Origin of the sequence: Saccharospirillum salsuginis, assembly GCF_014651855.1 — a bacterium.
GTDB classification, from domain to species: Bacteria; Pseudomonadota; Gammaproteobacteria; order Pseudomonadales; family Natronospirillaceae; genus Saccharospirillum; species Saccharospirillum salsuginis.
This window is the reverse complement of record NZ_BMXR01000011.1, coordinates 1-115,343: the sequence shown is the minus strand read 5'-3', so window position 1 is coordinate 115,343 and position 115,343 is coordinate 1. Positions and strand designations below refer to the sequence as shown.

Here is a 115,343-nt window from a genome sequence, read left to right as displayed (position 1 = left end):
CAAAGGCGAGGAAGACCACAAGGTCACCGGGCTCGAAGCCGGCGCCGACGACTACATCACCAAGCCCTTCTCACCGCGCGAACTCGTCGCCCGACTCAAGGCCGTGCTGCGCCGAGCCACCCCCGCCGGCATCGAAGAGCCGATCGATATCCGGGGCCTGGTACTCGACCCCAACAGCCATCGCGTCTCGACCGAAGCCGGTGAGCTCAACATGGGGCCGACCGAATTCCGCCTGCTGCAGTTCTTCATGAGCCACCCCGAACGGGCCTACACCCGCTCGCAGCTGCTCGACCAGGTCTGGGGCGGCAATGTCTATGTCGACGAACGCACCGTGGACGTGCACATCCGTCGGTTGCGCAAGGCCCTCGGCGACCCCTACCAGGCGATGGTGCAGACGGTACGCGGAACCGGCTATCGCTTCTCGACCAAAGTTTCGGCACAATCCGCTTCATGATTCGAGACATCCGTCGCCCTTACTACCGCAATCTCCTCCTGTTCCTGTCCGCCTCCGCTCTCCTCGGGCTCTGGGTCGGACAGGTCTGGCTGGCGCTGTTCCTGGCCACGGGCTTTGTGCTCGGCTGGCAGTTGTACCAGCAGGGCCGGCTGATCGTCTGGCTGCAGAAAGGCGCCAAGGCGGAACCGCCGGACGCCCAGGGGCTCTGGGGCATGGTGTTCGATCATCTCTACAGCGTGCAACGCAACCACCGCAAGAAAGTCCGCCATTACCGCAACGTCATCAGCCGCGTCCAGCGGTCCACCGAAGCCCTTCGCGACGGGGTCATCCTGCTGGATCGGGAGGGCGCCATCCAATGGTGGAACCAGTCCGCCCGGGAGCTGCTCAAACTCAGACCCCAGGACGAGGGGCAATTGCTGGTCAACCTGCTGCGCGAACCGGCCTTTCTCAAGTTCTACAACAAGCGGGAAGTGCGCGAGAACATCCAGTTGGAAAACCCGGCCTTCCCGGATCGTTACATCGACATCTCGATGACCATCTACGGCAAGGGCGAGCGGCTGCTGCTGATGCGGGACACCACCCGGATCAAGCAACTGGAACAGATGCGGCAGGACTTCGTCGCCAACGCCAGCCATGAACTGAAAACGCCCCTGACCGTTCTGAAGGGGTATCTGGAATCGATTCTCGATTTCGGGGAAGACCTGCCGCCGGCGTTTCAAAAAGCGCTGGGCAACATGAACAACCAGACCCAGCGCATGGAAAACCTGGTCAACGACCTGCTGGTGCTGACCCGGTTGGAAGCGGAAGTACAACACTCGGTTCGCCAGCGGGTAAATGTGGCCGAACTGCTTGAGTCCATCGCCCAGGATGCGCGTGACCTGTCCCAGGATCGGGATCATCGGATCGAGGTCCGGATCGACAGCGAAGCCGCCTTGCAGGGGGATCCTAAGGAGTTGCGTTCGGCGGTGAGCAACCTGGTCTACAACGCGGTCAACTACAGCCCGGACGGCAGCCATATCCAGCTGCAATGGCACGAATCAACCGCGGGCGGGTTCATATCGGTACGCGACGACGGCATCGGCATCGACTCCCGTCATATCCCGCGATTGACCGAGCGCTTCTACCGGGTCGACCCGAGCCGTTCCAGCGAACGCGGCGGCACCGGGCTGGGGCTGGCCATCGTCAAACACATTCTGCAGCACCACCAGGGCCATCTGGATGTCTCAAGCACACCCGGCAAAGGCTCCGTCTTCACCTGCTGCTTCCCGGCCGACCGGGTGCTGCCGGTGACCCAACCGTCAACCGTTTCCGGTGACCAATCGGCTTAATATCGCCATCTTGTCCGGGTCGTCATCCACGAACTTCACGCTGATCGACGCCGCCCGGCAGTCCAGCGACGCCTCCTGCAGTGCCAACTGGGTAATAAAGCCGTTGATGCGCGCGATGTCCTCGACGCTGTCCGACACCTGAAGATCGACCACCACCTGATCCAGCAAGCCCGGCGGCGGCACCTCGTCGAAGGTGATTCTCACAACGATTTCGGTCAACGTCAGTTTGCGCACCTGGCCGCTCCAGTTGGCCTTGGGCGAGCGCAACATGACCTTGCTCTGATATTTACGAGCGGCTGATTTATCCGGACTCTTCTGAGACAGTTTTGAACTGGGTGAGCCGGCGGTCAACAGACTCGCCGTGTCGCTGCTCGCGGCGGGACGGGAGGGGGCCGTCGACGGTTCAGCGCGCCCGCCGGTCAACAGGCTGGCCGAATCTCCGCCCAAACCGGACGAAGGCTTGCCGGCCATGGCCGAACGGCCCTTGAGGATCGAACGGATCAGCTCCCGATGGTTCACCGACAGTGCCTTGAATACCTTTTTCAGGAACTGGTCGTTGCTGAACGGTTTACCGATGTAGTCGTTAACCCCGGCCTCGACCGCCTTGACCACATGGCTCTTGTCACCCCGGCTGGTCACCATGATGAATGGAGTCTTGTCCAACCCCTCTTCGGCTTCCCGCGACCGACACCATTCCAACACTTCCAGGCCGGACATTTCCGGCATTTCCCAATCGCACAGGATGAGGTCGTAACGGTTCCGGCTCATCAGCGATTGGGCTTTACGTCCATTGATCGCTTCGTCGATCTGACATTGAGTGAATTGGCTCTTCAAGGCCCGTTTGACCAGATCGCGGATGAAGCCGGCGTCGTCGGCGACCAGGAAATTCAACTTTTGCATGCTCGAGGGATCCTGCGACTATCGGGCGCCCCTGACGGACAGAGGCGGTATCTGTTCCCTAAAGGCTAGCCCATGCGAACGCGCTCAACCACCCTTTTTCACAGACCGCAATGCCCGGCACAACGCCGGACCGTATTCCGCCTCGAACCAGGCATCCACCGCCTGCATGCACTCCATAACCCGGGTCGCCAGGGCTTGGCCTTCGGGCGTCAAGGTCAGGCACTTGCGTCGGGCGTCGTCCGGGGAAGGAGCCGTGTGCACCCAGCCATGGCGCTCCAGACTGGCCACACTGCGCGACGCCGCCGCCTTGTCGATCTCCAGCACCCGCACCAGGGTATCGAGCGAACAGGGCTGATGTTCGGCCAGTGCCAGCAAGCCGGCGTGCTGACCCCGCTTGAGATTCAGGCCGGCCAATTCGACGTCCAGACGCTTGTTCAATTGTTGGAACAGGCGAGCCACCTGAACCGAGGGAGACCGGGTATTCAGGTTAGCCACAGGTCGCGATGCTCCTCGATGAAGTCCGGCAGGGAACGCGGCGGCCGCCCCAGCAGTTGCCGCACCGTGTCGGTGGTACCGGACGCCCGCCCCAGACGGGCGATGGTGTAGATGGCAGCCATGACCAGAGCAAACCGAAACGGCGTCCCTTTCCTGAGGTGATGCGCCAAAAACCGGAACACTCCGGGTCGCTCGTAGCGAATCAGCCGTCCCGTGGTCCGGCTGAGCCGGTCGGCCACCTCGGCATAGGTCCAGCTGTCGGACCCGGTCAGTTCGTATGCCCGGTTGGTGTGCCCGTCTTCGATCAGTACCCTGGCCGCCACGGCACCGATGTCATCGACGTCGATGAAGTTGGTGCGCCCCTGTCCCGCAGGCACCATGATGCGTTGCTCGTCGCGGATTTCAGCCCGGTGAGTCCCGGTCAGGTTCTGCATGAAGAAGCTCGGTCGCAGGAATGTGAAATCGAGGCCACATTCGCGGATCAGCCCCTCGATTTTCGCATGCGGCGTGAACCCGTTCCGGTCCGCGCCCTGCAACGACAGAAACACCACCCGCCGAATGCCGTCGCGCTTGCACGCCATCAGAAACGGCAACATGTCCTGGCGGGGTTTGGCCAGTTGCGGCGGGCGAATCAGTAACACCACGTCGACACCGGCCAGGGCCGCCTCGAACGTATCGGGGTCCAGAAAATCGAAACGGACACTGTCGGGTTCGCCCGGGCTCGCATCCCGATCGGCACAACGGACAATCGCATCGGTCGGGCGCAGGTGTCGCAGAGTGGCTTGGCCCACCTGGCCGGAGGAGCCGGTTATCAGAATCATGGTCTGGACTTCCTGGTTAGTTGATATATCAACTATAGCGATATATCCCGTTCATGCCAGGGCCGCGTCAGGTGATGTCCTGAAAACTGAGTTGCCATTGATGGGCATCCGGAACGACCCGGCCGAGCTTCACCGAGCGATACCGCATGTCCTGCCTGATCAGTGTGTGCAAGGCCTCGACGGATTCCTCCGGCGTGGCCACGGACCAGTAGATCGCTTCGATCAACCCCCGGCCAATAGGCACTACCGGCTGTCCTTGGTGTCTGGCGGCCGTTTTGGCCGGCATCAGCAACCGCCATTCCTGGTTGTCGCGCTGGGAGCCATGATCGTCGAGCAGACCGGGAAACGGGTTGTCGGCGGTGACCTTGAACCGATAGGGCTGGCCATAGCGCACCGGCGCGAGCTTGGACGGGCGCTCTTTGCTGCTGGTCAAAGCCGAATGCCGGCTGTTCAGCACCAGGGCGAAACCGCTGAAGTCCTCGGCCAACCGCCGCCACCCGTGGTAGCACAAGGCCGACGGGAACAGGCGCAACAACCGGGCCTGCCCGAGCCAACCGGTATCGAAGTGCGCTTGCTGGCCATTCTGGTGACGCCGGGCCGCGGCACGAACATTGTCCTCGATCTCCCCGCCCTGGGTCTTGAAATGTTCGAAGCTCAACAGTCCGCGAACCGCCTCCGGCAAGGCCCGATACTGACGCTGCCACTCCAAGTCCAGGGCTTCCTGACTCAGCGGACGGTTGTGCTCGCCCTGCCACTGATCGAAGCGGACAAAGGGGTACGTCAAACCGGCGGACGATTCGAGCGGAAGACAGCCATTTTTTAGCCAGGCAATAATTTCGGTGCCCTGGTAGAGGTGGAGGCGGGCCCCCTCCGATTTCCGATTTTCCGACATGATTTGTACGATATTTCCTACAGATGACGTGCGAATTAGGGCTTTTTTTGTGACGAAGTTGGCGAAACTTCAACCAAGGCCGCACCAATCCTGGATTACAGCGACGTCGAGAATTTCACAGCCCAAGCGGTGATAAATTGACGCTCAATCGGTGCTTGTCTGCCCCTATAATAGCCTTGCGTTCAGGATGAACACAGAGGAAAACGATGGCCAGGCAGGCCAGCCACCGGAAGGCAAGTGGAACATCGCAGCGCGACACAGCACGGACGCTGACCAACTGGAACAGGACGAGGACCGATACCCGGACGGTATTTCAGGAGTTGCAGGATGCAACAGCGTCAGGACGATGCTTTCAGGAAGAAGCCATGCTTACGGCGCAAGAGGGGAAGTCACGGCTTCCCCTTTTTCTTGTCCGGTCGAAAAACCCGCCCCGATTGTCCATTTCCCATTTCACCATCGTTTTTGTAAGACATCTCCTACGCGGCTTGTCATCTATTCCTGTGATCTCATCGACATTTTCAGAGGACACCGCCCGGAAAAACCCGCATGGCCCGGGCCCGGAAAATACGCTCAAATAAAACGCGGTTTCAGGCGGTTTCTGTCACTCAACGGTCATCCGACATCCCCTATACTAAGCCCTGTTCACGACGAACGCGGACGGATACGCCAAGACGCCAGGAAGGCAGGCCAGCGGAAGCGCCGAGGAGCATCGCGTAAGCGACACAGCACGGACGCTGGCAACCAGGAAGCAGGACGATAGCGGACCGGTACCGGGAAGGTACTTACAGCGGTGCAGGAGCGCCGGCGTCAGGACGATGCAATCAGGATGATGCCAGAGTTCAAGATTTCGGAGGGGGCTGCCTGTGGCATCCCCCTCTTTTCTTATGGAAACACCGTCCCGATATCCGCATCCCCGACAAGCCCCAACCCATGTCGCTACTCGGTCGAGCCCTCGGCGGGTTGCGGTGCGAAGGCCGCGTTCAACAGCGCCGCCAATCTCAGTCCCGACTTCGTTAATTGCCGCTCGAGCAGCGGTAAGGCTTCGCGCACGAAGATGGCATCGTATTGGCCGCGCCCGGCCATCGGATAGGCCTCGTCCAGCGCCAACTGATGCGTCTCCCACGCCCAGTCCACCGGACGGACACTCGCGGTCCATTCCCGGAGGGTCTCATCGGTCAGGTCGCGTTCCAACCGTTGCGCCTGGGAAAACCAGGTTCCCGGCAGACGATCGTACAAGCGATCGTTCCATACCTCGGACAAATGAACCCGGTTCAATTCACTGTCGCGCAGCCACACCAACCGGCCGCCCTGATCGCTCTTCAGGCCGGCGTTGACCGGTATGTGCAGCTCGGTGATGAAATGCATCAGGTATTGCACTGCCTGACGCTTTTGGTCGTCGCTGAAGCCGTCGCGCGACAGTACATGATGACTTTCCATGACAGCCCCGACCACACAGCCGTTATTCGGACAATGCTTCGCGACGTCGAAGCCGGTATCGTCGGCGTCGAAGAGCACGACACGCAACCCTCGGGACGGTCGTTGCGCCTTCGCCCAGTCGGACAGCTGAATCATCTCCCGGGCCCACTGCTCGCCGTAGAGCCCGGCCAGGCCGGCCCTGGCCGCCTCGGTGAGGTGGAACTGGGCCAGTTGTATCGGCACCTTGTACCCGGGTTCGGTAAAGGCCTGTGCCAGCCCGCCCAGCCCAAGGGCCAGAACGAACAGGATCAGGCGCGCCGACTGTGGCGTTCGGCCAGCCAACCGACGAACAGAAACGCCACCACCACCAGCAAGCCGAGCCAGACCGGACCGGCGGCCAGCAGCAATCGACGCAGGAAAGGAATGAGGTAGACGGTCAGAGCTCCGTAACCAAGGGCACATAGCAACACAAACACCAGAGTACGCACGATGAAATGAGCGCCTCGGACCAGGGCCCAGACCGCTCGATTGATGTTATTACCATAGATGACCAGCAGCGTTGCCACCAGTGCCGAGGCGACGAAGGTCAGGTGGGGACGGATCAGGCCCGACAAGGCCGAGAGGAGATCAATAATAAACGACATGAGGGCTCCGGGTGTTGTTTCGCAGGACAGGTTCGCAACGGGCCATTGATACCCTATTCGCACCCCCGGAAACAACAAAACCCGCCATGTGCGGGTTTCGAAGTGGTGCCGGCACCAGGAGTCGAACCCGGGACCTACTGATTACAAGTCAGTTGCTCTACCAGCTGAGCTATGCCGGCAACGGATGCGTAATATAGAGATGTCGCCCCGGAAGGTCAACAACCTTTTGATTCTGCAGTGTTTTTATTCAACCCGGCCACCCATGGGGCCGAGTTGAACTCTCTCAATCCCGCTTGACCTGAGCTTCGACGTGCTCCAGTTTCTTATGGCGCACATCCTTGCCTTTGACCAGGTAAATCACGGACTCGGCGATGTTCCGGGCGTGATCGCCGATGCGCTCCAGCGAGCGCAGCGACCACATGACGTTCAGCGCCCGGCTGATGGAGCGCGGGTCTTCCATCATCGTGGTGATCAGGCTGCGAATGGCGGTGCCGTATTCCAGATCGACCGACTTGTCCTGCTGCATAACGTCCAGGGCGCTGTCGGCGTCCAGCCGGGCGAAGGCATCCAATGAATGCTGCACCATATGGCGGACTTCCACGCCGATGTGACGCAGCTCGACATAGCCCTGTGGGCCGCTGCCGGTGTCGGCCAGCTCGAGGGTGTGACGCGCCACCTTGGCGGCTTCGTCGCCCATCCGCTCCAGATCGGTCACCGCGCGCGAGACGGCGATGATGAAACGCAGGTCCGAGGCGGCCGGGTGCCGGCGTGCCAGAATGCGGGTGCATTCCTCGTCGATGTCCAGCTCCATTTCATTGACCGTGGTATCGGTCTCGATGACCCGCTGCGCCAGCGACGTGTCCATTTCCATCAATGCCCGAACGGCATCGTCGACCTGTTGCTCGACCAGACCACCCATCTGCATCAGGTTCTTGCGGGCTTCTTCCAGCTCGGCATTGTATTGCGCCGAGGTGTGTTTATCGAATTGCAGTTTATCCATGGTAGCTCCCTGTTCGATCAGCCGAAGCGACCGGTGATGTAGTCTTCGGTCAGTTTGTGGTCGGGCGAGGTGAAGATCTTGTCGGTCGCACCCACTTCAATCAACTTACCCAGATGGAAATAGGCGGTGCGATGAGACACACGCGCCGCCTGCTGCATGCTGTGTGTCACGATAGCGATGGTGTAGTTCTCCGACAGTTCGGCGATCAGTTCCTCGATGCGTGCGGTGGCAATCGGGTCCAACGCCGAGCAGGGTTCGTCCATCAGAATCACTTCAGGTGAGATGGCGATGGTGCGGGCGATGCACAGCCGCTGCTGCTGGCCGCCGGACAGGCCGGTCGCCGGTTTGTCGAGCCGGTCTTTGGCTTCGTCCCACAGGCCCGCTTTGCGCAAAGCGGTTTCGACCACTTCGTCCAGCTCCGCCCGGCGCGAGACCAGACCGTGGATGCGCGGCCCGTAGGCGACGTTGTCGTAGATCGACTTCGGAAACGGGTTCGGTTTCTGGAACACCATGCCGACTTTGGCGCGCAGGGCGACCACATCCATGTGCTTGTCATAGATGTTGTCGCCATCGAGAACGATGTCGCCTTCGACCCGACAGATGTCGATGGAATCGTTCATTCGGTTCAGGGTGCGCAGGAACGTCGATTTGCCGCACCCCGACGGGCCGATCATGGCCAGCACTTCGTTCTTGCCGATGTCGAGGCTGACGTCGTGGATGGCCTGGTTGTCGGCGTAGAATACATTGACGTTGCGGGTGCTCATGCGCGGATCGTCGATCAGCGCATCGCCTACAGTCCCGCTCCAGTCGGTGATGGCGTGCTGGTCGGGTTCGGATGGGGTTCCGGTAGTCACGGAATCTGCCTTCTGTTCACGGTATTGGTTGGATAGTGTCATCGTATCGATCTCCATTGTGGCGGGTCGCGCCCGCCCTTACCAGCGACGCTCGAATTTCTTGCGCAGGAACACGGCCAACAGGTTCATAACGGCCAGGAAAGCCAACAACACCATGATGGCGGCTGACGTTTTGGCGATGAACGCCCGTTCGGGGCTGTCGGACCACAGGTACACCTGCACGGGCAAGACCGTGGCCGGGTCGGTGAAGCCACCCGGGATGTCCACGATGAAGGCGACCATGCCGATCATCAGCAGCGGCGCGGTCTCACCCAGGGCCTGGGCCATGCCGATGATGGTGCCGGTCAGCATGCCGGGCAGGGCCAGCGGCAAGACATGGTGCAGGGTGACCTGCATCTTCGACGCCCCCAGACCCATGGCCGCCTCGCGGATCGACGGCGGAACCGCCTTGATCGAGGCGCGGGCCGAAATGATGATGGTCGGCAAGGTCATCAGGGTCAGCACCAGGCCGCCGACAATCGGGGCCGAGCGCGGCAGGCCAAAGAAGTTGATGAACACGGCCAGACCGAGCAAACCGAAGACGATGGACGGCACGGCCGCCAGGTTATTGATGTTGACCTCGATGATCTCGGTCAGGCGGTTCTTGGGCGCGAATTCTTCCAGATAAATGGCGGCCGCGACGCCAATCGGGAACGACAGCGCCAGCGTTACGATCAGGGTATAGAACGACCCCATGGCCGCCCCCAGAATACCGGCCGTTTCCGGGTCGCGTGAGTCACCGTTGGTGAAGAAGGTCGTATTAAAGCGGCGCTCGATCTGGTCGGAGGAGACCAGGCTGTCGATCCATTCCAGCTCCTGATCGTTCACCCGACGTTCGGACTCGGGCAGGTTCCGGTCGATGATGCCGTTCATCAACAAGTCGACATCGTCGTCGGCCAGGAACCAGAGCGTTTCGGTCTCACCCAGCAGGTCCGGGTTTTCCATCAGACGATTGCGCAGCCGATAGCCGGCGGAGGTGCTGACCATGCCGGTCAGATTGCGCATGGTCTGGCGGCCGGACGCCTCCGGGAAGCGCTCGGACAAGGCCTGCCGAATGACACCGTCGTAATCGGCCAGACGCAACTGCGATTCGTCGGTCGCGTCGTCGATGTAGAGCACCTCGGGTGTGTAGGTGACGTCCAGCTTGACGTAGGTGGTCCAGAACGCCGACAACCCCTGACTGAAGATGGTGGTCAGCAGGATGGCCAGGAAGGTCAGACCCAGGGCGATGGAGGCGATGCCGTAGGCCCGAAAGCGACGTTCGCGGTTGTAACGGGATTTCAGCCGGGCATTGAGCCGCTCGTGCTTGTTGGCGGCCAGCCGTTCAAGCGCATTGCGAGATTGATCAGTCATATTGCTCACGGAACCTCTTCACGATCGCCAACGCGACGATGTTCAGCATCAAAGTGGTGAAAAACAGCATCAGACCCAGAGCGAAGGCGGCCAAAGTCTTCGGGCTGTTGAATTCCTGGTCGCCGACCAACAGCGTCGCGATCTGAACGGTGACGGTAGTGACCGCTTCCAGGGGGTTGGCGGTCAGGTTCGCCGCCAGCCCGGCCGCCATGACCACGATCATGGTCTCGCCGATGGCGCGCGAGGCGGCCAATAGAATGCCGCCCATGATGCCGGGCAGGGCCGCCGGGAACACGACCTGGCGAATGGTTTCGCTCTTGGTGGCGCCGAGGCCGTAGGAGCCATCGCGCAGACTGTTCGGCACAGCGTTGATGACGTCGTCCGACAGTGAGGAGACGAACGGAATGATCATGATGCCCATAACCAGACCGGCGGCCAGTGCGGATTCGGCGGAGACACCGGAGAAGCCGATGCCTTCGAACACATCCCGGATAAAGGGTCCCATGGTCAGCGCCGCGAAGAAGCCGTACACCACGGTCGGAATACCGGCGAGCACTTCCAGCAACGGCTTGATCACGTTACGCACCTTGTGGGTGGCGTATTCGGACAGGTAGATCGCCGACATCAGGCCGATCGGAACAGCCACCAACAGAGCGATGGTGGCGATCAGGAGGGTGCCGACAAACAACGGAATGGCACCGAACGCGCCCGACGACCCGACCTGATCGGCGCGGATGGCAATCTGCGGGCTCCATTGGGTGCCAAAGATGAATTCGGTAATCGGAATGGCCTGGAAGAACCGGATGCTTTCGAACAGGACCGAGAGGATGATGCCCAGGGTGGTGAAAATGGCGATCATCGAACACAGCAGCAGTGCCCCTTTCAGCACACGCTCGAATTGTGGGCGCGCCCGCATCTTTGGCTTGGTCAACACCCAGCCGACGACCACGCCCAACACGGCCAGCGCCAGGGTCAAGCCGATCTTGCCGGCCTGACTGCTGGCCTGCAATCGGGTCAACACCTCCGCGGCCTGGGCCAGAGCGGGGTCGGCGTCGCCCAACATCACGCCGTTGGCGATGTTCCGGACCTTGCTCAACGTCAGGCTCAACTGGCCCTCGCTTTGCTCCGCCAGTCGATCCGGCAGGGAGGCGATCACCGCATTGGTGATCACCGTGTTCTCCAGGCCCACCCAGAGCAACAGCAGCACCAGAGCCGGCAGCGCCGTCCAGACCGCCGCCATCAGGCCGTAGTAGTTGGGCAGGGAATGCAGGTTTTTGATCCCCCCCAGGGGCTGGGCCAACTGGACGGAACGCTTGCGCCCCATCACATAGGCCAGTGCCACCAGGGCGAGGACCACCAGCATCAGAGTCGATGTTTGCATCAACACACTCCAGTCTCGGTTCAAGAACATCTATGTCAGTCGCCCGCCCGATTGGAACAGCGACTGGCATAGCCACTCTTTATAAATGACAAAGGGAGAGCCGGCAGGCCGGACTCTCCCAGTCGTATCCCGAGGATACGGTATTACATTTTCAGCGGCTTCAGGTTGTCCACGGCGTCCTTCATGCGAGCGTACTCGGCATTGGACAGCGGGATCAGGCCACGGTCGATCAGGTAGCCGTTCGGGCCTACCGCACGGCGGCTGGTGAACTCGGCCAGATACTCTTCGATGCCCGGAATCACGCCAACGTGTGCGGTCTTCACGTAGAAGAACAGCGGGCGAGACACCGCGTAGGAACCGTCGGCGATATTGTCGAAGGTCGCCTTGGCGCCGTCTACGGAGATGCTCTTCACTTTATCGGAGTTCTGATCCAGGAAAGAGAAGCCGAAGATGCCCAGAGCGGAGGTATCGTTGTCCAGACGGGAGATGATCAGGGTGTCATTCTCGCCGGCTTCAACAAAGGCGCCGTCTTCGCGCATGGTGGCACAGACTTCTTCGAACTTGTCTTCGTCGCTGTCTTCCAGGGAAGCGATGGCGTCGAATTCGGCGCAGCCTTCTTCCATAACCAGCTCGACGAAGGCGTCACGGGTACCGGAGGTCGGCGGCGGGCCGAACACACGGATGGCCGTGTTCGGCAGGTCGCTGCGGATGTCGCTCCACTGCTCGTAGGGGTTCTCGACCAGGCCGGAACCGTTCGGGTTCGGCACGGTCTCGGCCAGGGCCAGAAACAACTCGCCCTTGCTCACTTCCATTTCCGGTCCGTTGACGCTGTTGGCGACGGCGATGCCGTCGTAACCGATCAGTACTTCAACGATGTCTTCAACGCCGTTGCTGGCGCAAAGCTCGACTTCGGAGCTCTTGATGCGACGTGAAGCATTGGTGATGTCCGGAGTGGACTCGCCGACACCTTCACAGAACAGTTTCAGACCACCGCCGGAACCGGTCGACTCGATGGTCGGCGTCGGGTAGGACGTGGTTTGACCGAAACGCTCGGCGACAACGGTGGCGAACGGGAATACGGTGGACGAGCCGACGATGCTGATCTGATCGCGGGCTTCGGCTTGTACGGCGGCCAGGGTTGCGGCAGCGGCCACAACGGTGCCAATCATCTTCTTGTACACTGGTTAAACCTCCAGCTGTTTGGTTTGCGAAGTGAGTGCCTTTGAGCCGGCAGGTACTGCGACCGGATTGGCTCAATGACCTTAAGCTCGCCTCGCATGCTAGGTTCGACGTGTGACAACTGTATGACTCGAATGTGACAGCAATGTGACAACCGTCATAAAGTAGCCGAAAGTCGATGAATGGTCAGCCTTTAGGCCCGTATTCAATCCCGGCCCGGGCCGGTATAATGCGCCTTGTCCCGTCGCTATCCGACCGGGACCCGCCGACAAGACCAACAACCTGGCTGCATTGACCGATGACCCGACTGGACGAGAAAAACCCGACGCCCCGGGGCGAACTGCAATTGCGCGTTGTCGCCCAACCCAAAGACACCAACACCAACGGCGATATTTCCGGCGGCTGGCTGGTGACCCACATGGATATGGCGGCCAGCATCGCCGCCGATCGGATCGCACGGGGACGCACCACCACTATGGCCATCGGCGAGATGTCCTTCGTCCGGCCGGTCCGGGTCGGTTCCGTCATCTGTTGCTACACCCGGATCCTCGGCATGGGGCGCAGCTCCATCCGCATCGGCATCGAAGTCTGGTGTCGGATGCCCGAAGACGAGGAGCGGCAGAAGGTCACCGAGACCGAGATCGTCTACGTCGCCATCGACGACAACCGGCGGATCCGGGCCCTGCCGCAAACGGAGTCCACTGAGGTCATCAACTGAGCGGTCAAAAAAAACGTGAATCCGGTCCAATATGACGTTTTTATTACCGACCGCTGCCTCTATAATGCCCGGCCACGAGCGAAGCGACAGAGGATTGCAACATGGCAGCCAACAGCCCCTTGATGGCTCTGTTTGGCCGGTCTCCGGTCAAACCCATGCAGGAACACATCCAGAAAGCGCACGCCTGTGCCGAGAAATTGATGGATTTCTACGACACAGCCGTCACCGGCGACTACGAGGCCGCCGAGAAGATCCGTCTGGAGATCGCCCGGCTTGAAGGCGAAGCCGACAAGTTGAAGAAAGACATCCGGGTGCACCTGCCGAACAGCCTGTTCATGCCTGTCCCCCGCTCCGACCTGCTGGAACTGCTGACCCAGCAGGACCGCCTGGCCAACCGCGCCAAAGACATCGCCGGCGTCATGGTCGGCCGCGAAATGTCCATCCCCGAATCGATCCGGCCGCTGATGCGCGAGTATCTGCAGTCCTCGATCGATACCAGCAAGAAAGCCGCCGATGCCCTCGCCGAACTGGACGAACTGTTCGAGACCGGCTTCGGTACCAAGGAAATCAGCCTGGTCAGCCGCCTGCTCAATGCGCTGGACGACCAGGAGCACCGGGCCGACGAACTGGAAATCCAGGCACGTCGCGCCTTGCGTGCAATCGAAAAGGACCACCCCCCGATTGACGTCATGTTCCTGTATCGGATCATCGAGTTAATCGGCGATCTGGCCGATGTCGCCCAGCGCGTCGGTTCCCGGTTGCAAATCCTACTGGCCCGCTGACAGGCCCGTTTGGGTCCGCCTGTCGTTCCAAGCCCACTCGATCAGAGGAAAACCCCATGACCGTCATTGCAGAATACGGCCAATGGTTCGTCTTACTTGCCTGTGTATTTGGATTCTTCATGGCCTGGGGGGTTGGCGCCAACGACGTCGCCAACGCCATGGGTACCTCCGTCGGTTCGCGCGCGCTGACCGTCAAGCAAGCCATCATCATCGCCATGATCTTCGAGTTCGCCGGCGCCTACCTGGCAGGCGGCGAGGTCACCGGCACCATCCGAAAAGGCATCATCGATGCCGATGTCATGGCCGGCTCGCCGGAACTGCTGGTCTACGGCATGCTCTCGGCCCTGTTGGCGGCCGGTATATGGCTGGTGATCGCCTCGCTGATGGGCTGGCCGGTCTCCACCACCCACTCGATCGTCGGCGCCATCGTCGGCTTCGCGGCGGTCGGCATCGGCGTCGAATACGTCAAGTGGGGCAAGGTGACCTCCATCGTCATGAGTTGGGTGGTGTCGCCGTTATTGTCGGGTACGCTCGCTTTCTTCCTGTTCCGCTCAGTGTACCGCCTGATCCTGAACACCGACGATCCCTTCACCAACGCCAAGCGATATGTACCGATGTACATGTTCCTGACCGGCTTCATCATCGGCATGGTCACCCTGCTTAAAGGGCTCAAGCACGTCGGCGTCGAATTGTCCTTTCTGGAAAGCCTGTTCGTATCCGCCCTGCTCGGTGCCGTGGTCATGGGCATCGGCATCTACATGCTGAGAAACATCCAGCCCGACCCTGAGGCCGACAGCGATTTCCGGTATGCCTCGGTCGAACGTGTGTTCGCCGTGTTGATGATCTTCACCGCCTGCGCCATGGCCTTCGCGCACGGCTCCAACGACGTCGCCAACGCCGTCGGGCCTCTGGCCGCTGTGGTCAGTGTCGTCGCCAATCACGGCGACATCGCCGCAAAATCCGCCATGCCGGCCTGGGTGCTGTTGTTGGGTGGCGGCGGCATCGTCGTGGGCCTGGCCACCTTCGGTTACAAGGTCATGGGCACCATCGGCCGGCGCATCACCGAACTGACGCCGAGCCGGGGCTTCGCCGCCGAACTCGCCGCCGGCACCACCGTGGTGCTGGCCTCCGGCACCGGTTTGCCGATTTCCACGACACACACTCTGGTCGGCGCCGTTCTGGGCGTCGGTCTGGCCCGTGGTATTTCGGCCCTGAACCTGCGCGTCATCGGCACCATCTTTGCCAGCTGGATCGTGACCTTGCCGGCCGGTGCCATCCTGTCCATCCTGTTCTTTTTTATGTTCAAGGGCATGTTTGGCTAGAGGAGCGCATTAAAGAGCGCGTAAAGACAGCATGAACTGTGACGCCGGGCCCTCTCTTGGGCCCGGCATTGCTTTATCCTCCCGATTGAATCTTCATCACCCGATCCCCGACCATGTTGCCGTTCCGACTGCGTTTTCGCCCGATCTGGCTGCTCTATGCGCTCGCGGCCGTTTTTCTGGTTAGCCTGCTGCTCACCGCACCACTGCAATGGATCAACCCGCCGACCACCGCCTTTATCCTGCAGGATGGACAAGCCGGGGACGAGCCGCTGCGCGCGCGCTGGGTACCGTTGGAGCGGATGGCGGGCGTTGTACCGATGGCCGTGGTCGCCTCCGAGGATCAGAAGTTCCCCAACCATTTCGGTTTCGACTTCGAAGCCATCGCCCAGGCATTGGCCGAAAACCGCGACCGCACCCGGGGAGCCAGCACCCTGACCCAACAACTGGCCAAGAACCTCTACCTCTGGCCCGGTCGCAGCCTCTTTCGCAAGGGCATCGAAGCCTGGCTGACGCTCTGGATCGAGCTGACCTGGAGCAAGGAACGGATTCTGGAGGTCTACCTGAACGTGGTCGAATTCGGACCGGGGGTGTATGGCATCTTTGAGGCCAGCGACTACCATTTCGGCAAGACGCCGGATCGTTTGACCGAGCGCGAGGCGGCCTTGCTGGCCGCTGTACTGCCCAACCCCAAGCGGATGTCGGCCGGTGAACCGTCGAGTTATGTCTATCGTCGGGCGCTGGATATCGAGCATGCCATAGGCTACCTCGGCGGCAGCCAGTACCTGGCCTCCGTCATTAAGTAGGGCAGAAGAGCGACAGCGTTATCTGCCGTTAATAAGGTGGCAATGGACTGGCCATCGGCATGGTATCTTTCCAGCGGCAGATAACGCCCTTCGGGCCCGAGATGTCGGACCACTTCTGCCCTACAACCGCGATCACTACCCCATAGTCCGCACCGGCAAACATCGCTATAGTGCCAACAAACACCGACCGACGTTTGTTCTATGCCCACCATCCCCCGCTGGCGCCTGGCCGGCTACACCGTCCTGGCGCTGATCGCCTTCGCCGCCAATTCCGTGCTCTGCCGCCTGGCTCTGGGTGATCTGAGCATCGATGCGGCGTCCTTCACCGCCACCCGCCTGATTGCGGGCGGCCTGATGCTGCTGGTGCTGATGTCATTGAAGGAACGGCGCTTCAATGCCCGTACCTGGCTCAAGTCCGGCTCGATCAAGGGCGCGCTCTACCTGTTCGTTTATGCCGCCACCTTTTCCTTCGCCTACGTCCAGCTCGATACCGCCACCGGCGCCCTGATTCTGTTCGGCACCGTGCAATTGACCATGGTGCTGCTGAGTCTGTTTCGGGGGGAACGTATGGGAACACTGGAATGGATCGGTTTCGGCGTGGCGCTGGCCGGCTTTGTTTACCTGATTTTGCCTGGCCTGACGACGCCCTCGGTGACCGGCTTCGTGCTGATGATGGCCAGCGGGATCGCCTGGGGCCTGTACACCCTGAACGGCCGTGGCTCGCGCACGCCCATGCTCGACACCACCGGCAATTTCGTGCGCACCGCGCCCCTGGTTTTGCTTCTGTTTCTGCCTTTCATCGACGACATCCTGATCACCCCGACCGGGTTCTGGCTGGCCATTTCCAGCGGCGCCCTGGCCTCGGCGTTGGGCTACATCCTCTGGTACAGCGCCCTGCCCCACCTGACCGGCATTCAGGCGAGTGTCTACCAGCTCAGCGTGCCGCTGATCGCGGCACTGGGCGGGGTTGTGCTGGTGGGGGAAAGCCTGACCGCGCGACTCGGGGTCGCCACCCTGATGTTGCTGGGCGGCATCGGTTTGCTGTTATGGGGAAAACGCCGACAGGCCGCTCAGCCTGCGTCTTCAGGCTCCCGATAAAGGACGGACGGCACCAGACGGATGTAAAACAACTCGCCGACCAGCTCGACCAGGGTTTGAGTCACGACGACCGCCGGCACCACGGCCCAGGCGTCGGGCAACGCCAGGGCCAGCGGAAGTACCACCAGTGAATTGCGCGTCCCGGCGCTGAAGACCAGCCCTCGTCCCGCCCGTGTATCCAGTCGGTACGCCCGAGCGGTCAGCCGGGAGAGGACAGGCATGACCACCAGGAAAGCCACATAAATCGGTACGGCCCGGATCACGACCGGAAAGAACGCCTCGATTCGCCCGATCTGGGAGATCACGACCAGAAACAGCGTGAGCGCCATGAAGGGCACGGGTAGCCAGGCGGTGTTTTCCAGCCAGACCGCTCCCGTACGTTGACGCCGAGCCCAGAACTCCGTGGCCAGGGCCAGGCCCAGAGGTACGACGATGAGCGTGAGAAAGGCGTTCAGAAACGGCCCCGCGCTCATCACCTGTGTCGCCTCCCCACCCATGAAGAGCCACAGATACAGGGGCAACAGCAGCATCTGGACGAACAGCAGCAGCGGCGTTGAGGCCAGTACGAGCCGGGCGTCGCCCCGCCCCAGATGCGTAAAGACGATGACGTAGTCGATGCAAGGCGTCAGCAGTACCAGATAGACACCGAGCAGGAGTGGCGGTTGCTGGGGCAACAGGCGTGACAGCAACCAGACAACCAAAGGGACGATGAGGAAATTGACGGTCAGCAGGGCGGCAGTGAAGCGTCGATTCGCGAAAGCCGCGCGCAGCTGCAGAAACGGAATCTGGGTGAACATGCTGTAGAGCAGAATGGCGAGTACCGGTGAAATCAACCACTCGAGACGTGCGCCCAATCCCGCCGACCACAGTCCGAATACCGCCCCGAGCATCAAGGCCACGCCATAGATCCAAATCTGATGTTCTTCCAATTGCTCTCGGGTCAACTGCGTCTCCTAATTCAGGTTACGGAGTCTGAATCGAGCTGGGAGGCTGCCTGAGAACAGCCGGTAGGTTGGCACGACAACAAGCCCCTGAGGCGGGGGTAGCCCTCCCAGGGGATGTGGGCAGCAGGGCGGTCCGACGCTTCGGTGCTGCCGTCAAGCCCCCATGGACGGGTCGAGTGGGCGGCATCCCGCGCGGCCCCAGGGAGGGCTGCTCCCGCCTCCGGGGCGAACCCAGCCACGAAACCGATAGCCACCGCCTCCCAGCCAAATCGAACTCCGAAACTCAAAGCTCTCCGTCGCCTTCCAGCGGCAAGCCGGCCTCACGCCAGTCGGCCTTGCCCTCGTGATAGTCCCGAACCTTGCGGTAGCCCAGCCGGCGCAGACGATCGGCCGAGCGTTGCGAGCGCTTGCACGGCCCATTACCGCAATAGACGACAATGTCGGCGTCTTTGTCCGGCAGGCGTTTCGGAGCCTGCTCGACAATGTCGTCGGACATGATGTGGATGGCGCCGGGAAGGTGGGACTTGCGATAGGCTTCCGGGGGCAGCGTATCGATCAGCACGAAGTCGTCACCGCGGTCGAGTTTGCGCTTAAGGTCGTCGCGTGAAATGAATGCCTCCATGGTAGCCTCCTCTCGTATCGATGGTGGCGAAAAGGCGAACCGGCTCTCCCTGCCGTCGAGCACTCAGCCGATCCTTGTCAGTCAGTATGGTGACGATTGTTCGTCGTTAAACTCGATCATGAAGATGTCCCAGAAGGTCAGGAACAGGGCGGCGACCAGCGGGCCCAGCACGAAGCCATTGATGCCCATCAGGGCGATGCCGCCGAGTGTCGAGAACAGGACGAGGTAGTCCGGCAGTTTGGTGTCGCGGCCGACCAGGATCGGTCGCAGGATGTTGTCCGCCAGACCGATGACCAGCACACCGAACAACAGCAGGACGGTGCCCGGAATCCAACTGCCGACGGCGAACAGATAGATCGCCGCCGGCCCCCAGACCAGGGCCGCGCCCACGGCCGGAATCAGCGACAAAACGGCCATCAGTACGCCCCACAGCAGCGCCGCCGGCAACCCCAGTATCCAGAAAATGATGCCGCCCAGCGCACCCTGGACAATCGCGACCAGGATATTGCCCTTGACCGTCGCCCGGGTCACTTCCGCGAACTTGTCGAACAGGCGGTGCTCGCGCTCATCACCCAGCGGTAAGGCCTTGACCATCAATTCCACCAGAGAGTGGCCGTCGCGCAGCAGAAAGAACGACAGATACAGCATCAGGCAGAGGCTCAGCACAAATCCGACGGTATTCTGGCCCACCGTCAGGGTTTCCTGGGCCAGGAAACGACTGGCGGTGACGGCGAAATTCGACAGCCGTTCGCGCATATTGTCGGTGTCGACGCCGATGCGATCGAGGAATTCCGGAATGACCGGGAAGGCGGCACGAATCTGGTCGAGATAGGCTCCGGGCGTGATTTCACCCTGTTGTATGGCCTGGTAGAGGCCAATCGCCTCACTCACCACCTGCTGCACGATCAGAATCACCGGCATCACCACAATCAACACGCAGCACAGCAGGGTGGTCAGAGCGGCCAGATTGCGCCGGTTGCCGAATTTGCGCAGAAAGAAGTTCTGCAGGGGGTAGAAAATCACCGCCACGGCCGCCGCCCAGAAGATGGCGCCCCAAAAGGGTTTCAGCAGCAATCCAAACGCGATGGACACCAACAACAGCAGCAATAGAAAGGAGCGGTTTTCCAGTTTTTGTCGCATTCCATTTTCCCTCAGAGTGACGGCGAGAGCTTACAGCAAATCGAGGGAAAAGATAAAAGACCGGTTTCTCAGTTACCGGCTTCGGACTCGCACCGGATGCACCGCAGGGCTGTCGGGTTGAGCTCCAGCCGGCGGGGATTGATGACTTCATCGCAGTCCACGCAGTAGCCGTAATGGCCGTCCCGGCACCGCTCCAGTGCAGCCTTCAATCGTGTGATCTCAAGCTTCGCCCGGGCCGCGCGATCCTTGGCCAGGGCCTGTTGTTGCATTGCGTCCATCCGGGACAGCCGGCCGGTGCTGGTCTGGTCCAGTTTCACCACGCCGGTGGAGTCGGCCCGCGTCTCTTCCAGTTGCAGCCACTCGTCCAGTTGCTGGTTCAGCACCTGCTCGAAGTGCGCGATATCGAGTTCGTCCGTCATGATAGACCTTCTTCAGAAACTTGCGCTCAAGCGATGCGTCCCATGATCCCCAAACGGTTGCTTGTGGTCCAGCCATAACATACGATTAACCATATATACGGTTTTCCATATATAAAGGAACCACCATGACCCCGCTTCAATTCTATAAATGCCTGGCCGACGACACCCGTCTGCGCAGCCTGTTGCTGCTGGAAGCGCACGGTGAACTCTGCGTCTGTGAACTGATGGCGGCACTGGAAGAAAGCCAACCCAAGGTATCGCGTCATTTGGCTCAATTGCGGGAATGCGGCCTGCTGGTCGGGGAACGCGACGGGCAGTGGGTGTTTTACCGCCTTGCCCCGGACCTGCCGGAGTGGTGCAAGACGGTTTTGGTCGATACCCGCACCGCCAACGAGGATTGGATTCGTACCGACTCCGAACGACTGAACGCCATGGGCGACCGCCCGGAACGGGTCGCCCGCTGCTGCTGAACTCCGATAAAGGACACGTACCATGGGAACTTTCGAACGTTTTCTGTCCCTCTGGGTGGCCCTTGCCATCTTATTGGGCATCACGCTGGGCCAGGGGTTGCCCCAGGTTTTCGAGTGGGTAGCCGCGATGGAAGTCGCCCGGGTCAACCTGGTCATCGCCGTATTCATCTGGCTGATGATCTACCCGATGATGGTGCAGATCGATTTCACCGCGCTGCGCCAGGTCGGGCAGCAGCCGAAAGGGTTGTTGCTGACGCTGACCGTGAATTGGCTAATCAAGCCCTTCACCATGGCGGCATTGGGCTGGCTGTTTTTCCGGGTGGTATTCGCGCCCTGGGTACCGGCTCTGGACGCCACCGAGTACATCGCCGGCATGATCCTGCTCGGTGTCGCGCCCTGCACCGCCATGGTGTTTGTCTGGAGCCAGCTCACACGCGGCGATGCGAACTACACTTTGGTGCAGGTCTCGATCAACGACATCATCATGGTGTTCGCCTTCGCACCGATCGCCGCCTTCCTGCTTGGTGTGAGCGACATCCAGATACCCTGGCAAACCCTGACCCTGTCGGTTCTGCTGTATGTGGTCCTGCCCTTGATCGCCGGCATCCTGACCCGCCGGTATCTGATGCGCCGCCGCGGCGAAGGCGGGGTGAACCGGTTCCTGGCGAAGGCAAAACCGGTCTCGGTGCTCGGCCTGTTGGCGACCGTGGTCCTGTTGTTCGCGCTGCAATCGTCCACCTTGCTGCAACAACCGCTGATCATCGGTCTGATCGCGGTCCCGCTGCTGATTCAAAGCTACGGCATCTTTCTGTTGGCTTATCTCGCAGCCTGGTGGCTTCGCCTGCCGCATCGTATCGCGGCCCCGGCCTGCCTGATCGGCACCTCCAACTTTTTCGAACTGGCCGTCGCCGTGGCCATTTCCCTGTTCGGACTGCATTCCGGTGCGGCCCTGGCCACCGTGGTCGGTGTGCTGGTCGAGGTACCGGTCATGCTGTCGCTGGTGAAACTGGCCAATCGATGGCAACCGGCGCTCGATGCCCGGGCCGAGACTGTCATGGCCGCGCAACACGACTGACATAATCTACCCATCATTCACCGTATTCATTGGGAGCCCAAGACATGACCCTGAAAATCGGCATCAACGGCTTTGGCCGCATCGGCCGTCTCGCATTGCGCGCCGCCTGGAGCTGGCCGGACGTCGAGTTCGTCCACATCAATGACCCTGCCGGCGATGCCGAGACCCTGGCGCACCTGCTGACCTTCGATTCTGTGCATGGCACCTGGTCGCAGTCCGTCGAGGCGGACGAAGGCGCCATTCGCATCGGCGACCACTGCGTGACCGTGACCCGGAATACGGCCATCGCCGACACCGACTGGTCCGGCTGCGATGTCGTCATCGAGGCGTCCGGCAAGATGCGCAAAACGGAGCTGTTGCAGGGCTATCTCGATCAGGGCGTGAAGCGCGTCGTGGTCACCGCGCCGGTCAAGGATGCGGGCGTGTTGAACGTGGTCATGGGCGTCAACGACGCCCTGTTCGACCCGGCCGAGCATCGCATCGTCACCGCCGCATCCTGCACCACCAACTGTCTGGCACCGGTGGTCAAGGTGATTCACGAGCAACTGGGCATCCGTCATGGCTCGATGACCACCATTCACGACCTGACCAACACCCAGACCATTCTCGACGCACCGCACAAGGACCTGCGCCGGGCGCGCGCCTGCGGCACCAGCCTGATCCCGACCACGACCGGTTCGGCCACGGCCATCACCGAGATCTTTCCGGAGTTGAAGGGACGATTGAACGGCCACGCTGTACGGGTCCCGCTGGCCAATGCGTCGTTGACCGATTGCGTGTTCGAAGTCGAACGCCCGACCACGGCCGAGGACGTCAACCGGATGCTGAAGACGGCCGCCGAAGGCGAACTCGCCGGCATTCTCGGCTATGAGGAACGCCCGCTGGTCTCGATCGATTACAAGACCGACCCGCGCTCAAGCATCATCGATGCCCTCTCCACCCTGGTCGTCAACGACACTCAGGTGAAACTCTATGCCTGGTACGACAACGAATGGGGCTACGCCAACCGCACCGTTGAGCTGGCCCGCAAGGTAGGGCTCGCCGACCAATGAACCGATTGCGCGCCCTGCCCCGCGAGGTCCGCCAGTACCTGCTGGTCACCGGCAATTATTGGGCCTTCACGCTGACCGACGGCGCCCTGCGCATGCTGGTGGTGCTGCATTTTCACACCCTTGGCTACAGCCCGTTGGACATCGCCATGCTGTTTCTCTTTTACGAGTTTTTCGGTGTGGTGACCAACCTGGTCGGTGGCTGGCTCGGTGCGCATCTGGGCCTGAACCGGACGATGAATATGGGTCTGGCGTTGCAGATCGGCGCGCTCGGCATGCTGCTTGTGCCGGCGGCCTGGCTGACGGTGCCCTGGGTCATGGCGGCCCAGGCCCTGTCCGGCATCGCCAAGGACCTGAACAAGATGAGCGCCAAGAGCTCGATCAAGCTGCTGGTACCGGATGACGCCCAGAGCACGCTGTACCACTGGGTGGCGGTGCTGACCGGTTCCAAAAACGCCCTGAAGGGCGTCGGCTTTTTCATGGGCGGGGCCTTGCTGGCCTGGCTGGGTTTCCGGGGCGCGGTCGGCGCCATGGCGTTCGGGTTGGTCCTGGTCTTTATCGGCAGTCTGATCTTCCTGACCCAGGACCTGGGGCGCGCCAAAAACAAGCCGAAGTTCCGGCAGATGTTTTCCAAAAGCCGGACCATCAATGTGCTCTCGGCCGCACGGCTGTTCCTGTTCGGGTCCCGGGATGTCTGGTTCGTCGTCGCATTGCCGGTGTTTCTGAGCCAGTCGTTCGGCTGGAGTCATCTGGAAGTCGGCGCTTTTCTCGCCAGTTGGGTGATCGGCTACGGCATCGTACAGTCCATCGCGCCTCGCTTTACCGGCAAGCGCAGCGGTCGGGTGCCGGGTCGGGGCACGACGGTTGCCTGGGTGGCCGTGCTGGCGTTGGTGCCGCTCGGCATCGCCTTCGGGTTGAGCCGGTATCCGACACCGGGGCTCGCCGAGCAGGCGATCCTGATTGGCGGCTTGCTGGTGTTCGGTGCCCTGTTCGCGGTCAACTCATCGCTGCACAGTTATTTGATCGTCCGCCATGCCCAGGCCGATGGTGTCTCGCTCGACGTCGGCTTCTATTACATGGCCAACGCCATGGGGCGGCTGATCGGCACGGTCCTGTCCGGTTGGTTGTTTCAGGTGTACGGGCTGGTCGTCTGTCTGGTCGTATCCAGTCTGTTTCTGGCGCTGGCGGCCCTGCTGTCGTTGGCGCTGCGGGATACCGATAGGTCGACGTTGCGCCAGGGGGACGTTCGTTCCTGATTCGGGTTTTAGCCGGTCGGGGAGGCGGAAGCGTTATTTCGGGCCTGGCTGGCGCCGGGCCCGAGAAGATTCGTTCAAACAGCCGATTGCAGGAAGCGCAGTTCGTCGACGAACCGCTCGCTGTGGATGATCAGTTGGCAGAGCACGTCCTGTTCGTCTTCGCTCCAGTCGAGTTCGGTCGCTTCGGTGACTTCGGTGCGCCACTGCTCTTCGGCTTCGATCAGCCGCAGAATCAGTGACCCTTCGCTCTGCACTCTGGATTTGACCCAGTCGGTGATGGCGTGCACCAGTGCGCGCTCTTCGTTGCCAGCCTTGGGCAGATCGCCCCGGGCACGCTCCATGGCTTCAACCCGTTCCAGCATGTCCCGGCGCTTTTCGACCACCTGGTTCAACAGGGCTTCGGTCGGTGTCGACACGACTTCCTGCTCGACCAGGTCCCGGTAGCGTTCCAGCAGTTCCCATCCGTGAGCATGAATACCCGCCAACGCTGCCGTGTAATCATCTCGTATGATCGACATACAGGGCCTCCCCTCATGATAGGAACGGTCCAACCGCGATGATTCCGACCGTTCAGTTGATGGTTTAGTGACGGCAAACCGGGGAAATTAAAGGGGAGGACGTGTAAAGCCAGTTCCAAACCAGAGTTGAGTGTGCCTGAACCCGCACTGGCTGCCGGGTCTACCTATTCGGGGTCGCCGTGAACCCATCCATGGGGGCTTGACGGCCGCCGTCCTGGCGGCCGACATCCCCGAATAGGTAGACCCGGCAGCCAGAGCTAGCCCTATGAGACTCTCACAATCCCTAAGTAGAAAAGAACTCTCACTGTCAGTCCGGTCAAGTGACTGTATAGCAGTTTCAGAAAAAGCAGCGGCAGAAACCAGGGCAGCAAAGGGGTCGGGGTGAGCCAGAAGGGTTCGAGAATTACCAGGGTGCTGATCAATGCCAGTGCCGTCGGGCGTTTCAGGTGGGTGTCATTGGGTTACCTCTGTATTCTTGTTCGGTTCGACGGCCTCTTGAAAGGCGTCGGCCAATCGATTCCGGCCGAACCGGGGCGACACCATGGTCTGGCCCGCCGCGCCGACGAAGAATTCGACCGGTCCGTAGACAGTGACCGGGGTGAACCAGCGCAGCAGTCGCACCAGGGCGCGCAGCAGTCCGAGCGGGATACGGCCAAATCGGGGGGTTTTGCCCAATGCTTTGAAGGCGAGCTCGCCGATTTCCCGCTGGGTCAGGACCTCGGGGCCGCCGCAATCGACTTCCTTCTCCCCGTTTTCGCAGGCATCGCAGCAGACCCGGGCCAGATCGACGCCGGAGATCGGGTTGATGCGGACATCGCCCCGCCCCACCAGCCAGACCCGGCCCCGTCGGGCCATGTCGAGGAAGACCATCAGGTCGCTGAAATAGCCGTTCGGCCGGATGATCGTGGCCGCCAGCGGCGAGGCTTCCAGCGCATCCACGAACGCTTCCTTGGCGCCGACCAGTGCCTGGTGGCGCAACGCCCGGCCGTTGAAGACGGAGACATAGCAGAAACGCCGGACAGACGCCGCCACGGCCAGGCGCAGCAGGTTCAGATTGGCCTGGTAGTCGACCTGCCGGTAGGTCAGGCCGTCCCGCGGGCGGGTGATGCCGAGACTGGAATAAACGATGTCGATGCCGTCCATCAACCCGGTCAGCGTATCGACGTCGGTCGCCTGCCCCCGAAACACATCGTCGGCCTGGTCCTCAAGCGCTCCCAATCGGGACCCCGGCCGCGCCAGAACCCGAACCCAATGGCCACGTGCCTTCAGCTCCGCCACCAGATGGCGCCCGAGATAGCCTGTGGCACCGGCCACCAATACCCTCGACATGGCTCGCCTCCTTTTTATAGTCCAATTGGTCGATAATAGTGAAACCTTGCCGGCTCCGGGTCAAGGTTTTATAGTCCGGCTGGTCTAAATAGGGTGATACCATGCCGAAAATAGTCGATCACGATCAGTACCGCCGGGAACTGGCGCAAAAGGCTGTCGCGCTGTTCAGCGAACACGGATACCGGGGCCTGGGCATGCGCCGCATCGCCGAGGAACTGGGTCTGTCCAAAAGCGCCCTGTACCACTACTTCCCCAGCAAGGAGGCCCTGTTCGCGGCCTGTACCGATGAAGTCACCCGCTTCGAGCCTTCCGGGACCGAGGACGGCGCCCTGGCGGACCTGATGCGGACATTCGAGTCACTGGAACCGGGAATGGTCGGGGAACTGTCCCTGCTGCTGGACTATCTGCGCGGCAAATCGCCGACCGAGGTGGCCGAGGACCCGACCATGCGACTGGCCAACCGGCGCTACCGTGAACGGGTCGCCGCGGCCGTGGGCGAGGCCAACGCCACGCCGGTACTGTGCCTGTTGCTGGGCACCCTGCTGCAACGCTGGCTGGACGGAGGCACCACATCCTTCGACGAGATCGAGCGCTGGTTGAATGAACATTTGGTTGAAAAATAAACAGGCCGGCATAACATCAATGTACAAACCCTATTCGCGAGCGCTCACAGAGAGGTGATCGTCATGCCCATTGATGTAACGGGAGCCGCCAACAGCATCCTGCCGTTCAACCGGCAGGATCCACGGCCCGTCGATGCGCCCCAGACCCGTACCGTACCGCCCAATGCCGAGACACCGGCGCAGCCGGATGTCGAGGTCAACACCGCCCTCGGTCGGCGCGAAGCCGCCAACCGGGCGCTGGTTGACGAGGCGTCCAATCTGGGCGCTCAGGCCCAGGATAACCGGGAACTGATCGGCCGCTTGCAGACCGAACGCGACCGGGTCGCGGGCGGCGAGGATCAGGGCCTGTCCGATACCGAACGCCAGACGCTGGAGGAAGAGCGCGGCCGCCTGACCGAAGATACCTTCGCGGCGTTGCGCCGCATCCGTGAGAATGCGCTGGAGGACCCGTTCGGTACGGGCAATTTCGATGCGGGTGCGCTGCCCGACGACGGTTTCTTCGTACGTGATCCGTCCCAGACGCTGGACAACCTGGACAGCGCCGTCAGCGCGCTGGAACGTCAGACCGAACTCATCGACAACCAGGTCGGTGAGCTTCAGGAGGCGTTCAATTCCGATCGGGATAACCGTCTCAGTGATGGCAATACGCCGATCGTCGACGATGAAGAAGCGTTTCAGGCCGCCGCCGAGCTGGAACAGCAGATTCGCGAAGAAGCCCCGTTCGACATTAACGGCCTGTCACAGCAGGACCGTAGTATTGTACTGGGTGCTCTCCAGACCTAACGCATTGGTCTAGTTTCGTGCCCTGAGAGAGTGAGGTGCCCCGGTGTGGGGGTGCCCACTTCCACTGTAATGCCTATGGCCCGCGCCGGGTGTGGGGGGAGGCTTCCTCGGGGTCGCCGTTAACCCATCCATGGGGGCTTGACCTCGGCATCAATGCCTCGCACATCCCCGATGAAGCCTCCCCCCACGCCCAGCGCTCACTCTGGAAATGCTGTAGCAAGCTCCACGTCACAGGTAGGTTGGATTAGGTCCGCAGGGCCGTAATCCAACAACAGTTGACCTCTTTCAATTGTTCATTTCCTGCCTTGTTAACGCCTTACGTTGGATTACGATCCTTCGGATCTACCGAACCGTCGGACCGATCCAACCTACTGTCCCAGGCGATATTTAATTTTGTTCGTGCAGGTTTGTCCTTTTTTTGAAGTGATTCGGTAGCAAGTGCCGGGTGTGGGGGTAGGCCCCAGCGGGGGTGTGCGAGGCATGGATGCCGAGGTCAAGCCTACATGGATGTATTCACGGCGACCCCGATGGGGCCTACCCCCACACCCGGCACGGACGACTGGCAAAAAAACCTACCCGGCCACCATGGCCAAGCCACATCCCCAACCAATGCCACAACCATCAAGGCCGTTCGACGACGAATTCGACCCGGTCGCCCTGGCCGCTTTGGTCGGTGACGCTCAGTTGATGGTGACCGGGTTCGGGCATGGCGAGGGTCAGTGTGGCGCTCCGTTCATCGAGTAGCTTTCCATCCAGAAACCAGTACCAGTCCGGTTGTCCGCCGACCGCTCGGACCTCCAGGCGTGGCGTCGCCTGGGTGGTGGCGTGCTGTTTGATGTGGAAACCGTCGGTCAGCCCCTGAATGCGCACCGGTGTGGGCGTGAGCAGGCCCTCGGTGCGCTGACAGCGCGGGTCGAGGTCGGGCAGGCGCTCGAACGTGCGCCAGTCACGAGGGATCCACCCCTGCAGCGGGTCGGGCCAGAGCGGAATCCGGCGTGGCTCGGTGGCGTCCAGACACCCCAGGGTGGTGCGCAGGCCGCTGTCGCGAGCGACCGAATAGCGCAACCAGGGCCGGGCGTTTTGTCGGGGTTGACCCAGGGTGCTCATCAGCGTAGCCGGGGTCTGGTTATCGATCACCCAGGCCGTGCGGCGTTCGTCGCAGAGCTCGGCTTCCGGCTGGCCGGTGGGCCAGCAGATATCGCGGGCGGTGACACTGTCCGGGCGTTCGTGCGCACGGTGTTGGCCTCGCGGCATCCGCCCGGCCATGGCGCGCAGCAGCGGCACGGCGGTCAGCCGACCGAAGTGACCGGTCATGGCCGCGTTGTCGGGTTGGCCGACCCAGACTCCCAGAGTGTGATGGTCGGTGACGGCCAGCGCCCAGGTATCGCGGTAGGCGGAACTGGTGCCGGTCTTGATCGCCAGTGGCTCGCCGTTGTGCTCACGGCGGTCGCCCTGCAACAGCATGTCGCGGACGATCCAGCTGCTGGCCGGCGTCAGCAGGGGTTTGCGGATCACCGGTTCGGTGGGCGTCAGGCGCGGCAGCAGCACTTCCCCTTCGTTGCCGAGCGCGCTGTACAGTGCGACCAGATGTTCCAGATCGGTGGAGACGCCGCCGAGTGCCAGCGCCAGACTGGGACCGGCGCCGGCCGGCAGACGAAGACCGGCACCGGCGCTTTGCAGCCGGGCGTAGAAGGTGCGCGGGTCGAGCTGTTCGAGCACCTGGACCGCCGGCAGGTTCAGGGATTGCTGGAGCGCGACGGTGGCACTGACCGCGCCACTGAACCCACGTCGGAAGTTCAGCGGTCGGTAGTCGCCGAACATCAACGGCACATCCATCAGCAGGCTTTCGCTGTGGATCAGGCCCTGGTCCAGCGCCAGGCCGTAAACGAAGGGCTTGAGCGTCGAACCGGGCGAGCGGTCGGCTTGGACCATGTCGACGTGACCGAACCTTGCGGCATCGAGAAAGTCCGCCGAACCGACGTAGGCGACGACCCGGCCGGTGCCGTGCTCCATGGCCAGCATGGCGATGGACGCGCCGGCCGGCAATTGTTGGCGGGCGTCCCGGGCCAGTTGTTCCAGTGCCAATTGCAGGTCCCGATCGATGAAGGTATCGAGCCGCGCGAGCCCGGGTGAGCGTTCACTTAACCGCCGCGCCAGCAGCGGTGCCAATTGTGGGGTGTCGGGCGGGTCGGCCAGAACCGCTTCCTGTTCGGCCCGGGCGCGCTCATCGGCCGTCAGCACACCATAGGTTTCCAGCCGCTCCAACACCTTGTCCCGTTGCTGTCGCGCCCGTTCCGGGTGGCGGTCCGGTCGATAGAAACTCGGTGCCTGCGGCAGGCCGGCGAGCAGGGCCGCCTGGGCATCGGTCAGCCAGTCCGCCGAGTGGCCGAAATAGCCCCGGCTGGCGGTTTCCACGCCTTCCAGGGTGCCGCCGAAGGGGGCGTGGTTCAGGTAGTAGTCGAGGATCTCGGTCTTGGAGTAGTGCCAGTCGATCTGCAGTGCCCGCACCAGTTGCACCAGCTTACCGGCAAGCCCCCGGCCACCGGGATAGCGTAGCCGGGCGACCTGCATGGTCAGCGTGGAACCGCCGGAGACGATCTCGCCATGGCGCAGCCACTGGCCGAAGGCCCGCACCAGGGAGAACGGATTGACGCCGGGATGGTGGTAAAACCAGCGATCTTCGTAGGTCAGCAGGGCGTCCAGGTAATTCGGCGAGACCCGGTCGACGTCGGTCGGGTAGCGCCAGACACCGCGTTCATCGGCGAAACGACGCAGGGGTTCGCCCTGTGCATCCAGCACCACCTGGGCACCGGGGCGGGGGTCGAGGTCGACCGGAAACAACCGGTCCACCACGACCAGCGTCGCCAGGCCCACCACAACCAGGGCCACCGAACCGGACAGCCAGGGACCGGTCCGGTTCAGGTTTCGCCAGCGGCGCCACACTCCCGCCATTGTTGCCTCAGGGGTCGATGGTCAACCGCGACGGGGTCGTGCCCACGGCGTGGTAGTAGGGACGGTACATGTCCTCAAGGTACGGCGGCGGCACCTGGTAGTCGCCGGGGGTGACGGCGCGGGCGAGGTAGTAAACGCGGGTATCGCCCCAGCTGTCCAGACTGACGGCGGCGACGAATCGGTCGTCCCGATACTCGACGTGCAGGATCTCGTCATTCTGCCGCCAGTCGCTCACGGACTCGCCGTCGAGCGTCAGCTTCGACAGGTCGACGCTGGCGTTGGCCAGGTTCTGGTTTTCCAGTTCCAGGCCGGCCGGCAGCAGGTCGACGATCAGACCGTCCGGTACCCGCTGTTCGGCGGCGGCGATCAGCCGGACCATGACCAGATCCCCGCTGTTCAGCCTGTCCAGCGTCAGCGGACGGCCATCCAGGTCGTAATAGTCACGGCGGATCGAGACCTGGTGGGCAATCGGTTCGGGCGGCGTCTTCTGCTCGCCGACCAGTTCCAGACTGGTGTACAGGGTGCCGTCGAGGCTCCGCACCGATTCCAGCGAGTTCAGGTCGGCCGCACCGATCACTGTCTTGAACGCCTCGGACTGGTCGATGCGTTGCTCGAAGTTCGCCGTGGTCAGCAGGGCCCGGGTATCGACCCCGGTATCGGCCGCACCGGCCACCGCCGCCTGGAACAGGGCATTGCGTTCCTGGGTGCTGAGCCAGCGGCGTTCGCGGACGGCTTCGAACAGCTTCAGAAGCTGGGTGTCGTCGGCCTGTCCGGCCTTGCTCAACAGCGCGTAGACCAGGGCGCTGTCGCGCAGGTCGCTGCCGTAATAGCCGTAATAACCGGCGGTGTAGTCAGTGGCCCGGGCCTTGTCATAGGCGTCCCCGGCCAGGCGTTCGTCGCCGGCGAGATCCAGGGCGTAACCGAGCTGCGCCCAGGGCAGACCCGAGCGGCTGTCCAGCGTTTCGGACTGCTCGTACAGCCGGCGCAGATAGGACAGCGGCGCCCGATTCGAGCGCGCCAGCACATAGGCCGCGTAGGCCTGGGTGGCGAATTCGTAGTAACGGCCGTCGGTGGACCACCGGGAACGGACGGTGGTGCGGCCGCGCAGGTAGGCGTCGAGCCGGTCCAGTGTCAGGTTCATCGCGTTGCTCGGAACCGGGGCGCCGGCGTCACTGGCGGCGGTCAGGAAATCGGCCACATAGACGGTCAGCCAGTTCATCTCAGTGCCGTCACTGCTCCAGATACCGAAGCCGCCCGAGCCGTTCTGTTGGCGCAGGACCCGGTCCACGGCTTTCTCGAGTTGTTCGCGCCGGAAGCGATCGGTATAGGGCTCGTCGAAGCGGTCCTCGATCAGTTGCCGCAACCCGAAGCGGTCCGCCAACTCGGGCGACACCAGCGCCCAGGGATAGCCGCTGCTGGTGGACTGCTCGGTGCAGCCGTAGGGGTAACGCAACAGGGCGTCGAAATGGCTGGTGATGTCGATCGGCGGACGCTTGGACAGCACCAGCCGTGCCTGGACGGTACTGGCGACCAGGTCGTCGATGGCGAGCCCCGGCGTCCAGGTTTCGCCCTCGCCCAGCACCGCCTGTTCCTTGCGCGTGACCGACGGATAGGCGGAGCGGGTGCCGAGCGACCACGACCGTGTCAGGTCGATGTCGCCGTCCTCGTTGCGTATCCGCGCCTCGATCGGGGCCGTGCCGATGCCGGTCGCCTGAACCGGGAAGGTCAGGGTCCGGCGGGCACCGTCGGCGAGTGTCAGGGTCTCGGTCCAGTCGTTCGAGGTCAGGGCGCCGGAGACGCCAAAATCGACGCTCAGGGTTTGCGGCTGGCCGGATTGGTTGGACAGGTCGAGCGTCAGTCGGGACTCATCGCCCAGCGCCAGAAAACGCGGCCGCGACAGCTGGGTCACCAGCGGGTCGGCGACCTGGGTATCGGCCTCGGTGTGACCGTAGCTGTCGTCGCTCCAGGCCACAGCCATCCAGCGCAGGCGACCGTTGAAGTCGGGCACGTCGAGCGTGACCTGCGCGCGGCCGTCGTCGTCGAACCGGACCGCCTGCGATTGCAACGAGACGATCTGTACTTCGTTGTCCGGCTTGTCGCCGCCCCGGGTCAGTTCCGCCTCGGACTGCTGGAAGCCGCCGCCGAAGCGCTGGGCGGCATAATCGTAGCCGGCGTTTTCGATGATGCGGCCATAGACGTCGTAAAACTGGTAGTCGTAGCGGCGCGCGCCGAACAGATAGTCGACCGGGTCCGGCGTCTCGAACCGGGTGATGTTGAGCACGCCGACATCGACCGCCGCGACACTGACCCAGACCGGGCCGTCCGGCCGCTCGGCGCCGTTCAGTCGCAACTCGGCCGTCACCGGCTGTCGCGGCCGGATGCGTTCCGGCACCCCGATCGAGACATCCAGTTCGGCATCGGCCCGCCGGATCGGCAGATGGGCGAACCCGAAGGCGCGCTTGGGCGCGACCGAGTGCTCCATATCGCCCGGCGTCAGCACGGTGGCGGTGACATAGAGATCGTGCCGATCCCAGTCACTGCCGGTCATGATGGTCAGTTCAGTGCCATCGGCGCTGACCTTGGTTTGCGTCTGCCACAACACACCCTCGTTGGACTCGACGGTGACGTGGGCACTCCCGTCCACCGGCGGCACCAGCGTGACCCGGGCTACGTCGCCGGGTCGGTATTGATCCTGTTCGAACGTCATCAGCACCTGGTCCGGTTTCAGCGAGTCACCGCTGACGTTGCCCCAGCCGCTCCAACGGGTGCGGAACCGGAAGCGGTTGACCAGGGTATTGTCATTGTCACGGATTTCGACGCGGTAGTTGCCCCACTCCACCGGCAGGCTGAATTCGGTCGCCGTCTGACCATCGAACGCCAGCGATTTGGAAAACACTTCGTAGTCCAGCGGGTCGTAGTGCCAGCGCCAGCCCTCGGATTCGCTGTAGGTCCAATAGTAGTTGCGATCTTCGCGCAGCAAGCGAACGTGGTAACCCTCGCCTTCGAGCAAGTTGCCCTCTTTATCGGTCAGAATGGCCTTGAAACCGGGCCGGCTGCGGTTCGAGGGGCGATCCTGAAATTGCGGTTCGAGGCCGACCAGGGTGTCGGTCAGGATGTTGGTGACGGTGGTGCTGCGGGTCACCGGCCGGCCGCCGCTTTCATAGAGGCTGATGCTGGCAGTCAGCGCCAGCGGGGACTGGACCTCGGTCCAGTTTTGCACCGAAAAGCGCACGTCCCTGGAGCCGTCTCCACCCAGGGTCGTCTCCGGAATGGCCTGGCGCGGGTTGGGGATGGTCTCGTCATCCAGGCCGAATAAGTAACTGTCCCATGCCTCGAACGGGTGGCGGTCGACTTCCGCGACGACGAAGCCGTCCAGCTTGTTGCCGGAAGCCGGCGCGCCGTACAGGTAATCGCCCTGCACCGGAATGGTCACCTGGTCCCGGGTCGCGACACGATGACGCCGGGTCGGATCACCGTCGAACAGGGTCAACTCCATGCGTTCGGGCAGGAACTCCTCGACCTGGAATTCGTAGTCGCGCAGGATCTCGCCGCCGCTGGCCGGAATGCTGTAGGTCATCCGCCAGGTACCGGTCTTGGCGCTGTCGCTCAGGGCGTATTCGAAGGCATAACGACCACTGTCGGTCGCGTTCAGCGTCTCGACATGGGCACGGCTGCCGGTCGCGTCGTAGAGCACGACGTTCAGCGGTACCGGGTCGACCGCGCGACCGTCGTAGTCCTTCAACAACGCGTAGACATCGACCGTCTCACCGGGGCGATAAAGGTCGCGCGGTCCCCAGGCGAACACCTGGGTGGGTTGATGGCGGGTCAGGGCGTTGTCGTAGGCCGACAGATCCAGCGGGTTCCGGTCGTAGCGCAACACGGTCAACTGATCGCCCTTCTCCGCGATCAGAGTCTGGCCCTGCTGATAAAACGCCTCGAAGACCGCCTCGCCCTGGCGGTTCACGCCTTGGCGACCGACCAGTTCGTTGCCGTCGAACAGCGACAGCGTTACACCGGTCAGAGTCTCGCCGGTTTCTATGGAATGGGTGTTCACCCGCATCTGTTCGGCGTTCAGGCGCACCTGGACGCCGATGTCGCTGACCGTGAAGAAATTGGTTTCCAGGTTGTAGTCGTAGCGTCCAGGCACGGTCAGAACGGCCACGTAGGCACCCGGCTCGTCCAGCGCGGCGATGTCGCTCAAATCGAGGTTTGTGGTGGTGCGCTGGTTGCGCTGGTGTTCGATCGGAAAGCGGCCGGTGTGGACCAGTTCGTTCTCGCTCGAGAATTCATTGACCTGGGAATAGTAGCGGCGCTGATTGCCGGTGTAGCGGCTCCAGACACCGATTTTGTCGGGTGCGATGCGGTACAGGTCGAGTTCGACTTCGTCGATGTTCAGCGTGGTGACCGGCAGCGCCCGTCGCAGCGCCGAGGACAACACATGGCCATCGCCAGCGAAGCTGGCCGACGGTTCGGTGCGCCGGGTTTCGATGCGGTGCTCACTCGGCTGGACAACGGCATTGCCGTTGATCGCGGGCAGGCCGGGTTCGATCTTGATGTCGTAGACGGTGCTCGGGTCGACGAAGGGGTAGATCACGGCCATGCCGTCATCGCTGCGCACCCAGTGGTCGGCCGGTTGGCGTTCGCCGGACCGGGTCACGGTCAGGAAACGGCGCCAGTTGGCCTGGTCTTCGACCGGGACACTGACCCGCACGACCAGGGCCGCGCCGTTCTCCCAGCTTTCCTCCTGGACGGAGGTGATTTTCATCGGCTGGCCTTCGTATTGCTGCTGGCGCCATTGATCGTTAAGGGCGTCGATGCGCTGCCGGTAGAGATCGCGCAGGCAGGCGGTACTGCCGCAGTCGTTGCGTTGCCCGATCCAGCGGCGCTGATCCTGCCGCAGGGCGTCGCGCCCGTCGTCGTTGAGGGCGTCGCTGAGGCCGGAGTAGAGGTTGCCGAGCTGGCTGTCGAGGTCGGACAGTTCCGCGTTTTGGCAGATTCGGTGTTCGATGTCGGTACCGGCCTGGGCACAGTCGAAGCTGGCGGCGAAGGTCGGTTGAGCGGCCAACATCAGGGTCAGCAACAGGAGTCGGGCGAGGCGAGCATGCATGACGGCTTCCTTTTTAACAGCAGACAGTGAGTCCCAAGGGGCGAAGTATGCGAAAAGTGGGTTTCAATAGCCAGAGGGGCTGGTTTATCTGGTGGTTTTCGAGGCGAGGAGGCCGGGTAGAGGTATCCGGGGTCGCCGTGAATACGTCCTTGTAGGCTTGACCACAGCATCCTTGCTGTGGACATCCCCGGATACCTCTACCCGGCCTCCTCACCCCCGCTTCTCATGTACCAAATTAAGCTTTTTCGGTTTGTTTCATCGTGGGGTACAGTGCATATTCATCGTGGAAAGGCGGAATTGGCGTTGGATATATCCGTTGTTTTATTCGATCTCGGTGGGGTACTGGTCAAACTGAATGGGCCCGAGGCATTGATGCGTTTGTCGGGGTATTCAAAATCCCGAGAGGAAGTCCGGTCGGCTTGGCGACAGTGCTCTGCCGTGAAGGAATTTGAAACCGGCCGGATAAACCTGAATGTCTTTGCGGAACGCGTGATTCGCGATCTCGATTTACCGGTGTCGCTGGGTACGTTTCTGCAGGATTATCCGACCTGGATGAATCAATTGCACAGTGAGGCCATCGATGTGCTGGAAATGGCCAGCCAGCGTTGTCGGATAGCGGCACTGAGCAATATCAGTGCCGTGCATTGGCGTGAGCTGGAATCGGCGTTGACTGAGGCTCCGGTATTCGAGCACACGGTATTGTCGTTTGATACCGGCTGGATGAAACCGGAACGGGGTGCTTATCTGGCCGCTATCGAACGATTGGGAGAGCCGCCGGACCAGGTTTTGTTTCTTGATGACAGCGAAGCCAACGTGGTGCAGGCACGACGGATGGGGATGCGGGCTGAGCAGGCTCGGAATGCGGATGAAGCCGGCGCAATGTTAAGGAATCTATTTTCGAATCGGGAGTGACTGAACGATGGCGAGAAATGTTGAACTCAAAGCCGGGGTGGATGACCTTGATGCGGTTGAACAAAAAGCTCGGGAGCTGGGGGTTGATCCGGACAACCTGATCGCGGAAGCCTACGTGGACTTATTGCTGACCCGGCATTGAGGCAATCGGGCCTAAGTGTGATTCGCATCACACCGCATTACAGATCGTGTTAATAAATAGTGACAATCATCACACGGATAGATTGGGTTGAACGTTGCACTAAGGCCGATCCGGGGCCAGTATTTTCAGTCGGCTCGATTGAGCGGTACGAGTCGACGGCCTGTATTGGATGGAAGTAACAGGCCACAACCAACAAGAACAAACGTTCAATCAAAGGGAAATACAACAATGAAACACACTGCTCAGAAGCTGGCCGTGGCGGGATCCGTCGTGGCCGGTGCCCTGCTGGCCGCCTCACCGGCCCAGGCCTCACCTCACCCCTATTTCTCCGACATCCTGGATGCTTACTGGAGCGGCGATAACCTGCACTTTTTCGAGTGCTGGAACATTCGCCATGCGTCTCCGGTGCGGATGCCGCGATGCATGCAGTCGGATAACGTCCTGACGTATCTGGAGGATTTCCAGACCATCGCCGATGAGAACCAGGGCAATCGCGCCTCCGGTCTCAGTGGCTATGACGCAACGGTCGATTATGTCGTGCAGCAGTTGACCGACATGGGCTATCGCGTCACGCGGGATGCGTTCGATTTCAATGCCTTCTACGAGTTGGGCGATGGTGAGCTGTCGGCCTTGTCGCCGACGCCGACCGATTATGTCTGGCAGGAGGATTTCAATTACCTGTCCCAGACCGAAGCGGGCAATGTGTCCGGCACGGTTCAGGCGGTCGACCTGGATCTCGGCCCGGACAACAGCTCCTCCAGCGGCTGCGAGATCGAGGATTTCGCCGATTTCAATGCGGGCAACATCGCGTTGATTCAGCGCGGTGCCTGTACCTTTGCGCAAAAAGCGGAAAACGCGGCGGCGTCCGGCGCGGTCGGTGCCATTATCTTTAATCAGGGCAACAGCGATGACCGTACCGGTTTGATCTCCGCCACCCTGGGTGCCGATTACATCGGCGGCATTCCGGCGTTTTTCGCGACCTACGACAATGGCGTCGCCTGGTCGGAAACCGACGGCCTGGTTCTGTCGATGATGGCCGATGTGCTGCGTGAAACCCGCACCGTGGAAAATGTCATCACCGAAACCCGCCGGGGTAACGACGACAATGTCGTTATGCTCGGTGCTCACCTGGATTCCGTGCAGGAAGGTCCCGGCATTCAGGACAACGGTTCCGGCAGCGCCGCCCTGTTGGAAATGGCGTATCTGATGCGCAAGGCGAAGACACACAACAAGGTGCGTTTCGCCTGGTGGGGCGCGGAGGAAGCCGGCCTGGTCGGGTCCACCAGCTATGTGCAGCGCTTGAGCGATGAAGAGAAAGCCCGCATCAAGGTCTACTTGAACTTCGACATGATCGCCTCGCCCAATGCCTTCTACGGCATCTATGACGGCGACGGCTCCGAGTTCGGCCTGGAAGGTCCGGCCGGTTCGGGCGCGACCGAGGCGATGTTCGAGAAGTACTTCGACCTGCGCGGCGAGCCTTTTGAAGGTTCCGAGATCAGCTTCCGCTCCGACTACGCCGAGTTCTTCCTCAACGACATCGCCTTCGGCGGTTTGTTCACCGGCGCGGAACAGATCAAGACCGAAGAACAGGCCGAGATCTACGGCGGTGAAGCTGGCGTTGCTTTCGACCCCTGCTACCATGCCGAGTGTGACGACATCGATAACCTGAACCTGCGGGCACTGGAAGTGAATGCCGACGCGATTGCGTTTGTCACCTCCGTGTTCGCGCATTCGACCTGGGTGATCGATGAGGAAATCGAAGCCGCTGAAGAAGAGACCGAACCCAGTGTTCAGAGTTTCTCGGCGGCCGCTGCTTCGTCTGCGTATGACATTACCCATTGGGGTAAATACTGGATCAAATGAGGTAGATTGATCTAATGAAAAAAAGGGGCCATCAGGCCCCTTTTTTTTGACGTCGTGTAGGGCAGAAGAGCCCCAGGCGATATCTGCCATTTGACCCGTTGCCAGGTTGCATCCACCGGCTCCGGTTTGGAACGGCGGATATCGCTGTCGCTCTTCCGCCCTACGGTCAAAGAGTCTTACGCGTCCGGGGCGGCCCGATGCGTCATCACGTCGATCCAGATCGGGTTGGAATAGGCATTTTTACCGGCCGCGTCTTCGACAATCACCGCGACGAAGGTGTCTTCGTTCGCGGTCAGTCCCAGTTCGGCACGAGCCGCGATCGGTTCGCCGTCGAAATTGCGCTCGGCGATCACGTCGCCGTTGTCGCTGATCAACTGAATGGACTTCAATCCGTTGGCCGCTTCCAGATCAAACCCGAGCGTGACCCGTTCACCGGTCGCGACCGTCAGGTCGTCACCGAAATCGACGTCCGGGTACACCAGCGGACCAAAGCTGACGAAGGCATGGCCGTCGCGCAAGGCCTGAACAAAGTTATGCGCGTCCACTTCACCGCCGACTTTGGCGAAGGCGCGAACGGCACCGGAGCGATGTTTCCAGACGTCGTGCACGTCGGAACCGGCACTCAGGTAGATGCGTTCGCCTTCGGTCCAGTGGTCCCAGGCTTTGCGCAGTGTCTTTTCAAATTCGCCATCGGCATTCACTTCCAACAGATCGAAACGCGGGTAATAACCGCCGGTCGCGGTGTCGTTCTCGACGTTGGTGTAGTACCCGTACTTGATGTAGGGATGGTTCACCTGAATGGCGTCGGCCCCGAGCGCATCACGCTGGTCGATGATGTCCTGCACGCTGGCCACACCGGAATTGATCGTGTATTCCGCGTCCAGATCGATCGGATAGGGATTGAAGTGGCCCCAGGAGGCCGAAATCTCGATCGACGGGATGAAAGGCACGTCCCGGCCGGCCGACAAGGCGGCGGTTTCCGCCAGGTTTTCGGTGGTGTCGTGATCCATCAGCGACGTCAGGTTCAAACCGGCGGCCAATTGCGAGCGCACGACATATTCCGGCGTGGAGAAGCCATCGAGCACGTCAGAATGGTGGTGCAGATCGGCCGAGTACCAACGACGGCTATTCGGTGCGGTCAGCGGTTCGATGCTCACCTCAGTGGTTTGGGCTGCCCCGGCGGTCACGGAAATCTCCACATTCGCGGCTTGAGCCAGGAAGTCCTTACCGGCCGCCACTTCGAAGACGTAGTCGCCGGGTGCGATCTCGACTTCGCGAACACCGATGTCGTTCAACTCGGTGAAGTAGGTCTTCTGGCCCAGGAAGCCCACCAGAGGCGTCTGCCCCTCGGTGATGGTCAGGCGCGCGTCCAGCGGTTCGCCGGTGTGACCGTCGGTCACTTCGATGCGGGCCGTGCCCGGCGCTTTCAGGTCGTCGAACCGGACCGTCCGGCGGCTGTCGGCCTCGACCGTCAGAGTGCGGTGAGCGCTGTCGGCATAGCCTTCGGCGGTGGCGTAGAGGTCGTACTCGCCGGCCGGCAGGTCGAGTTCGAATTCACCATTGCGGCCCATGACCCAGGTATAGGGTTCGCCGTCTTTTTCCACAACGACCACCGGATCGGTGACCGTCTTGCCGGATTCGGTGGTCACGAAGCCGTCGATTGCACCGGCCGGGTGATTCAACCGGTCGATCTCGGCATCCACGGCGCGGGCGATGCTGCCGTCCGGCATCACCTGTACCCAGCCTTCGAACACCCGGCTATCGCCGGCGGCGAGGTCGTGCTTCAGGTACAGATCGCGGGCCTCGTAATCGATGGTGTTCATGTAGGGGGCGTGCAGTGCGAAGCCCCAGTCTTCGTCATAGGCGGCGGACCAGTCGGCGAAGGCGGCATCGGTCGGGCCTGCTTCGGTGCCGTGCATGCCGGCCGGGCCGAACAGATGCCCGCCGTCGGGCCACATCACATAGCCGGAGAGAATTTCGGCGTAGGCCTTGTCGCCGTCGTTGGCCATTTCGGTCACAACCCGGATGCGGTCCGATCCCGCGTCCAGCGTGTAGGTCGTGGTCAGCACCACGGCTTCCCAGTCGCGTACGACCCGAATCACGGCGCGTTCCGGGCCGTCTTCGACGATCTCGAAATTCTGGTAAGTCGTTGGCCAACTGGACCAGTTGTTGGGGATAAAATCGATCAGCGACACCTTGTCGCGCAGCGGTTCACCATCGACCACCGGGGCGGCGTCGATGATGCCGCCGGGCGCGACGCCCCAGGGCGGCGCCGAATCGACGGCGATGGAGGCGACCAGATGGTCGTTGCGCAACTGGATGTCGGTGTCGGCGACGGCGTCGCCGTTTTGCAGGGGAGTGGCACCGCGCTCGACGGTGACGGAGGCCTGGACGGCCGGCAGGCTGAAGCTCAGCGCGATGGCGCCGGCCAGGGTTTTATTACTAACGTGCATGAAAATCCTCATGTCCTTAATCGGAACGGGGAGGCTACGGGTTATTGATTGCACATTCAATATAAAACCAGAAGTCGCAGTGGGACCTGGACACCGTCCGCCGGACGGGTCCACGACATATCAGACCGCCTGCAGTTCGATCAGCATGGCGCTCTCCGGGTTCAGCACCGGCAACTGCAATCCGGCCTGCATCAGCACCCGGGCCGAAAATAGACCTCCGCCCGCTTCCTCCAACCTGGAGGGAGCTGTACGCGGCCCCTGAGCCTCAGCGGGAATCCAGAACGACACCTGGTAATTCCGCTCCGGGTCGAGACCGGCCAGCCGAACGCGCGGCAACAGCATCTGCTCCTGCAACGACAGAGTCGTGGCCGCGAACACGGCTTGCTGCCGGTCTTCGGAGACGACACCGTAGCCCTGCAGCGCCGGGTCGGGAATGTCCAGGCGATAGAAGTCTCCGGTGTGCAGCAGGGTGCGGTGCCGTTTGTAGAGATCGACCAGGGCGCGCACCTCGTCCTGCTCGTTTGGCGTGAGCTTCACCACATCCAGTTCCAGCCCCATGTGCCCGAACAGGGCGGTGATCAACCGGTAGCCCAGACCGTGCCGGCGTCCGGTGGTGTGCGCCGGGTTCTCGCTGATGTGCGACCCCATGATCTCCATCGGCAGGAACAGCGAGTAACCGTACTGAATGCGCTGGCGCTCGCGCGCGTCGATGCAGTCCGAGGTCCAGACGCGCTGGGTGTGTTTCAGGATCTCGAAATCGATGCGGCCGCCGCCGGAGGCGCAACTTTCGATCTCGACGTTCGGGTGCCGTCGGCGAAGCTCGGCCAGCAGCCGATACACAGCGTGTGTCTGGTTGTGCACACTGGCGATGCCGTCGCTGCCCGGCTGGGTCAGGTCGCGGTTCATGTCCCACTTGATGTAACGGATGTCGTAGTGCGACAGGTGCCCGTCCAGCCGTTCGAGCAGGTAGTCGAAGACGGCCGGTTTCGACAGGTCGAGTACGTACTGGTTGCGGCCCAGTTGCTGGTCGTAGCCGTCGACTTGCAGAATCCAGTCCGGATGGGCGCGAAACAGGTCCGAATCGGGATTGACCATTTCCGGTTCGAACCAGAGCCCGAATTCCATGCCGTGCGCCGTAACCGCATCGATCAGATAGCCCAGACCGCCCGGATGTTTGCGTTCGTCGACGAACCAGTCGCCGAGCCCGGCCTTGTCGTTGTCGCGCTTGCCGAACCAGCCATCGTCGAGAATGAAGCGTTCGACCCCGACGGCGGCGGCCTGTTTGACCATCTCCAGCAGTTGTTCGGGTTGGTGGTCGAAATAAATGCCTTCCCAGGTATTCAGGTGGACCGGGCGCGGTTTTCGGCGCACATCCAGATCCAGGATGTTCGAGCGCAGGTAGCGGTGGAATTGCTGCGACAGACCGTTGAGCCCCCGGCCGGACCAGGCGGCATGGATCGTCGGCGTCCGATAGGTCTCGCCCCGCGCCAGCGACAGTTCACCCGGATACAACCATTCGCTCGCCTGAATGTGCCGGGCGCCGTCCATCAATTTTTCGGCCACCAACCGGTGGTTGCCGCTGTAGGCCAAGTGCAGCCCCCAGACCTGGCCCCGGTTTTCGCCGAAGCCGGTCTCACCGGCGATCATCGCCGGAAAGCTCTCGTGCGAGGTGCGGCCACGCCGGTTTTCGCGCACCACCTTGTGCGTCGGCCAGTCGATCCGCTGGGTCAGGAACTCCTGGATCCAGCGGCCGTGGAAGGTAATCAGTTCGTCCGCTTCGGATGGCAACGGCAGCGATACGCCGAGATGATCCAGCTGGTACGCCGTCTCCCCGTCGTTGGTCAGCGCCGCGTCGATCGAGAGGACGTCGGTCGCCTCATCCAGAACCAGCGTCAGCACCAGGGTCAGTTCGGCCCGCGCATCGCGGCAGGTCAGGATCAGGGTGTCGCTGTCCGGCTGATCGCTCGCGGTCAGCTCGAACTGGCCACCCCAACGGTGCCGGTCGGCGTGGCCGATCAAGCCGGCTTCGCCCTGAAAACCGCGCCCCAGTTCCGGCACCAGGCTCAATGGCGGTATGTCATCCAGAAAACCCGCCGGATGCGGTGTGCTGGTGGCCAGAAGCAGTTCCTGAATGTCCAGAGAAGCCGGTAACGCCTCACCCCAGTAGACAATCGCCGGTACACCGTCGTCGCTGCTCACCACGACACTGCTGTGGCGTCCTTTCAGATGAAACCCGTCTTGCATGATCCTGTCCTCGCGTGATCGGTCCGGGGCGATACGCCCCTGAGAACCGGTTGGCTCGATAACGATCATGCTAGGCGCTGACAGGCGCCGGTTCCTCCCGTATTCTGAACGTCTATTCCCGTTTCCTAAGATCGGGTTGTTTGTTCAGAGGAGGCCATCGGTGGTGACACCCATCGCTCGACAATCCGAAAGCCAGGCCGAGGGGTTCGAGGACCACTCACTGGGAGCCCATTACCACCCGGGCCGGATCTTCATCGAAGAGCGCCGCCCGGCCGTCATGCGCCATCACCACTGGCATGGCCATGTGGAGATCAACCTGCCCTTCGACGATGACGTCGAGTACCGGATCAACGGGCGACGCTTCCGTCTGCCGGCGAATCACCTCGGGGTGTTCTGGGCGGCGGTGCCGCATCGGATGGTCGAGGCTCATCGGTGTCGACGCATGATGATCGCCTATGTGCCGATTCAGCAGTTCCTGATCTGGCCGCTGGACGAGGCGCTGTTCAACGATGTCATCCGCGGTGCGGTGATGATGTCCGCTGCGCCCTACCCGCTCGCTCCGGATCATCTGGCGATGTTGATCCGCGATTTCGAGCGACAGGATGCGGGGCTTGTCCAACTGGTGTCGGATGAGATTCTGACCCTGCTCAAGCGCACCACGCGCTACGGCTGGACCCGGCTGTTGACACCCGACGACGACACACCGCAGCCGCAACGTCGCAACGACCCCGGCCTGGAACAGGTTCGCGTCATGCTGGACACCATCGCCCAGCACTACGACACGCCGTTGACGGTCGACGACATCGCCCGTCGGGTCGGTTTGCACCCCAACTACGCCATGAACCGGTTCAAAAAGGTCATGCGCACGTCGATCAAGCAGTACATCACCCGCCTGCGCATCAACCACGCCAAGGCGTTGCTGGCCGATACCCGGCGGCCGATACTGGACATTGCCCTGGCCGTCGGGTTCAGCACCAACAGTCGTTTCTATGCCGCCTTCAAGCGGTACGAGTCGACGACACCGCAGCGATTCCGGGATGCCGCGCAATCGCTCTCACCGGGAAATCCCGGTCCGGCAAACGAGGGTTAACCCGCCAGCGCTTGCTCGATATCCGCGATCACATCCCCGATTGTTTCCAGCCCGACCGAGATCCGCACCAAGCCTTCGCTGATGCCGTGTTCGGCGCGTTCCTCGGGGGTGTAGGTCGAGTGCGTCATGCTCGCCGGGTGCTGGCACAGGGTTTCGGCGTCGCCCAGACTGACGGCGCGCTTGACCAGTTTCAGTCGGTTCATGAAGCGCACACCGGCATCGAAGCCGCCGCGCAACTCCAGGGCGATCATGCCGCCGGGGCGGGCCATCTGGTCTTTTGCCAGGGCGTGGTATGGGCTATCCGGCAGACCCGGGAAGTAGACGGACTCGACCTCCGGATGCTTCACCAGCCATTCGGCCAGCGCCTGGGCGTTGTCGCTGTGGCGTTCCATGCGCAGTTCCAGCGTTTTCAGGCCGCGCAGGATAAGGAAGGCGGTCATCGGTGAGATCACGGCGCCGGTCATGTCCTTGAGGCCATACAGGCGGATCTGGTCGATGATCTCTTTGCGGCCGACGACGGCACCGGCGATCAGGTCGCCGTGGCCGCCCAGATACTTGGTGGCCGAATGCACGACCAGGTCGGCGCCGAGCGTCAGCGGCCGTTGCAGCGCCGGTGTGCAGTAGGTGTTGTCGACCATGACCTGGATGTCCGGGTTGTGGCCGTGCGCCAGGCGGCTGACCGCGGCGATGTCGATCACCCGCATGTTGGGATTGACCGGGCTTTCGAAGTAGACGACGCGCGTGGTCTCGTCCAGCGCTTTGGCGACGGCGTCGAGGTCGGTGCAGTCGACGAAGCGGACGTTGACACCGAACCGCTTCAGGCCGTGTTCGAAATAGGCGAAGGTGCAGCCGTAGAGCGTCTCATCGGCGAGCACGGTGTCGCCCGGTCCGACCAGGGTCCACAGCGCGGCGGTGATGGCGCCCATGCCGGAGGCGGTGGCGAGACCGGCTTCGGCATCCTCGAGGTTGGCAAGCCGTTCTTCGAGCACGGCCTGGGTCGGGTTCGACAATCGGCTGTAGACGTGGCCTTCGGCCTCGCCGGCGAAACGGGCGGCGCCCTGCTCGACCGAGTCGAAACAGTAGGTCGACGTCATGTAGACCGGTGGGTTCAGGGCACCATCGTTGTCGCTGGCGTTATAGCCGGCGTGAATGGCGCGCGTGGCAAAACTGAGGGGTTTCCGGGACATGGGTATTCCTCCAACAGTGCTTCGCCATCGGTGATCGGGGGCACACGACGACGGCCTGTTTTAACGGCAGTTTAGAGTTCTGTTTGGATACTGCTGGAGTCATGGTACGTCCGAAGGTCAGGCCATCAGGGCCAAAATTCGGCTTTTGTGCTCGCGATATTGGTTGAATCCACCCATAGAAGCCGGGTTTCCGCCGTTTCATGCCAAATCGACAAACCTCAGGCTTTGCCGCTCTTCTGGGTGTAAAACCTGAGGTACATGTTGAGCTGGTTGGCGGCCAGCTGAAACTCCTCGAACTGTCGGGCGGTCAGGGCGCTGCCGTTGGCATCGGCGTAGAAAACGCCGACCAGACGGTCGCGTGCCCGGACCGGAGCCAGCATGCTGTCTCCGCCGCGGGCGACCCCGGCCAACACGCCGGTCGCACCGGTACTCTGCTGTTGGCTGTACCAGGTCGGTTCCTGGTGCCGCAGGAAGTCGTGCAGGGTTTCTTCCTTGTGCAGCCGGTTCAGGTCCAGTTTCAGTGTAGCGCGCCATTCGCGCGCGCCTTCGCCGGCGACGTACGCCGGTTCCATGCGCTTTTCCTTCAGCGACATCAGGTTGATGCAGACACGGGCCACGCCGGACCCGCGATAGACGGCCTGGACAGCCAGTTGCATGATGTCGGCGGCGTCGAACCCTTCCATCATCATCTGGCTCATCCGGTTCATGTAGCGCTGGAAATCGTAGTCGGTCTTTTCCGGTGCTCCGTCGGCCCGCTCGATGCTGTCCCGGTCCGGCAAGGCCGGCAACAGACGGTCGGCACCGTAGGTGGCGGCGACGGCCGAGGCTTCCTCGGCCATCAGCAGAATGTTCTCGCGCACCTGGTTGACCGGCTGATCGGTCAGCTGGCCCACGTCCTGACACAGCTTGCGCATGTCGGGGTGGTTCATGCCCTTCATGATGTTCTGGCTGATCGACACCCCCAGATTGACCGCCAGAACCCGGCCGCCCGGCGCCGTGTGACCTTCGGCGGCCTTCATGACCAGATCGCCCAGCCCCCATTCCTTGATCAGCGCCTTGTTCAGCGTGGTGATGCCGACCCCCAGGTGTTCCAGCGCCAGCGAGTGTTCATCCTGAGGGCGTTCGTCGCGCTGCATCACGAAGTGTTCCGCCGCCGGCCGACCGGTGGCGAGTAGCGCCAGTTCGGCGACATTGCTCAGCAGTGCGGCGATGAAGACTTCCTCGTGGTCGTTGCCGTTCAAGCGGCGGGCGATGGCCCGGGCCTGGACGGCGGCGTGAAAGGACATGGCCAGACGCTGGATCAGCAGCTCCTTTGGCTTGCCGCCGAGGAAACCGTCGATCAGGGTCGAAGCCAGGGCGATGTTGCGCAGGTCGATGTACCCGATCTGGACAATGGCCCGGGAGACGGTCTTGATCGGCGTGTACGACCGGTTGTAATGAACGGAGTTGGCGACCTTGAGCACCTGGGAGGTGAGGTCGGCATCGCGCAGGATGATCTGGGTGAGATCGTCCGCGCTGCTGTCATCGTCGTCACTGAGGTCGCAAATGGCTTTCACGACGGAGTTCAGGGAGGGCAGTTCCAGTTTGCCGATGACTTTCATCCAAGCGCTGAGTCCACGGACTTCGGCCACGGGAGGGTCCCTCGTGTTATGTGATGGCTGTCACACTAACCTTAGTCGCTTCGACGGCGGTTCTCCACCGGTTTCAGCGTTCGTCGCCGTTCAGATGCTCCTCGGCATGGATGACTTCGTCGTGCATCGGCACCAATCGGGCGAGCAGATCGTTTTGCGCGCCGGTGGGCACCCCGGCCTCGGTCATGGCCGTGATCAGGTCGGTGACCAGGGCGTCGAAATGACGGTTGTCGATGTCCATATCGGCGTGGACTTGCGCCATGCTGTCACCGGTGTACTCGCAAGGGCCGTCGCTGACCTCGCACAGTTGTTCGATGAGTTTTTCGCGAAAGCGGTCGATGTCGGTGTCGGCGAAAAAACCGATCAGGGTTTCGTTGCCACCGATCTCGAACAACAGGTTGTCGACGATGGTGGTGATGCCGGCTTGGCCGCCGAGGCGGTTGTAGAGGGTGGTGTCCGGTTCCGTTGGCTGGGTGGAACAGGCGGCCAGGAGTGTGGTGGCGATCAGGATGGTTATGAGTCTGGTCATGATGACTCCTGCTTGGCGATGGGTGTGAATAGGTGTAGGGCAGAAGTGGTCCGACATCTCGGGCGAAGCGATATCTGCCGCTGCATACGGTGGCGCTGGGTAAACCACAGGTCGCGTCTTTCGGCGGATATCGCTTCGCTCTTCCGCCCTACGGTTTCGAGCCTAATTCGTGATCTGCACCGACAGATACCACCCCTGCTGATCGTCCCAAAGCGCAATCGACCCCAAATCGGCATAGGCCCCGACCACGGATACCCGCTTGTTCGGGAACCAGGCGACGAACACGTCGCGCCAGGCGTCTTCGTCGACCGCGTCCAGCCGGTCCGGTTTCTGCCGGTATTCGGCACCGATGGCCCAGTTCGGGTTGAGGAACAGGCCGACACTGGCCTCGCCGACCAGTTGCGGGTCCTCCCCGCCGCTGTTGCCGAACCCCAGCAGGCCGGTCTGGTTGGCGTCGGTGTAGCGCAGGGTGCCGTTGAGCAGGAGGTCTCGTTCGAACAGGGCGTGCAGATAAAGCTTGGAGGCGGCGATGTAGGTATCGGTGCCGCTGGCACTGTTCGCGCCGAGAACGTCGGTGGCGATGGCCGGGTTCTGGTTGACCTTGTGCTGCAGGCCGAAGCTGAGTTGCGGCAGTCGGCCGTAGATCAGGTGACCGGCGACGCGCGTCTTGACGCCGTAGACGTGTTGTTCGATGACGGCGTCGAGCGGCTCGACCTGGAGCGTTTGCTGGGCGAAGCTGACTTCGAGGCGATCGTGCACGCCGGCCAGGACGCTGGCCGTACCGAGTCGGAAGTCGTCGACATCGACCCGACCGAGACTGGCGGCCGCCCCCCATTCACCGTCGGAACCGTAGCCGCCGATGACGGCCCAGGGCACCAGGCCGCCGCCGGCGGCGCCTTCGATCGAGCCGGCACCGGAGGTGGCGAGGATTTTACTGGCCCCGAACGCGGGGCCGGCGAGCAGGCCGGTCAGCATCAAGGTCACCAGCCGTGTTTTCCGGTCAGGCATGCAGGGACTCCAGCCGATGTTGGTCGAATGTGGCCAGCCACTCGCGCAGCTCGCTGGCGGTTTTGGGTTTGCTCAGGTAGTAGCCCTGGATGGCGTCGCAACCCATATCGTACAACAGGGCCAGGGAGGCCCGGTTCTCGACGCCCTCGGCGATGACACTGAGGCCGAGGTGATGCGCCATCTCGATGGTGGAGCGCACGATGCGCTGATCGTCCCGGTCCTCGTCGAGCCTGAGTACGAAGGATTTGTCGATCTTGAGCTCGTGGACGGGCATGGACTTGAGTTGCGACAGGGACGAAAAGCCGGTGCCGAAATCGTCCATGGCGAGGCTGACGCCGGCGTCGTACAACCGCTGGAGGTTGCGCAGCGCGTGTTCCGGGTCGGCCATGACGGCGCTCTCGGTGATCTCGAACATCAGGGCGTCGCGGCGGATGTCGTCGTGCCGCAGGCGGGCGATCAGTCCGTCGATAAAGTCGTCCTGTAACACGTCCCTGGCGGACAGGTTGATGCTGACGCCGAGATCGTGACCGTCCGCCTGCCAGGCGGCCATTTGGCGCAGCGCCTCGTTCAGGACCCAGTCGGTGATCAGGGTGATATCGCCGGATTGTTCGGCCAGCGGAATGAACTCGTCCGGAAACATGCGGCCGAGTTCCGGGTCCTGCCAACGAATCAGGGCTTCGGCGGAATGAATGCGCCCCGCGCGCAGGTCGTACTGCGGCTGGAACAGCAATTCGAAACCGCCGTTCAGGATGGCCTGCTGCAAGCGGTGGGTCACGGTGATCTTGCGCAGGTGCACCTCGTCGCGGCCGATCTCGTACAAGGCGAACGCGAGGCTATGGTGTCGGGCATCGTTCAGGGCGATGTGGGCCCGACGCAGGATGTCCTCGTAGGTATCGGCATGCTCCGGGCAGTGCACGACGCCGATGCGGGTCTCGGCCTTGATCTCGATGGCGTCGCAATGAAACGGCGCTTCGAACCCCAACTGGTATTGATGCACCACGGCCCGGCATTGGGCCGGCGACAGGTGCTCGGCGAGGATCAGGAATTCATCGGTGCCGACCCGGCCGATGCGGTCGTCCGACCGGCGGTTCCGGGTTAGCCTTTCGGCGGCCTGTTGCAGCACCCGGTCCATGACCGAGACGCCATAGACATCGCTCAGGGCATCGAAATTGCTGATCTGCATCAGCAACACGCCGAAGGGTTCGTCCGGCGCCGAGCTCAGGCGCTCGTTCATCAGCGTGGCCATGCGATCGCGGTTGGGCAGGCCGGTCAGGATGTCGTGCTGAGCCTGGTAGGCGATGTGCCGTTCGCGGTCCTGAATGGCGTCCTGCATGCTGTTCAGCGTATCGCCTAGGACACCGAATTCGTTTTTACGATCCAGTTCGACCGGTTGCCGGTAATCGCCCGAAGCGATGCGCCGGGCCGCGCGCACCAGGGTATCGATCGGTTGCGTGATACCGCGTGCGATCAACGCCGTCGCCACGGCGGCCAGCACCAGGGCCAGGGCGGCGATGCCCAGCATCTGGGTGCGCAGATTGGTGTAGGCCGCAAGCGCTTCCTGCAACGACACCGACATCAGGATGCCCAGTTGCTGGTCGGCGCTGTTGATCAGGGTGCTCTGGCGACTGAGCCAGCCATCGTTGCGCAGTCGGTTGGCGGCAACGTTCAACGCAGACGCGAAACGCCCGCTGAGCGCGGGGACCGACAAGGGGTTGTCGTTCAGGGTACTGAGGGTGCGAATGGCGCCGCTGTTGTCATCCCGGTACAACATCGTGACTTCGGCCTTGGTGATGTCGCGAAACCCGTTCATCAGCTCGGAATCCATGACGAAGCCCATGCCGACCCAGGCGATCAGGTCCGGCGCCTCGACCGGCACCATCACCAGTTGATAGGGCTGGCCTTCGGTGATGGTCAGTTCACTGAACGCCGACTGGCCGGTGCGAATGTGTTGACGCAGGCTGTCGACATCCTCTCCGATGGCGTGGGTGCTGATGCGGACATCGCCGCTCGGGTCTAGCATGATGATCAGATCGGCGCCGATGCGCTCACCGTGGTTGGCGAGCACACTGATGATGGTATTTTCCTCGTTGGTGGCGATGGCCTGGCGGAAGGCGAAGTCCTCGGCGAGCAGGGTGGCGCGATCGGTCAGTTGGCGGCTGTTTTCATCGAGCAGGGTTTCGAACACGCGCTCGGCCACCTCCAGCTCCCGGGCGGCATTCGCGCGCGCATTGGCATCGGTGGCGCGCATCACCGCCCAGATGGTGGTCGCCAGTGTCAGCCCGAGCAGGCTGATGAAGATCAGCAGCAGGCTGGTCCGAAAGCTAATCGCCATTGTTCTTGTACCTCTGCAACCTGTTACGCAGACCCGAGCCTTCCGGTTCAGGTTCCGTTTCGGGCAGAGTGAACGGCAATTGGATTTCGAGCGTCTCGCCGCCGGCCTGTCGCAGGTCCGACAACGACAGCGACATGCTCTGTTTCATGTCCGGATGCCAGAGGGTCACCCGGTCGGCGCTGCCCTCACTGTAGGCGGGCAGCGTGATCCGCCCCTGGGCATCGGAGACGCCGTAGATCTGGCTGTCGACGACATAGATGTAGCCGCGCATCGAGTCGTGGATGTTGCACCCGAGCACCACCAGGCCGGACTGGTCGAATTCGACCGGCGGCGCTTCGTTGCCCTGGTAGAGTTGCAGTTCGAACGTCTTGGCCGGGGAGAAGGAGTAGACGTGGTGGCGGGTGTCGTCGCTGTTGGGGAATCGCACCCGGGTGCCGGCGCGAACGACGGCCACGCGCGGCACGAATTCGAGATCCACCTGGTCGACGATGGCCTCGCCGGGCTCGCCTTCGGGAGCGGTCGTCTCGGCGCCCTCCAGCACCAGAACGGCCTCGCTGACGGGCTGGCCCTGAAGGTCCACCAGTGTGAGGCCGGGCAGGGTCGCGGCCTGTGCCGCGCCACCGATCCAGACACCCCCCAAGAGCCCCAACAGCCCGGTTTTCAAACGGCGCATGACTGCCTCTCTCGCGTCGAATTACAGCCCGTACTATAGACGACAATCGACGCTAGTGGGCCAAGCGGTAAATTCGGTGACAAAGGAGCACAGTCAAAGTGCGTGGAACAAGGCGGAAAAACGCAGGAATGCTTGCTGCATTTCAAGTTTTTCCAACGCGGTTCCACGTGCTTTGGCGAAGCGAACTGTTACCTAATTTACCGCTTGGCCCACTAGGGGCCATGTCCGCAGTCAGTCGAGCACGGACCAGCCGAGCCGATCGCCGTCGGGTTCGATGCGGTAGACGGCGGCGCCGGGCCGGTCGGCCAGTACGGACAATTGTCCGTCGTTGACGACAACGGCGGCCAGGTCGGTGGCGGCGAGCGCCGGGATCGGGTCGGCGGCGAGGTGGTTGAGCAACGGCAGGGTGCGCTGTTCGCTGTCGAGATGCGGGCAGAACAGGCCGGGGACGAAGCCGAGGCCGTCGACCCGGGTGAACTGCCAGTCACCGTCGGCGTCGAAACTGTCGGAGTCGCTGAAGCCGGCTTCGAACCAGCAGATGGCGCCGGCGCTGAGGCCACACAGCATTTTGTCGGCGTCGAACGCCTGTTGCAGCAGGCGGTCGACGCCGCGCTCGCGCCACAGCTCGATCATTTTGCGGGTGTTGCCGCCGCCGACGTAAATGAGGTCGGCCCAGTCGATGGCTTCGGCAATGTCGGCGTCCTCGGGTGCGTCGGTCAGGGTGAGGGCGCGGGCGTCGCAGCCGAGTTCCTGGCCGTAGACGCGGTGGAAGGTTTCGATGTACCCGGGAGCGTCGTTGCTGGCCGTCGGGATGAACAGGGCGCGGGGTTGGGGTTTGTGGGTGTGGCTGACGATGAACTGGTCGATGTTGAAGGTCTGACCTTCTGCGATTTCTCCGCCGCCGATGGCTACGATGGGCATGACTGCTTCCTTCTTTCTGAGTCCTTGGATTGGTGCGTGCCTTTATGCCAAGTTTCGGTGGTTTGTTCAAGGCTTGGTGGTTGAGGTCCGCGCTGGAGACGGGTGATGCTCTTCCGGGGCGGTCCGACGTTTCGGCCGCCGTAGATACATCCTTGTAGGCTTAACTTCGACCCGGGCTGGCGCACCAGTCCTTGGCTCAGATGTCCCCTCCAGAGCATCACCCGCCTCCAGCGCTGTACTGGTTGCCAACCAATATTACCCAACTCCGTAGTTTCGCCGGTAGGGTGGGCACCGCCCACCAATGTGTGCGGTTCCACCACCGGTTGCAAACACCGCCCTGTTCCACCGATATTGACGAATCACCTTTGGGTGGTTGTTACAACATGGTGGGCCGTGCCCACCCTACGAAACAACAATCCCTCATCGAAACTCGATGGGTTTTAATTCCTGCCCGTCGCCTTCCGATGGCTCCGTGGCGATTTCCGATTCACTCGTCCCGGGATGCTCCGGTTTATCCTCCCGCGGCTCCACATCAAACATCGCCTTCCCCGTGCGGGGAGTGCCGGTATCACTTACTCGCTGTTGCGATAACCGTTCGGACAATTGTGCGGCCAGTTGGCGGCACTGTTTGGCCTGGGTTTCCCGGTCCGGTTGCCGGTCGAGCAGGTCGGCCAGCAGGTGGAAGGCGTCGGGGAGTCTGGGGTAGTCGGGGTGGCGTTTGTGCAGGCCGTTGAGCAGGTGTATGGCGGTTTTGGAGTCGCCCTGTTCGGCGGCGTCCCGTGCCAGGGCGAGGCGCAGGTCGGGATGGTCGGGGATGTAGTTCGCCAGCAGGGTTCTGACCTGGTTGAAGACGGTGAGCAGGCGCGCCTGCTGGCCGTGAGTGTGCGCGAACCGCAGGTATGCGGTGGCGGCTTTGGGCAGTTCGGCGGTGTCTTCGAGTTGGTGGGCGCAGTCGAAGTATTGGGTGGGGAAGATTTTGTTGTCCGGAAACTGGTTTAGGGCCTGGTTGAACAGGGTGTAGGCGTTTTGGTAGTCGCCGCGTTTCAGGGCGATGTCGATGCGGGCGCCGAGTAGGTTTTCGTCGCTGCGCTGGACGGGTCCGTCGCCGTAGTCTTCGCGGGCGTGGAAGCCGAGTTGACCCTGATACTGGAAGATCATGTAGCCCATGATGTGGAAGATGACGATGAGGTAGTAGTTGGAGGCCATGTTCTGGAGGATGTAGGAGACGACGAGCCAGTCGTCTCCGATGAACTGGTGCAGTACTGTGACGGACCCCATCATGACCATGATCAGGGCGAGCAACAGGCCGTAAGGCAGTCCGATGGCGGTCATCAACCGGAAGGTGTTGACCGGGTTGATGCTGGTGATGAGGTCGTGGTTGAGGCCGAAGCTGATCAGCATGGCGGGCAGGCCGATGATGAAGAAAAACGCCAGTAGAGCGGCCGCGGTACCGCCGATAAAGTGACCGGCGGCGAAGACGATGCCGATGAGGGCAAGCACCATCAATACCAGTTGAAACAGCAGGCCGATGCCGCCCTGAAAGGCGTCGGCGATGTCGGGAGCCACCATGCGCCCCCGGGCGGTGTCTTCGAGGGCGCGGAAGCTGTACTTCATGATGGCGCCGGTACTGATGAGGTAGAGCGCGATGAACAGCACCAGACTGGAGAGAATCGAGAGTATGCCGGACATGACCGAGACCACGACGATCAGCGAGACGGTGCCGGTGTTGAACGGGTAGCGAAAGGCGGCCTGCAGACGTCGCCAGAACGGTTCGACGTTGTTGCGGGCGCCGAGGCTTTCGGTCGGCCGGTTACACACCAGGCATAGGGTGTCGTTGTCGACGCAGCGGTCGCAGCGGCCTTCACCGCAATGGTCGCACTCATAGGTGGAGGCCCGCAGCGGGTGGTAAGCGCAATAATCCATCAGTAGGCCTCCATCAGTTGATCGGCGAGACGGGCGTATTGGGTGTGTTTCACAGTCTGGCTCAGGGTCTCGAACGCCATGGACAGTTTGCGCGCGAATATCCCCAGCGCATGGCTATTCTGTCCGGCCTGCTGTAACTGAAGGAAGATCGATTCGGCGGTCTCGACGTGCTGACCGGTCACCAGACGCATGCCGAGCTTGATGCGTTCCTCGGCCGGGATCGCCGTCATCAGCTTGGGGTTGTCACGACACACCTGCGCGACCTTGTCGAGCTCGGCCGGCATCAGCCGGTCCATTCGCACCAGGGCCCAGGCCGCCTGCAGCCGGGACTTGCCACCGCGCGGTTTCAGCAGGTTGTAGCGCAGCGCCGCCAGTTCGAAATCGAGCCCGTCTTCCCTGATCATCCGGTTCAGCCGGGTCAATGCCGTCTTGAACTGGCACTGAGAAATAGCGTCGTAGATCCCCGCCAATCGTTCGCGGCGCGGATCGACGCTTTGGTCGGTTTCGATATACTCGGTATTGAACAGACTGCGATTCAGCAGCCAGGCGGAACCGATCAGCACCGCACCGGCGAGGAAACCACCGGTGTGCGCCATGAAGGCCACATTGGAATCGACATTGGTGTGGTACGAATACAATTCCTTGCCGATGTAGAACGGCAGAATCAACAAGGCCGGTGCGCGGATATACCCCACCAGGAAAAACAGCCAGTAGAAGAACTCGATGCGCTTGAAGCGGAACACCGCGAGGTACATCGCCATTACACCGGAGATCGCACCCGACGCCCCCACCAGCGGCTGCGGGCTGTCCAGGTTCAGCGCCGCATGCGCCAACCCGCCGGCCGCGCCGGACAGCAGGTAAAACAGCAGGAAGCGCCCGTGCCCGATGGCCGCTTCCACGGCGAAACCGCAGATCGCCAGAAACACCAGGTTGCCGACCAGATGCATCAGGCCACCGTGCAGAAACTGATGGGTGAATACATCCAGGACCTGCAATTCGCTCGGTACCAGGCCCAACGCCAGCGAACTGATCGATTCGACCTGTGCCTGAATCCGTTCCCGTTCTCGCAACCAGGTTCGAAATTCCCGGTCCGGCAACTGCGACCGCATTTCCCGGGTCACATACGGGAAGAATTCACGATCGAACAGCAACCGAACCGCGACCGGCTGGTAGTAACCGTTTTCAAACGCCGACTCCAACTCCGAACGCAGCTCCGATTCGCCCTCCCGCGCCAGGTAGTCCCGGTACACCGGCCATTCAAGCTCCAGAAACTCCCCTTCGGCATAGGCTTGAATCGCCTCGCCGATCTTGCGGTTGTCACCACTTTGGTAGAGTGCGAAGACGAGGATATTGAGCAGAATGATGCCGAACAGCACGACCGGCGCATGCTGCCAGTCGAATCGTTTCTCGGTGGGAAGGATAATCACGGTACCGCCTCTCCTTTGCGCACGGGGTCCATTCGATGTTCAAGGAAGAATCAGATGCTACCACAAGCCATGTAGGGTGGGCACCGCCCACCACGGGAGAAAAACCGACCCCTGAGCCATCCGCTGGAACCGAACGTCAGTACGCTTGGACGTAACCGGCGGTTGAATCGCAAAATGTGTTGGGGCACCGAAACCGAAGTGTCGGACCATCCCACCCTATCAGGCGACATCCTTCCGGAATCAAGTTCAGCGTCGCAGAGATACCATGATGGGGGTACGTCGACCGCGAATGTCCAATGATTCCCGATACTGCCGGGGCGTCATCCCCTTGATCTTCAGGAAATGCCGATTGAAATTCGCCACATTCGAGAACCCTGCTTCGAAACAGATGTTCGTAATCGGCTTGTCGCTCGCTTCCAATTGTTCACACGCCCGACTGATGCGTAAGCGGGTCACGAAATCAATGAACCGATAGCCGGTCGTCTTTCTGAACCAGCGTGAAAAGAACGATGGCGTCAGCCCCAGTAAACCGGCGACATCGTCGAGATGCAGATCCGTCGTGCAGTGCTCCATGATGTGATTGACGACGATGCTGACCCGTTCTTCGATCAAGCTGTCCGATTCGTCCTCGAACGAGCGCTCCGACAGCGTTCGGTAATCGCCGGATTCGGCCAGGGTCGTCATGATCTCGAGGAATTTCAGCACACGGGGCATGCCTTTCAATCGCGCTACGTCGGTAAAGGCATCCGCCACTTTCCGACTGGCGTCCGGGGAAAACTCGATGCCATAGCGGGAGTCCGCCAGCATCGTTTTCATGGCGCGCATTTCCGGTAGGCAGTCGGCCAGGGAGCACATCCGCTCGTCGGAAAAGTTGATCACACGGTCACGTATGCCACTTTGAAAGTCCGCCAGCGACACCCAGTTGTGCGGCAGATAGGGACCGCACAAAAACACCGTTCCAGGCTCGAAAGGGCCGACGTAATCGCCGATGAAGGCATTGCCCCGCGTGCTTTGTATCAGATGCAGCTCGTACTCGTTGTGGTAATGCCAGCGCACCAGAGAGCTGTCCGCGCCATGGGCGAGGTAACGAAAGGAATGCTCGGCTTCATACACCGCTTCATAGCTGGGTTTGGAAACACTCATGGATGGCTCCCGAAGATTGTACTTGTGTACCGCCCAACCGTGCGACCCGATCACCGCCCCGGGACAGGTCCGGTAAAGCATAGCGCACAAAGCCATGGCATGAGCAAAGAGGTCAAATAAGTATCGATATTGTCCCGTTTAATACAGGCCGCCCGACGGCCTCTTGTCTTTACTGAACAGGGCCGGTCAAGTCGGCCGGTTGTCCCGACAACAATAAGCGTGCAAAACGCCCGGTCGATCTCCGTGGATCGACTCCGAGTCCGCAACACAGTGAGCGCCCAAGATGTTAACCAGCCTCCCCCGCCCCAGCATCATCCTGCGTATTTCCATCGGTTTCTGCATCGTCGTCGCGGTGATCGCCGTCTCGACGATGATCAGCATCGGCTATGCCCGCAAGACCATCGACAACGTCGGCACCCTGACGGAAAGCGCGACCCCTATCGTGCAGACCAACAACGAGCTGGATTTGCACCTGACCCGTGCCACCGAACTTTTTCAGCAGTACCTGGGCACCACGAAAACCGGTGAACTGGAACAGCTGGCCCGGGAAATCGCGGCCAACCGTGACGAGACCCGTCAACGTCTGTCCCGCCTGAGAGCCAGCCTGACCGACATCGATGGGGTTCAAGCGGAACTGGAACGGGTCTCGAATCTGGAGGACACCGTCGGCCGCATCGATACCGTGATGGATGACACCATGGCGCGGTACCGGCGGAGCCTGACCGTGGTCGCCGGTTTCGAGACCAAATCGACCGAAGTCGACCGTCTGCAGTCCGACATCGGCCCGCTGTTCGATGACCTGTTGCTGTCGCTGGACGACGACTATTCACTGGCCATCGCCTACGAATTCTACGCGTCCTTTCTCGGCGGCCTGATGATCATCAAGGACATCGGCCTGTCCGACACCCTGGACGAGCTGAGTGCCAACGAGCAGCGATTTTCACAGTGGGACCAGAATCACCAGAATCAATTCTTCAGTTTTACCCAATTGGCCATGCGCTACCCGGATGCGCGTGACTTCATGCAAGCCGCGCAGGAAATCACCCAGTTGCTGAATGCGCTGACGCTCGGGACCGATGAGGCCCCCGGGCTCATCGATGAACGGAAAACGCTGATCGAATCGGCCCTGGGGTATGACGACAGCCTGCGACAGTTGCAGTCCCTGCAGACGAGAGCCGGCGAAGACCTGCGGGCGCTGAACACCTTCGCGCAACGTTATTCGGTGGCGACCAACAACACCGTTTCCGCCAACCTGACCAACAGCCTGACCGCCGCCGCGACCGCGCTGGGACTGACCGTGGTGGTGGCGGCCGTGGTGTTGCTGCTCATCGTGCGCAGCATCCGTCCACCGCTGCGCCGCCTGAAGCGCGCGCTCGACAACCTGGCCAACGGCGACCTCAGCCACCCCATCCGCCAACACAGTCGGGACGAGATGGGCGAACTGACCCAGGCCGTGGAGCAGGTGCGCCGCTCGCTCAGTGTCATGATGAGCGAATTGAAGGAAAAAGCCCTGGAAATGCAGGACTCGGCCGGTCACAGCCAGGCGATGTCGGAATCGCTGAAGACCCGATCGATCAGCCAGAGCGAAGACACCGAATCCATCTCCACCTCCATGCTGGAAATGAGCGCCTCGGTGCGCGAAGTGGCCACCACCACGGACGAGGGCATGCGTCTGGCGACCCAGGCGGTCGATGAAATCGAACACACGGTGACGGAAATCAACCGAAACCTGGACTCGCTGGCGTCGTTGCGCGACAGCATCGACCAGTCGGTCCAGTCGATGGAATCCCTGACCCGGGAAATGAAGGGGGTGGAAAGCGTGTCCACCGTGATCGAGGGCATCGCCGAACAAACCAATCTGTTGGCGCTGAACGCGGCCATCGAGGCCGCGCGGGCCGGCGACCAGGGGCGGGGCTTCGCCGTCGTGGCCGACGAGGTTCGCACTCTGGCCAGTCGCACCGCCGAATCGACGGCGGAGATCCGCGAGACGATCGAAAACCTGATCAGCGGCTATCAGGCCCTGTCCGACACAATGGCGCGCAACCAGTCGGCCGTGGCCGACAGTCACGAGGTGTCCCGGCATTCGTTCGAGGCGATTCGTCAGTTCCGCCAACGCATCACCGACATTAACCATCTGAGCCAGAGCATTTCCCACGCCACCGGCGAACAGGGCATCACGGCCGACGACATCAGCCTTCGGCTGACCCGCATCGCCGACGTCACCAAGGAAACCCGGGACAGCGCCGTCTCGGCCTCGGAGACCAGCCAACGACTGGGCCGGGTGGCCAGCGAGCTCGAGGCCCTGGTCGAACGGTTCAAAGTCGACAACGCAAACCCCGGAGAATGACTATACTGACTCCCACTCCAAATACATGAGTCGGGAGGAGTAGCGGATGTCGTTAGCGGCCCCGGTTTGTCCGAGGGGTCTGTGCAGCCGGGTCGTCGCGATCCTGTTGTTGGCCTCACTGGCTCAGGCCGACACCTTGCGCATCGCCAGTGGCGAAAAGGACCCCTACATCGGACCTCACCTCACCGACGGCGGCTATGTCCAGGCACTGATCGAACACGTACTCACGGACGCCGGTTACGATGTCGAACTGGCATTTTTCCCCTGGGAGCGGGCCCGGGTTCTCGCGGAAAAAGGCGATTTCGATGCGATCGTGTCTCCGGTAAATGCCCGCGTGGACCCGAGTCCCTTTATTTCAACCGACGGATTTCCCGGTGAGAAACTGGGTCTGCTGAAACGCAAGGCGTACGATTTTTCCCTGCCCGCCACCCCGACACAACTGCTGGCCGATGACGCCGAAAAGTTACTGGGCGCCCTCGCCGGTTTGAGACTCGGACTGGTTCGGGGCGCCGATGCCCTGCCCTTTCTCGATCAAGCCACGGAGTTGAGTCGGCAATACGTCGTCACCTACGAACAAGGCATGAAGATGCTGGCCAGCGAACGCATCGACCTGCTGCTGATCGACAAGTACACGGCCGCCGACATCATGACCGACTCCCTGCCGCACCTGATCGGGCAGTTGGAATTCGTCGACCCGCCGCTGCTCGAACGCGATTTCCATCTGGCGGTTCGCACGCGCCGCGCCGATGCCGAACTCCTGGTCGAACGCTTCAACCACCACCTGCGGCAAGCCGTTCAGGACGGCACCCTGGCGACCCTGATGGCCAGCCACGGTTTTGGCTCGAAACCGGCCATGAACAACGCCGTCCACCGGCTCACCATCGGTACGGTGGACAACCCGGATATGGAAATCATGCGTGAACTGTCCGCCGAATTCGAGGCGGAACACCCGAATATCGAGCTGGACTGGCAGGTCCTCGACGAGAATATTCTGCGCCGCCGTTTGATGAGCGACCTGGCGATTTCCGATGGCCAATACGACATCATGACCATTGGCACACTGGAGGCGCCACTGTGGGCCGAGCGCGGCTGGCTGGTGCCCATCGATGCGGATCGGTTGCCGGCGGGGTATGACCGGGACGATTTGATTCCCACGGTGCGCGAAGGCCTGTCGTTCGAATCCCGACTCTACGCCCTGCCGTTTTACGCCGAGAGCACCATGACCTATTACCGGACCGACCTGTTCGAACAGGCCGGTCTGACTATGCCCATGAGCCCGACCTACGACCAGATTCAACGATTCGCCGCCGAACTGCATCGGCCGGAAGACGGCGTCTACGGTATTTGCCTGCGCGGCAAACCGGCCTGGGGAGAAAACATGGCGTTCATATCCATCCTGGTGAACGCCCATGGCGGCCGCTGGTTCGACATGGAGTGGGAACCCCAAATCTACAGCCCGGAGTGGCATCGTGCGCTGAACCGATACAAGACGCTCATGACCGAGTACGGTCCGCCCGCTCCCGAGCAGCAGGGATATACCGAATTGCTGGAGCACTTTTCCCAGGGAAGATGCGCCCTCTGGATCGACGCGACCGTCGCCGCCGGGACCCTGTTCAACCCGTCCCGATCACGAGTGGCCGGGACGACCGGCATCGCCTCCTCGCCAACGGCCGTCACCAATCGCGGAGCCAACTGGTTATGGAGCTGGGCGTTGGCTGTGCCGGAATCCTCCGCCCAACAGGACGCCGCTCTGAGCTTTATCGCTTGGGCGACGTCCCGGGATTACATCCAGCGGGTCGGAGAACGCAAAGGCTGGCTCAGTGTTCCGCCCGGTACGCGGCTGTCCACCTATGAACTGGCGGACTATCGCGCCGCCGCTCCGTTCAGCCAGTTTGTCTTGCAAGCCATTCAGTCGGCCGACATCAGTGAGAACACACTGCAACCGACGCCCTATGTCGGCATACAGTTTGTCCGAATTCCCGAGTTCCCCGCCATCGGCACCAACGTCGGTCGACACATGGCCCGCATCATTACCGGTGACGCCAGTGTCGCGGAGGCGTTGCAGGCCTCCCAATCCCTGACCGCGCACATCATGTGGCAGGCGGGGTACCGCTAACAGGGTCGCTCCACCGAGTCCGCCGAATTACCGGACGACGACGAACCCGGGCGATGCGTTCAGAAGGCGTCGATATCGTGTTCGCGCAGGTAGTCACCCACATTGTGCGAAGCCCTTACAAAATCCGACGCCCGTGTCAGTTCGCGCGGTATGTCCACACCCTGATTCGTTAACCGCGACTCGAGCAGTTCGGCCAGCACCTTACCCACGTAATTACCGATCTGCTGAAACTCTTCCGTCTGCACGAATTGAATACCGCGATACGGTACCGGCTGCGCGCTTGGTTGGTCGAAATCCGTCGTGCGGATGGCGTCGATGGTCGGATCGGAAAAACGGGCGTATTGCTGGTACGCCGAATTCCGATAGAGGGACCGACGCGTCCCCGGAGGCACCTGAGCGATCCCGTAGTGCTCCTCGACCAGTCGATGGTAGTCGTTCGACGTGGCCCATTGCACGAACCGCCAGGCCGCTTCCTGCGCCCGGGAACCACTGGGTACGGCGAACCCCCAGGACCACAGCCAGTTCGAGCCCCGATCGGTCACCTGGGTGGGGGCCCGGGCATAACCGACGTGCGGGTAAATGTCCGCGGTCGCGATCGAGCCGCCGGCCGCGGTCGAGTCGACCCAGACATCGCAGTCACCGGATCGGAACGCCGCCAGGTTTTCGGAATAGCCGTTCAGCCAGGCATCGGGCAGGCCGTAATTCGCCATCAGTTCCAGATAAAAATCAACGGCGCGGTGCCAGGGTTCCTCGGTCAGTGTCGTGCCCCATTGTTCATCGAACCAGCGGCCGCCAAAGGCGTTGACCAGGGTGGAAAACAGCGCCATGTTCTCGCCCCAACCGGCCTTGCCGCGCAAACAAATCACTCCGGCCTGGTCGTTGGAACGGATCTTCAGTTCGGACAGCAGCGATTCGATCTGCGCCCAGCTGGGGGCGGCGGGCATGGTCAGATCGTAGCGATTGAATACATCCCGGCGATAGTAGGTCATCGAGCTCTCGCCATAAAACGGCAAGGCGAAATAGTGATCGCCGTGACGGAACCCTTCCATGATTTCCGGGATCCAGTCCGTTCCCTCCACCGTCGACAGGATGGACTCAGGCACCGGGGCGAGACGGCCGTTCTTGCCCCACAGGGGCGCTTCCAGCAGCCCCAGGGTGTAGACGTCATAGCGCGGGTCCGCTCTTTTGCTGTCGCGCGACTGCATCAAACGGAGCACGCTCTCGTCGACCACTTCCCAACTGATGGTGATGTCCGGATTTTCGCGGACGAAGTATTCGGACAGTTGTTGCATGTTCAGCATATCGGCATTGCCGACGGTGGCGACCACGATTTCCTGGGCCAGTGCCTTGAAGGAAAACAGCGGCACGGTCAGAAACAGGACCCTCAACAGCGACGTGCGGACAGGGGTGGGGAGTATCATTGCATGACCCTCTTTTTGTTTTTATTGCCACACCCATTAAAGGCAAACGCTCGCCAAATAAACAATCCGTTCCGGACGGATTGCAGTACTATTTTTACGCAACGGTGAACGAGGTTTCGAAAATCGAGTTAAAAAAAGGCGGCCACACGGGCCGCCAAGTACTGCTTGTCCACCCGCCGAATATCGACGAGGTCGACCTGCCATGAACGTCAGGCACTCTGCTTTAAACAGTCAACCAGGGTGTCGTAGGCTCCCCGGTCAACAATCGTCCGATACCAGTGATCCACTTCCTTCAGGAATGCCTGGCCGGCGGGATCGGGGTGCTCGCCGAAAAAGGCATCCGTTTTCAAAAGCGATAAACGGTCCGATCGCGTGGCCCGATTCAACTCATCGGGCAGGTTGAATTCCATGATCTCCAATTCGGTACCGTCGTCCGATGTCGCGTTCAGGTACGCCAGAAAGCAGGCGAACATGAAACTCAGTCTTGTCGTGTCCGCCTGTCTTGAGAGCAGGTCGGTCACCACGGGCATGCTGTAATTTTTCAGCTTGGCATAGCCGTCGGAACAAATCCGAATCTGCTGGTCACCGATCCGGCTGTTGCCGAATCGCTCGATCAGGGTGGCCTGATAGGGCTTGACCGGCATGTCCGGGATTGTCGGCAGCGTCGGCTCGGCGTCCAGAACCATATAGTCTCTCACCAGTTGCCGGATGGCGATGTCCTTGATGGCGGCATCGACCCGTTTATAGCCGGCGAGATAGCCGACATAGGCCATCATCAAATGGCTGCCGTTCAACAATCTCAACTTGGTTTTTTCATACGGCGAGACATCCGAAGTGAACTGAACCCGTACCTGTTCCAGTGCCGGTCGCCCGGCGGCGAAGTGGTCTTCGACCACCCACTGGATGAAGGTTTCACAACCCACGGCGCAAGGGTCGACCACTTCGAACTCGTTCCGGACCAGGTCGGTATCGGCGCTCGATGGTGCCGGTGTGATGCGGTCGACCATGGAGTTGGGATAGGTCACGGCCTGTTCGAACCAGGGCTTCAATTCGGGTTCGGCCAGTTCGATAAAAGCCAACATGGCTTTACGCAACACATCGCCGTTTTGCGGCACATTGTCACACGACAACAGAGTGACTCGTCCGTCGTCCGCCAAGCGCGCACGGCGACGACCGGCCTGCCACAGAAAACCGAAAAGCGTACGGGGCGATTCCGGGTGTTCGAGGTCGTGAACGATGTCGGGGTGGTCGCTGAAAAACCGGTCCTTTTCGAAGTCGTATCGATAGCCTCCTTCGGTGACCGTCATACTGATGATCCTGACCTCGGGGTCCGCCAGTTGCCCGATGACGGCGTCACGCTCATCCGGTGCGAACAACAGCCGTTTGATGGACCCGATCACACGACTGCGTGAGCCGTGGTCGTCTTTTTCCGTCAGGGTGTAGAGGCCGTCCTGCTGTTTCAGTTGCCGGATCAGGGATTCATCGCCGGGCATCAGGCCGATGCCGCAAACCCCCCAGTTCAGGTCATCCGTCGACGCCATGTAATCGTCGAGGTAACGCGTCTGGTGTGCCCGGTGGAAACCGCCCACGCCGATGTGGGCGATGCCGATCCGGACCTGTGCGCGCTCATAGGCCGGCCACTGAATTCCGGGAGGACAGGCCCTGGACGTCAGTTCGGTCAGTGGTCGTGGTACGTGTGTCACGTGCAGTTTCCCCTTTAGGGCAGGCTCTGTGACCTGCCGCTGTGCAGAATGGGTTGAATGTGGGACGGTGCCGGATGACTTACTTGACGGCACCGAAGGTGAGGCCGCGCACCAGTTGTTTCTGGCTGATCCAGCCGAACACGAGAATGGGCGCCACCGCGAGCGTCGAGGCGGCGGACAGCTTCGCCCAGAACAGACCTTCGGGACTGGAATAGGAGGCGATCAGGGCCGTCAGCGGCGCGGCTTTGGAGGCGGTCAGGTTCAGCGACCAGAAGGCCTCGTTCCAGCTCAGAATCAGCGACAGCAAAAAGGTCGATGACAGCCCGCCCAGGGTGATCGGGATCAGAACATGGCGGATTTCCTGCCATAAATTAGCACCGTCCATGCGGACCGCTTCGAGGATGTCCTTCGGGACTTCCCGGAAATAGGTGTAGATCATCCAGATGACGATGGGCAGATTGATCAGGGTGTAGATGATGGTCAGGCCGGTTTTGGTATCCAGCAGCGAGGTGTCCCTGGCCAGCAAATACAACGGCACCAGAACGCCGACCGGAGGCAGCATCTTGGTGGACAGCATCCACAACAGCACGCCCTGGGTACGCTTGGTCGGGTAGAACGCCATCGAATAGGCCGCCGGAATGGCGATGACCATGCCGATGATCGACGCACCGAAACTAACGACCACCGAGTTCCAGGCGTATTTCAAATAGTCGCTGCGTTCGAACACGGCGACGTAGTTTTCCAGGGTGGGTTTGAAGATCAACGCCGGCGGTGTCGAGAAGGCGTTCAACTCGGTCTTCAGACTGGTCAGCACCATCCAGAAAATCGGGAAGAAAATGGTCAGTGCGACCAGCCAGGCCGCCACCGTGACCGTGATGTTCTTGACGATTTTCGCCTGACGCATGTCCAGCAGGGGCTGCTTGCGGGCCAGCGAGGGTTGTGACATGGGTTTTACCTGTTGGGTGTTCATAGCCGCTCCTATTGCTCCGCCAGGGATTTACCCACGGCCCGTATCAGGAAGAAGGCAACGATATTGGCCAGCAACACGGCGATAACGCCGCCGGCCGACGCCATACCGACATCGAATTGCAGCAGTGCCTGCGAATAAATCAGATAGGCCAGATTGGTCGTCTGGGTACCCGGCCCGCCCGAGGTAGTGGTGAAGATTTCCGCGAAGATCGACAGCAGGAAAATCGTCTCGATCATGATGACCACGGTCAGCGGCCGGGCCAGATGCGGCAGAGTGATGTGACGGAACACAGCCAGGGGACCGGCGCCGTCCATCTTGGCGGCTTCCAGTTGCTCCTGGTCCATCGATTGCAGCGCGGTCATCAGAATCAGAATGGCGAACGGCAGCCATTGCCAGGAGACGATGATGATGATGGACGTCATCGGAATGTCGGTGAACCAGTCGATGGGTTGCAAACCGAACGTATTGGCGATGAAGGCGAACAAACCACTGACCGGATTCATCAGCAGGTTTTTCCAGACCAGCGCATTAACGGTGGGCATGATGAAAAACGGCGAAATCAACAGGACGCGCACGATGCCCTGCCCCGGAAACGGATGGTCGACCAGGATGGCGATCAGAGTGCCGAGGCCGACGGTGATGATCAGCACCATGCCGACCAGAACCAGGGTATTGGTCAGGCCGTCGATGAAACTGGGATCGGTGAAAAAGTAGTAGTAGTTCTCCAGCCCGACGAAGGCTTTCATGCCCGGAACCATCAGGTTGAAGTTAATGGTCGAGAAGTAGAGGGTCATCCCCAGCGGAACGGCCATCCAGACCAGCAACAGAAGGACGGAGGGGGCCACCAGAAGCCTGGCGATACCGGTGTTTCGATTGACTTGAGACATGAGAGACTGCATCCGAGGTGAGGCTGGCACCGCCGACATCGAATGGATGCCGGCGGTGCGGTTCTTACAGGTCAGGCGCCGGGCTTAGTCTTGATAGCCCGCGCGACGAATTTCCCGGTCGACCACACGATTGGCGTTACTCAATGCCTGGTCGACGGAGGTATTGCCGGACAAGGCGCCCGCGACCTGCTGACCGACGACGGTGGCGAAGCCGCTGAAGCCGGGAATGGCGACGAACTGAACACCGGTGTAGGGTGAGGGTTCGAGTGTCGAGTCATTCGGGTCGGCCTTTTGCATTTGCGACAGCGTCATGTCAGCGAAACTGGCCGCTTCCAGATAAGCGTCGTTTTCATAGGTGGACTTGCGGGTGCCCGGCGGAATCGCGGCGATGCCGTGCTCCTCGGCCACAATCCGGGAATACTCCTTGGAGGTCGCCCAGGTCACGAATTCCTGCGCGGCGTCTTTGGCGTCGGAGCTGACCGGAATGGCCAATGCCCAGGCCCACAACCAGCCACTGCCTTTGTGGGTCACCTGCTTCGGTGCGGCGGCGAATCCGACTTGGTCGGGCACCTGGCTCTGGCTATCGTCGGTCACAAAGCTGCCGGCCACGGTGGCATCCACCCACATGGCGCACTTGCCGGTGTTGAACAGCGCCAGGTTCTCGTTGAAGCCGTTGCTGCTCGCGCCCGGAGGGCCGTAATTGCCCAGCAGGTCGACATAGAACTCGAGGGCGTTATGCCACTGTTCGCTTTCCAGCTGGGCGTTCCAGTCCATATCGAACCAGCGGCCGCCGAAGGCATTGACCATGGTGGTGAACAGGGCCATGTTTTCACCCCAGCCGGCCTTGCCGCGCAGGCATATGCCGTACTGTTCATTGGCGGGGTCGTGCAGCGCCACGGCGAATTCACGCACCTGTTCCCAGGTCGGTTCGCTCGGCATGGTCAGCCCGGCCTGTTCGAACAGGTCCGTGCGGTAGTAGGTCATGGAGCTTTCGCCGTAGAACGGCAGGGCGTAGAGCGTACCGTTGGCCGACAGGCCGCCACGTACCGACGGAAAGATGTCGTTCACGTCGTAACTGGCCGGCAGATTGTCCATCGGCACCAGCCAATCGTTCGCTCCCCAGATCGGGGCTTCGTACATGCCAATGGTCATCACATCGAACTGGCCGCTGTTGGCGGCGATGTCGGTGGTCAGGCGCTGGCGCAACACGTTTTCCTCGAGAATCACCCACTCCAGATCGATGTCCGGATGGGCGGCTTCGAACTCGGATGACAAGGCTTGCATGCGAATCATGTCACCGTTGTTCACCGTCCCGATGGTGACCGTTTCGGCCAGTGTCGCGGTGGAGAGCGATACCGCGCAGGCCAGGGTGGCGAGGCGGACGTAAGGGGTCTTCGTAATGCTCATGGATTCTCACCTGTGTGTTTGTTGTTTTTGTGGATCTACAATCGCGAAAAGCGGAATTTCACGATGTGCGGATGTCATTCATTAAACGAGTCCGGGCGCGATACTGCCAATACCGATCACAAGAATTTCTATACTTTTTTGTTGTTCCTGGGAGGCGATACGCGGGGAAGGCTCTGGGCCGCGGGATTCGGGACGGATATCCCGACACGCGGGGCCTGTCCGAAAGGGCGAAACCCGATCAGGAAGGGTCGGTGTCGGGGGTGGTTCTGGCGTTGCGCAACGAGAGCGATTCCCGGTACTGGCGGGGAGTCATGCCCTTGATCTTGAGAAACTGGCGGTTGAAGTTGGCGACATTGGCGTAGCCCACTTCGTAGCAGATATTGGTGATGGGGTCGTTGGTCAGCTCCAACCGCTCGCATGCCTTGCTGATGCGCAGGCGGATGACGAAATCGATAAAACGCCGCCCGGTCGCCTTCTTGAAATAGCGGGAAAAGAAGTTGGGGGACAGGTGCAGCAGACCAGCGACCTCCTCCAGGGTGATCTCGCGCTGGTAGTTGCGCGCCAGATACTCGACCACGGTATTGACCCGGTCCTCCATCATCGGATCGGTGTTTTCCTCGTAGGACCGGGTCGACAGGATCCGGTAGTCGCCCGCCTTGACCAGGGCGTTCATCAGCGACAGGAAGTTCAGCACCTGGTTCGTGCCCCGGGATTCTCCGATGCGTTCGAACAGGGGAATCAGCGGCCGGGTGGTCGCTTCGGAAAACTCGAGGCCGTAACGGGCATCGTCCAGCATTGGCCGGAAGGCCCTGAATTCCGGCATCGTTGTGGCCAGAGCCTGCATCAGTTCATCGGAAAAATTGACCACCTCGTCGCGAATCCCGGGGGACTCGTCGTGCGTGGTGATCCAGTTGTGCGGCAGGTTGGGACCGCAGAGAAACACCGTACCGGGCCGGAACATGCCGATGTAGTCGCCCACAAAGGCCTTGCCCCGGGTACGGCGAATCAGGTGCAGTTCGTACTCGCGATGATAGTGCCAGCGGATCAACGGACTGTCGGCGCCATGCGACAGATAACGCAGGCTGTGTTCGTGCTCCTGGACCAGTTCCAGTTCGGGATGAAGCGACATCGACGACTTTCCCCATTAACCCCATGACGGGTAATAATAGTACAGAATTCACGAATCCGGCCACCGACATGCGCCGGCACTTCGCCAGCGCGCGCCCCCATGCTAAATTGGCCGGCCACAATCGAATAACAATGACAACTGGAACCCTCATGGACTCGAAAGAATTCGGACTCGTCTTCGCCCAGCAACTGACCGGGCTGGAAGACCTGCACTACGGCTTCTGGGACGACACGCTGCCGGAACCTTCACTGCTGCACTTCAAAGCCGCCCAGGACCGCTACACCGAACAACTGACCCAGACACTGGAAGCCCACTGCCCGGCCGGGGCCCGCATTCTCGACGTCGGCTGCGGAACCGGGGAAGTGCTGCAGCACCTGAGCGGACGCGGCCACAGCGTCGACGGCGTCATTCCGGCACCGCACCTGGAAAAACGTGTGCGCGACAAGGTCGAGGCCGACGGCCTGTCCAGCCGTGTCTGGGGCTGCAAAATGGAAGACATTCCGGTGGCGGAGTTGAGCGGTCAATACGATGCGATTCTGTTCAGTGAAAGCTTTCAATACATCCCCTACCGAACCTCTCTGGCGCTGGCCCGGCAACTGCTCAGGCCCGGCGGCATCGTGCTGATCTGCGACTTTTTCAAGACCGACAACGCCGGTGACGGCCAACCGGGCGACAAGAGTTTCGGTGGCGGTCACCGTTATCGGGAGTTTCTGGACTATCTCGAAACGGACGGCTGGCAAACACTGGAAAACACCGACATCACCGCCCAGACCAGTCCCAACATTCATTTGCTGGACGAATTGCTGCGCCAACGCATCGGCCCGGCCGTCGGCACACTGGACACCTACCTCGCCGGTCGCCATCCGTGGCTGCTCAAGGCCGTCAAATGGGTATTCCGCAAGAAACTGACCAAACTGAAGTTCAAATACCTGAGCGGTCACCGCACCCAGGCCGTGTTCGAGCGCTACAAGACCTATCGCCGCATGGTGCTCAAGACGGGCGTCTGACACCACGCTGCCCGAGCATGGTCAGGAAGTGGCGACTCAACAGGTGCGCCTGGTCCACGTTCGAGGCCAGGCCTTCCGACTCCAGGCAGGCCTGTTCACTCGAGCTCACCGAATTATTACCCAGTTCCAGCAAGTTGAGGGCCTGGCGCTTGACCTGCACGCTCATGGCCGACTGTTCCTCGGTCGCACTCGAGACTTCGGCGGCGTGAGTGGCGATGCTGTCGACGCTCGATAACAGGTCCAGCATCGCACGGTGGCTTTGTCGGCTGGCTTCCACCGTGGAATCGGCCACCTGGACGCCATTGCGGATGGTGGCCACCACCTCGCCGGTCGATGACTGCAAACCGTTGACGGTCTCGGATATCTCCTCGATGGAATCGTGAGTCCGTCGGGCCAGTGCCCGAACCTCGTCGGCGACCACGGCAAACCCGCGACCGGATTCCCCCGCACGCGCCGCTTCGATCGCGGCGTTCAGCGCCAGCAGATTGGTTTGTTCGGCGATGTCCGAAATCACCTCCAACACCCGGCTGATGGCCTGACTGTGCGTCGACAGTTCCTGAATCTTACCCTCCGCCTGTTGCAGGGACGCCGAGAGATCTTCCATCGATTCGTTGACGTTGGACAGCATGGTCTGGCTCGAGGTTGCCGAATCCCGTGACACCTCGGTCGCCGAATGAGTCGAGGCCGCCAGCTCGCCCACTCTCTGGACGCTGCGTTCCAACTCATCGAAGGCCGTGGTAATGGCGGACAAATCGGCTTGCTGACTGCGAATGCTTTCAACCGACTTACCCACACAATCGACCGCGGCCCGCTTGGAAGCGTGCAGATCATTCACGTTGTCGTGAATCCGGGCCGACACCGCGCGCAGGATGGAATCCTTTTTTTGCAACTCGAATTGCAGCCAACCGACTTCATCGCGACGGCCGGTATACAGATACGGCATGACCGGATGGGTTTCGCGCCGGGCCTGTCGAACCAGTCGGTGAATCGGCCGCATCCAGGCCATGACGACACCGGCGAACACCGTCAGCAGCCCGATGAGCGGCACCACGCCGATGCCGGCCGGCGAGACCGCGTTCCACCCGAGCAACACCCCGAGAGCGGCGCCATACAGGAGAGCGACTTTCGCAATCAGCCCCGGCGCGATGGCCTGATAACGGCGCGGTAATCGACCACGACGCCAAACCCGATACACCGATTCGGCTCGACGGGTTTGCGACTCATCAGGGCGAATGCGAACCGATTGGTATTCAACGGTTTCACCGTCTTTCGAGATGGGCGTCACGAACGCATCGACCCAATAATGATCGCCGTTTTTGCAGCGGTTCTTGACCAGCCCTTTCCAGGATTGCCCCGAGAGTATCGTGTCCCACAGATTTTCAAACGCGGCTTCCGGCATATCGGGATGGCGAATGACATTGTGGGGTTGGCCGACCAACTCCTCGCGAGGAAACCCGGCAACCTCGAGGAAGTCGTTATTGGCACCGGTGATGTAGGAATTCATATCCGTTGTGGTGATCAGGTTGTATTCGAAAGAATAGGAAACTTCGTGTTGACTGACAGGTTGATTGTTTCTCATTCGGCACGCTCCGTAGCATGGACAGCGCATTCAGAGTGATGCCGGATTCAACCCTCGTATATCCGCATATTGCAGACTTCCCGGCCGTTTTGATCCGGTCATCCAAGTCTTGCGAATCCTGTTACAAGCGGCCCTGTCCATCTCTGCAATATCTGGATAGGCGTCCCGAAATGGACGTGTAGCCTGAGAAACACTACCTATTTGGAGGGTCGACGGTCGATGCTCGTCCAACCGCAACATTCGGATTTTCGCGCGCTGGTGGAACACAACCCCAAGGCGGTCATGATGGCCTCGGACGAACCGCGCATCCTGTATGTCAACAAGGCCTTCGAACGCATCACCGGTTACGCCGAGGACGAGGTGCTGGGTCATAAACCCTCCATCCTGAGCTCGGGCCTGCACGGCAAGTCGTTCTACCAGGCCATGTGGCAGGAGTTGCGAACCCGACAGCATTGGGAAGGCATGATCTGGAATCGCCGACGCAACGGCGAGCTCTACCCGCAATGGCTCACCATCTACCCGCTGGAATCAACCGATGAGCCGATGTACGCCGGCGTCTTCACCGATGTAGGCGACGCGCAACACATTCGCGAGAAAGTCACCTCCCTGGCCTATTACGACGTCCTGACCCAATTGCCGAACCGCTACCTGTTTCAGGAGTTTCTCAACACCCGGGTCTGGCAGGAGGAGACGCACGGCCGGCCGTTTTCGCTGCTGTTCATCGACCTGGACTTCTTCAAGGAGATCAACGACCTGCACGGGCATGCCGTCGGCGACGATCTGTTGCAGCGGGCCTCGCAACGGCTGCGCGCCGCCTTGCGCGACGACGACCTGATTGCCCGGTTGTCCGGCGACGAATTCGCCGCCATCGTCGAATTGACCGATCCCGAAGCCGTGCAGCGTCTATGCCTGTGGATCATCGACACACTGAAAGAACCGTTCCGGATCGAGGGTCACGACCTTTGGGTCTCCGCTTCCATCGGCAGCGCCTCCTTCCCCGATCACGCCCGAACCTCCCGGGACCTGTTGCAACACGCCGACCAGGCCATGTACGCCGCCAAGTCGGCCGGGCGCAGCTGCTATCGGGTGTACGAGCCGGCCTGGTCGCACGAGATCCAGACCCGGCAACGCCGGGTGGAAACCCTGCAGCAGGCACTGCAGCACGGCTTCGTCGGATTCCATGTCGAGTACCAACCGTTGTACATGCTCGGTACGGGAGAAGTTGCCGGGCTCGAAGCGCTGTTGCGCTGGCATCATCCCGAACTGGGCGCCATTCCACCGACGGAATTCATCTCCCTCGCCGAGAGTCGCGGCTGGATCGATCAGGTATCCGAAGGTCTGATAGACACCATTCTCGCCGACCTGTCCACTACGACCGTTGCACCGGCGATGGGGATTCGCCTGGCCGTCAATCTGTCCGCGCTGGAATTCACCGACGATCGCCTGCGGTCCCGACTGATGCGGTTGAAGGAACGGCTCGACCCGATGGGCTGGGAACTGGAAATCGAAATCACCGAGTCCCAGTTGATGAACCTGTCGCCCATCGTCCTGGAGTATCTGTCCGCGCTGCGTGCTCAAGGCATTCGCATCGCCATTGACGATTTCGGCACCGGCTACTCCTCATTGGCGTACCTGCATCGACTGCCCGTCGATACGCTGAAAATAGATCGCAGCTTCGTGTTCGACATGCACGAAGACCGCAACGGCACCATCGTCACCGCCATTCTGGCGATGGCGCATGCGCTGGGGCTGGAGGTGGTGGGCGAAGGTATCGAACATTCCGAACAGCGTCGGCGACTGGCGGAACAGGGCTGCGACTACGGGCAGGGCTTCGGGCTGGCCCGGCCGGACCGCTGGAGCGACCGTTTGTTCCGGCCCATTGACGCAACTCAATACCCCGACAGTAAGTTCCGGTCACACTGACCACTGCCCTGAATCACAGATGTGGGAGTCCGAATTGAGTTGTACGGTCACACGGGAGCGGGTTCTCGATGCCTATACCCGGATTCTGGATGCCGAGGCCGGCGAATGGCTGTCGGCGCTTGCCTTCTTAAGTCGCAACGACGGTCTGGTTCTGACCGGTGAATGGGACAGCCGCGCGATGGGGTATGTCTCCTATTTACCCGTCGGCAACGGCAGCGTGACCTATGTGGAAACACAACAGGCCCTGCACCTGACCGGCCACAAGAACGCCCATCCAACCCTGCTGCAGATACAGTCCGGCCAGATCTCCGACCTGGACATGCCCGGGCTCGTGCTCGGACCGGGCGACTTCCTGATGCTGCGTCCCCGTCAGCGGCTCAATTTGAAATCGGGATCCAACACCCGACTGCTGGCCATTCAGTTGTTCGATGCACCCAGCGACAATCTGGTTCCCGGTCGCAACCCGGTACTGGACATCCATACCCAAACCTATCTCGACGATGCTCCCTTTTTCTGCCATAACACCGATGCCGTACGCAGAACGCACCGGCTGCTCGGTGAACTGCGCGAATCCCTGATAAAACCGACCCGAACCATCGAGCACATCAAGGAACCGATCGACCCGCGTGTGCTGCGCGCGGTGCTGCACATGCGGCAAAACCCCGACTGGCCCTTCAACCTCGCGGAACTGGCCGCCATCGCCTACACCAGCGAACGCAACCTGTACAACCTGATGCGCGTTCACATCGGCTGTACGCCCTACCGCTACTATCAACGCTGTCGTTTACTGCGCGTGCGGGACCGGATGGTCAGCCACCGATTCGAGTCCTCCAGTATCTCCTGGTACGCCATGGAAGGCGGGTTCAATCACCTGGGGCGTTTTTCCGCACTCTACCGGGAACATTTCGGGGAATTGCCGAGTGAGACACTCGGTTGGAAAAAGCAATTGCAGGCCATACTGCAACCCAGCGACATCCGACGATTCATGACCCACTGAGCCGAGGGTTTCGCCCCCGGGTCGGTCAGCGCCAGAGCGCACCGATGGTGCGCTGACCAAGCAGTGCTTCGTCAAACACGATGTCCGCCGCCCGACCACCGGCCGCGCCCAGACACAGATGCAAGGGCAACAGATGCTCCTCGCGCGGATGACAGGTTCGGGCATCGGGAGCGCTCGTCCAGTCCGCCAACGCGCGGTAACGCTGATCGTCCGTCAGGGCCGGGTCGCCCAGCACCCCCACCAGCCAACCGTGGAATCGCTGGCTGGCGCTGTCGTCGCCGGCCGGGTCGCCCAGCAGCAGACGCAGATTGTGAAAGGACAAGCCGGACCCCAGCACCATCACACCCTCATCCCGCAATGGCGCCAAAGCCCGGCCGAGTTCGAAATGTGCGACAGGGTCGAGACCTTCCACCAGCGACAACTGCAAAACGGGAATATCGGCGGCCGGATGCATCAGCATCAATGGAACGAAGACCCCGTGATCATATCCGCGCCCCGACTGTTCGGCGGCCTCGAGGCCGGCACCGGCCAACACCTCGCGCAGCCGGGTCCGCCAGGACGACGGATTCACGGCCGGGTAAGCGTATCGATAACTCTCCGGCGGAAACCCGTAATAATCGAAATAGAGCCCCGGAGACTCATCACCGAGGAGGGTCGGTCGTGGCGCCTCCCAATGAGCGCTGACCACCAAAATCGCCTTCGGCGGCGGGTACCGCTCCGGCACGGTTTTCAGAAAATCGACCAGAGGCTGGTGGCCCGGATCGCCCAGCAAGGGCAAGGGACCACCGCCATGGGGAATAAACAAAACCGGAGCTCGATCGGATGTGGACATAGTGGCTTCTCTCAATGCATCGGACAACAGATTAGCGCTTCCGGAGCCGCCGATCTATCGGAGAAGTTTGACCAAAGCCTTCGAGGAATTTGAAGGCTCAGACAACCCCGTTCATCCCGGCCCGGTTACGCCGACGCGGATCGCCCAGTTCCGCCTCCCACTCCTGGGCACGCGACGCCAGCCAGCGCGCATGGCGCTGAATATCCGCCGGCCAGTCCGCCATCTGCTCATACATCAAGCCGTACTGGCGACGATAGAACTGGCGCAACGCCTCCTCGTAATTCGGCATATCCCCCGCCAGCGTATGGAGAAAACGATCCACCGCCATACGGGCCTCCTCCACCTGAACCTCCGGCGACTTCCGCGCCTCCTCGACCAAACGACGCAACGCCGCCGACGCCCCGCCGGGCTGACTGTTCAGCCACTCCCAGTGGCGTGGCAACAACGACACCTCGCGCGACTGTACCCCCAGGCGCGGGCGACCCCGGCCCCGTTTGGCCGGTTTCGGCGGCTCGCCGGCCTGAATGCCCAACACCCGCTCGATCACCTCATCCGGCTGATCGAAATCGACTTCCAGCACCTTAGACGTGTCCCGGTTCAGCACCAGCAAGTCCGCACCCGGCTGTTGTCGCTTGAACGCGCGCACCTTCGCCAGCGCCTCCGGGACTTCGCCTTCCCCGATCAATTCGTTGTCACTGAAGATAATGATTTCCATGCTGGCTGCCTCCTAATTTTTACCCGGACAATTTATAATTAACCAGGGTAAAAATCAAGATCAAATTGCGAAAAATCGGCCCTGTTTACTGTTGGATGACGTGGCACCGACAAGCGTTCAAATCAATGGGCGCCCTGAGAACTCCGCTTTTATTTATTTTTCCTAACCATTTGGTCATATTTTTCAACCGGTTCGACGAAGATCGTGACGATTGCAATCCGGTATACTGCCCCTACTTACAGCATTTACGATTTTTAACTGTGGCTTAGTGCGAGCGACGGATGTCGGGGTCATCCACTGAGGGGGTGTCTGAGGCAGGGACTGCCGAAGCCAAGCCCCCATGGATGGGTTCACGGCGACCCCTCAGGGGATGACCCCGACAGCCGGCGCGGACCCAAGGCAATACACTATTGGAACTCGAAATAGGCGTTGAGGAGCAAAAAGTATGAGCGGTGACTGCAATATCGGTTTGATTGGTCTGGCGGTGATGGGTCAGAACCTGGTGTTGAACCTGCTGGACCATGACAACAAAGTCGCGGTCTACAACCGAACACAAACAGTCACCCGGCAATTCGTCGACGACGCCGACCACCCCAACCTCACCGGCACCGACACCCTCAAAGACTTCGTTCAGGCCCTCGCCCAACCGCGCAAGATCATCCTCATGGTCAAGGCCGGCGGCCCCGTTGACGCCGTCATCGACGAACTCAAACCCCTGCTCGACGACGGCGACATCCTCATCGACGGCGGCAACTCCCTGTTCACCGACTCCCAGCGCCGCAGCGACGCCCTGACCCCCCAGGGTATCCACTTCGTCGGCTGCGGCATCTCCGGCGGCCAGGACGGCGCCCGTTTCGGCCCCTCCATGATGCCAGGCGGCGACGCCTCCGCCTGGCCCGCGCTCAAATCCATCCTCCAGGGCATCAGCGCCAAGACCGACGCCGGCGAACCCTGCTGCGAATGGATGGGCGACGGCGGCTCCGGTCACTTCGTCAAAATGGTGCACAACGGCATCGAATACGGCGACATGCAAATGATCGCCGAGATCTACCACCTGCTGCAGGCCGCCGGGCGGGACAACGAAGCCATCGCCCAACTGTTCGAAACCTGGAACGGCGGCCGCCTCGCCTCCTACCTGGTCGAAATCACGGCTGAAGTGCTGCGCATCAAAGACGACGACGGCACCGACTGGGTCGACAACATCTGGGACAAGGCCGGCCAGAAAGGCACCGGCAAATGGACCGCCATCCAGGCACTGGAGCTCGGCGTCCCCGGCTCCGTCTGCACCGAAGCCGTCTACGCCCGCGCCCTGTCCTCGCGCTGGGACGAACGCCAGCAAGCGGCCGACGTTTACCAGCCCAAGCCGCAATTCGGCGACTACGCCGAACTCGAAGCCGACGCCGAAGCCGCCCTCTACGCCGCCAAACTCATCGCCTACGCCCAGGGCTTCTCCCTGCTCAGCGAGGCCGCGCGCGAATACGGCTGGCGTCTCAACATGACCAACATCGCCCAGGTCTGGAAAGCCGGCTGCATCATCCGCGCCAAGGCCCTCGACCCGATTCAGAGTGTCTTCGAGCAGCAGCCCGAGCTCGACAACCTGATCCTCAGCGACTTCTTCAAGACCGAACTCACCGGCTGCGAAAGCGCCCTGCGCCGCCTGCTCGGCAACGCCATCGCCGGCGGTATCCCGGTCCCGGCGCTGACCAACGCCCTCGCCTACTTCGACGGCGTGCGCAGCGCCCGCCTGCCCGCCAACCTGATCCAGGGCCAACGCAACTTCTTCGGCGCGCACGAATACGAGCGCCTGCCGAAGTAACAAGCCGACTTAGGGCCGAAGCGGCAACGCCGACATCGGCCGACTTTGCCCCGGGGTTGATTCCGCCGCCGGGGCCAACCGTGGGCTGCGCCCACCCGGCCGATATCGGCTCCACCTCTTCGGCCCTACTCCCCCCCTCTGAATGCGCCATTGCGGTGAGCGACGGTCGGCGGGGCTGCTCGTGCGGGGGTGTGCGAGGCATGGATGCCGAGGCCAAGCCCCCATGGACGGGTCCACGGCGACCCCGCACGAGCTGCCCCGTCGGCCGTCGCGGATTCAACCACAACTCACCATGCCGCCTCTGGTCCACCCACAGGAACGCACCGTTTAATCCGCACCAAAGGCCAACCACCGGCCTCATGCTAATCTACGAGCCTTTCCGGCCGATACAATCGGTTACTGTTTCGCTGTCAGCTCCAAACGAGAATTACAATGACAAACGCCATCAGCTTCCGCATGAAACTGTCCGCTCTGGTGCTCTCCGCCCTGATCGGGCTGCTCGGCCTCTATGTCGTCGCCGACCGGGGCATTGCCCTGCAACGCGGCACCAACGACCGCCTGCAACAACTCAACCAGCTGTCGGCCCATCTGGACCAGTTGACCATTGTGGCCCTGCGCCTCGGCGACCAGGCCAGCCGGCTGAACCCGGATTCGTATACGGCGTTGATCGAGGCCATCGACGCCGAACAGAACCACCTCGACCAGTTGCGCCAAACCCTGCCCGAGGACGACTTCGGATTGAGCCAATTCCTGGGGCATTTTCAGCAATACCTGACCGCCCTGCGGCAGATGGCCGACCAGGCCCGCCTCGTGGGACTCGATCTGGATTCGGGTCTGAACGGCGAGGTGTCCCAAAACGGCGACGTGCTGAACGAGAACGCCGATTTTCTGAGCATGGTGCGAAAATCGCTCGGCGATGTCCGCAACCTGGAAGTGGTGTACCTGAATCAGCCCACACAGGTGAACTACGACGCCGTGCTCACCGCCTACCAAAGTTATATCGACAGCCTCGAACAGATCAATCTTCAGGAACAGTTCGCGGAATTCAACGACGCCTACCGCGATGCCCTCGAGCGCCACAAGGCCGCCAGCGGGATACTGCAGGAGCGCGAAACGCAGATGGCGTCGGCGCTGCAGGCCATGAAACAGCGCCAGCAGGCGACGCGTGCCGACCTCGACGGCGCCATCGGGACCGCCACCGCCCGGGCCGAGGCCAGTTCGGGACAGGTCTCCCGCGTGTTGCTGGGCGTCAGTATCGGCATCGGCGTATTGATGGTGCTGGTCGCGATCGGCCTCATCCGCAACGTGCGCCAGACCCTGGCCGGTATCGTTCACGATCTGGAGCGGGTTCGCGACGGCGACCTCAGCGCCCGCCTGACGGTCAATGAGCGCCGCAACGACGACTTCGACCGGCTCAGCCGCACGGTCAACGCCATGACCGAGGGGCTCGGCCAGCTGGTCCGCGAAGTCACCGGATCGGCCCGTCAGTCCTCCCAACTGATGGCGGAACTGACCGGGGAATCGCAACAGCTGGACCGCAGCAACCAGCAAATCAACGAACAGAGCCAGTCGGTCGCCGCCAGCACAGAGGAAATCTCGGCCACACTGTCAGGCATCACCGAGGCGACCCGGGTCCTGTCCGAGCAGGTGCAGCAGACACTGACCTCGGCCAACCGGGGCGAGTCCACGCTGCACCAGGCTGTCACCGGGCTCAAGGAAACCTCGCGGGTGGTGGCCAACATCGAGCGGAAGTTGAACCAGTTGAATGAACTGTCCGGCGACATCGATTCGGTCGTCGAAATGATCAACAACCTGGCCGGCCAGACCAACCTGCTGGCGCTGAACGCCGCCATCGAGGCGGCGCGCGCGGGCGAAGCCGGACGGGGTTTCTCGGTGGTCGCCGATGAGGTCCGCCAGTTGGCCGAGCGCACGGTCGAAGCCACGTCCCGGATCAACGGCATCGTCGACGATATTCAGGGTTTCACCCGCGAGGCGATCGAAGTGACCGAAACCGGACGCGGACATCTGGACACGGTCGAACATCACAGCAGCGAAGCGGAACAGGCGATGGGCACGATCGCCAACGACGCCCACCAGGGCGCGGCGGCCGCCGAACAGATGAGCCATTCCATCGCGGAGGTGGACAAGGCCGCGCGTCAGATCAGCCAGGATATGGAAGGCGTGGCTTCCCGGATTCAGGGCGACAGTCAATCGCTGCGGCGGGTGCGGACCCAGGTCGAGGATGTGTCCGGACGTCTCGACGAGCTCGATCGACACGCGGGTCGCTTTCAGGTCTGATTCGCTGTCGCCATTCGAAGACAACCTAACTTATTGATTTAAAAGGACTTTTAATATCCTCCCCGAAAACTGTCGCCGGACGTCGACAGTTCCGGCTCGCCCCGTTTCGTTCCTTTCACTCCGAATAACCTCTATCTAATTGATTTATAAGGATTTTTTAAACCTGGCACGGCACTTGAAATACTCCTGTTGTCGTTACGAAACACCGGGTTCGCAGTCGTCACCCGGACTTTTGAACCAACCCTCAGACAGGAGTAAACATCATGAAAACTGCAATCGTACTGTCATCCGCGGTGTTAGCCTTCGCAGCAACTGGCGCTATCGCCGAAGGCACTCAGTCCCACGAAGATCTGTTCAATCAGATCGACGCGAACGGCGACGGTGTCATCGATTTCGATGAAGCCGCGGCCAGCGTCGCCCTGAGCGACCAGTTCGAAACGCTCGACGCAGATGGTTCCGGCGACCTGTCGCTGGAAGAATTCCAGGCTTTCGAGATGAAATCCGGCAGCGGTGCTGGCACTGAAGGCGGTTCCAGCGAAGGTGAAAGCGACTGGTAAAACCGCTTTGGACACTCCCGCCGGGAGTGTCCCTATTTCCGTTTCCGGCGCCGGGGCTGTAAGGGCGGCCCCGGCTTGTCGGCGAGGCCGGCTATCGATGGGCTGACCCAAACCATCGATAGCCGACGGCACAGGGCCAGTGCCTTTGCAGTCCGTTCGCCCCAACCGGCGAGGCTTGGTGCGAACGAGAGTATTGAGCGCGGAAGCGACCGGTAGGACAGAACCGGTCCTGGGGGCTATTCTCTCCGGATGCCTCCAGCTCTCTTCCCTACTCTGGGCCGGCGTCACGCCGGCCCCTTTTTAATGTGAGGTTAACCGGGAACCAACCTCTGCCATGATGTTTTTGTTGCGACCCGCGTCGCTGCGCCAGCTGGTTCTGACCAGCTTCGCCATTGCCCTCATTCCTCTCGCGGTCCTGCTCTGGCAGGGACACGCCGCCCTCAATCGCATCAATGAACTGGCCATTCGCGAAGCCCAGGATGCGGTCCGCAATGCCCGACACATCGAGAACATGGACAACCTCGTCATCGACATCGAGCGAGCCGTTCGACAATACGATGTCGTTCGCAGCGACTCGACCCGTCGCGTTGCCGAGAACCACCTGCAAAACTACGCCGGCGATCTGGACACCCTCTGTTCGAGCCCGGCTCTGACCGAAACACCGGCTGTCTGCGCCTTGCAACAGCGACATCTCGACATACTCGCCGGCACCTTCGCCGAGGCCGACACCGCCGAACTGGATCTGCTGCTGCGCGATCTGCGCAGCCAGCAACGCCAGTTGACCCACCTGATCTGGCAGCGACTCAATGACCGTCTGATGGCCCAACAGGACTACGTCGACGATCAGCAGCGTCAGTTGACCTGGCAAACGGTCGCGCTGGTGCTGCTCACACTGTTGTTGGTGGCCTGGTCCAGCGGCCGTATCGCCACGCCCATTCGCCGCCTGGACCGGATGATCCGCGCCCTGGGACAACCGGACGGCGGCAATATGCCTGCCCGGGTCGGCGGCCCGCGTGAACTCAATGAACTGGGGGACCGGCTGCGCTGGCTGTCGTCGCGGCTGCAACAACTCGAAGCGCTGCGTCTGGCCCTGTTGCGCCATGCGTCACACGAACTGAAAACGCCACTGGCGAGCATGAAAGAAGGTTGCTCCTTGCTGTCCGAGGGCATCGCCGGTCCACTCAATCATCGCCAGCGCGAAGTCCTGTCGTTGCTCAACGGCAGTACCGATCGATTGTCCCAACTGACGGAGCAGTTGCTGGACTACAACCAGTTGCTGCAACAGAGCGAGGTCACGCTTGAACGGATTCATCCGTGCGAACTGATCGACGCCACGGTCGAACACCATGCCCTGGCGCTGCAACAACGCGATCAGGACGTCACTGTCGACTGTCGATTGACGGAACTGTGCACCGATTCCAGACTTTTCCAGCGCATTCTGGATAATCTGCTCAACAACGCCCAGGCCTACGGTCGGCAGGGCGGCCGGGTTCTGGTCCGCCTGACCCGGGAAAAAGCCCACACACGGCTTGAAGTTGCCAATACCGGCCCGACCATTCCCCCGGATCAACGACAAAGCCTGTTCGAACCCTTTCAACGGGGGCAGACACCCCGCATGGATGCCATCACCGGGTCGGGTCTGGGTCTGTCGGTGGTGGCCGACTGCGCACGGCTGCTGGAAGGCCAGGCCGACATCATCGACATCCCGGACTTCGATGTCTGTGTGAGCATCCGATTACCGGTAAAGGAGGTACCTCATTAAATGAAACCCGGATCGATCCTGATCCTGATCGTCTTGCTGGCCGGTTGCCAGACATGGCCCAGGGACGCGGACGAACAACCCGAGCCGGAAGCGTCCGCCCAGACCGGCACCATCGGCCAATGCGGTGCGCCGCCGGCCATGCCGCCGCTGGACGATTCCGCCCTGGCGGTCATCGCCTGGTTGCACTTCAACGACCAGTTGGCCAGCCTCGGTGAACTGCGGCGCTGGCGGTTGTTGCACAACTATTCGACGCAGGAGCCCGGCGCCGACCTGGCCGCCTCCCTGGTCACCAGCCAGCCCGGTATGCCCGACGCCCTGCGCCTGGTCGGCCAGGGCACGCTGAAGCGCCGGCTGGACGAACTGCCGCCGGCCGTGCAACCGGTCTTTACCCAGGTGTTGGCCTACAACGAAGCCGTGCTGAACCACAACGCCGTCACAAGGGAACTCGAACGCGCCCGCGCGCTCTATGCCGGACGCGTGCGACAACTGGAAGCGATGCTGAAGGAACGGGACCGACAGATCGAAGCCCTGACCGATATCGAATCGCAACTCAACCAGAACGACGGGGTCGACGATTCGCCCGGTGGTGGCGATGCCGCCCCACCCCCGGACACTGGAGGGAATCATGCCGACTGACACCCAACCGCCCAGACTCTTGCTGGTGGACGACGACCACAGCCTGCTGCGCCTGCTGTCGATGCGGCTGGAAAATGAAGGCTATGAGGTCATGGCCATGGCCAATGCGGAAGCCGCCCAACAGGCACTGGACGAAGGCCGATTTTCGGTGGTGTTGAGCGACCTGCGCATGCCCGGCGCCGACGGCATGGCGCTGTTCGACTGGATCTCGCAACGTCATCCCGGCCTGCCGGTCATCCTGATGACGGCGCACGGCTCCATTCCCGACGCGGTCGCCGCCACTCAACGCGGTGTCATGGGGTTTCTGACCAAACCGCTCGACCACGGCGAACTGCGCGAACTGCTCGACGATGCCCTGAGCCGCAGCCCCAACCCGGACGACGCCGAGTGGCGACGCGACATCATCACGCGCAGCAAACAGATGGAAGAGTTGCTCGACCAGGCCGGCCAGGTGGCGCGCAGCGACGTCAGCGTGCTGATCACCGGTGCCAGCGGAACCGGCAAGGAGGTGCTGGCCCAGGCCATCCACCGCGCCAGCCCGCGCGCCACCCATCCGTTCATCGCCATCAACTGCGGCGCGTTGCCCGAGCATTTGCTCGAATCTGAACTCTTCGGCCACAGCAAGGGCGCCTTCACCGGGGCGGTGCGCGAACAGGCCGGCCTCTTCCGTGCCGCCGACAAGGGCACACTGTTCCTCGACGAGATCGGCGACATGCCCCTGCCGCTTCAGGTCAAATTGCTGCGGGTACTGCAGGAACGCCAGGTGCGCCCGGTCGGCAGCAGCCAGTCCGTTCCGGTCGACGTCCGCGTGATCTCCGCCACCCACCAGAATCTGCGCCGGGCCATGGATGAAGGTCAGTTCCGCGAGGATCTCTACTACCGCCTCAACGTGGTCAACCTGACACTGCCGACGCTGCGCGAGCGCGCCGAGGACATCCCCCTGCTGGCCCGCCATCTGTTGCGCCAGAGCAGCGAACGCCACCAGGCCAAGGTCAACGCCTTCTCCGACGATGCCATGGAACGATTGATGACCGCCGAGTGGCCGGGCAACGTACGCCAACTGGTCAACGTCATCGAGCAATGCGTCGCCCTGAGCCCCAGTCCGGTGGTGAACGAAGCCCTGGTCAAACAGGCCCTGGCCGACCAGAGCAGCCACTGGCCCACCCTGACCGAGGCCCGTGACCAGTTCGAGCGCCAGTACCTGATCCGCGCGCTGAAAATGACCGAAGGCAATGTCACCTGGGCGGCGGAACTGATCGGCCGCAACCGGACAGACCTCTACAAGCTGTTCAAGAAACACAGCCTGGACGCCCGACGCTTCTCGCGCAATGGCGCCGAAAACTGATCCGCGTCAATGACCGGCCGAATCGCGTCTCTTGCCGGACGCCGGTCACTGGAGCGCCTACCTCCTCGAGGGTACACTCATCGCCCGAATGACATCGCCCCTCCTCTGTCTGGCACGAGGGTTGCTCGATGTCCTGTATCTCGAATTGCATAACATGATCCCGATCAGGCACCAAAAGGATGCGGATTGCCTTCATTCATTCCGTTTGTGAGCCGTAATGACGCAATGATTCCAACCAACAAGGCAGACTGTTTCCCGCATTTCCAACCCATCGTCGATGTCGCTACGGGTCGGATCGCAGGCCACGAAGTGCTCGGCCGGATGCGTGTCGATGGCGACATCCGTTCGGCCGGCCCCCTGTTCAGCGACCCGACCGTGCATCCCGATCGCCTGCTGACACTGGACCGCCATATTCGCCGCCAGGCCATGGCCCGATCCGCACAGGCCGGTCAGCAACAACCGTCGCTTGGCGGGTTTTTATCGATCAATATCGCGCCCATTTGGTTGACCCGGTTACAGGGACACGATGCATCGCCTACGCTGCAATTGATTGAAGCCCTGTCGATCGATCCGTCCCGCGTAGTCATCGAGGTTACCGAAACCGGAGCCGACCTGACTGTGCTGAAACAGGTCATCCGGGCCTATCGCGACCGGGGAATCGGCATCGCGATCGACGATTTCGGCGCCGGCGAAGCACACCTGGACCGTGTGATCGATCTGGAGCCGGACCTGGTTAAACTCGACATGAAACTGTTCAAACGGGCCTATCGCGGCGAAGGCCTGGCCCGGGAAGTGGTGGAAGCCCTGTCGCGCCTGGCCGAGCGCACCGGTTTCCAACTGGTTATCGAAGGCGTCGAAACCGAGTCCGAACTCGCCTACGCGATGGAAACCGGCGCCCGCCTGGTTCAGGGTTTCCTGCTCGCCCGCCCCGAACCGGACTTTCTCGACACACATGCCCTGTCGCCTCACATTGAACGGGTGCGCCGACAGGTCTTCCACCATCAGGTGGACATCCATCGCCGACAGGGGCGATTGGCGCAACGCATTCAGTCGGTGGCCGGTCAACTGCGCGATCTTATCGAACACCGCAGCGACACCGCCCTGGTTGGCCTCGGCGTACCGTGCGATGCCATCCTGCGCTGCTTCGTGACCAACACCGAAGGCCAGCAACTGTCGCCCAACTACGACGCGCACCAGGGTAAGTTACAGCCTCAGCCTCTGGTTGAACCGCGCAACTGGTCCTGGCGTCCCTACTTCGCCGAAATTGTCGCCGGCTTCGATTTCAACCCGGACACCCTCGGTCATTCCCGCCCGTACATGGACGTCAACAGCAGCCGTTTGGTGCAAACCTATGGCCTGCCGTTGTCGAACAACCGGATCCTGCTGATCGACGTCGTCAGTTCCGATACGGCCGACGCCCAGGATGCGCGGGCCAGATTTGCATAATCTTGGCGCGGAAGTGACCTCCGGCCCTCTTGCCTGGCCGCCTGTCGTCCCCATAATGCAGCTCAGACACCGAGTCTGAACCGAGAGGATTGACGATGTTCCGAATCATGTTGTTCCTGGCCACCAACTTCGCCATCGTGCTGGTGTTGGGCGTATTCCTGAACGTGATCCTGCCCGCCTTCGGCGTCCAGTTGAGCAACACCGGCTTTTATCTGGTGCTGGCACTGGCCTTCGGCATGGGCGGCAGTTTCATTTCCCTGATGATGAGCAAATGGGTGGCCAAACGCGCCACCGGCGCCCAGGTCATCACCCAGCCGGGTTCGCGCGAAGAACAATGGCTGATGCAAACGGTCGAACGACTGGCGCGCGATGCCGGTATCGGCATGCCCGAAGTCGCCATCTATCCTTCGCCCGACGTCAACGCCTTCGCCACCGGCGCCAGCAAGAACGATTCCCTGGTCGCCGTCTCGGTCGGACTGCTGCGCAACATGAACGCGGACGAGGCCGAAGCCGTACTCGCGCACGAAGTCTCTCACATCGCCAACGGCGATATGGTGACCATGGCTCTGGTTCAGGGTGTGCTGAACACCTTCGTGATTTTCCTGGCCCGGGTGGTCGCACAAATCATCAACGGGTTCGTGGCCAAGGGCAGTGACAACGGTCAGGGTCTGGGTTTTTTCAGTTACCTGGCGGTGGTATTCGTCATGGAGGCGGTCTTCGGCGTGATCGCGAGCATCATCGCGATGTGGTTTTCGCGCAAACGCGAATTCCGGGCGGACGCGGGTTCGGCTCAATTGGTCGGCCCGAACAAGATGATCGCGGCGCTGCAACGCCTCAAGGGCAGTCAGGATTCCCAACTGGATGGCCAACTGGTAGCGTTCGGCATCAAAGGCAAGGCCCGCGAACTCTTCGCCTCCCACCCCAGCCTCGACGACCGAATCGAAGCGTTACGCAAGTTCTGATCTGTCATCCGTGCCCATGGTTAGTACCGTGTCACCTTTAATGGTGCCACGGTACTAATCCGGTGGTTTGCCGGGCCAGGTAGTCTCAGAGCCAAGATTCCGCACCCGCTGCCGGGGTAGACCTATCCGGGGTCGCCGTGAATACATCCATGTAGGCTTGACCTCGGCGTTCCCTGCCTCGCACATCCCCGGATAGGTCTACCCCGGCATCGGTCGCTCTCTTTTATGGTCACTCATTCTTTCCAGTCCTAAAAACCATTACTCCTTAGGTGCGAACCGCAAGATAAAACCTCCAGTGAATTATTGCGTGTAATTGAAGGGTTTTCGGTCGTCGGGAACGTAATGGAAAGCGCGACCTGTAGATAAACGTACAACAGTGGGACTGGGTAGGAGGACTTTCCACGGAAGGCAGCGACTGGTGCCGGGGTATCCCCATCCGGGGATGTCGGCAGCATGGATGCTGCCGCCAAGCCTACATGGAAGTATTTACGGCGACCCCGGAGGGGGATACCCCGGCAGCAGGCGCAGGTTAAAGGCAACCAATTCAACCCTGCAAAGGTCAAACAAGGCGCGAAACCAAACCATCACCACTTGAACCCGGAGAGGTAGTGGTTCAACGACCGGGTTTGGTCGTTGACGTCTTCGCTGTAGGTGGAGGCCTGGTCGACCTGTTCGCTGGCTTGTTGGGCCAGTTCGGACAGGCGGTTGATGTTTTGGCTGATTTCCTGACTGACCTGGGATTGCTCCTCGACGGCCGTGGCGATCTGGGTCGACATGTCGTTGATCTGGCCGATGGCATCGAACACCACTTTCAACGAAGACTGCGCTTCCTCGACACTGGAGACACTGGCCTGACTGGATTCCCGGCCGGATTCCGACAGGGTCACGCCGCGTTCGGCGCTGGTTCTCAAACGTTCGATCTTTTCACCGATTTCCTCGGTGCTTTCCTGCGTCTTCGCCGCCAGTGAACGCACTTCGTCGGCGACGACCGCGAAGCCGCGTCCCTGCTCGCCGGCGCGGGCCGCTTCGATGGCGGCATTCAGGGCGAGCAGGTTGGTTTGTTCGGCGATGCCGCGAATCACGGTCATGATTTCGGTGATGCTATCGACGTCTTCCTGCAATGAGGCCATGGCCTCGGAGGTTTCCTCGATCTGGCCGGCGAGGGATTGGATCGAACCGACGGTATGCTGCATGGCGTTACGGCTCTGTTCGGCACTGCTGTAGGCTTCCTCGGCGGCCGAGGAAGTGGCCTGGGCATTTTGCGAGACGTCCTGGCTGGCGGTGGTGCTTTCGGTGACGGCGGTGGCGATGGAGTCGATCTCGGAGGTCTGGTCTGACACCAGTGACCGACTGGCGTTGAACGATTCTTCCAGTTTGACCACGGATTGTTCGACCTGGGCGGAGACTTCCCCGACGGCTTTCATCGACAACTGGAGTTTGTCCATGAATTGGTTGAAGTAACCGACCAATTGACCGATCTCGTTGTGTTGATTCACCGACAACCGCCGGGTGAGGTCGCCTTCGCCCTGGGCGATGTCTTTCATGGCGTCTTTCAACTGCACGATCGGCACTTTGACCAACAGGCGCAACAACACGTAGAGAACGACGGCCAACACCAGGCCTAGAATCACGGTTCGCGCGACCGACAGTTGCACGACGCTGCTCAGTTGTTGCTCGAGGAAGGCGTTATTCGGTTCCATGTAGACGATGGCGATGGGGTCTTCGCCGGCTTCCTCGAAATACAGCGGGACTTCGGTCAGGTTCGAAGTGTCCGGCAGGGATTCGGCCGGCTGGGCGCCTTCGTCGGTCTGGCGCAGACCGTAACTCAGGCTGTCGTTTTCCACCACATAGACCGCGTTGATGACCTGGCTTTCAACGGTGGCGCTGAGCACCCGCTGCACCGTTTCGGTCTGGTAGTTCCACAGTGCCGGCGGCAATGACAGTTCGATGAAGGTGCCGGTTTCAGCCAGTTGCGTATCCACCGATTGTCGCCACTGACCGGCGTTGGTGCGGTAGTCGATGTAGGCACTGACGACCAGCAACAGAGTGATGATCGACACAGCCCATAGGTTGAATCGCAACGAAAGCGAATGGATGGTTGGCATTTTCATAACAAACCCCGGCACGGTAGCCACTGAGTACTTGAGTCGGCCGTTCGTCCCTGAACTTGAATCAATACGACTGCCGAGCCACCCCTGGGACCGCAGTGAAACGCTTTACATGTGTTCGGCCATGATGGCGTCAATGTCGATTTGGGTCAGGCCTTCGTTGAAAATGTCCCGCCATTGCTGGCCGTTGGCGTTGTTCTTGAAGGCGATGTAGAGGTCTTTTTCCACCAACAGTTTATCGTTCATCTGTACCTTGCCGATGGCCATGTCCACTTTGGGATCGTTTTCCAACAAATAGCCGAGGACATTGCTGTCGATGACCGCCATGTCGATGCGGCCACCCGCCACTTTCAGAACGTTCTGGGAATCGGAGGTAACCGCGGAGGCGTTGATGTCGCCATCGGCGATCATCCGGTCCAGTTCCTCGGTGTTGACGTAGTCCTGGACCACACCGATGGTCTCGTCGGTCAGGTCGTCGAGGCTGTTCCATTCAATCGGGTTATCGACGTTTTCGACAAAGCCCAGCGGTCCCTGTCCCATCGGATCGGAGAACAGAAACTCGTCGGATTCGTAATAATATTCCGGAAAGTAGCCGGCATATTTATCGTTGTTGGTCGCCAGAGCAACCGCGCGCGACCAGGGATAGAATTCCACCACCAGTTCATGCCCCATGGCGTCGAAGGCGGCTTTGGCAACGGCGATCGAGGCGCCCTGTGATGGCAGATCCTCACCCGAATAGGGTGGCCATTCGAGCGAGGTTAAATACAGAGTGTCGGCGCGGGAAAGCGGGGAAACCATCAGAACGACTGCGGCGATCAAGCCCGGTATGATGCGTTGCTTCATGAAGCCATGCCTCTTGGGGTCGGTTACTTTTTAAGCTTAGCACGGCTTCATGACTTCAATATTAACTGTGACTATCATGAAACGCTGAAAGCAACCCAATTAATAATCACCACCCGGCGAAACGGGTTCCAGTTTCGCGGTGACAATGCTTGAATAGCCACACCATCACTCAATACCGTAAAAAAGGACCCCGTCTTGAGCCGAATCCTAGCCGCCTGCCTGTTGAGCATGCTGAGCGCCCTGGCGCTCGCCAACCCGCAGCATTTTCCGGACCGCCAATGGATGACACTGCCGGTTACCGGCTTCGACATCGTCTACCCCGAAGGCCTGGAGGCTGAGGCCCGCTACGTGGCCGAACGCATGACCACCTATTGGCCCGAGCTGCAGCGGTCGATGCCGCTGCTCGACGGCGTGCGACGCATTCCCATCGTGATCTCCAGCCCGACACTGGTCAGCAACGGGATGGTGACCTACGACCCGATGCACTCCATTTTCTACAATCGTCCCGCACCCTTCGGCGGCCTCGAATGGTTCGATGTCCTGAGCGTGCACGAAGGCCGACATCTGGTGCAGGTCCAGCAGCCGATGGACACCCTGACCGGCCAGATCGCGTACTGGTTCGCCGGAGAAAACGGCCCCGGAGCCATTATTCTGTTGTTCTATCCGAACTGGTTCATGGAAGGTGACGCGGTCGTGACCGAAACCGCCCTGACCGAAGCCGGTCGGGGCCGGGTGGCGTCGTTCGAACTCTGGTTGCGCACCCACGAGTTGAGCCGCGATCGCTATTCCTACGACCGGGCCATGCTTGGCACCGGGTTCGAGAGTTATCCCTATGTCAGCCCTTACGATCTGGGCTATTTCATGACCGCTTACCTGCGCACCCATCATGGCGACCGGGTACTCGACCGCGCCTTGAAGCGCACCGCCAATCCGGAATTCGCCCTGACGTTCGACGGCGCCATCCGCCAACTGACCGGCGCGGGTCTGGAAGCCACCTACGAAAAGACCTGGGACGAGCTGCGCCAACGCTGGCAACACCAGGTGGACAATCTGGACATCACCGATGTCGAGGTTCTGTGGCAATCGGACGAGGAGCATTGGCGCAGCCTGTATCCCATCGCCGTCGACGGCGATCGCATCCTGGCGGTGGAGATGGATCTGCGCGACGGCGGCTATCTGGCGGCGGTGGAAAACGGTGAACTCACCCGTCTGAAACGCCTGCCGAGACGCATCGCCTCGCACTTTTACAGCGTCTCGAAGAATCGGGGCGTCAGTTACGCGGCCGGTCGCTTCTGCTGGACCGATGCGCGGGTGCACCCGCGTTTCGCGCTGGAAGTGGGCGGCGACATCCACTGTTATGAGCCGGATAGCGACGACCTGATCGAGGTGACCCGGGGCGGCGACTTCACTTCGGTGGCCGTCAACGACGCGGGTGACCGACTGGTGGCCCACCATTTCACCGAGCAGCGCCACAGTGCGCTGGTGCAATTGAACCGCCAGGGGCAGCCCCTGACCGAGATCGAACTGCCGCCGCGCAGCTTGGCGTACGACATGACCCCGGACGGCGAAGGCGGCTGGGTGTTCGTGTTGCTCGACGCCGAGGGCGTACGCTTTATGCGTTGGCAACCGGCCGAGGCGCGTCTGACGCAACTGACCGGGCCGGTCAAGGGCGAGAGCCTGCGTTCACCGCAATGGAGTGACCACTGGCTGGTGTACACCAGCGACCGCAGCGGCCTCGACGCCGTCTGGGCACTGAACCGGGACACCGGCGAACGTTATCAACTGACGCAGCGGCCCTTCGGCAACTATTACGTCAACCTGGATACATCCAACAACCGTCTGGTGTTCTCCGACTACACCGCCGACGGCCACAGGTTGGTGAGCCTGCCCTGGCCCGGCGAACGCGATGCCGGCGACGGCTGGCGGGCGGCCGAGGCGGTCCAGGCGCAACCCACGGCCTACAGTGCTCCACTGTATCGACCGGTACCGCAGCCGGGCGAGGAACCGGACACCAAGCCCGAGCCCTACAACCGCTGGGCCCACGCCTGGAACCTGAACAGTTGGCAGTTGACCGGCGGCGACAACGAACTCGCCTTGAGCCTGCATTCCAATAATCTGCTCAACACCCTGACCGTCGACACCTTCGCCGGCGTTCACTGGGGCGAAGGCACTCCGATCGGCGGTGTCACCGTAAACTGGCGACGCTGGTGGCCGGTGATCAGTGCCTCGGCCGAGCGCACGGTTTCCGACGAAGACGACACGCTGGACCACCGGCTGACCCTGGACGGGTCATTGCCATTGAGCAGCACCCGGGATCTGTGGACCACGGTCGTGACGCCCAACCTCGGCGTCAGCTACTCGGACCGGTCGTCGACCGACGACAACAGCGTCTGGCAGAGCACGCTGATCGGCGCCGGCCTGTCACTGAGTCAGATGCACGAGCCCGCCCCGCGCGATCTGCAGTCGCCCCTGGCGTTCAGCACCCGCTATAACCTGGACTGGGAAACTCAAAGCGAACGCATCCAGCAGTACAATGCCAGCCAGCTGCAATTGCCGGGGTTCGTGGCCAACCACCATCTGACGCTGGGTGGTCAGTGGCAGGATCGACAAACCGGCTTCACCGGTCCGGGTCGCTACATCAGGCCGGCGGCGTTCACCAGCCTCGATTCCGGTGAACCGGCTCTGGATGCCCGGTTCAATTACCGGTTCAGCCTGGGTCCGGTCGACCTGGCCCTGGGTCGGATCTGGTACCAGCGCAGCCTGGAACTCGGTTTCGACGCCCGCTGGATGCAGGGCATCGAAGACGACCACAGCGCCTTTGGTGTGCAGCTGACCACGCCGTCGAACCTGTTGCGCAATCGCATTCTGCGGATCGATCCGACCTTCGGGCTCTACTACCGCCCGACCACCGAGGACCTGGCCTGGACGTTCAGTTTCACCCTGGGAGGCTGAATCCGGGTCGAGTCCGGGAAATCCAACCGCGGGGCACTGGGCTTTGCCCGGGCATTGGGGCTACACTGGGAAATGCCCTGCAATAACAAGAAGGTACGACCGCTGTTATGGAAAATCCCGCCGCCGAACTCGCCGACCGTTTGAACGCCGCCCTGGAAGCCCGCCCCTTCGATACGCTGGGGCCGCATCGTACCGACAAGGGGTGGTTGATCCGCGTCTTCCAACCCGAGGCCCGCGATATCACCGTACTCGAGCACGAGAGCGATAGCGCCTTGGGCACCATGACACCGGTGCACCCTTCCGGTCTGTTCGAACTGACCGTAAAACAGAAGGAAAAACCGCTCTACCGGCTGCGCATCGAAGCCCAGTCCGGCGACCAGTGGGAAGCCCTCGATCCGTACCAGTTCCCGGAACGGGCCTTCGAGGACTTTCCGTGCGATTCCGAGTCGCTCTATCACACCATGGGCGCCCAGCTGTGCGCCGCGCAAACCGAGTCCGGCGCCGTCAACGGGGTACGTTTCGCGGTTTACGCCCCCAATGCCCGCAGCGTCAGCGTGATCGGTCACTTCAACAACTGGGACGGCCGGCGCCACCCGATGAGCAGCCACGAGGACGGTATCTGGCGGTTGTTCGTGCCGGGTCTTGAAGCCGGCGAGGCGTACAAGTACGAACTGAAGGACGCCCGCGAACACCGGTTGCCGCACAAGACCGACCCCTATGCGTTTTGCTGCACCCAGTACCCCGACTTCAATTCCGTCGTGGTCGACCACGACGCCTACGAGTGGGGCGACCGGGCCTGGACCGAACGGCCGCATCAGGACCCGCGCAACCAGCCGATGAGTGTCTACGAGATACACGCCGGCTCCTGGAAAACCCGCGACGGGCAGCCTTTGACCTACCGGCAACTGGCGGACGAATTGATTCCGTACCTGCTCGACATGAACTTCACCCATGTCGAGTTCCTGCCCGTTTCCGAATACCCCTACGACGGCAGTTGGGGCTACCAGCCCCTCGGCCTGTTCGCACCGACCAGCCGCTTCGGCACACCGGACGACTTCAAGTACCTCGTCGACCAGTGCCACCAGAACGGCATCGCGGTCATCGTCGACTGGGTCCCGGCCCACTTCCCCGCCGACGAACACGGCCTGGCCCGTTTCGACGGCACTCCGCTGTACGAATACGAAGACCCGCAGCGCGGCTGGCATCCGGACTGGAGCTCCTACGTCTACGACTTCGGCCGCTACACCGTCTGCGACTTTCTGATCTCCTCGGCGATGATCTGGCTCGAACACTTCCATGTCGACGGTCTGCGTGTCGACGCCGTCGCCTCCATGCTTTACCTCGACTATTCACGCGAAGCCGGCGAATGGACCCCCAATGTCGACGGCGGCAACCACAATTACGAAGCCATCGCCTTCGTCAAACGCTTCAACGAAACCGTCTACGGTCGCTACCCCAAGGCCATGACCATCGCCGAGGAATCCACCGCCTTCGACGGCGTCACCCGCCCCGTCTTCGCCGGCGGGCTCGGTTTCGGCTTCAAGTGGAACATGGGCTGGATGCACGACACCCTGGAATACATGAAAAAAGACCCGATTCACCGCAGATACCACCAGGGTGATCTCACCTTCTCGATGGTCTACGCCTACAACGAGAACTTCGTTCTGCCGCTGTCGCACGACGAAGTCGTCCACGGCAAAGGCACCATCCTCACCCGCATGCCGGGCGACGAATGGCAGCAGACCGCCAACCTGCGCACCTACTACGCCTACATGTTTGCCCACCCCGGCAAGAAGCTGAATTTCATGGGCAACGAATTGGGTCAGGGCCTGGAATGGAACTACCGCAGCCAGCTCGACTGGTACCTGCTCGACTACCCCCGCCACAGCGGCGTCCAGGCCCTGTTCCGCGACCTCAACCGCCTGCACCGGGACGAGCCCGCCCTGCACGAATGGGACTGCGATCCCAAAGGTTTCCGCTGGATCAACTACGACGACGCCGACAACAGCATCCTCAGCCTGATCCGGTTCAATGACACCGAAAAAGTCATCGTCGTCGCCAACTTCACACCCAACCCGCACGATCATTACCGCATCGGCGTTCCCGACGACGGACATTACGATGTCATCCTCAACACCGATTCGGAGTATTATGGCGGTAGCAATTACGACATCGGCGACGGCTACGATGCGATACACGAAGGGCACGACGGCCAACCGTATTGCATCGATATGACGCTGCCGCCGCTGGCCGTGGTGTATTTGAAACCACGGTAAGATGTTACCCGTGGGTCGAATTAGCGCGTGAGCGCGTGATCCGACAAAGACAAGGCGCCAACCGAGTAAAAAGCCAGGTTGGGTTTGCGATCTGCCTATTGGCAGATGGTGGGCGACCGAAACGTCGGACCGACCCACCCTACGGTGACGACCAGGACCAGCGGCGGATGCCCGGTAGACTCATGCGGGGATGTGCGAGACATGGATGTCGAGGTCAAGCCCCCATGGATGGGTTCATGGCGACCCCGCATGAGTCTACCGGGCAGCCGGCGCGAGTTCTCGGCACAAGAAGCAACCCGGCAAGGCGCAACCCAGGCACCGTATTGACACCCAACCACGGACCAGGCTCAACAAACCGAGGCAACAGAATGATCACCCGAGTCAATCCAGACTCCCGTATGGACACTGGCAAAGCCTACCCCATGGGCGCCCACCCGCGAGACGGCGGCATCAACTTCGCCGTCTACAGCCCCCATGCCCACAACCTCATCCTGTGCCTCTACGACGAACAGGACCAGGAAACCGAGCGCCTCAATCTCCCCGCCCGCAGCGGTGACATCTGGCACGGCTTCCTGCCCGACCTCGAACCCGGCGTCCGCTACGGCTTTCGCGCCGAAGGCGACTTCGAGCCCGATCGCGGTCTTCTGTTCAACGTCAACAAACTCCTGGTCGACCCTTACGCCAAGGCCCTGTCCGCGCCGTTCGAACCGCACCCGAACCTGTATGCCCACGACACCGCCGACCTGAGCGGCCTGAAACCGAGCGACACCGACAGCGCGCCCCAGGTTCCCAAAGCGCTGGTCCCGGGACCGGATACCTTCGACTGGCAGGACACCGTGCGGCCGGATACGCCCTGGCCACAGACCGTACTCTACGAAGTGCACGTCAAAGGGTTCAGTCAACTCAACCCGGCCGTGCCCGAGGAACTGCGCGGCACCTATCTGGGTCTTGCGCACGACGCCAGCATCGGTCACCTGACCGACCTCGGCGTCACCGCCGTACAGTTGATGCCCTGCCTGGCCTTCATGAGCGAACCGCGTCTGGCCGATCTGAACCTGGTCAATTACTGGGGATACAACCCGGCCAACTTCTTCGCGCCGGACCCGCGCTACGCCGTCGACGACGCCGTCACCGAATTCAAAACGATGGTGCGCGCCCTGCATCAGGCCGGTATCGAGGTCATCCTCGACGTTGTCTACAACCACACCGCCGAAGGCAACCTGCTCGGCCCCATGCTCAGTCACAAGGGGCTCCATGCCGCCCAGTTCTACCGCCACCAGCCAGACAACTTCAGTCATTTCATCGACACCACCGGTTGCGGCAACACCGTCGACATTCACCAGCTCTATCCGCTGACCCTGGTCATGGACAGCCTGCGCCACTGGCTGAACCACTATCAGGTCGACGGCTTCCGCTTCGACCTGGCCGCCACGCTCGGCCGCGAAGCCTGGGACTTTACGCCTCACTCCGCCTTCTTCAAAGCCATCAGCCAGGACCCGGTCATCCGCCACTGCAAGCTGATCGCCGAACCCTGGGACATCGGTCGCGGCGGTTACCAACTGGGTCAGTTTCCGGAACAATGGTACGAATGCAACGACCGCTACCGCGACACCCTGCGCCGTTTCTGGCGCGGCGACGGCGGCACCCTGCCCGAATTCGCCACCCGCGTGATGGGGTCGCGCGACCTGCTCAAGAAAGGCTCGCGCTCCTACTCCACCAGCCTCAACTATGTGACCTACCACGACGGTTTCACGCTCGAAGACCTGGTGTCCTACAACCAGCGTCACAACGCCGCCAACCAGGAGCGCAACCTGGACGGCCATGACAACAACCTCAGCTATAACTGGGGCTGCGAGGGGGCGACCGAGGACGATCATATCCTGACGCTGAGACAGCAGACCAAGCGCAACCTCATCGCCAGCCTGCTGCTCTCCCAGGGCGCCGTCCACCTGCTCGGCGGCGACGAGATCGGTCGCACCCAGCAAGGCAACAACAACGCCTACTGCCAGGACAACGAGATCAACTGGTTTAACTGGTCCGACCCGGACCAACGCTTCCAGGCCTTCGTCGAACAGTGCATTCGCATACGCGGCAGCAGCACCCTGTTCCACGATCTCATATTCAGCGCCGAACAACTGATCAACGAACCGGCCACCACCGACAAGGTGCACTGGTACCGGTGCGACGGCTACGCCATGGAAATCAAGGACTGGCAGGATCCGAACAACCATTGCCTCGGCATCCTGTTGTCGTCCGACATCGACAACCCCGCCATCAATCTGCATCTGTGCAGCGAATACTATTTGATCCTGGTCAACGCCGGACAGCACGACATCGTCTTCACCCTGCCCGCCAACCCCGTCACCGGCTGGCAACGCGTGTTCGACACGGCACTGAACGACGGCTTGTCCGAAGACACACCCGCACGCATTCGCACCAGCTATACCCTGAAGGCCCATTCACTGGCATTGCTCGCACGCTGCGGCGACGAATGAAAGTGGGATAAAAAGGGGGCTCCGGACGGAACCCCAAGGGTCGAGGAGTACTCAGGGAACCCGAGGAAGGTTCCCCAAGGAAAGCGACTTTCCAACGAAAGCGCGGCTTTCCGACGGCGTTTAACCTCCGCCGACACGAGGACTGCTCAGCAGGCCAAAAGGCCGGGCATTAAAACGGTACCTTCATTTCCCATGGGACGGGGTTTCACTCAATGCATGAAACTCCGGTGACTCGGTGAACTTTCCGGGCGCTGTTGCTCCCAGGCGTGGTCAAACAACTGCGCCTGTTGCTCGGACAGCGGAATCCAGACCGCGTCCGGCCAGCGACGCTGAAAACCTTCCAACTCGGGCACGTAAAAATCGCTGCCTTTCACGGCACCCCAGCAAAGAACGGTTTGCTGAGCGGCCTTGGAAACGACGACGCCCATGTTGGCGCGGTAGCCGCGGTTCTGGCTGATGAATTCGAAAACGTGTGCGATAGCTGACTGGACCATGTTCGTTTGACTCCCTGTGGGTGACGGACAGCGCCACTCTAGGGGGGTTACGGCGGGGGGAAAAGGAGAATCCTCAAAGTATAGGGATAGGATACTGACGGTCGTCTATCGTTCGACTTTCCATGGTTGATGGCTTGGTGCCGGTGCTTGGTTCCCTAGTGCCACGGTTCAATTTTGTGACGAGGAATAGGTGTCTGGTGGCCGGGTATGCTGTCTGGTGGCTAGGCTGTATGTTGTGCCGGGAACCTGGTCCAGGGATAGTGCGCGCTCTTCCAGGGACCGCCGTGAATACATCCATGTAGGCTTAACTTCGGTCCGGGCTGGCGCTCCAGTCCATGGCTCAGATGTCCCTTCCAGAGCACCCACTATCCCTGGACCTAGACCAAGTGCCTCTTACCCCAAAAACCAATGCTCAGCTTACCTTGCCAGCAGATACAAATATGGGCACTGCCCACCATGAGAAATCGACTAGTAATGGATGCCGCCAGAGGCGCAACCTCTTGTGCTCATCGTTCTCACGTTATGTCATATAAGCTTTAAACACGACTAAAAATGTGCGCTACAACTTAGACTAGTTATCCTCCCCTGGTGGGCGGTGCCCACCCTACGGGCGTACATGCGAGAGACACAGGAGCTGAATATACCAATGTTATATAGCGTATGAAGCACTTTGGCCAGGTCCAGGGATGGTGGGTGCTCTGGAGGGGGTATCTGAGGCATGGATGCCGAAGCTAAGCGCCCATGGAAGGGTTCACAGCGGCCCCCGGAAGAGCGCGCACCATCCCTGGCCCGGGTTCCTGGCACTTCATAGGGCTAAGCCACCAGGAAGCATACAATGCCACCGTACATGGATTGCTGGCACTTAAGCGACCCTAACCGGAAGCATACACCCGGTAGGCCTCCAGACTTTCGGGATTCGCCAACGCTGTCAAATTGCGAGGCTCCTCGCCGCGGAGGATCTGGGTGACCGCCAGCTCGACCTTCTTGCCCGAGCGGGTGTAGGGCACGGACGGCACCTGGACAATATCGGCGGGGACGTGGCGCGGTGTGGTGTTCTCGCGAATACGCTTGCGGATACGGTCCTTGAGTTCGCCGGTCAGTGTCTCGCCCTCGGCCAGTTGCACGAACAGGATGACCTGGACATCGTTCTTGACCGGCTTACCGACCACCAGCGAGTCCTGAATGGCTTCCAGTGTCTCCACCTGACGATAGATCTCCGCCGTGCCGATCCGCACACCGCCCGGATTCAGGGTGGTGTCGCTGCGACCGTGAATGATTGCCTGGCCGTCCTCGTCGAATTCGATAAAGTCACCGTGCGCCCAGACGCCGGGAAAACGGTCGAAATAAGCCGACCGGTAGCGCTCACCGTTCGGATCGTTCCAGAAGTAGATCGGCATGCACGGCGCGGGTTGGGCGCAGACAAGCTCACCCCGCTCGCCCACGACCGGCCGGCCGTCCTCGTTCCAGGCCTGTACGTCCATGCCCAGGTTGGCGCCCTGGATCTTGCCGCGCACGACCGGCGACCAGGGGTTGCCGCCGACGAAACAGGAGACGATGTCGGTGCCGCCGGAAATGGACTGCAGGCTGACGTCGGGCTTGATCGCCTGGTAGACCCAATCGAAGTCTTCGGGGGCGAGCGGCGAGCCGGTGGAAAATAGGGTTTCCAGCGGCGCTAGGTTGAATGTATTCCCGGGGGTTAGGTCCCGTTTACGACACGCACTGATGTACTTCGCGCTGGTACCGAAGTGGGTGATGCCCAGCCGGCCGGCTTCGCGCCAGAGGACATCGGGACCCGGATACATGGGGTTGCCGTCGAACAACACCAGGGTGGCGCCGGTTACGAGACCGGAGGCCAGCCAGTTCCACATCATCCATCCGGTGGTGGTGAAGTAGAAGAAGACGGAATCCTGCTTGATGTCGCCGTGCAGCATCAATTCCTTGCAGTGCTGCAACAGGGTGCCCCCGGCGCCATGGACGATGCACTTGGGTTTGCCGGTGGTGCCGGAGGAGTACAGGATGTAGAGCGGATGGTCGAACGGCAAGGCTTCGGGCGGCGCGTCCGGCCATTCGGTGTCGAGTATGCCCTGCCAGGGCTCACAGCCGCCCGGCAGGTCGGCGCTTGGCAGGGTATCGACGGCGATCCAGCGGCCGACGGCCGGCATGGCATCCTGCAGCGACCGGATGACCGAGCCGCGTTCATGGTACTTGCCACCATAGCCGTACCCGTTACCGACGATGACTACCTTGGGCTCGACCTGACCGAAGCGGTCGAGGACGCCTTCAAAACCGAAGTCCGGTGAAGCCGAGGTCCAGACGGCGCCGATGCGGCTGGCGGCGAGCATCCCGATGATCGCCTCGGGCGTGTTCCCCAGGTAAGCGGCGACCCGGTCTCCCGGTTTGACGTCGCATTCATGCTTCAGGTACCCCGCCAGGCGCGCCACGGCGCGCTTGAGGTTCGCGTACGTCCACTCCGACTCGGAGCGCGATTCGGACAGGCCGATCAATGCGACGTCCCCGTCCCGGCCGCGGGCAAGCAGGTTTTCGCTGAAATTCAGGCGCGCCTCGGGAAACCAGCTCGCTCCCGGCAGACTCCGGTCGGCGAGGACAACCTCGCCCGGCTCGCCGACGATGCCGGCAAAATCCCAGAGCTCGCGCCAGAAAGTCTGGATGTCGCTGACGGACCACTGCTGCAATTCGGGATAACTGGAAAACGTCCGACCCGTTTTGTCACTGATGCGCTGGGCGAATGCCGCCAACTGTGAAGCCGCCTTGCGGGCTTCGCTCGGTGTATAGAGGATGCTCATGGAATCTCTCGGTCTGTTGTTCGTTGTTGTTAACCACTGAGACCTAGAATAAAGCCTGTGTCGGGCTTGGCAATCCGCTGATGGACCGAGATGGGGGTGGCAAGGTGTTCTTTTGGGCTTCCAGTGACCCGGAAGCGAGGCTATCGGCGTTTTTGACGGGTGAGCGGCCGAGACATTGAATCCGGCCCACTGTAAACGCAAAAAGCCGCCCGAAGGCGGCTTTTATACAGATGCTCAAGAGCGGAACTTAGCCTTCGGCGGCTTCGTCCATCTCTTCAACCGGACGGTCAACCAGCTCGACGATCGCCATAGGGGCGTTGTCGCCGGCACGGAAGCCGCACTTGAGGACGCGCAGGTAACCACCCGGACGTTCCTGGTAGCGCGGGCCCAGTTCGTTGAACAGCTTGCCAACAGCTTCTTTGGAGCGTGTGCGGTCGAACGCCAGACGACGATTGGCTACGGAATCATCCTTAGCCAAGGTGATCAGGGGTTCGGCGAAACGACGCAACTCTTTTGCCTTTGGCAAGGTCGTTTTGATCACTTCGTGCTCGAACAAGGAGTTGCACATGTTCTGAAACATGGCCTTGCGGTGAGCACTGGTACGGTTTAAGTGACGACCACTTTTACGATGACGCATTGTTACATTCCTTACCAGCCGGATATAAGGTTACGAAAGAACCTTATCGTCATTCTTCAAACTTGCAGGTGGCCAGTTCTCGAGCACCATGCCCAGAGACAGCCCCTTGGATGCCAGAACGTCTTTGATCTCGGTCAGAGACTTCTTGCCCAGGTTCGGAGTCTTCAGCAGTTCCACTTCGGTGCGCTGGATCAGGTCACCGATGTAGTAGATGTTCTCCGCTTTCAGACAATTCGCCGAACGGACCGTCAGTTCCAGATCATCGACCGGGCGCAGCAGGATAGGATCGATCTTGTCTTCTTCCTTCTCTGGCTCGCTTTCGGCTTGATGATCGAGATCAACGAAGGCCGCGACCTGCTGCTGCAGGATCGTGGCCGCACGGCGGATCGCCTCTTCGGGGTCCAGCGTGCCCTTCGTTTCCAGTTCAATCACCAGCTTGTCCAGGTCGGTACGCTGCTCGACACGCGCGTTATCAACGCTGTAGGCAACGCGAACGACCGGGCTGTAGGTGGCATCCAACTGCAGTTTACCGATGGGTTTACTCTCGTCTTCCGCACTGCTGCGGGCTTCCGCAGGGACATAACCACGACCGGTGGTCACACGCAGCGACATGTTCACATCGGCGTTGGCACCGAGGTGCGCGATGATGTGATCCGGATTGGCGACTTCCACGCCATGATCCAGCTGGATATCGCCCGCGGTCAGGGTACCGGCGCCGCTCTTGCTGAGCGTCAGCGATACTTCGTCACGGTCGAACAGCTTGATCGCTACGTCTTTCAGGTTCAGCAGGATTTCCTGAACGTCTTCCTGCACCCCTTCGATCGTGCTGTATTCATGCAACACACCGTCGATTTCAACTTCGGTGATTGCGGCGCCCGGCATGGACGACAGCAGAATACGGCGCAGCGCGTTGCCCAGAGTGTGCCCGAAACCGCGCTCAAGCGGCTCGAGCGTGATCTTGGCCCGGTTGGCGCTGATTTCCTGCACATCGATATGACGTGGCGTCAAAAAGTCGTTGGCTGAACGCTGCATAGATGCCCCTAATTTGCAGTGAGATTACTTGGAGTACAATTCCACGATCAGGTTTTCGTTGATTTCCTGGCTCAGGTCGGAACGCTCGGGCTTGGCCACGAACTTGCCTTCTTTAGCCTTGGCATCAACTTCAACCCAGGAGACAGGCGCACGCTGAGCAGCGATGTCCAGTGCGCTTTGAATGCGCAGCTGGTTCTTGCTTTTTTCACGTACGGCCACGACATCACCCGGCTTGACCTGGTAGGACGGAATGTTGACCGTCGCGCCGTTGACCAGGATCGCCTTGTGGGATACCAGCTGGCGGCTTTCGGAACGGGTGGAACCGAAGCCCATGCGGTAGACCACGTTGTCCAGACGGGTTTCCAGAAGCTGCAACAGGTTTTCACCGGTTGCGCCCTTCAGACGGGCGGCTTCTTTGTAATAGTTACGGAACTGCTTTTCCAGAATGCCGTACATACGACGGACTTTCTGCTTCTCGCGCAGCTGAACACCGTAATCAGACAGACGTCCGCGACGTGCGCCGTGTACACCCGGCGGCGTTTCGGCCTTGCACTTGGAGTCGAGTGCACGCACCCCACTCTTCAGGAACAGGTCTGTGCCTTCACGACGAGACAGCTTACACTTCGGACCAATATAACGTGCCATGAATCTCTGTCTCCTCTTTTAAACGCGGCGCTTCTTGGGCGGGCGGCAACCGTTGTGCGGAATAGGCGTCACATCGGTAATATTGCTGATTCGATAGCCACACGCGTTCAATGCTCGTACCGCGGACTCGCGACCCGGACCCGGTCCTTTGACCTCTACGTCCAGATTCTTCAGACCATATTCCTGTGCAGCGGTACCGGCGCGCTCGGCGGCGATCTGTGCTGCGAAAGGGGTGCTCTTACGAGATCCACGGAAACCGGAGCCACCGGCAGTCGCCCAACTCAGGGTGTTGCCTTGGCGGTCCGTCAAGGTCACGATGGTGTTGTTAAAAGAGGCGTGAATGTGCGCGATGCCATCCGCGACCTGCTTTTTCACCTTTTTGCGCGACCGGTTCGTACCTGGCTTTGCCATCTTCGATTTCCTATGCAAAAACTGTTGTCAATAAACCAAACTTAGCGTTTGATCGGCTTGCGGGGACCTTTACGGGTACGGGCGTTCGTCTTGGTACGCTGTCCACGCAAAGGCAAGCTACGACGGTGGCGGATGCCACGGAAGCAGCCCAGATCCATCAACCGCTTGATGTTCATCTGGATCTCACGACGCAAGTCACCTTCGACGGTGTGCTTGCCGACTTCGGTACGGATCGCGTCCAGGTTTTCGTCGGACAGATCCTTGACCTTAGTCGTGGGTTCAACCCCAACCGCGGCACAGATGTCACTAGCAGTGGTGTGACCAACACCATAGATGTAGGTCAGAGAGATCACCGCATGCTTGTTGTCGGGAATATTGACGCCTGCTATACGGGCCATTCAATTTACTCCGTTTTTTAACCTTAAAAAGGCTTAACCTTTAATAGAGCCGGCCGGCCCTATTAATGAACCCCCAAAATAGGGGCGCGAGATAATAGCGCCTGGCTTCCACAAAATCAACCCGTGGAAGCCAGGCGCCACCTCAACCGTTTGCGATCACCGTTAGCCTTGGCGTTGCTTGTGCTTGGGATCGGTACAGATCACACGCACAGCGCCGTTTCGGCGGATAATCTTGCAGTTACGGCAGATTTTCTTGACTGACGCACGTACTTTCATGCTTCACTCCAAATACCGGTAGACACCAGGGGCGCCGCTGTCAGTTGCCAATCGACTTGAGATTGGCCTTCTTCATCAGCGACGAGTACTGGTGTGACATCAGGTGGGATTGCACCTGAGCCATAAAGTCCATCACAACCACCACCACGATCAGCAGGGAGGTACCACCAAAGTAGAAAGGTACATTGGCGGCGATCACCAGCGCCTGGGGCAGCAAGGACACCGCTGTAATGTAGATCGCACCGAAGAAGGTCAGCCGAGCGGACACACCGTCGATATAACGGGAGGTCTGCTCACCCGGGCGGATGCCCGGTATGAAGGCGCCGGAGCGCTTCAGGTTTTCGGCCACATCCTTCGGATTGAAGGTTACAGCGGTGTAGAAGTAGCAGAAGAAGATAATCGCAACCGCGAACAACAGGATGTACAGCGGCTGGCCCGGGCTGAGCAACAGAGCAATGTCCTGCAGCCACCCCATGCTCTCACCGCTGCCAAACCAGTTTCCGAGCGACGCCGGGAACAGCAGCAAGCTGGACGCGAAAATCGCCGGAATCACACCCGCCATGTTGATCTTCAACGGCAGATGGCTGCTTTGGGCCTGAAACACCTTACGGCCCTGCTGACGCTTGGCATAGTTGATGGTGATGCGACGTTGACCACGTTCAATGAAGACAATGAACGCAACCACGCCAATCGCCACCAGACCGATCAGCAACAGCGCGATGATGCTGAGTTCACCCTGACGGGCGCTCTCGAAGCTCTGGCCGACGGCACTGGGCAGCCCGGCCACGATGCCGGCGAAAATCAGCAGTGAAATGCCGTTGCCGATACCGCGTTCGGTGATCTGCTCGCCCAGCCACATCAGGAACATGGTGCCGCAGGTAAACGTCACCACAGCCACGAAGTAGAACGACGGGCCGGCGGTGAAGGTCACATTCTGGCTCACCAGCCCCGCGGACAGGGCCAGCGACTGAATCAGAGCCAGGCCCAGAGTGCCGTAGCGGGTGTATTGGCTCATCTTGCGACGACCCGCCTCACCTTCCTTCTTAAGCTGTTCCAGTTGAGGACTTACGACCGTCAGGAGCTGCATGATGATCGACGCCGAGATGTACGGCATGATGCCGAGGGCGAAGATACTCATACGTTCCAGGGCACCCCCGGTGAACATGTTGAACATGCTCAGAATGGTGTCCTGGTTGCGCTCGAACAACGCCGCCAGGCTGTCCGGGTTGATGCCCGGCACCGGGATGTGGGCACCTATTCGGTAGACCAGGATCGCCAGCAGCACGAAGCGCAGTCGAGCCCAGAGCTCACCCAGGCCACCTTGCGATCCGGTCGAGAGTCCTTGTCTGGTCATGGAGAATTATTCCTCTACCTTTCCGCCAGCAGCTTCAATGGCCGCCTTGGCACCCTTGGTGACTTTCAGACCCTTGACGGTAACCGCCTGGCTGATTTCACCGGACAGGATGACGCGGGCACGCTTGATCTGATGGCCGATGATGTCGGCTTTTTTCAGGGCGTCCAGGTCGACAACGTCGCTGCCGGCCTTGACCAGTTCGTTCAATCGAATTTCGGCCACGAACGGCTTCTGCCGCGAGGTGAAACCGAACTTCGGCAGACGACGCTGCAGCGGCATCTGGCCGCCTTCGAAACCTGGCTTGACCGTGCCGCCACTGCGGGACTTCTGACCCTTGTGACCACGACCGCCGGTCTTGCCCAGACCGGAACCGATACCACGACCGACGCGTCTGCGTTCGGTGTGGGAACCCTCGGCGGGGCTCAGCGTATTCAGAAACATCTTACTCACCCTTCAACCACGCGAACCATATAGTTCACTTTGTTGATCATGCCGCGAACGGAAGGTGTGTCTTCCAGTTCACGCACCTGGCCCACCTTGGACAGACCCAGACCCTTGACGCACAACTTGTGCTTGGGCTGGGTGCCAATGGGGCTGCGGAACAGCTGAACTTTCAGTGTTTTATTCGCCATGGCAGCTTACCCCACAATCTCGTCAACGGATTTGCCGCGCTTGGCAGCCACGTCTTCCGGTGAACGCATTTTAGCCAGGCCGTTTACGGTGGCGCGTACGACGTTGACCGGGTTGGTCGAGCCGTAGCACTTGGCCAGTACGTTCTGGACGCCGGCGACTTCCAGCACAGCGCGCATGGCACCACCGGCAATGACACCGGTACCGTCGGAGGCCGGCTGCATGTACACCTTGGACGCACCGTGACGGGCGTTGACCGGATACTGCAGGGTACCTTCGGTCAGATGTACCTGAACCATGTTGCGGCGCGCCGCGTCCATGGCTTTCTGGATGGCGACAGGCACTTCACGCGCCTTGCCACGGCCGAAACCGACCTTGCCATTGCCGTCGCCGACAACGGTCAGAGCGGTGAAGCCGAAGATTCGACCGCCTTTAACTACTTTGGCGACCCGGTTCACTTGAACCAGCTTTTCCTGCAGATCGCCGCCAGCTTGCACTTGATCGTTATTTGCCATCATTCACACCTTAGAATTTCAGGCCACCTTCACGGGCAGCGTCTGCCAAAGCCTTGACTCGGCCGTGGTATTTGAAACCAGAGCGGTCAAAGGCCACCTCTTCGATGCCGGCTGCCTTGGCGCGCTCCGCGATCAGGGCGCCCACCTTGGTGGCGGCTTCGATGTTGCTTGTCGCGCCCTTACGCAGCGATTCGTCTAGAGTCGAAGCCGAAGCTACGACGACGCTGCCATTGGGGGCGATGATTTGTGCATAAATGTGCTGATTGGACCGGTTTACACACAGACGATGCACGCCCAATTCGCGAATCTTGATGCGGCTGCGGCGAGCACGGCGTAAACGGGATACTTTCTTTTCGTTCATGACCTATGCCCCTATTTTTTCTTGGCTTCTTTACGACGGACGTACTCGTCGGCGTAGCGAATACCCTTGCCTTTATACGGTTCCGGCGGACGGAACGCGCGAATTTCGGCAGCCACTTGACCCAGGCGCTGCTTGTCGGCGCTCTTCAACACAATCTCTGTGTTGCTCGGGGTCTCGGCGGTAACGCCGTCGGGCAGGGCATAGTCGATCGGATGAGAGAAGCCGACCGTCAGGTTGACGGATTTGCCGGACGCCTTGGCCCGGTAACCAACACCGTTCAACTGCAGACGCTTTTCAAAACCTTTAGTGACACCCACGACCATGTTGTTGACCAGGGCACGCATGGTGCCGGACATGGCATGAGCAGGCTTACCGCCATCACGAGCGGCAAACGTCAGGGTATTGCCGTCCTGCTTGATCTCAACCAGGTTGTGCAGGTTGGTCTCGAGCGAACCATTGTTGCCCTTGACCGAAATCTTGTCGCTACCGAGCTTGACTTCCACACCTGCGGGAACCGTAATAGGAGCATTTGCTATTCGAGACATCGTTTAACCACTCCTTTAGAAGACTTCGCAGATGATTTCGCCGCCGACGCCCTGCGCACGAGCGGCACGATCGGTCATGACACCCTTGGACGTGGAAACAATGGCGATACCCAGGCCACCAGAGACCTTGGGCAGGTCATCGGTACCTTTGTACTGGCGCAGACCCGGACGGGAGATGCGCTTGATGGACTCGATCACCGGCTTGCCTTCGAAGTAACGCAGAGTAATGTGCATTACCTTCTTAACATCGCCTTCCACCGAAAAGTCATCCACGAAGCCTTCGTCTTTCAGCACGGACGCGACAGCGACCTTCTGCTTGGAAGACGGCAGACTCACGGTAGCATGACCCGCGGTTTGGGCATTACGGATACGTGTAAACATATCCGCAAGTGTGTCTTGCATGCTCATTTAAAATTTCCTCACTGTGCAGCTGAATGCGGTAGCCGGGGCTTTTGCCCCGGCCCGGACCATTCGGCTTACCAACTGGACTTCTTCAAACCCGGAACATGACCCAGCATGGCCTGTTCGCGAAGCTTGATACGTGACAGGCCGAACTTGCGGTATACCGCATGTGGACGGCCGGTCATTTGACAACGGCGCTGCAGTCTAACAGGACTTGCGTCTCTTGGCAGCTTTTGCAGCGCTTGTTGTGCGTCCCAAACCTGCTCGTCGGAGCTGTTCGGGTCCTTGATGATCGCCTTCAGATTGGCACGCTTTTCGGCGTACTTGGCGACGGTTTTGATGCGCTTTTGTTCGCGCGCCTTCATGCCTTCTTTAGCCATGACCTGTCCCCTTAGCCTTTGAACGGGAAGTTCAGCGCCTTCAGAAGAGCGCGACCTTCATCATTGGAACGGGCGGTAGTGGTCACGGTAATATCCAGACCACGCAGCTTATCGACCTTATCGTATTCGATTTCAGGGAAGATAATCTGCTCTTTCACACCCATGCTGTAGTTGCCACGGCCATCGAAGGACTTGGGGTTGATGCCCCGGAAGTCACGTACACGCGGCAGCGCGATGTCGATCAGGCGGTCCATGAATTCCCACATACGCTCGCCGCGCAGGGTCACTTTGGCGCCGATCGGCCAGCCTTCACGAATCTTGAAGCCGGCGATGGACTTGCGGGCCTTGGTGATCAGAGGCTTCTGACCGGTAATGGCCTGCAGGTTTTCCACAGCGTTGTCGATCTGCTTCTTGTCGCCGATCGCTTCGCCCACGCCCATGTTCAAGGTGATCTTGGTGACGCGCGGGACTTGCATTACGTTCTCGTACCCGAACTCTTTCTGGAGTGCGGAGAAGACGTCAGTTTTATAGAGCTCTTTGAGTCTAGACATGTCGTATCCCGCCCTTATGCACCAATTTCTTTCTTCGTGGACTTGAAGATGCGGACCTTGGAGCCGTCATCTTTAACCTGGAAGCCGACGCGGTCGCCCTTGTTGGTTTCCGGATTGAAGATGGCTACGTTGGAAGCCGCGATCGGAGCCTCTTTCTCGACGATACCGCCCTGGACACCCAGGTTCGGATTCGGCTTCTGATGCTTCTTGACCATGTTGACGCCAGAAACAACAAACAGAGGACCACGCTTGGAATCGCTGATCACCTTGGTGATCTTGCCGCGATTGCCCTTGTCTTTCCCGGCGATGACAATAACTTCGTCGCCGCTTTTGAATTTATTCATTCTCTACTCCACTTCCTGCTACCGTCTCGTACGGTAAGCCTTGCGGCTTACAGTACTTCCGGCGCCAGGGAAATGATTTTCATGAATTTTTCGGTACGCAGTTCACGGGTCACCGGACCAAAGATCCGGGTGCCGATCGGTGCGTTCTGGTTGTTCAGCAAAACAGCCGAGTTGGTGTCGAAACGGATCACGGACCCGTCCGGGCGACGTACGCCCTTGCGAGTACGCACGACAACAGCGTTCATCACTTGACCTTTCTTGACCTTGCCGCGCGGAATTGCTTCCTTGACGGAGATCTTGATCAGGTCGCCAATGCGAGCGTAGCGACGGTGGGAACCGCCCAACACCTTGATGCACTGGACGCGCTTCGCACCGCTGTTATCCGCAACGTCCAGAACGGTTTGTGTTTGAATCATCTCTCAAACTCCTCTCAAACGCCGGGGCGGTGTTAAACGGTGGTCGCACGTTCGTCAATGCTTACCAGGCGCCAAGACTTGGTCTTGGACAGCGGACGACATTCCTCGATAGTGACGGTGTCGCCGATCTGGCATTCATTGTTCGCGTCGTGCGCATGCATTTTGGTCGAACGCTTTACGATCTTGCCGTAAATCGGGTGAGTCACCCGGCGTTCGATCCGAACGGTAATGGTCTTGTCGGTCTTATTGCTGACGACCTGACCAGTAACGGTACGGGCATTCTGTTCAGACATAATCAGGCACCTGCTTTCTGAGTCAGCACAGTTTTGACACGAGCGATGTCCTTGCGGACTTGCTTCAGCAGATGCGTCTGGTTCAGCTGACCAGTCGCCTTTTGCATGCGATATTTGAACTGATCGCGAAGCAACTCCAACAGGGTGCTGTTCAGCTCGTCTACGGATTTTTCACGAAGATCTTTAGCGTTCATCACATCACCTGCCGTTTAACCACAACGGTCGATACCGGAAGTTTGGCAGCGGCCAGACGGAAAGCTTCCGTCGCCACTTCTTCCGAGACACCTTCCATTTCGTACAAGACCTTGCCGGGCTGAATCTGGGAAACCCAGTATTCGACGTTACCCTTACCTTTACCCATACGGACTTCCAAGGGTTTCTTGGAAATGGGCTTGTCCGGGAACACGCGGATCCAGATCTTGCCGCCACGCTTGATGTGGCGTGTCATTGCACGACGCGCAGCTTCGATTTGACGAGCTGTGATGCGTCCGCGACCAGTTGCCTTCAGCGCGTATTCGCCGAAGCTTACTTTGTTACCGCGTTGGGCCAGACCGCGGTTGCGGCCTTTTTGCACTTTGCGGAATTTTGTACGTTTAGGTTGCAGCATCTACGCACTCCTTACCGTGAAGCCTTTTTCTTGGGCGCCTTGGCTTGAGCACGAACTTGCTCGATACCACCCAGGATTTCGCCTTTGAAAATCCACACCTTAATGCCGATCACACCGTAAGTGGTGTGAGCTTCGGCCGTGGCGTAGTCGATGTCAGCACGCAGAGTGTGCAGAGGTACACGACCTTCGAGGTACCATTCGGTACGCGCGATTTCGGCACCACCCAAACGGCCACTGACCTGAATACGGACACCCTTGGCGCCGTTGCGCATGGCGTTCTGCATGACGCGCTTCATAGCGCGACGGAACATGACGCGACGCTCCAGCTGACCGGCGACCGACTGGGCTACCAATTTGGAGTCCAGATCAGGCTTGCGGATTTCTTCGATGTTGATGTGTACCGGAATCCCCATCATCGCGGAGACTTCCTGACGCAGCAGCTCGACATCCTCACCCTTCTTACCGATAACGATACCGGGACGGGCGGTGTGGATGGTTATCTTTGCATTTTGCGCAGGACGCTCGATGACGATCTTGCTCACTGACGCTTTTTCCAGCTTCTTCTCCAGGTAGCTGCGAACTTCGATGTCGTTCAGCAGCTTCTTGGAGTAAGAGTGAGAGTCGGCATACCAGACCGAGCCATGGTCTTTAGTGATGCCGAGTCGGATCCCGGTGGGATGTACTTTCTGACCCATCTGTCATTCTCCCCTTATTTCTCGGCAACCTGGACCGTGATGTGACTCGTACGCTTGAAAATACGGTCAGCACGGCCTTTGGCACGCGGACGGATGCGCTTCATGGTCATACCTTCATCTACGAAGATGGTGGCGACCTTCAGCTCATCGACGTCTGCCCCGTCGTTGTGTTCTGCATTCGCAATGGCCGATTCCAGAACCTTTTTGACGATTGCAGCGCCTTTTTTGGGGCTGAATGTCAGCAGATCCAGGGCTTCCGCCACTGACTTGCCGCGAATCATGTCTGCTACCAAGCGACCCTTCTGAGCAGACAATCGCGCACCGCGCAATACAGCTTTAGTTTCCATAGTGTCTACCCTCGTTTACCGCTTAGCCTTTTTGTCGGCAGCATGACCCTTGTACGTCCGAGTCAGCGCGAACTCACCCAACTTGTGACCTACCATGTCTTCAGTGACATAGACGGGAACATGTTGACGGCCATTATGGACTGCAAAGGTCAACCCGACGAATTCCGGGAAGATTGTGGAGCGACGCGACCAGGTTTTCAGTGGACGCTTGTCACCGGCTTCCAGTGCAGCCTCTACCTTCTTCATCAAGTGAAGGTCTACAAAAGGACCCTTCTTAAGTGAACGTGGCACAGCCTTTTCCTCTTAAATCGATTACTTCGAAGAACGACGACGCACGATATACTTCGTCGTACGCTTGTTCTTGCGAGTTTTGTAGCCCTTGGTGGGTACACCCCAGGGAGTGACCGGATGACGACCACCCGAAGTCTTGCCTTCACCACCACCGTGCGGGTGGTCGACCGGGTTCATCACAACACCGCGAACGGTCGGACGAACACCGCGCCAGCGGGAGGCACCGGCCTTGCCCAATTGGCGCAGGCTGTGTTCGGAGTTGCTCACTTCACCCAGGGTGGCGCGGCAATCCGCCAATACCTTACGCATTTCACCGGAACGCAAACGAAGTGTGGCATAGGTGCCTTCGCGAGCGACCAGCTGAGCGGAGTTACCGGCGGAACGGACCATTTGGCCGCCTTTACCGGGCTTCAGCTCAATATTGTGAATCACGGAACCAACCGGAATGCTGCGCAGCGGCATGGTGTTACCCACACGAATCGGCGCGTGCTCTCCGGAGATGATTTCGTCACCGGCCGTCAGACCCGCCGGCGCCAGAACGTAGCGACGCTCGCCATCGGCGTACAACACCAGAGCGATGTTGGCGGTCCGGTTCGGATCGTACTCCAGGCGCTCAACCTTGGCGGTAATGCCATCTTTGTTGCGCTTGAAGTCGACTTTACGGTAATGAGCCTTATGACCACCGCCGATGTGACGTGTGGTAATGCGACCCAGATTGTTACGGCCACCGGTCTTGGACTTTTTCTCGACCAGAGGTGCGAAGGGCGCGCCCTTGTGCAACTCGGCGTTGTAAGTCTTGGTGACGTGGCGACGCCCTGCTGACGTCGGTTTTGCTTTAACAATAGCCATTGTTCGCAACCCCTACCTTATTCTGCCGCCAGGAAATCAATTTCTTGGCCTTCGGCCAGACGAACATAGGCTTTCTTAACGTCGTTACGCTTACCGACGCCACGCATGGTGCGCTTCACCTTGCCCTTCTGGATCAACGTGTGAACAGACTGAACCTTGACTTCGAACAGCTGCTCAACGGCCTTCTTGATTTCAGGCTTAGTCGCATCTTTAGCCACACGAAAAACGTACTGGCCACTGCCTTCCGCTACGATGGTCGCCTTCTCGGAGATATGCGGACCGAAAACGACCTGATAGACGCGTTCCTGGTTCATGCCAATACCTCCTCGACCTTCTTGAGTGCGGCGACGGTGATGACCACTTTGTCGTAAGCCACCAGATTCACCGGGTTGACGCCGGTTACATCGGACACTTCGATGTGCGGCACATTGCGCGCAGACAGATAGAGGTTTTGATCGACCTCGTCGGCGACGATCAAGGCGTTGCTCACGTCCAACTCTTTCATTTTGGACAGGAATGCCTTGGTCTTCGGTTGATCGACGGCCAGATCTTCCACCACGACCAGTCGATCCTGACGGACCAGCTCGGACAGGATGGATTTCATGGCGCCGCGATACATCTTGCGGTTGACCTTCTGCGACCAGTCCTGCGGACGAGCGGCGAAGGTTTTGCCACCGCCAACCCAGATGGGCGAGCGGATGGTACCGGCACGGGCGCGACCGGTGCCCTTTTGACGCCACGGCTTCTTGCCACCGCCGGCTACGTCGGAACGGCTTTTCTGAGCGCGCGTACCCTGGCGGGCACCGGCCAAAAAGGCATTAACGACCTGGTGCACCAGAGCTTCGTTGAATTCTTTACCGAACGTCGCGTCGGACACTTCAACCTTGGCGCTGGCTTTACCTGCAACATTAATATCCATTGCTTACCTCTCAGCCTTTAACCGCGGGTTGAACGACAATGTGCGCGCCGGTAGCACCGGGAACGGCACCCTTGATGAGCAGCAGATTGCGCTCAGCGTCGACACGAACGATTTCGAGAGATTGGACAGTCTTGCGCTCGGAGCCCATCTGACCGGCCATCTTCTTGCCTTTCCAGACACGGCCCGGTGTTTGGCACTGACCGATGGAGCCTGGGGCACGGTGAGACAGGGAGTTACCGTGGGTGGCGTCCTGAGTGCGGAAGTTGTGACGCTTAACGGCGCCAGCGAAACCTTTACCCTTGGAGGATCCGGTCACATCCACACGCTGACCTGCTTCGAACAGGGCAACTGTCAGTTCATCGCCGGTTTTCACTTCAGCGGCGTCCACCAGGCTGAATTCACGAGTGAAGACACCCGCTTCAACGTTGGCCTTGGCATAGTGGCCCGCTTGCGCCTTGGTAACACGGTTGGCACGACGCTTGCCAGCGGTCAGCTGAACTGCGTTATAGCCATCGCTTTCCAGGCTCTTAACTTGCGAAACCCGATTGGGTTCGACTTCAATGACGGTCACTGGTACGGAAACACCGGCGTCGGTAAAGACGCGGGTCATACCAGTCTTTCGACCAATCAGACCAATTGACATTTCTTTCTATCCTCTATGTATGGGGCTCGTACCCGCTATGGCCGCCCAGCTCAATTACTGCTGTCAGTCAGACTGACGGAGTTCATTCCTGGGCTGTTACATTAGAGACTCAGCGATTAGCCGAGGCTAATTTGCACGTCCACACCTGCCGCCAAGTCCAACTTCATCAACGCATCAACGGTTTTTTCAGTCGGCTCGACGATATCCAGCATGCGCTTGTGAGTACGAATTTCGTACTGATCACGCGCATCCTTGTTCACGTGCGGAGAGACCAGGACGGTGTAACGCTCTTTGCGAGTCGGCAGCGGAATAGGACCGCGGACCTGAGCGCCAGTACGCTTTGCCGTGTCGACGATCTCCTGAGTCGAAGCATCGATCAGGCGATGATCGAACGCTTTCAAGCGTATTCTGATCTTTTGGTTCTGCATGTGACCAAAGCTCCAAGATTGTTAAACAGCAATTACGGCTCTACCCCCGGGAAATCAGGGGACGCGTATTGTATGTATCTTGAGCAGGGGTGTCAACGTGGATTTGAAATGCAGGGAAAAGCGGGGAATATCGTGTGGAATCAAAGAGTTACAGAGGGGAACGGGGTGGGCAAAGCCCACCCCGGAGTAGCTGGACCGATCGATTACTCGACGATCTTGGCTACAACGCCGGCACCGACGGTACGGCCGCCTTCACGGATCGCGAAGCGCAGACCTTCGTCCATCGCGATCGGCGCGATCAGC

The 115,343-nt window shown here is 60.8% G+C and carries 107 protein-coding genes and 1 tRNA gene (1 of these 108 running past the window's edge); 34 read left to right on the top strand and 74 right to left on the bottom strand.

Annotated features, from left to right (window positions below):
* On the top strand, positions 1-454 hold the 3' portion of the coding sequence (gene phoB, locus IE111_RS19530) for a phosphate regulon transcriptional regulator PhoB (RefSeq protein ID WP_189611956.1). Its footprint begins 254 nt before the window's first position; the window shows 454 of its 708 coding nt (coding positions 255-708); its start codon lies beyond the left edge, outside the window; its stop codon occupies positions 452-454.
* Positions 451-1,782, top strand: coding sequence for a phosphate regulon sensor histidine kinase PhoR (gene phoR, locus IE111_RS19525; protein ID WP_189611954.1), 1,332 nt, complete (start codon positions 451-453; stop codon positions 1,780-1,782). Before phoB ends, phoR begins: the two co-directional genes overlap by 4 nt.
* Here phoR and IE111_RS19520 read toward each other — a convergent pair.
* The 12 genes from IE111_RS19520 to IE111_RS19465 form a co-directional block, all read right to left on the bottom strand.
* Complete coding sequence (locus IE111_RS19520; protein WP_189611953.1) at positions 1,753-2,682, bottom strand: response regulator; 930 nt, start codon at positions 2,680-2,682, stop codon at positions 1,753-1,755. The two genes, phoR and IE111_RS19520, sit on opposite strands and share 30 nt — an antisense overlap.
* An 84-nt stretch (positions 2,683-2,766) precedes the next feature.
* Positions 2,767-3,177 carry a MarR family winged helix-turn-helix transcriptional regulator gene (locus IE111_RS19515; protein ID WP_189611951.1) on the bottom strand — a complete coding sequence of 137 codons (411 nt, stop codon included), beginning with the start codon at positions 3,175-3,177 and terminating at the stop codon, positions 2,767-2,769.
* The gene (locus IE111_RS19510; RefSeq protein WP_189611949.1) at positions 3,165-3,998 is read right to left on the bottom strand and encodes an SDR family oxidoreductase; all 834 of its coding nucleotides are present in this window, start codon (positions 3,996-3,998) and stop codon (positions 3,165-3,167) included. Before IE111_RS19510 ends, IE111_RS19515 begins: the two co-directional genes overlap by 13 nt.
* 67 nt (positions 3,999-4,065) lie before the next feature.
* Entirely contained in the window at positions 4,066-4,890 is an 825-nt protein-coding gene (locus IE111_RS19505; protein WP_189611947.1) for a hypothetical protein, read from the bottom strand.
* 936 nt (positions 4,891-5,826) lie between these two features.
* Positions 5,827-6,648, bottom strand: a complete 822-nt coding sequence (locus IE111_RS19500; protein WP_189611944.1) for a S1/P1 nuclease — start codon at positions 6,646-6,648, stop codon at positions 5,827-5,829.
* Complete coding sequence (locus IE111_RS19495) at positions 6,615-6,950, bottom strand: DUF3392 family protein (RefSeq protein ID WP_189611942.1); 336 nt, start codon at positions 6,948-6,950, stop codon at positions 6,615-6,617. Before IE111_RS19495 ends, IE111_RS19500 begins: the two co-directional genes overlap by 34 nt.
* A 103-nt stretch (positions 6,951-7,053) precedes the next feature.
* A tRNA-Thr gene (locus IE111_RS19490) sits at positions 7,054-7,129 on the bottom strand.
* Between the two features lie 104 nt (positions 7,130-7,233).
* A complete protein-coding gene (gene phoU / locus IE111_RS19485; protein ID WP_189611940.1) occupies positions 7,234-7,950 on the bottom strand; it encodes a phosphate signaling complex protein PhoU in 717 nt (238 codons plus the stop codon).
* 17 nt (positions 7,951-7,967) lie between these two features.
* Positions 7,968-8,861: a phosphate ABC transporter ATP-binding protein PstB gene (gene pstB, locus IE111_RS19480; RefSeq protein ID WP_373300943.1), complete on the bottom strand. Its 894-nt coding sequence runs from the start codon at positions 8,859-8,861 to the stop codon at positions 7,968-7,970.
* A 21-nt stretch (positions 8,862-8,882) separates the two neighbouring features.
* On the bottom strand, positions 8,883-10,196 hold the full coding sequence (gene pstA / locus IE111_RS19475; protein ID WP_189611936.1) for a phosphate ABC transporter permease PstA: 1,314 nt from the start codon (positions 10,194-10,196) through the stop codon (positions 8,883-8,885).
* Positions 10,189-11,577 (bottom strand): phosphate ABC transporter permease subunit PstC, encoded by a 1,389-nt coding sequence (gene pstC, locus IE111_RS19470; protein ID WP_189611934.1) that lies wholly within the window; start codon positions 11,575-11,577, stop codon positions 10,189-10,191. The genes pstA and pstC overlap by 8 nt, the downstream gene beginning before the upstream one ends.
* Before the next feature lie 143 nt (positions 11,578-11,720).
* Positions 11,721-12,758: a substrate-binding domain-containing protein gene (locus IE111_RS19465; RefSeq protein WP_229805448.1), complete on the bottom strand. Its 1,038-nt coding sequence runs from the start codon at positions 12,756-12,758 to the stop codon at positions 11,721-11,723.
* Between the two features lie 296 nt (positions 12,759-13,054).
* Between IE111_RS19465 and IE111_RS19460 the strand changes: the two genes are divergently transcribed.
* The 5 genes from IE111_RS19460 (at position 13,055) to IE111_RS19440 (ending at position 17,479) form a co-directional block, all read left to right on the top strand.
* Positions 13,055-13,474: an acyl-CoA thioesterase gene (locus IE111_RS19460; RefSeq protein WP_189611932.1), complete on the top strand. Its 420-nt coding sequence runs from the start codon at positions 13,055-13,057 to the stop codon at positions 13,472-13,474.
* A 101-nt stretch (positions 13,475-13,575) separates the two neighbouring features.
* On the top strand, positions 13,576-14,256 hold the full coding sequence (locus IE111_RS19455) for a TIGR00153 family protein (RefSeq protein ID WP_189611930.1): 681 nt from the start codon (positions 13,576-13,578) through the stop codon (positions 14,254-14,256).
* A gap of 56 nt (positions 14,257-14,312) precedes the next feature.
* Positions 14,313-15,578, top strand: coding sequence for an inorganic phosphate transporter (locus IE111_RS19450; protein ID WP_189611929.1), 1,266 nt, complete (start codon positions 14,313-14,315; stop codon positions 15,576-15,578).
* Between the two features lie 113 nt (positions 15,579-15,691).
* Positions 15,692-16,381: a monofunctional biosynthetic peptidoglycan transglycosylase gene (gene mtgA, locus IE111_RS19445; protein WP_189611926.1), complete on the top strand. Its 690-nt coding sequence runs from the start codon at positions 15,692-15,694 to the stop codon at positions 16,379-16,381.
* A 201-nt stretch (positions 16,382-16,582) separates the two neighbouring features.
* On the top strand, positions 16,583-17,479 hold the full coding sequence (locus IE111_RS19440; protein WP_189611924.1) for a DMT family transporter: 897 nt from the start codon (positions 16,583-16,585) through the stop codon (positions 17,477-17,479).
* Here IE111_RS19440 and IE111_RS19435 read toward each other — a convergent pair.
* The 4 genes from IE111_RS19435 to IE111_RS19420 form a co-directional block, all read right to left on the bottom strand.
* A complete protein-coding gene (locus IE111_RS19435) occupies positions 17,452-18,423 on the bottom strand; it encodes an arsenic resistance protein (protein ID WP_229805447.1) in 972 nt (323 codons plus the stop codon). The two genes, IE111_RS19440 and IE111_RS19435, sit on opposite strands and share 28 nt — an antisense overlap.
* A 283-nt stretch (positions 18,424-18,706) precedes the next feature.
* Positions 18,707-19,045, bottom strand: a complete 339-nt coding sequence (locus tag IE111_RS19430) for a rhodanese-like domain-containing protein (protein ID WP_189611922.1) — start codon at positions 19,043-19,045, stop codon at positions 18,707-18,709.
* Between the two features lie 81 nt (positions 19,046-19,126).
* The gene (locus tag IE111_RS19425; protein ID WP_189611921.1) at positions 19,127-20,185 is read right to left on the bottom strand and encodes an AI-2E family transporter; all 1,059 of its coding nucleotides are present in this window, start codon (positions 20,183-20,185) and stop codon (positions 19,127-19,129) included.
* A gap of 68 nt (positions 20,186-20,253) precedes the next feature.
* Entirely contained in the window at positions 20,254-20,604 is a 351-nt protein-coding gene (locus IE111_RS19420; protein ID WP_189611919.1) for a TraR/DksA family transcriptional regulator, read from the bottom strand.
* 125 nt (positions 20,605-20,729) lie between these two features.
* Here IE111_RS19420 and IE111_RS19415 point away from each other — a divergent pair, with 125 nt between their 5' ends.
* From IE111_RS19415 to arsJ, 4 genes are read left to right on the top strand one after another with little or no spacing between them, the layout of a single operon-like run.
* Entirely contained in the window at positions 20,730-21,074 is a 345-nt protein-coding gene (locus tag IE111_RS19415; RefSeq protein WP_189611917.1) for a metalloregulator ArsR/SmtB family transcription factor, read from the top strand.
* 22 nt (positions 21,075-21,096) lie between these two features.
* A complete protein-coding gene (arsB, locus tag IE111_RS19410; protein ID WP_189611915.1) occupies positions 21,097-22,149 on the top strand; it encodes an ACR3 family arsenite efflux transporter in 1,053 nt (350 codons plus the stop codon).
* A 44-nt stretch (positions 22,150-22,193) separates the two neighbouring features.
* Positions 22,194-23,201 carry an ArsJ-associated glyceraldehyde-3-phosphate dehydrogenase gene (locus tag IE111_RS19405; protein WP_189611913.1) on the top strand — a complete coding sequence of 336 codons (1,008 nt, stop codon included), beginning with the start codon at positions 22,194-22,196 and terminating at the stop codon, positions 23,199-23,201.
* A complete protein-coding gene (gene arsJ / locus IE111_RS19400; protein WP_189611912.1) occupies positions 23,198-24,454 on the top strand; it encodes an organoarsenical effux MFS transporter ArsJ in 1,257 nt (418 codons plus the stop codon). The genes IE111_RS19405 and arsJ overlap by 4 nt, the downstream gene beginning before the upstream one ends.
* 74 nt (positions 24,455-24,528) lie before the next feature.
* On the opposite strand, the gene IE111_RS19395 is transcribed toward arsJ, so the two are convergent.
* On the bottom strand, positions 24,529-24,972 hold the full coding sequence (locus tag IE111_RS19395) for a hypothetical protein (protein ID WP_189611910.1): 444 nt from the start codon (positions 24,970-24,972) through the stop codon (positions 24,529-24,531).
* A 453-nt stretch (positions 24,973-25,425) separates the two neighbouring features.
* Positions 25,426-26,301 (bottom strand): SDR family oxidoreductase, encoded by an 876-nt coding sequence (locus IE111_RS19390; protein ID WP_189611908.1) that lies wholly within the window; start codon positions 26,299-26,301, stop codon positions 25,426-25,428.
* Between the two features lie 101 nt (positions 26,302-26,402).
* On the opposite strand from IE111_RS19390, the gene IE111_RS19385 reads away from it, so the two are divergent.
* Complete coding sequence (locus IE111_RS19385; protein ID WP_189611906.1) at positions 26,403-26,924, top strand: TetR/AcrR family transcriptional regulator; 522 nt, start codon at positions 26,403-26,405, stop codon at positions 26,922-26,924.
* 63 nt (positions 26,925-26,987) lie between these two features.
* Positions 26,988-27,707, top strand: coding sequence for a hypothetical protein (locus IE111_RS19380; protein ID WP_189611904.1), 720 nt, complete (start codon positions 26,988-26,990; stop codon positions 27,705-27,707).
* Positions 27,708-28,328: 621 nt separating this feature from the next.
* Here the strand turns inward: IE111_RS19380 and pbpC are convergent.
* Complete coding sequence (pbpC, locus tag IE111_RS19375) at positions 28,329-30,659, bottom strand: penicillin-binding protein 1C (RefSeq protein ID WP_189611902.1); 2,331 nt, start codon at positions 30,657-30,659, stop codon at positions 28,329-28,331.
* Positions 30,660-30,666: 7 nt separating this feature from the next.
* Positions 30,667-35,766 carry an alpha-2-macroglobulin family protein gene (locus IE111_RS19370; RefSeq protein WP_189611900.1) on the bottom strand — a complete coding sequence of 1,700 codons (5,100 nt, stop codon included), beginning with the start codon at positions 35,764-35,766 and terminating at the stop codon, positions 30,667-30,669.
* A gap of 177 nt (positions 35,767-35,943) precedes the next feature.
* Here IE111_RS19370 and IE111_RS19365 point away from each other — a divergent pair, with 177 nt between their 5' ends.
* The 3 genes from IE111_RS19365 to IE111_RS19360 all read left to right on the top strand — a co-directional run bounded on the left by IE111_RS19365 (position 35,944) and on the right by IE111_RS19360 (position 38,683).
* Positions 35,944-36,678 (top strand): HAD family hydrolase, encoded by a 735-nt coding sequence (locus tag IE111_RS19365; protein ID WP_189611898.1) that lies wholly within the window; start codon positions 35,944-35,946, stop codon positions 36,676-36,678.
* Between the two features lie 7 nt (positions 36,679-36,685).
* Positions 36,686-36,820, top strand: a complete 135-nt coding sequence (locus tag IE111_RS24670) for a hypothetical protein (protein ID WP_268245046.1) — start codon at positions 36,686-36,688, stop codon at positions 36,818-36,820.
* A gap of 228 nt (positions 36,821-37,048) precedes the next feature.
* Entirely contained in the window at positions 37,049-38,683 is a 1,635-nt protein-coding gene (locus IE111_RS19360) for a M28 family metallopeptidase (RefSeq protein WP_189611897.1), read from the top strand.
* 176 nt (positions 38,684-38,859) lie between these two features.
* Here the strand turns inward: IE111_RS19360 and IE111_RS19355 are convergent, their stop codons facing one another.
* Positions 38,860-41,136, bottom strand: coding sequence for a CehA/McbA family metallohydrolase (locus tag IE111_RS19355; protein ID WP_189611895.1), 2,277 nt, complete (start codon positions 41,134-41,136; stop codon positions 38,860-38,862).
* 120 nt (positions 41,137-41,256) lie between these two features.
* A complete protein-coding gene (locus IE111_RS19350) occupies positions 41,257-43,380 on the bottom strand; it encodes an alpha-galactosidase (protein ID WP_189611893.1) in 2,124 nt (707 codons plus the stop codon).
* A 163-nt stretch (positions 43,381-43,543) separates the two neighbouring features.
* On the opposite strand from IE111_RS19350, the gene melR reads away from it, so the two are divergent.
* Positions 43,544-44,470, top strand: a complete 927-nt coding sequence (gene melR, locus IE111_RS19345; protein WP_189611891.1) for a transcriptional regulator MelR — start codon at positions 43,544-43,546, stop codon at positions 44,468-44,470.
* On the opposite strand, the gene IE111_RS19340 is transcribed toward melR, so the two are convergent.
* From IE111_RS19340 to IE111_RS19295, 10 genes are all read right to left on the bottom strand, one after another.
* Positions 44,467-45,657 carry a methionine gamma-lyase gene (locus tag IE111_RS19340; protein WP_189611889.1) on the bottom strand — a complete coding sequence of 397 codons (1,191 nt, stop codon included), beginning with the start codon at positions 45,655-45,657 and terminating at the stop codon, positions 44,467-44,469. The genes melR and IE111_RS19340 overlap by 4 nt on opposite strands.
* Positions 45,658-45,875: 218 nt before the next feature.
* Positions 45,876-47,288, bottom strand: a complete 1,413-nt coding sequence (locus IE111_RS19335; protein WP_189611887.1) for an HDOD domain-containing protein — start codon at positions 47,286-47,288, stop codon at positions 45,876-45,878.
* A 73-nt stretch (positions 47,289-47,361) separates the two neighbouring features.
* Entirely contained in the window at positions 47,362-47,817 is a 456-nt protein-coding gene (locus tag IE111_RS19330) for a group I truncated hemoglobin (RefSeq protein ID WP_189611884.1), read from the bottom strand.
* 162 nt (positions 47,818-47,979) lie between these two features.
* Entirely contained in the window at positions 47,980-48,825 is an 846-nt protein-coding gene (locus tag IE111_RS19325; RefSeq protein WP_229805446.1) for a DUF3034 family protein, read from the bottom strand.
* Positions 48,818-51,157: a putative bifunctional diguanylate cyclase/phosphodiesterase gene (locus IE111_RS19320; protein WP_189611882.1), complete on the bottom strand. Its 2,340-nt coding sequence runs from the start codon at positions 51,155-51,157 to the stop codon at positions 48,818-48,820. Before IE111_RS19320 ends, IE111_RS19325 begins: the two co-directional genes overlap by 8 nt.
* Positions 51,147-51,830: a methylamine utilization protein gene (locus IE111_RS19315; protein WP_189611880.1), complete on the bottom strand. Its 684-nt coding sequence runs from the start codon at positions 51,828-51,830 to the stop codon at positions 51,147-51,149. The genes IE111_RS19320 and IE111_RS19315 overlap by 11 nt, the downstream gene beginning before the upstream one ends.
* A 231-nt stretch (positions 51,831-52,061) precedes the next feature.
* Positions 52,062-52,751 carry a Type 1 glutamine amidotransferase-like domain-containing protein gene (locus IE111_RS19310; protein WP_189611878.1) on the bottom strand — a complete coding sequence of 230 codons (690 nt, stop codon included), beginning with the start codon at positions 52,749-52,751 and terminating at the stop codon, positions 52,062-52,064.
* Positions 52,752-53,171: 420 nt separating this feature from the next.
* On the bottom strand, positions 53,172-54,674 hold the full coding sequence (locus IE111_RS19305) for a hypothetical protein (RefSeq protein ID WP_189611875.1): 1,503 nt from the start codon (positions 54,672-54,674) through the stop codon (positions 53,172-53,174).
* Positions 54,674-56,101, bottom strand: coding sequence for a rhomboid family intramembrane serine protease (locus IE111_RS19300; protein ID WP_189611873.1), 1,428 nt, complete (start codon positions 56,099-56,101; stop codon positions 54,674-54,676). Before IE111_RS19300 ends, IE111_RS19305 begins: the two co-directional genes overlap by 1 nt.
* Positions 56,102-56,347: 246 nt before the next feature.
* Positions 56,348-57,244, bottom strand: coding sequence for an AraC family transcriptional regulator (locus IE111_RS19295; RefSeq protein ID WP_189611871.1), 897 nt, complete (start codon positions 57,242-57,244; stop codon positions 56,348-56,350).
* Between the two features lie 283 nt (positions 57,245-57,527).
* Between IE111_RS19295 and IE111_RS19290 the strand changes: the two genes are divergently transcribed.
* Positions 57,528-59,591 (top strand): methyl-accepting chemotaxis protein, encoded by a 2,064-nt coding sequence (locus tag IE111_RS19290; protein ID WP_189611869.1) that lies wholly within the window; start codon positions 57,528-57,530, stop codon positions 59,589-59,591.
* Between the two features lie 46 nt (positions 59,592-59,637).
* Positions 59,638-61,707 (top strand): extracellular solute-binding protein, encoded by a 2,070-nt coding sequence (locus tag IE111_RS19285; RefSeq protein WP_189611867.1) that lies wholly within the window; start codon positions 59,638-59,640, stop codon positions 61,705-61,707.
* A gap of 59 nt (positions 61,708-61,766) precedes the next feature.
* On the opposite strand, the gene IE111_RS19280 is transcribed toward IE111_RS19285, so the two are convergent.
* Positions 61,767-63,128 (bottom strand): ABC transporter substrate-binding protein, encoded by a 1,362-nt coding sequence (locus IE111_RS19280; RefSeq protein WP_189611865.1) that lies wholly within the window; start codon positions 63,126-63,128, stop codon positions 61,767-61,769.
* On the opposite strand from IE111_RS19280, the gene IE111_RS19275 reads away from it, so the two are divergent.
* Positions 63,128-63,334 carry a hypothetical protein gene (locus IE111_RS19275; protein WP_189611863.1) on the top strand — a complete coding sequence of 69 codons (207 nt, stop codon included), beginning with the start codon at positions 63,128-63,130 and terminating at the stop codon, positions 63,332-63,334. The two genes, IE111_RS19280 and IE111_RS19275, sit on opposite strands and share 1 nt — an antisense overlap.
* Positions 63,335-63,337: 3 nt before the next feature.
* Here the strand turns inward: IE111_RS19275 and IE111_RS19270 are convergent, their stop codons facing one another.
* The 5 genes from IE111_RS19270 to IE111_RS19250 form a co-directional block, all read right to left on the bottom strand.
* Positions 63,338-64,831, bottom strand: a complete 1,494-nt coding sequence (locus IE111_RS19270; protein ID WP_189611861.1) for a mannitol dehydrogenase family protein — start codon at positions 64,829-64,831, stop codon at positions 63,338-63,340.
* Positions 64,832-64,910: 79 nt separating this feature from the next.
* Positions 64,911-65,735: a carbohydrate ABC transporter permease gene (locus tag IE111_RS19265; protein ID WP_229805450.1), complete on the bottom strand. Its 825-nt coding sequence runs from the start codon at positions 65,733-65,735 to the stop codon at positions 64,911-64,913.
* A gap of 74 nt (positions 65,736-65,809) precedes the next feature.
* A complete protein-coding gene (locus IE111_RS19260) occupies positions 65,810-66,688 on the bottom strand; it encodes a carbohydrate ABC transporter permease (protein WP_229805445.1) in 879 nt (292 codons plus the stop codon).
* A gap of 84 nt (positions 66,689-66,772) precedes the next feature.
* The gene (locus IE111_RS19255; protein ID WP_189611858.1) at positions 66,773-68,095 is read right to left on the bottom strand and encodes an ABC transporter substrate-binding protein; all 1,323 of its coding nucleotides are present in this window, start codon (positions 68,093-68,095) and stop codon (positions 66,773-66,775) included.
* Between the two features lie 238 nt (positions 68,096-68,333).
* Entirely contained in the window at positions 68,334-69,224 is an 891-nt protein-coding gene (locus IE111_RS19250) for a helix-turn-helix domain-containing protein (RefSeq protein ID WP_189611856.1), read from the bottom strand.
* 149 nt (positions 69,225-69,373) lie between these two features.
* Here IE111_RS19250 and IE111_RS19245 point away from each other — a divergent pair, with 149 nt between their 5' ends.
* The gene (locus IE111_RS19245; RefSeq protein ID WP_189611854.1) at positions 69,374-70,231 is read left to right on the top strand and encodes a class I SAM-dependent methyltransferase; all 858 of its coding nucleotides are present in this window, start codon (positions 69,374-69,376) and stop codon (positions 70,229-70,231) included.
* Here the strand turns inward: IE111_RS19245 and IE111_RS19240 are convergent.
* Positions 70,215-71,810 (bottom strand): methyl-accepting chemotaxis protein, encoded by a 1,596-nt coding sequence (locus IE111_RS19240; RefSeq protein WP_189611852.1) that lies wholly within the window; start codon positions 71,808-71,810, stop codon positions 70,215-70,217. The genes IE111_RS19245 and IE111_RS19240 overlap by 17 nt on opposite strands.
* 219 nt (positions 71,811-72,029) lie before the next feature.
* Between IE111_RS19240 and IE111_RS19235 the strand changes: the two genes are divergently transcribed.
* A complete protein-coding gene (locus IE111_RS19235) occupies positions 72,030-73,733 on the top strand; it encodes a putative bifunctional diguanylate cyclase/phosphodiesterase (protein WP_189611850.1) in 1,704 nt (567 codons plus the stop codon).
* 34 nt (positions 73,734-73,767) lie between these two features.
* The gene (locus IE111_RS19230) at positions 73,768-74,730 is read left to right on the top strand and encodes a helix-turn-helix domain-containing protein (RefSeq protein ID WP_189611848.1); all 963 of its coding nucleotides are present in this window, start codon (positions 73,768-73,770) and stop codon (positions 74,728-74,730) included.
* A gap of 25 nt (positions 74,731-74,755) precedes the next feature.
* On the opposite strand, the gene IE111_RS19225 is transcribed toward IE111_RS19230, so the two are convergent.
* Together IE111_RS19225 and IE111_RS19220 are read right to left on the bottom strand one after the other, a co-directional pair.
* The gene (locus IE111_RS19225; RefSeq protein WP_189611847.1) at positions 74,756-75,562 is read right to left on the bottom strand and encodes a DODA-type extradiol aromatic ring-opening family dioxygenase; all 807 of its coding nucleotides are present in this window, start codon (positions 75,560-75,562) and stop codon (positions 74,756-74,758) included.
* A gap of 97 nt (positions 75,563-75,659) precedes the next feature.
* Positions 75,660-76,277, bottom strand: a complete 618-nt coding sequence (locus tag IE111_RS19220; RefSeq protein WP_189611845.1) for a DUF2239 family protein — start codon at positions 76,275-76,277, stop codon at positions 75,660-75,662.
* 445 nt (positions 76,278-76,722) lie between these two features.
* On the opposite strand from IE111_RS19220, the gene gnd reads away from it, so the two are divergent.
* From gnd to htpX, 8 genes are all read left to right on the top strand, one after another.
* Positions 76,723-78,093 (top strand): decarboxylating NADP(+)-dependent phosphogluconate dehydrogenase, encoded by a 1,371-nt coding sequence (gene gnd, locus IE111_RS19215; protein ID WP_189611843.1) that lies wholly within the window; start codon positions 76,723-76,725, stop codon positions 78,091-78,093.
* 432 nt (positions 78,094-78,525) lie between these two features.
* Positions 78,526-80,391 (top strand): methyl-accepting chemotaxis protein, encoded by a 1,866-nt coding sequence (locus IE111_RS19210; protein ID WP_189611841.1) that lies wholly within the window; start codon positions 78,526-78,528, stop codon positions 80,389-80,391.
* Between the two features lie 263 nt (positions 80,392-80,654).
* Positions 80,655-80,948 carry an EF-hand domain-containing protein gene (locus IE111_RS19205; RefSeq protein WP_189611839.1) on the top strand — a complete coding sequence of 98 codons (294 nt, stop codon included), beginning with the start codon at positions 80,655-80,657 and terminating at the stop codon, positions 80,946-80,948.
* 334 nt (positions 80,949-81,282) lie between these two features.
* On the top strand, positions 81,283-82,710 hold the full coding sequence (locus IE111_RS19200) for a sensor histidine kinase (RefSeq protein ID WP_189611837.1): 1,428 nt from the start codon (positions 81,283-81,285) through the stop codon (positions 82,708-82,710).
* Positions 82,711-83,346 carry a hypothetical protein gene (locus tag IE111_RS19195; RefSeq protein ID WP_189611835.1) on the top strand — a complete coding sequence of 212 codons (636 nt, stop codon included), beginning with the start codon at positions 82,711-82,713 and terminating at the stop codon, positions 83,344-83,346.
* Positions 83,336-84,691, top strand: a complete 1,356-nt coding sequence (locus tag IE111_RS19190) for a sigma 54-interacting transcriptional regulator (RefSeq protein WP_189611833.1) — start codon at positions 83,336-83,338, stop codon at positions 84,689-84,691. Before IE111_RS19195 ends, IE111_RS19190 begins: the two co-directional genes overlap by 11 nt.
* Positions 84,692-84,916: 225 nt before the next feature.
* Positions 84,917-86,137 (top strand): EAL domain-containing protein, encoded by a 1,221-nt coding sequence (locus IE111_RS19185; protein ID WP_189611831.1) that lies wholly within the window; start codon positions 84,917-84,919, stop codon positions 86,135-86,137.
* A gap of 95 nt (positions 86,138-86,232) precedes the next feature.
* The gene (htpX, locus tag IE111_RS19180) at positions 86,233-87,099 is read left to right on the top strand and encodes a protease HtpX (protein ID WP_189611829.1); all 867 of its coding nucleotides are present in this window, start codon (positions 86,233-86,235) and stop codon (positions 87,097-87,099) included.
* Positions 87,100-87,683: 584 nt separating this feature from the next.
* Here htpX and IE111_RS19175 read toward each other — a convergent pair.
* Together IE111_RS19175 and IE111_RS19170 are read right to left on the bottom strand one after the other, a co-directional pair.
* A complete protein-coding gene (locus IE111_RS19175) occupies positions 87,684-89,210 on the bottom strand; it encodes a methyl-accepting chemotaxis protein (protein ID WP_189611826.1) in 1,527 nt (508 codons plus the stop codon).
* Positions 89,211-89,315: 105 nt separating this feature from the next.
* Complete coding sequence (locus IE111_RS19170) at positions 89,316-90,050, bottom strand: substrate-binding periplasmic protein (RefSeq protein WP_189611824.1); 735 nt, start codon at positions 90,048-90,050, stop codon at positions 89,316-89,318.
* A 195-nt stretch (positions 90,051-90,245) separates the two neighbouring features.
* Here IE111_RS19170 and IE111_RS19165 point away from each other — a divergent pair, with 195 nt between their 5' ends.
* The 3 genes from IE111_RS19165 (at position 90,246) to glgX (ending at position 97,773) form a co-directional block, all read left to right on the top strand.
* Positions 90,246-93,002, top strand: a complete 2,757-nt coding sequence (locus IE111_RS19165; RefSeq protein WP_189611822.1) for a TolB family protein — start codon at positions 90,246-90,248, stop codon at positions 93,000-93,002.
* A gap of 107 nt (positions 93,003-93,109) precedes the next feature.
* The gene (gene glgB / locus IE111_RS19160) at positions 93,110-95,278 is read left to right on the top strand and encodes a 1,4-alpha-glucan branching protein GlgB (RefSeq protein WP_189611820.1); all 2,169 of its coding nucleotides are present in this window, start codon (positions 93,110-93,112) and stop codon (positions 95,276-95,278) included.
* 398 nt (positions 95,279-95,676) lie between these two features.
* On the top strand, positions 95,677-97,773 hold the full coding sequence (gene glgX / locus IE111_RS19155) for a glycogen debranching protein GlgX (RefSeq protein ID WP_229805444.1): 2,097 nt from the start codon (positions 95,677-95,679) through the stop codon (positions 97,771-97,773).
* Positions 97,774-97,982: 209 nt separating this feature from the next.
* Here the strand turns inward: glgX and IE111_RS19150 are convergent, their stop codons facing one another.
* The 31 genes from IE111_RS19150 to IE111_RS19000 form a co-directional block, all read right to left on the bottom strand.
* On the bottom strand, positions 97,983-98,267 hold the full coding sequence (locus IE111_RS19150) for a hypothetical protein (RefSeq protein ID WP_189611817.1): 285 nt from the start codon (positions 98,265-98,267) through the stop codon (positions 97,983-97,985).
* Between the two features lie 872 nt (positions 98,268-99,139).
* Positions 99,140-101,071 (bottom strand): acetoacetate--CoA ligase, encoded by a 1,932-nt coding sequence (locus IE111_RS19145; protein WP_189611816.1) that lies wholly within the window; start codon positions 101,069-101,071, stop codon positions 99,140-99,142.
* A 247-nt stretch (positions 101,072-101,318) separates the two neighbouring features.
* The gene (rplQ, locus tag IE111_RS19140; protein ID WP_189611814.1) at positions 101,319-101,708 is read right to left on the bottom strand and encodes a 50S ribosomal protein L17; all 390 of its coding nucleotides are present in this window, start codon (positions 101,706-101,708) and stop codon (positions 101,319-101,321) included.
* Positions 101,709-101,738: 30 nt separating this feature from the next.
* Entirely contained in the window at positions 101,739-102,740 is a 1,002-nt protein-coding gene (locus tag IE111_RS19135) for a DNA-directed RNA polymerase subunit alpha (protein ID WP_189611812.1), read from the bottom strand.
* 24 nt (positions 102,741-102,764) lie between these two features.
* Positions 102,765-103,385, bottom strand: a complete 621-nt coding sequence (rpsD, locus tag IE111_RS19130; RefSeq protein WP_189611810.1) for a 30S ribosomal protein S4 — start codon at positions 103,383-103,385, stop codon at positions 102,765-102,767.
* A gap of 18 nt (positions 103,386-103,403) precedes the next feature.
* Complete coding sequence (rpsK, locus tag IE111_RS19125; RefSeq protein WP_189611808.1) at positions 103,404-103,796, bottom strand: 30S ribosomal protein S11; 393 nt, start codon at positions 103,794-103,796, stop codon at positions 103,404-103,406.
* A gap of 41 nt (positions 103,797-103,837) precedes the next feature.
* Positions 103,838-104,194 (bottom strand): 30S ribosomal protein S13, encoded by a 357-nt coding sequence (gene rpsM / locus IE111_RS19120; RefSeq protein ID WP_189611806.1) that lies wholly within the window; start codon positions 104,192-104,194, stop codon positions 103,838-103,840.
* 162 nt (positions 104,195-104,356) lie between these two features.
* Entirely contained in the window at positions 104,357-104,470 is a 114-nt protein-coding gene (gene rpmJ, locus IE111_RS19115) for a 50S ribosomal protein L36 (RefSeq protein ID WP_084649374.1), read from the bottom strand.
* Between the two features lie 40 nt (positions 104,471-104,510).
* Entirely contained in the window at positions 104,511-105,824 is a 1,314-nt protein-coding gene (secY, locus tag IE111_RS19110; protein WP_189611804.1) for a preprotein translocase subunit SecY, read from the bottom strand.
* 6 nt (positions 105,825-105,830) lie between these two features.
* Positions 105,831-106,265 carry a 50S ribosomal protein L15 gene (rplO, locus tag IE111_RS19105; RefSeq protein ID WP_189611802.1) on the bottom strand — a complete coding sequence of 145 codons (435 nt, stop codon included), beginning with the start codon at positions 106,263-106,265 and terminating at the stop codon, positions 105,831-105,833.
* Between the two features lie 5 nt (positions 106,266-106,270).
* Positions 106,271-106,456 (bottom strand): 50S ribosomal protein L30, encoded by a 186-nt coding sequence (gene rpmD, locus IE111_RS19100; protein WP_189611800.1) that lies wholly within the window; start codon positions 106,454-106,456, stop codon positions 106,271-106,273.
* Positions 106,457-106,462: 6 nt separating this feature from the next.
* Entirely contained in the window at positions 106,463-106,969 is a 507-nt protein-coding gene (gene rpsE, locus IE111_RS19095) for a 30S ribosomal protein S5 (RefSeq protein ID WP_189611798.1), read from the bottom strand.
* A 10-nt stretch (positions 106,970-106,979) separates the two neighbouring features.
* Positions 106,980-107,330 (bottom strand): 50S ribosomal protein L18, encoded by a 351-nt coding sequence (rplR, locus tag IE111_RS19090; protein WP_189611797.1) that lies wholly within the window; start codon positions 107,328-107,330, stop codon positions 106,980-106,982.
* 11 nt (positions 107,331-107,341) lie between these two features.
* Positions 107,342-107,875, bottom strand: coding sequence for a 50S ribosomal protein L6 (rplF, locus tag IE111_RS19085; protein WP_189611794.1), 534 nt, complete (start codon positions 107,873-107,875; stop codon positions 107,342-107,344).
* A gap of 15 nt (positions 107,876-107,890) precedes the next feature.
* The gene (gene rpsH / locus IE111_RS19080) at positions 107,891-108,283 is read right to left on the bottom strand and encodes a 30S ribosomal protein S8 (RefSeq protein ID WP_189611793.1); all 393 of its coding nucleotides are present in this window, start codon (positions 108,281-108,283) and stop codon (positions 107,891-107,893) included.
* Positions 108,284-108,351: 68 nt separating this feature from the next.
* The gene (rpsN, locus tag IE111_RS19075) at positions 108,352-108,657 is read right to left on the bottom strand and encodes a 30S ribosomal protein S14 (protein WP_189611790.1); all 306 of its coding nucleotides are present in this window, start codon (positions 108,655-108,657) and stop codon (positions 108,352-108,354) included.
* An 11-nt stretch (positions 108,658-108,668) separates the two neighbouring features.
* Positions 108,669-109,208 carry a 50S ribosomal protein L5 gene (rplE, locus tag IE111_RS19070; protein ID WP_189611788.1) on the bottom strand — a complete coding sequence of 180 codons (540 nt, stop codon included), beginning with the start codon at positions 109,206-109,208 and terminating at the stop codon, positions 108,669-108,671.
* A 14-nt stretch (positions 109,209-109,222) separates the two neighbouring features.
* On the bottom strand, positions 109,223-109,552 hold the full coding sequence (gene rplX / locus IE111_RS19065; RefSeq protein ID WP_189611787.1) for a 50S ribosomal protein L24: 330 nt from the start codon (positions 109,550-109,552) through the stop codon (positions 109,223-109,225).
* A 47-nt stretch (positions 109,553-109,599) separates the two neighbouring features.
* Positions 109,600-109,968 carry a 50S ribosomal protein L14 gene (rplN, locus tag IE111_RS19060; RefSeq protein ID WP_189611784.1) on the bottom strand — a complete coding sequence of 123 codons (369 nt, stop codon included), beginning with the start codon at positions 109,966-109,968 and terminating at the stop codon, positions 109,600-109,602.
* A gap of 32 nt (positions 109,969-110,000) precedes the next feature.
* Positions 110,001-110,261, bottom strand: coding sequence for a 30S ribosomal protein S17 (gene rpsQ, locus IE111_RS19055; protein ID WP_373300941.1), 261 nt, complete (start codon positions 110,259-110,261; stop codon positions 110,001-110,003).
* Between the two features lie 2 nt (positions 110,262-110,263).
* A complete protein-coding gene (gene rpmC, locus IE111_RS19050) occupies positions 110,264-110,455 on the bottom strand; it encodes a 50S ribosomal protein L29 (RefSeq protein ID WP_189611782.1) in 192 nt (63 codons plus the stop codon).
* On the bottom strand, positions 110,455-110,868 hold the full coding sequence (rplP, locus tag IE111_RS19045) for a 50S ribosomal protein L16 (protein WP_189611779.1): 414 nt from the start codon (positions 110,866-110,868) through the stop codon (positions 110,455-110,457). The genes rpmC and rplP overlap by 1 nt, the downstream gene beginning before the upstream one ends.
* Before the next feature lie 11 nt (positions 110,869-110,879).
* Positions 110,880-111,563: a 30S ribosomal protein S3 gene (gene rpsC / locus IE111_RS19040; protein WP_189611777.1), complete on the bottom strand. Its 684-nt coding sequence runs from the start codon at positions 111,561-111,563 to the stop codon at positions 110,880-110,882.
* A 14-nt stretch (positions 111,564-111,577) separates the two neighbouring features.
* The gene (gene rplV / locus IE111_RS19035) at positions 111,578-111,910 is read right to left on the bottom strand and encodes a 50S ribosomal protein L22 (protein WP_189611775.1); all 333 of its coding nucleotides are present in this window, start codon (positions 111,908-111,910) and stop codon (positions 111,578-111,580) included.
* A gap of 15 nt (positions 111,911-111,925) precedes the next feature.
* On the bottom strand, positions 111,926-112,201 hold the full coding sequence (rpsS, locus tag IE111_RS19030) for a 30S ribosomal protein S19 (RefSeq protein ID WP_189611773.1): 276 nt from the start codon (positions 112,199-112,201) through the stop codon (positions 111,926-111,928).
* 21 nt (positions 112,202-112,222) lie between these two features.
* Entirely contained in the window at positions 112,223-113,050 is an 828-nt protein-coding gene (gene rplB, locus IE111_RS19025) for a 50S ribosomal protein L2 (RefSeq protein ID WP_189611771.1), read from the bottom strand.
* A gap of 17 nt (positions 113,051-113,067) precedes the next feature.
* Positions 113,068-113,364 carry a 50S ribosomal protein L23 gene (rplW, locus tag IE111_RS19020; RefSeq protein WP_189611770.1) on the bottom strand — a complete coding sequence of 99 codons (297 nt, stop codon included), beginning with the start codon at positions 113,362-113,364 and terminating at the stop codon, positions 113,068-113,070.
* Positions 113,361-113,969, bottom strand: coding sequence for a 50S ribosomal protein L4 (rplD, locus tag IE111_RS19015; RefSeq protein WP_189611768.1), 609 nt, complete (start codon positions 113,967-113,969; stop codon positions 113,361-113,363). The genes rplW and rplD overlap by 4 nt, the downstream gene beginning before the upstream one ends.
* A gap of 10 nt (positions 113,970-113,979) precedes the next feature.
* Positions 113,980-114,612 (bottom strand): 50S ribosomal protein L3, encoded by a 633-nt coding sequence (gene rplC / locus IE111_RS19010; protein ID WP_189611766.1) that lies wholly within the window; start codon positions 114,610-114,612, stop codon positions 113,980-113,982.
* 116 nt (positions 114,613-114,728) lie between these two features.
* Positions 114,729-115,040 carry a 30S ribosomal protein S10 gene (gene rpsJ / locus IE111_RS19005; protein WP_108126639.1) on the bottom strand — a complete coding sequence of 104 codons (312 nt, stop codon included), beginning with the start codon at positions 115,038-115,040 and terminating at the stop codon, positions 114,729-114,731.
* A gap of 203 nt (positions 115,041-115,243) precedes the next feature.
* The coding region (locus tag IE111_RS19000) for an EF-Tu C-terminal domain-related protein (protein ID WP_489753157.1) at positions 115,244-115,343 on the bottom strand (100 nt) is incomplete at its 5' end.

What these genes read in the sequence shown, in the direction of transcription:
- phoR (WP_189611954.1), top strand. Translation starts at nt 451, where the DNA reads ATGATTCGAGACATCCGTCGCCCTTACTACCGCAATCTCCTCCTGTTC.
- IE111_RS19520 (WP_189611953.1), bottom strand. Translation starts at nt 2,682, where the DNA reads ATGCAAAAGTTGAATTTCCTGGTCGCCGACGACGCCGGCTTCATCCGC.
- IE111_RS19510 (WP_189611949.1), bottom strand. Translation starts at nt 3,998, where the DNA reads ATGATTCTGATAACCGGCTCCTCCGGCCAGGTGGGCCAAGCCACTCTG.
- IE111_RS19505 (WP_189611947.1), bottom strand. Translation starts at nt 4,890, where the DNA reads ATGTCGGAAAATCGGAAATCGGAGGGGGCCCGCCTCCACCTCTACCAG.
- IE111_RS19495 (WP_189611942.1), bottom strand. Translation starts at nt 6,950, where the DNA reads ATGTCGTTTATTATTGATCTCCTCTCGGCCTTGTCGGGCCTGATCCGT.
- phoU (WP_189611940.1), bottom strand. Translation starts at nt 7,950, where the DNA reads ATGGATAAACTGCAATTCGATAAACACACCTCGGCGCAATACAATGCC.
- pstB (WP_373300943.1), bottom strand. Translation starts at nt 8,861, where the DNA reads ATGGAGATCGATACGATGACACTATCCAACCAATACCGTGAACAGAAG.
- pstA (WP_189611936.1), bottom strand. Translation starts at nt 10,196, where the DNA reads ATGACTGATCAATCTCGCAATGCGCTTGAACGGCTGGCCGCCAACAAG.
- pstC (WP_189611934.1), bottom strand. Translation starts at nt 11,577, where the DNA reads ATGCAAACATCGACTCTGATGCTGGTGGTCCTCGCCCTGGTGGCACTG.
- IE111_RS19460 (WP_189611932.1), top strand. Translation starts at nt 13,055, where the DNA reads ATGACCCGACTGGACGAGAAAAACCCGACGCCCCGGGGCGAACTGCAA.
- IE111_RS19455 (WP_189611930.1), top strand. Translation starts at nt 13,576, where the DNA reads ATGGCAGCCAACAGCCCCTTGATGGCTCTGTTTGGCCGGTCTCCGGTC.
- IE111_RS19450 (WP_189611929.1), top strand. Translation starts at nt 14,313, where the DNA reads ATGACCGTCATTGCAGAATACGGCCAATGGTTCGTCTTACTTGCCTGT.
- mtgA (WP_189611926.1), top strand. Translation starts at nt 15,692, where the DNA reads ATGTTGCCGTTCCGACTGCGTTTTCGCCCGATCTGGCTGCTCTATGCG.
- IE111_RS19440 (WP_189611924.1), top strand. Translation starts at nt 16,583, where the DNA reads ATGCCCACCATCCCCCGCTGGCGCCTGGCCGGCTACACCGTCCTGGCG.
- IE111_RS19430 (WP_189611922.1), bottom strand. Translation starts at nt 19,045, where the DNA reads ATGGAGGCATTCATTTCACGCGACGACCTTAAGCGCAAACTCGACCGC.
- IE111_RS19425 (WP_189611921.1), bottom strand. Translation starts at nt 20,185, where the DNA reads ATGCGACAAAAACTGGAAAACCGCTCCTTTCTATTGCTGCTGTTGTTG.
- IE111_RS19420 (WP_189611919.1), bottom strand. Translation starts at nt 20,604, where the DNA reads ATGACGGACGAACTCGATATCGCGCACTTCGAGCAGGTGCTGAACCAG.
- IE111_RS19415 (WP_189611917.1), top strand. Translation starts at nt 20,730, where the DNA reads ATGACCCCGCTTCAATTCTATAAATGCCTGGCCGACGACACCCGTCTG.
- arsB (WP_189611915.1), top strand. Translation starts at nt 21,097, where the DNA reads ATGGGAACTTTCGAACGTTTTCTGTCCCTCTGGGTGGCCCTTGCCATC.
- IE111_RS19405 (WP_189611913.1), top strand. Translation starts at nt 22,194, where the DNA reads ATGACCCTGAAAATCGGCATCAACGGCTTTGGCCGCATCGGCCGTCTC.
- arsJ (WP_189611912.1), top strand. Translation starts at nt 23,198, where the DNA reads ATGAACCGATTGCGCGCCCTGCCCCGCGAGGTCCGCCAGTACCTGCTG.
- IE111_RS19395 (WP_189611910.1), bottom strand. Translation starts at nt 24,972, where the DNA reads ATGTCGATCATACGAGATGATTACACGGCAGCGTTGGCGGGTATTCAT.
- IE111_RS19390 (WP_189611908.1), bottom strand. Translation starts at nt 26,301, where the DNA reads ATGTCGAGGGTATTGGTGGCCGGTGCCACAGGCTATCTCGGGCGCCAT.
- IE111_RS19385 (WP_189611906.1), top strand. Translation starts at nt 26,403, where the DNA reads ATGCCGAAAATAGTCGATCACGATCAGTACCGCCGGGAACTGGCGCAA.
- IE111_RS19380 (WP_189611904.1), top strand. Translation starts at nt 26,988, where the DNA reads ATGCCCATTGATGTAACGGGAGCCGCCAACAGCATCCTGCCGTTCAAC.
- pbpC (WP_189611902.1), bottom strand. Translation starts at nt 30,659, where the DNA reads ATGGCGGGAGTGTGGCGCCGCTGGCGAAACCTGAACCGGACCGGTCCC.
- IE111_RS19370 (WP_189611900.1), bottom strand. Translation starts at nt 35,766, where the DNA reads ATGCATGCTCGCCTCGCCCGACTCCTGTTGCTGACCCTGATGTTGGCC.
- IE111_RS24670 (WP_268245046.1), top strand. Translation starts at nt 36,686, where the DNA reads ATGGCGAGAAATGTTGAACTCAAAGCCGGGGTGGATGACCTTGATGCG.
- IE111_RS19360 (WP_189611897.1), top strand. Translation starts at nt 37,049, where the DNA reads ATGAAACACACTGCTCAGAAGCTGGCCGTGGCGGGATCCGTCGTGGCC.
- IE111_RS19355 (WP_189611895.1), bottom strand. Translation starts at nt 41,136, where the DNA reads ATGCACGTTAGTAATAAAACCCTGGCCGGCGCCATCGCGCTGAGCTTC.
- IE111_RS19350 (WP_189611893.1), bottom strand. Translation starts at nt 43,380, where the DNA reads ATGCAAGACGGGTTTCATCTGAAAGGACGCCACAGCAGTGTCGTGGTG.
- IE111_RS19340 (WP_189611889.1), bottom strand. Translation starts at nt 45,657, where the DNA reads ATGTCCCGGAAACCCCTCAGTTTTGCCACGCGCGCCATTCACGCCGGC.
- IE111_RS19330 (WP_189611884.1), bottom strand. Translation starts at nt 47,817, where the DNA reads ATGACCAGACTCATAACCATCCTGATCGCCACCACACTCCTGGCCGCC.
- IE111_RS19325 (WP_229805446.1), bottom strand. Translation starts at nt 48,825, where the DNA reads ATGCCTGACCGGAAAACACGGCTGGTGACCTTGATGCTGACCGGCCTG.
- IE111_RS19320 (WP_189611882.1), bottom strand. Translation starts at nt 51,157, where the DNA reads ATGGCGATTAGCTTTCGGACCAGCCTGCTGCTGATCTTCATCAGCCTG.
- IE111_RS19315 (WP_189611880.1), bottom strand. Translation starts at nt 51,830, where the DNA reads ATGCGCCGTTTGAAAACCGGGCTGTTGGGGCTCTTGGGGGGTGTCTGG.
- IE111_RS19310 (WP_189611878.1), bottom strand. Translation starts at nt 52,751, where the DNA reads ATGCCCATCGTAGCCATCGGCGGCGGAGAAATCGCAGAAGGTCAGACC.
- IE111_RS19305 (WP_189611875.1), bottom strand. Translation starts at nt 54,674, where the DNA reads ATGGATTATTGCGCTTACCACCCGCTGCGGGCCTCCACCTATGAGTGC.
- IE111_RS19295 (WP_189611871.1), bottom strand. Translation starts at nt 57,244, where the DNA reads ATGAGTGTTTCCAAACCCAGCTATGAAGCGGTGTATGAAGCCGAGCAT.
- IE111_RS19290 (WP_189611869.1), top strand. Translation starts at nt 57,528, where the DNA reads ATGTTAACCAGCCTCCCCCGCCCCAGCATCATCCTGCGTATTTCCATC.
- IE111_RS19285 (WP_189611867.1), top strand. Translation starts at nt 59,638, where the DNA reads ATGTCGTTAGCGGCCCCGGTTTGTCCGAGGGGTCTGTGCAGCCGGGTC.
- IE111_RS19280 (WP_189611865.1), bottom strand. Translation starts at nt 63,128, where the DNA reads ATGATACTCCCCACCCCTGTCCGCACGTCGCTGTTGAGGGTCCTGTTT.
- IE111_RS19265 (WP_229805450.1), bottom strand. Translation starts at nt 65,735, where the DNA reads ATGCGTCAGGCGAAAATCGTCAAGAACATCACGGTCACGGTGGCGGCC.
- IE111_RS19260 (WP_229805445.1), bottom strand. Translation starts at nt 66,688, where the DNA reads ATGTCTCAAGTCAATCGAAACACCGGTATCGCCAGGCTTCTGGTGGCC.
- IE111_RS19255 (WP_189611858.1), bottom strand. Translation starts at nt 68,095, where the DNA reads ATGAGCATTACGAAGACCCCTTACGTCCGCCTCGCCACCCTGGCCTGC.
- IE111_RS19250 (WP_189611856.1), bottom strand. Translation starts at nt 69,224, where the DNA reads ATGTCGCTTCATCCCGAACTGGAACTGGTCCAGGAGCACGAACACAGC.
- IE111_RS19245 (WP_189611854.1), top strand. Translation starts at nt 69,374, where the DNA reads ATGGACTCGAAAGAATTCGGACTCGTCTTCGCCCAGCAACTGACCGGG.
- IE111_RS19240 (WP_189611852.1), bottom strand. Translation starts at nt 71,810, where the DNA reads ATGAGAAACAATCAACCTGTCAGTCAACACGAAGTTTCCTATTCTTTC.
- IE111_RS19235 (WP_189611850.1), top strand. Translation starts at nt 72,030, where the DNA reads ATGCTCGTCCAACCGCAACATTCGGATTTTCGCGCGCTGGTGGAACAC.
- IE111_RS19225 (WP_189611847.1), bottom strand. Translation starts at nt 75,562, where the DNA reads ATGTCCACATCCGATCGAGCTCCGGTTTTGTTTATTCCCCATGGCGGT.
- IE111_RS19220 (WP_189611845.1), bottom strand. Translation starts at nt 76,277, where the DNA reads ATGGAAATCATTATCTTCAGTGACAACGAATTGATCGGGGAAGGCGAA.
- gnd (WP_189611843.1), top strand. Translation starts at nt 76,723, where the DNA reads ATGAGCGGTGACTGCAATATCGGTTTGATTGGTCTGGCGGTGATGGGT.
- IE111_RS19210 (WP_189611841.1), top strand. Translation starts at nt 78,526, where the DNA reads ATGACAAACGCCATCAGCTTCCGCATGAAACTGTCCGCTCTGGTGCTC.
- IE111_RS19205 (WP_189611839.1), top strand. Translation starts at nt 80,655, where the DNA reads ATGAAAACTGCAATCGTACTGTCATCCGCGGTGTTAGCCTTCGCAGCA.
- IE111_RS19200 (WP_189611837.1), top strand. Translation starts at nt 81,283, where the DNA reads ATGATGTTTTTGTTGCGACCCGCGTCGCTGCGCCAGCTGGTTCTGACC.
- IE111_RS19195 (WP_189611835.1), top strand. Translation starts at nt 82,711, where the DNA reads ATGAAACCCGGATCGATCCTGATCCTGATCGTCTTGCTGGCCGGTTGC.
- IE111_RS19190 (WP_189611833.1), top strand. Translation starts at nt 83,336, where the DNA reads ATGCCGACTGACACCCAACCGCCCAGACTCTTGCTGGTGGACGACGAC.
- IE111_RS19185 (WP_189611831.1), top strand. Translation starts at nt 84,917, where the DNA reads ATGATTCCAACCAACAAGGCAGACTGTTTCCCGCATTTCCAACCCATC.
- htpX (WP_189611829.1), top strand. Translation starts at nt 86,233, where the DNA reads ATGTTCCGAATCATGTTGTTCCTGGCCACCAACTTCGCCATCGTGCTG.
- IE111_RS19175 (WP_189611826.1), bottom strand. Translation starts at nt 89,210, where the DNA reads ATGAAAATGCCAACCATCCATTCGCTTTCGTTGCGATTCAACCTATGG.
- IE111_RS19170 (WP_189611824.1), bottom strand. Translation starts at nt 90,050, where the DNA reads ATGAAGCAACGCATCATACCGGGCTTGATCGCCGCAGTCGTTCTGATG.
- glgB (WP_189611820.1), top strand. Translation starts at nt 93,110, where the DNA reads ATGGAAAATCCCGCCGCCGAACTCGCCGACCGTTTGAACGCCGCCCTG.
- glgX (WP_229805444.1), top strand. Translation starts at nt 95,677, where the DNA reads ATGGACACTGGCAAAGCCTACCCCATGGGCGCCCACCCGCGAGACGGC.
- IE111_RS19150 (WP_189611817.1), bottom strand. Translation starts at nt 98,267, where the DNA reads ATGGTCCAGTCAGCTATCGCACACGTTTTCGAATTCATCAGCCAGAAC.
- IE111_RS19145 (WP_189611816.1), bottom strand. Translation starts at nt 101,071, where the DNA reads ATGAGCATCCTCTATACACCGAGCGAAGCCCGCAAGGCGGCTTCACAG.
- rplQ (WP_189611814.1), bottom strand. Translation starts at nt 101,708, where the DNA reads ATGCGTCATCGTAAAAGTGGTCGTCACTTAAACCGTACCAGTGCTCAC.
- IE111_RS19135 (WP_189611812.1), bottom strand. Translation starts at nt 102,740, where the DNA reads ATGCAGCGTTCAGCCAACGACTTTTTGACGCCACGTCATATCGATGTG.
- rpsD (WP_189611810.1), bottom strand. Translation starts at nt 103,385, where the DNA reads ATGGCACGTTATATTGGTCCGAAGTGTAAGCTGTCTCGTCGTGAAGGC.
- rpsK (WP_189611808.1), bottom strand. Translation starts at nt 103,796, where the DNA reads ATGGCAAAGCCAGGTACGAACCGGTCGCGCAAAAAGGTGAAAAAGCAG.
- rpsM (WP_189611806.1), bottom strand. Translation starts at nt 104,194, where the DNA reads ATGGCCCGTATAGCAGGCGTCAATATTCCCGACAACAAGCATGCGGTG.
- rpmJ (WP_084649374.1), bottom strand. Translation starts at nt 104,470, where the DNA reads ATGAAAGTACGTGCGTCAGTCAAGAAAATCTGCCGTAACTGCAAGATT.
- secY (WP_189611804.1), bottom strand. Translation starts at nt 105,824, where the DNA reads ATGACCAGACAAGGACTCTCGACCGGATCGCAAGGTGGCCTGGGTGAG.
- rplO (WP_189611802.1), bottom strand. Translation starts at nt 106,265, where the DNA reads ATGTTTCTGAATACGCTGAGCCCCGCCGAGGGTTCCCACACCGAACGC.
- rpmD (WP_189611800.1), bottom strand. Translation starts at nt 106,456, where the DNA reads ATGGCGAATAAAACACTGAAAGTTCAGCTGTTCCGCAGCCCCATTGGC.
- rpsE (WP_189611798.1), bottom strand. Translation starts at nt 106,969, where the DNA reads ATGGCAAATAACGATCAAGTGCAAGCTGGCGGCGATCTGCAGGAAAAG.
- rplR (WP_189611797.1), bottom strand. Translation starts at nt 107,330, where the DNA reads ATGAACGAAAAGAAAGTATCCCGTTTACGCCGTGCTCGCCGCAGCCGC.
- rplF (WP_189611794.1), bottom strand. Translation starts at nt 107,875, where the DNA reads ATGTCTCGAATAGCAAATGCTCCTATTACGGTTCCCGCAGGTGTGGAA.
- rpsH (WP_189611793.1), bottom strand. Translation starts at nt 108,283, where the DNA reads ATGAGCATGCAAGACACACTTGCGGATATGTTTACACGTATCCGTAAT.
- rpsN (WP_189611790.1), bottom strand. Translation starts at nt 108,657, where the DNA reads ATGGCTAAAGAAGGCATGAAGGCGCGCGAACAAAAGCGCATCAAAACC.
- rplE (WP_189611788.1), bottom strand. Translation starts at nt 109,208, where the DNA reads ATGTCTAGACTCAAAGAGCTCTATAAAACTGACGTCTTCTCCGCACTC.
- rplX (WP_189611787.1), bottom strand. Translation starts at nt 109,552, where the DNA reads ATGAATAAATTCAAAAGCGGCGACGAAGTTATTGTCATCGCCGGGAAA.
- rplN (WP_189611784.1), bottom strand. Translation starts at nt 109,968, where the DNA reads ATGATTCAAACACAAACCGTTCTGGACGTTGCGGATAACAGCGGTGCG.
- rpsQ (WP_373300941.1), bottom strand. Translation starts at nt 110,261, where the DNA reads ATGTCTGAACAGAATGCCCGTACCGTTACTGGTCAGGTCGTCAGCAAT.
- rpmC (WP_189611782.1), bottom strand. Translation starts at nt 110,455, where the DNA reads ATGAACGCTAAAGATCTTCGTGAAAAATCCGTAGACGAGCTGAACAGC.
- rplP (WP_189611779.1), bottom strand. Translation starts at nt 110,868, where the DNA reads ATGCTGCAACCTAAACGTACAAAATTCCGCAAAGTGCAAAAAGGCCGC.
- rpsC (WP_189611777.1), bottom strand. Translation starts at nt 111,563, where the DNA reads ATGGGTCAGAAAGTACATCCCACCGGGATCCGACTCGGCATCACTAAA.
- rplV (WP_189611775.1), bottom strand. Translation starts at nt 111,910, where the DNA reads ATGGAAACTAAAGCTGTATTGCGCGGTGCGCGATTGTCTGCTCAGAAG.
- rplB (WP_189611771.1), bottom strand. Translation starts at nt 113,050, where the DNA reads ATGGCTATTGTTAAAGCAAAACCGACGTCAGCAGGGCGTCGCCACGTC.
- rplW (WP_189611770.1), bottom strand. Translation starts at nt 113,364, where the DNA reads ATGAACCAGGAACGCGTCTATCAGGTCGTTTTCGGTCCGCATATCTCC.
- rplD (WP_189611768.1), bottom strand. Translation starts at nt 113,969, where the DNA reads ATGGATATTAATGTTGCAGGTAAAGCCAGCGCCAAGGTTGAAGTGTCC.
- rplC (WP_189611766.1), bottom strand. Translation starts at nt 114,612, where the DNA reads ATGTCAATTGGTCTGATTGGTCGAAAGACTGGTATGACCCGCGTCTTT.
- rpsJ (WP_108126639.1), bottom strand. Translation starts at nt 115,040, where the DNA reads ATGCAGAACCAAAAGATCAGAATACGCTTGAAAGCGTTCGATCATCGC.